Consider the following 113,415-nt stretch of genomic DNA (forward strand, 5'->3'; position numbering starts at 1 on the left):
CCACGCGGCGGCCGGCGGAGTGGGGGAAAGGGTCATCAGCGAAGCAAGAAGGAGAGCAAACATGGCCGCAAATTCACTCCAAAACCCGAACCACGCCCTACGCGCGCCGTACCTTTGGCCGCATCACCCATTTGCTGCTTCATGTCCGACGCCCCCGCTCGCCCCCTGATTCTGGTTTCCAACGACGACGGCATTACCGCCCCCGGCATTCGCCACCTCGTCGAGATTGTGCAGGCGCTGGGCGCCGAAGTAGTGGTGGTGGCCCCCGACGCCCCGCAGTCGGGCATGGGGCACGCCATCACCATCGGCCACGCCCTGCGCCTCACCAAAAATCCGGTCTTCGGACCCGACGTGGAGGCCTACGAGTGCTCCGGTACCCCGGCCGACTGCGTGAAAATCGCCAAACATTACGTGCTAAAGGACCGCACGCCCGACCTCGTGGTGTCCGGCATCAACCACGGCTCCAACGCTTCCGTGAACGTGCTGTATTCGGGCACCATGTCGGCGGCCATTGAAGCGGCCATTGAGGGCCTGCCCGCCGTGGGCTTTTCGCTGTGCGAATACGGCCCCAACGCCGACTTTTCGCACGTGGCCGAGTGGGTGAGCCAGGTGTGCCGCCACGCCCTCACGCACGGCATTCCCACCGGCACGGCCCTGAACGTGAATATTCCCAAGAACTCCGACACGCCCATTGCCGGCCTGCGCCTGGCCCGGCAGGCCCGCGCCAAGTGGCAGGAGGAGTTCGACCGCCGCCTCGACCCTTACCAGCGGCCCTATTACTGGCTCATCGGCTCGTTCGTCAACCTCGACCACGGCACCGACACCGACGAGTGGGCGCTGGCGCACAACTACGTGTCGGTGGTGCCGTGCCAGTTCGACCTCACCGCCGCCCACGGCCTGGCCCACCTCAGCCAGCAGTGGCAGCTGCCGCTGCCCATGGCCACCGAGGACGCCTCGGCACCCCAGCCCATTGCGGCCCAGGACTACGGAGTGGCCGCGCCGGAGTAGCCACGGGTAGTCCGCTCGGGGCCGTCAGGAGCCGGCGTGGTGGCGGGCAAGGCGCTTCGGGGCCGGCAGGGGCCGCACCAGCTTGGTGGGCATGGGCACGTGGGCCGCTTTGCGCACCACCACGGGGTGGGCGGTGGCCGTAGTTGCGGTGCCGGCACCCAGCCGATGCACGGCCACCAGCTCGACGGTCACGGCGATGGCGACGACGAGCAACAGGCCCGAAATCAGTAGTTTCAGCAGAATTTGCACGGGGAATTCCATAACTCCCCGAAGTTACTTTCACTCCTATGAAGAGGGCATGAACCCGACCGCCGACCCGGCTTCGGGCCCGAACTCCAGCACAAACGCCGTGCCCTGGCCCAGCTCCGACTCGGCCCGAAGCGTGGCCCCGTGAAAGCTGGCAATGGTTTTGGCAATTGGCAAGCCCAGGCCGTAGCCCTCGGGCGAGCCCGGCGCGTTGGCGTGAAAGCGCCGAAACCGGTCGAACAGGTAGGGGAGGTGGTCGGCCGCAATGCCCGGGCCGGTGTCTTCCACCCGCAAGGTGTAGCTACCCTCGGGCCCCGCCCGCCCCACCACCCGGATGTGGCCGCCTTCGCGGTTGTATTTAATGGCGTTCGACAGCAGGTTGCGCAGCAGCGTGTGCATCAGGCTGGCGTTGGCCCGCGGGCGCACGTCGTTGCCGGTCAGGTCCACTTCCAGGGTGATGTCGCGCTGCTGGCGGCGGTCGTCCAGCTCCTCGGCCACGTCGGCCACCACGGCGCCCAGCGCCACGGGCTCTTCGCGCAGGTACTGCTCGTTTTCGATGTTGGCGATGAGCAGCAGCGTGCGCACGGTGTTGCGCAGGCGGTAGAGCGTGCGCTGCGATTCCACAATCTGCTGGGCGTGCACCTCGGGCAGGGTGGGGTCTTGCAGCATGTTCTCGAAGCGCGACTGCAGGATGCTGGCCGGGGTGAGCAGCTCGTGGCTCACGTTGCTCATAAACTCCCGTTCTTTGGCGAAAGCCGACTGCACCTGCCGCATCAAGGAGTTCAACCGGTCGTCGAGCCGGCGGAAGTCAGTGGTATCAGTTTCAACGGGTTCAAAGTTAAAATCCGACGGCTGGCGAATGCCCCGCAGCTTGCGCACGATGAGCTCGCGCAGAGGGGCCAGCAGGTAGTGCGCCACGGCGGCGTCGGACACCACCGTGAGCAGCGTCGCGGCAATGAGCACCCACAGCGCCAGCTGCCGCAGGGTGGCCGTGAGCAGCTCCACGGTTTCGAGCGAAGAGCCGATTTCGAGGCGAAACGCCCGCCGGGCGGCCCCGCCGGGCGGCCGGGCAAAGCTCAGGATGCGGAAGTCTTCCACCTGCTCGTCCACCTGCCGGGGCTCCTCGAAAATGCGCTCGGGCGGCAGCGGCGCGCCCGCCGGCAGCGGCGTCACGGTGATGTATTCCTGCTTGAAGATGTTGTAGTCGGCGTAGGTTTCGGCGCGCTCGCCCCGCTCAAACGCCACCAAACCGTCGCGGGCAATGAGGGCCAGCACCCGCCGCTGCTGGTCGCGCAGGCGGTAGTCGGTGTGGGCCACGGCCACGCGCTGCACAATGGGCGGAATGACCAGCACCCCCAGCAGCACCAGCAGCAGCTTGGAAACGGCATTCGAAATGGCCAGCTTGGCTTCGAGACGCATCTTTTGGCAATGGATGAATGAGTGAATGGGCGAATGGGCGAAGACAACAGCGGTAGTGCTACAGCCCATCCGCCCATTTACTCATTCGCCCATTCGCCCATTGCCAACTACTCCGCCGCGCGGTAACCAATGCCGCGCACCGTTTCGAGGAAGTCGGCCGGGCCGAACTGGGCCAGCTTCTTGCGCACGTTCTTGATGTGCACGTCGATGTAGTTGGAATCGGAATCGTCTTCCAGCACGTTGCCCCACAGGTGCTCGCCCAGCTGCAGGCGCGTGAGCACGCGGCCGCGGTGCAGCAGCAGGTAGTGCAGCAGGTCGAACTCCTTTTTGGTGAGGGGCACTTCCTGGCCGCCGTGGCGCACCAGGCGGGCGTTGGGGTCCATGCTGAAGCCGTGGCCGAAGGTGATTTCGGGCCGCTTCAGGTTGAATTTGCGGCGCGTGATGGCCTGCATGCGGCTGGTGAGCTCCAGCAGCGAAAAGGGTTTGGGCAGGTAGTCGTCGGCCCCGAGGTCGAGGCCGCGAATGCGGTCGTCGAGCGCGCCCCGGGCGGTGAGGATGATGAAGGAGGCCTCCTGGTTTTCGTTGAGGCGGGCTTCCTTGAGCAGGTCGAGGCCATCGCCGCCGGGCAGGCCCAGGTCGAGGAGCACGAAGTCGTAGCTGCTCACGTACAGCTTCTCCGAGGCTTCGGCGTAGGTGTAGGCCGAATCGACCAAATACTGGGCCTGGAGCAGGAATTGACGCATTTCCTGGTGCAGGCTTTTTTCGTCTTCGATGAGCAGGACGTGCATGGCGTGGGGCGGGTAAGGGGCGGAATGAGGTTAACGGGTGCAACATACGCCACGGCGGCCTGAAGCGCACATGAAGCAAATTCGCGCTCCGGCAGAAAACCATTCGGGATTGTGGCGTAATTTGCTCGGGCAACCCGTAGCCCATTCTTCTCCCATGACTGCACGTTTTCCTTTCCGTTTTCTTGTTTTGCTGGCCGTGTTGGCCGGTTTTGCCAGCCGCCCGGTGGCCGCCCAAACCAAAGCCGCCCCTAAAACCAAGGCGAAACCCATCGTAACGACGATTTACATCGTGCGCCACGCCGAAAAGGATTCCACCTCTAACCCCGCCGACCCCACGCTGTCGGCCGTGGGCCAGGTGCGGGCCCAGGCCCTGCGCCAAGCCCTGGAGCGCCGCCACCCCGCCGCGCTCTTCACCACCAACACCATGCGCACCCGCGCCACCCTGGCTCCGCTGGCCGCCGCCACCAAGTTGGAACCCAAGGAATACGACCCGCGCCGGGGCCGCGACCTCGCCGACCTCATCCTGAAAGAGTACGCCGGCAAGTCGGTGGTCATCGTGGGCCATTCCAACAACGTCCTGTCGCTCGTCGATGACTTTGGCGCCGTGCCGCCGGTGGACGAAATCGGCGAAAACGAATACGACTACCTGTTCACGGTGCGCGTGGCCGAGGGCGTGTCGCCCACGGCCGAAGTGCGCGGCTACGGCGCCGAGCGCAAGCCCGCCGGCAAGACCAAAGCCGCTCCGGCCGCCATGGCTCCGGTGGCGCCCATGAAGTAATTTTCGATTTTTCGAGTGTTTGCGCGGGGCACCGACGCGGCCGGACGGGCCGGGCCGGTGCCCCGCCGTACTTTCGCGTTTGCCCGGCGCGACTTGCCGGCGTAATCCGGTTTCGCCCCATGCCCAACCTCGCTCTCAAAACCTTTCTGTGCGCCAGCGCTGCCCTGGTGCTCGGCGCCCCAGCTACCCACGCGCAATCCCGCAAAAAAGCCCGGCCCGCCGTTGCCGCTCTCGCGGCTGCCAAAGTGGACCGCACCGACTCGGTGGCGCTGCGCAAAATCTTCGACGAAGCCCTGCTGCGCGGCGAGAGCTACGAGAACCTGCGCTACCTCACCGGCAACATCGGCCCGCGCCTGTCGGGCTCGCCGCAGGCCCAAATGGCCGTGGACTGGGGCAAAGCCACCATGGAAAAAGCCGGCTTCGACCGCGTGTACCTGCAGGAGGTGATGGTGCCGCACTGGGTGCGCGGCAAGGAAAAGGGCGAAATTGTGGGCAACAAGGGCAAGGAAATCAAGGTGCCGGTGTGCGCGCTGGGCGGCTCGGTGGGCACCGGCGGCAAGCTCAAGGCCGGCGTGGTGGAAGTGCACAGCTTCGACGAGCTGAAAAAGCTGCCCGACGCCTCCGTGAAAGGCAAATTCGTGTTCTACAACCGGCCATTCGACGACGCTCTGATTGAGCCAGGCGCCGCCTACGGCCGCGCCGGCGACCAGCGCCGCAGCGGCGCCATCGAGGCAGCCAAGCGCGGCGCCGTGGGTGCCCTGGTGCGCTCCCTCACCAGCGCCCGCGACGACAACCCGCACACGGGCACCATGCAGTACGACCCGGCCGTGGCCAAGGTGCCCGGCGCCGCCCTCAGCACCAACGCCGCCGACCAGCTCAGCCAGCTGCTGAAAGCCAACCCCGAGCTGCAGTTTGAGCTGGAAATGGAGTGCACCACCCTGCCCGACGAGAAAAGCTACAACGTGGTGGGCGAAATCCGGGGCAGCAAGTTCCCGCAGGAAATCATCACCGTGGGCGGCCACCTCGACTCCTGGGACCTGGCGCAGGGCGCCCACGACGACGGCACCGGCTGCGTGCAAAGTATTGAGGCGCTGCGCCTGCTGCGCGCTGCTGGCTACAAGCCCGAGCGCACCGTGCGGGCGGTGCTGTTTATGAACGAGGAAAACGGCGCCCGCGGTGGCAATGAATACGCCCGCCTGGCCGCTCAGAACAAGGAAGTTCACGTGGCCGCCATCGAGTCGGACGGCGGGGGCTTCACACCGCGCGGGTTCGGGTTGGAGTCGGACGCCGCCACCCTGGCCAAAGTGGCCAGCTGGGCGCCGCTGCTCAAGCCTTATAATGTCGACGACATCACCGCCGGCCACGGCGGCACCGACATTGAGCCCCTGAAAGCTGCCGTGCAGCCCAAGGCCCTCATCGGCTACAAGTGCGACTCGCAACGCTATTTTGACATTCACCACACGGCCGCCGATACCTTCGACAAGGTGAACCGCCGCGAGCTGGAATTGGGCGGCGCCAGCATGGCCTCCCTGATTTACCTGCTGAGCAAATACGGGCTGTAGCCGGCGGCCGTCACCAGCAAACAAACCGGCCAGCGGATGGGTCAGGAGCTAGGAAACGTGAGAACCCAACTGTGAACAAAAGGTCTTTTAACAAGCTGTGGCGATGCCTGGGCGCGGGCGTGCTGCTGCTCCCGGCGCTGGCCCGGCCCGCCGCCGGGCAGGGGAGAAGCGCCGAGCCCGTGGCCCGGTACTGGGTGACGCTGCGCGACAAAACCGGGGTGCGCTTCGACGCTGGTCAGTACTTCTCGGCCGAAGCACAGGCCCGCCGCGCCCGCCAGCACTTGCCCGCCTTCGATGCCACCGACCTGCCCGTGCGGGCCGATTACGTGGCCGCCGTGGCCGCTGGCGTTGACACCGTGACGCTGGTGAGCCGCTGGTTTAATGCCGTGGCGTGCCGGGCCACGGCCGCACAGGCGCGGGCCTTGCAGAAATTGCCCGGCGTGCGGGCTGTCAGCCCGTGGCCGGTGCGGCAGGCGCAGGCGGCGCGGTTTTCGGCGCCCGCAGCGGCCGCGGCTCCTACCGGGCCGCATCCTCCCAAACCATTGTCGGCCAACGACTACCTGCTGGCCCGACGGCAAACCGCCCACCTCGACGGCCCGGCCCTGCGCGCCGCCGGCCTCGATGGGCGCGGGATGCGCATTGCGGTGTTTGACGTGGGCTTTCGGGGGCTGCCCGACCATCCGGCGTTTCAGCAGCTGGTGGCCGACAAGCGCATTGTGGCCACCCACGACTTTCTGCGCAACAGCGACAACGTGTTTTTGGGCGGCAGCCACGGCACCGAGGTAATGGGCTGCCTGGCCGGCCGCCTGCCCGGCCGGCCCGAGAGCCCGGTAGGCCCCGCCCTGGGCCTGGCCCCGGCCGCCAACTACCTGCTGGCGCGCACCGAGCAACTGCACCGCGAGCGCTACGCCGAAGAAGAAGCCTGGCTGGCCGCCGTGGAGTGGGCCGACCGCCTCGGGGCCGACATCATCAACTCGTCGCTGGCCTACACGGAGCAGCGCTATTTTCCTGAGCACATGGACGGGCGCCGCAGCCTGATAGCGCGGGCCGCCAACCTGGCCGCCCGCAAAGGCATGCTGGTGGTCAGCGCCGCCGGCAACGACGGCGACAACGACTGGGTGCGCATCGGCACGCCGGCCGATGCCGACTCGGTGCTGGCCGTGGGCGGGCTCGACCCCGAAACCGGCCTGCACGTCGACTTCAGTTCCTACGGCCCCACCGCCGACCGCCGGCCCAAGCCCAACGTGGCGGCCTTCGGCATTGTGCTCACCACCACCACCGACGACTACGAGCGGCTGGAAGGCACCTCGTTCTCGTCGCCGCTGCTGGCCGGGCTGGCGGCCTGCCTGTGGCAGCAGCAGCGCCAGCTCACGGCCATGCAGCTGTTTCGGGCCCTGGAGCAGGCGGCGGAGCTGTACCCGTATTACGACTACGCGCACGGCTACGGGCGGCCGCGGTTTGCGCGCTTCAGCCCGGGCAAGGGCTTGCTGGCCGCCGCACCTTCTTTCGATTTTGTGCCGCACGACAGCTTGGTGGCTGTGGTCATCCGGGCCGAGGCGGCCGTGCGGCCCGCCGAGGTGCTGCCGCTCATGGCCGACCAAAACGGCGCGGTGCTGGCGGCCGAACTGCTGGCCGATGACAAGGCCCCGGCCGATGGCAACACCCCCCGCGTGGGCCGCGAGCAGCCCGTACCCGGCGGCAGCACCCCGCTGGCGCCCCTGCCCGAGCCCAACTACCCGGCCTACCTGTACTGGAACCTGGCCGACCGCCGCGGCGTGCTGCACCGCTACGAAGCCCGCGCCGTGACCCAGCGCCTGGTGCTGCAGGTGCCGCGCCGGCTGCTGCGCGGCGGGGAGGTGCTGCGGGTGCACTTTAAGGGCTATACCGGAAGCTATTCAGAATGAGCAAGGCAATGGCATCCTACTTTCAACGCAAGGCCGCCGCGTCAAGGCACCGGATGGTGATGCTGACGGGCTTGCTGCTGGCCCTGCTGGCGCGGCCCGAGGTGCGGGCCCAGCAAGTGCTGGTGCAGGCCAACGTGGCCGACGATACCATTAAAACCACGTTCGGGCCCAACCGGCGCTATTTCGCGCACGGCTACTTCGGCTACGGGCTGCTGGCGGGCAGCGCGGGCACGCCGGTGCGCTACGGGCTGGGCTCGGCCGAACTGCGGACGGGCGGGCGCCTCAAGGTGCGCTTCTCTCAAAGCCTGGCCCTGAATTTTGACCTTGGCTACGCCTACCAGCACCTCGACCTGGACCAGACGCCCGGCAAAACCGTGCCCACGCCCACGCTGCACCGCCGCGAAAGCCTGGGCCTGCATCAAGTGTATGCCGAAACCAGCCTGCGCTTCAATGCGGGCCGGCGCGGCAATTCGGTGGGGCGCTACCTCGACCTACTGGCGGGCGGCGGCTGGGTGGCCGGCACCAGCCACACCACCGAAGACGAGCCCGGCCCCGGCATCGGCTCCGTCGAAACCACCGAGCGCGGCTTGCCCTACCTGCGCCGCTGGACCGGCACCGGGGGCGCCCGCCTCGGCATCGACCGTTACGCCCTTGTGGCGCGGCGCCGCTTCACGCCCGCGTTTGCACCGGCCTACGCTGCCTGGCCCGAGCTGCCCCGCTGGGTGCTGGGCCTGGAAATCGGCCTGTTTTAGCGGCGATGTGCGGCCCGCTAAATCTTCGGGCTGGGGTTTGTCGTAAAAAGTGCGCTGGCCGCGTGGCGGCTGGTGGCGCGTATAGCCATAGCGCCATTTTCCTCCCTTACCTTCGTGCATCCGGCCACTTCGAGCGCCGGTATTTCTACATGAAAACTCCTTCCTTTAAAGCCGCGGCCGTGTTAGTGCTGGCCGCGGGCCTCGTTCAACTTTCTTCCTGCGTCAGCACCGAGCGGGAAGTGAGCTCCTCGTCTGCCGACCCACGCACTACCTACACGCCGCCGCCGGCTGGCTCCCGCGTGCGCGTGAGCAACAAGACCGTGCTCAACACGGTGAGTACCACCCACGCTTTCTCGAACCCGGCCGCGCCCGACAACTTCATTTTGCAGCTGCGCGGGCCCCGCGTCATTACGGCCCAGGCCCACCTCATCGTGACCAACAGCAAGGGCGACACCCTGCGCCACGAAGTGCTGCCGGCCCGCGCCCTGCTTAGCGAGAAGGCACTGGCCGACCCGCGGGCCGCCAGCGTGCGCGACCAGGAAATTGCCATTCTGCAGGGCATGAACAACTTCTTTGCCGACGGCCACTTCATTCAGCCGGCCGTGGCGCCCGGGGCCGAGCAGCCCGCCGAGATGGACACCAAAACCTGGGCCGCCCTGCGCGAAGACCCCGCCACCGTGGGCTTCGACTTTGTGGGCGCCGGCGGGGCCGAGCACCGCATCGCCTTTGCCCGCAAGCTGGGCAAAGCCGTCATCATCAGTCAATAACAGGCTTGAAGAAGCTTGATTTCCTGAAATTCCACCGTTTCTCTGTTGCTTTTCCCCATGAAGTTCTTTCTTTCGTTCGTTGCCGTTTTAGTGGCCATCTTGCTGTACATCCGGTTTGTGCCTTCGGCCCCCATCAACCCCGTGCTGCCCGTGGAGCAGGGCCAGGAAGAAGTGAATGGCCATAACTCCGAAGTGCCCAAGGGTTCGGGCGAGGAGGAAGAAGCCGGCGAAGAAAACCACAGCAGCACCAGCATCGCGCCCGTAGCTCCCGGCCAGACCTACGGCGCCGCCATCAGCCCCGACGGCGCCCTGCCCATGACGGCCCTGAATACCGCCCTCGGCGCCCGCGACTCGGCCCAGGTGAAGCTGGTGGGCAAGGCCTCGGCCGTGTGCCAAGCCAAAGGCTGCTGGATGACGCTGCCCACCGCCGACGGCAAAGAAATGCGCGTCCGCTTCAAGGACTACGGCTTTTTTGTGCCCAAAGACCTGAGCGGCCACGACGTGGTGGTGAGCGGCTGGGCCTACCGCAGCACGGTGCCCAAGTCGGAGCTGCAGCATTACGCCAAGGACGCCGGCAAGTCGGAAAAAGAAGTTGCCGCCATCACTCAAGACGAGCAGCAGCTCACTTTTATGGCCGACGGCGTGCGCGTGGTGAACTAACATTAGCCCCTGAGCTTGAAAGAAGTAGAAAGGCCACCCGCGGAGGTGGCCTTTTTTGTTGCGTAACGCAAGTAAAAACGCTGGCGTAGCTTGCGCCAGTAGAATCCCTGACCTCTTTTGCCCCCATCTGGCGCCCCACTCATGCCCGATACCCCCGACGTTCACCAGCGCATCCTAGCCCTCACCGAGCGCCTGCACCACCTCAACCACCAGTATTACCAAAACGACACTTCAGAAGTATCGGACCAGGAATTTGACCAACTGCTGGCCGAACTGCAGCAGCTCGAAGCCGCGCACCCGGACCTGGCCCAGCCCAACTCGCCCACGCGCCGGGTGGGCGGCACCATTACCAAGCAATTTCCGACGGCGGTGCACCGCTTTCCGATGCTCAGCCTGGGCAACACGTACTCGGAGGACGACCTGCGCGAGTTCGACGAGCGGGTGCAGCGCGGGCTGGAAGGCGCGCCCTACAGCTACGTGTGCGAGCTGAAGTTTGACGGCGTGGCCATGAGTTTGAGCTACGAGCACGGCCAGCTCACGCAGGGCGTGACGCGCGGCGACGGCACCCGCGGCGACGTGGTGACGGCCAACGTGCGCACCATCAAAACGCTGCCGCTGGCCCTGCGCCCCGGCCCCGACCAGCCCCAGGATTTCGAAGTGCGCGGCGAGGTGTTTATGCCCCTGCCCGTGTTTGCGGAGCTGAACGCCGAGCGCGAGCAAAACGGCGAAGCCCTGCTGGCCAACCCGCGCAACGCCGCCAGCGGCACCCTCAAACTGCAGGATTCCAGCCAGGTAGCCGCCCGCAAGCTGCGCTTCTACGCCTACGCCTTGCTCACGCCGGGCCGCCATTTCAGCAGCCACAGCGCCGCCTTGGAAGCCCTAAGCCGCTACGGCCTGCCAGTATCGGATACCTGGCGCCGCGCTTCCGGCATTGAGGAAGTGCTTGATTTTGTGCACCACTGGGCCAAAAAGCGCTTTGAGCTGCCCGTGGCCACCGACGGCATTGTCATTAAGGTAGACGACCTGCGTCAGCAGGACCAGCTGGGCTACACTGCCAAGAGCCCGCGCTGGGCCATTGCCTACAAGTACCCGGCCGAGGCCGCCCGCACCCGCCTCAACGAAGTGATTTACAACGTGGGCCGCACCGGCGCCGTGACGCCCGTGGCCATGCTCACGCCCGTGCCGCTGGCCGGCACCGTGGTGAAACGCGCCACCTTGCACAACGCCAACCAGATTGAGCTGCTCGACCTGCGCCTCGGCGATACCGTTTACGTGGAGAAAGGCGGCGAAATCATCCCCAAAATCACGGGCGTTGACCTCTCGGCACGTCCTGCGGAGGCTGTTCCCATCCAATACCCCACCGAGTGCCCGGCCTGTGGCACGCCGCTGGTGCGGCCCGAGGGCGAGGCCCATTTCCGCTGCCCCAACGAGCGGGGCTGCCCGCCGCAGCTCAAGGCACGGCTGGAGCACTACGTGTCGCGCAAGGCGCTGAACATCGACGGCCTGGGCGCCGAAACGGTGGGCCGCTTTTTTGAGCTGGGCATGGTGAAAACGGTGGCCGACATCTACGACCTGCCGGCCCGCCGCGCCGAGCTGGTGACGCTGGAACGCCTGGGCGAGAAAAGCATCGACAACCTCATTGCCGGCATCGAGGCCAGCAAGCAGGTGCCGTTTCCGCGGGTGTTGTTTGGGCTGGGCATCCGCTACGTGGGCGAAACCGTGGCCCAGAAGCTGGCCGCGCACTACCGCAGCATCGACGCCATGATGGCGGCCTCGGCCGAAGAAATGGCCGCCGTGCCCGAAGTGGGCGGCGTGATTGCCGCACAGGCGGCGCACTGGTTTCAGCAGCCCGAAAACCGCGAGCTAATTGAGCGCCTGCGCACCGCCGGCGTCCAGCTGGCCGTGACCGGCGAGGCGCCAGTGCCGGCCTCCGACCGGCTGGCGGGCCTCACCTTCGTGATTTCCGGCGTGTTCGAAAACCACAGCCGTGACGAGCTGCAGCAGCTCATCATCTCGAACGGCGGCAAAATCACGGGCTCCATCAGCAAGAAGCTGAGCTACCTGGTGGCCGGCGACAACATGGGCCCCGCCAAGCGCGAAAAGGCGCTGGGCTTCAAAGTCCCCATCATTTCGGAAAGCGAGCTGATGGCGCTGCTGCCCAATCCGGACGAAGCCCCGGCCGCTGATGAAGCCATTGATGCACCAGCTACTTCGGGGCCTGGCGTGCAAGGGTCGTTGTTTTGATGCCGATTAGTCACATAAAAAAAGGCCCGTACAGAAGCTGTACGGGCCTTTTTTTGTGCTACGGGTTTTAATGAATTGAATGCGTAAGCCAAAAAATCAAACCGGCCAGCAGCACCGTCAGCAGCGCAAAAATGATGACGACAAGTCTGTCATTAAGCCGGCCTAACGCCATTCGAATGCCGGTTACCAGCGAGGCTTCCAGCAGGAAAAATGGCAGCGGTAGCAGAGCCCCGGGCACGATGAAGTAGGTGTTGTGCATCTGGATTTCCAGCGAAGGCCGCAACAACTGCTTGAACCCGAGTAACCAAGCCATAAAGAAGAAGGAGAACCCCCAGCAAGCCAGCAACCACGCTGCCTCCACGGCGATTCTCCTTCCCACAGGCTGAGGTGGCTTGGTCACTTAGAAGCTCTGCACGATGTTGTTGCGCAGCGTCTTGGGCGACCAGTAGCCGCTGGCGATGATGCGGCGGATGGTGAACAGCGGGTCGTTTTGGTCGCGTTTCTCGGCCAGCGAGAAGGCGGCCACGAAGCCGCGCTTCTTCAGCTCCGGGAAAGCCTGCGGGTTCCAGAGGCCGAAGGGGTAGGCGAAGTAGGTGATTTTCTTGCCCGTGATTTCTTCCAGAGTTTTGGTGGGCTTGTCGATTTGGGTTTCCCAGTCTTTGCCCTGGTACTTCTTCACGTTGTGGTGGTCCCAAGTGTGCGAGCCGATGACGTTGCCCTCGTCGGAAAGCTGCTTCACCATGGCCTTGGTCATGTAGTGGGGGCGGCCCAGGCTCACGGTCATCACGAAGTACATGGCCTTGTAGCCGTACTGGTCCAGCGTGGGCCGGGCGATGGTGAACTGGTCCAAATCCGTGTCGTCGAACGTGAGCATGATGGGCTTGCTCGGCAGCTTGGCGCCGGTGGTCATGTAGGCGTAGAGCTGGTCGGGCGAGACGGTGTGGTAGCCCGAGTCGGCCAGCATTTTAATCTGGGCTTTAAACGCGGCAATGGGCACAATGTAGTCCTTGGCGCCTTTGGAGTCACGCGCGGTCCAGTCCCGAATCTGGTGGTAGCACAGGATGGGCACCTGCGGCCGGGCCAGAATGGCGGCGGCATTGCCGGCGCTGGCGGCCGGGATAGTGGAGGGGTCGGGCGCGGGCACGGCGTTGGCCTCGTCGGCCGCGGTGGCTTTGGTGCCGGAGGTTTCGGCGGCGGCCGGGTCCACGGCCTCCACAGTGGCGGAGCTGGTGGCGGTTTCGCCGGTGGTGGCAACTTTGGAGTCGCAGGCAGCCAGCGACAGCGCCGCTAGCAGGAGGGAAGCAGAGGGAAATTTCATGGCAACGGGGCCGCGTCGCACGCGTCCGCCCACGCGGGCGGCAGGAAAAACGAGAGTAGTCGCCGGCAATGGCGCGCCGGGTGCGTGCGACGCACCCCTACCTTTGCACAAAACTACTTCCCAAAGCCCGGCATGACCAACACAAATTCCCGCCTTCCGCTCTTTCATGGCACCGGCGTGGCCCTCATCACCCCGTTCACTTCCGACTTTACGGTGGACTACGCGGGGTGGCGCCGCCTGCTCGATTTCTGCATAGAAGGCGGCGTGGACTACCTCGTGGTGAACGGCACCACCGGCGAGTCGCCCACCACCACGGCCGACGAAAAAACCGAGCTCCTGCGCATCGCCAAAGAGCACGTGGCCGGCCGCGTGCCGCTGGTGTACGGCATCGGCAGCAACGACACGGCCGCCGCCGTGGAAGCCCTGCGCACCACCGACCTCGACGGCATTGCCGCCGTGCTGTCGGCCAGCCCGGCCTACAACAAGCCCAGCCAGGCCGGCCTGGTGGCGCACTACCACCGCCTGGCCGACGCCAGCCCTGTGCCCATCATTCTCTACAACGTGCCCGGCCGCACGGCCTCCAACATCACCGCCGAAACCACGCTGCGCCTCGCGCACCACCCCAACATCATCGGCATCAAAGAAGCGAGCGGGCTGATGGAGCAGTGCCTGACCATTGCCGCGCGCAAGCCTAAGGACTTCCTGCTGCTCTCCGGCGACGATGTGCTGACGCCGGCGCTCATTGCCTGCGGGGGCGAAGGCATCATCTCGGTGCTGGCCAACGCCTTCCCCAAGCGCTTTGCCGACCTGACCCGCGCCGCCCTGGCTGGCGATTTTGCCACGGCCCGCGAAGGCCTGTTCCGCCTGCTGCCCCTCAACCCGCTGATGTATGAGGAGAGCAACCCCGTGGGCGTAAAAGCCGCCCTCGAAGCCCTGGGCGTGTGCGGTGCCGCCGTGCGCCTGCCGCTACTCGAAGCCACCGAAGGCCTCAAGGAGCGGATTCGGAAAGCACTGTAAGGAAGCGCGTGTCATTGCGAGGCTGCAGGCCGTGGCAATCCGTCCTGTTCTCAGCGACCAGCCCAATATTGTGACAAACCTAAAATGAAAGCCCCGGCACTGCGCAGCGCCGGGGCTTTTTGGTGAAGGGAGGTGTCTGGCCTTGTCAGGACGGATTGCTGCGTTGCGCTCGCAATGACCACTTAACTCACCAACCGCTGGCCAGCACGTCGGCCACGTGCAGGCACTTGAGCGGCAGCTTTTCGCGCTTGATGTAGGATTCCAGGTGCATGAGGCAGCTCACGTCGGTGCTCACGATGAAGTCGGCGCCGGTGTCGAGGGCGTGTTCCACTTTCTGCTGAGCCATGGCCACCGAAATGGCCTCGAATTTCACTGCAAACGTGCCGCCGAAGCCGCAGCAGGTGCTGGTTTCGGCCATTTCGATGCGTTTCAGGCCGGCTACGCCATCGAGCAGCTGGCGCGGCTGCGGCCGGATGCCGCACTCGCGCAGGGCCGAGCAGGAGTCGTGGTAGGTGTATTTGCCTTCCAGCCGGGCCCCGGGTATGGCCGTGATGCCCAGTACATCCACCAGGAACTCGGTGAGTTCGTGGATGCGGCGCTGCACGGTGGCGCAGGCGGGCTGCTGGGCGGTGCCAGCAAATAGCTCATTGTAGCTGTTGCGGACCATGCCCACGCAAGAAGCCGAAGGACTGACAATGAAGCGCTGGTGGTCCTGCGCAGGCGCGGCGAAATCCTGGAGAAATTTCCCGGCCACCGCGCGGCTTTGGTCCTGGTAGCCGGCGTTGTAGGCCGGCTGGCCGCAACAGGTTTGGTCGGGGTTGTAGTTGACCTGCACACCCACGCGTTCGAGCACCTTCACCATGTTCAGCGCAGTGGCGGGGTAGAGCTGGTCGACGAAGCAGGGAATGAAGATGTCGGCGGTTGTAGGCATGGCCGGGTCTTGTCTTAATGAAACGCAAACACCCCGGTCGCGGCCTCCCGGGCCCGGGCAAACGCCGCCAAATCCAGCCCGGCGTCAACGCCGCGCTCAGCTAAAAAATCCAGCAGGTTCTCGGTGGCCATGTTGCCGGTCAGTTCATCGGCGGCCATGGGGCAGCCGCCGATGCCGCCGATGGCGCCATCGAAGCGACGGCAGCCGGCGTCGTAGGCGGCCGTCACTTTTTCGCGCCAGGTGCCGGGCGTGGTGTGCAGGTGCGCCCCAAACTCGATGGCCGGAAACGCGGGAATGAGGGCCGAAAACAGCGGCGCAATGATAGCGGCGTTGGAGGCCCCGATGGTATCGGACAGCGCCACGATGGGCACACCCAGCGCCGCCAGCTTTTCGGTGAAATCCGTCACGATTTCCGGGCTCCAGGCATCGCCATAGGGGTTGCCGAAGCCCATCGACAGGTAGGCCACCAGCTGCTTGCCGGTGCGCTCGCAGAGGTTGTGCATGGCGGCCACGTCGGCCAGCGCCTGCTCGGTGGTCTGGTTGGTGTTGCGCCGCTGGAAGGTTTCCGACACCGACAGCGGGAAGCCCAGGTAGGCAATTTCGGGATATTGGGCGGCGGTTTCGGCGCCGCGCTGGTTGGCCACAATGGCCAGCAGCTTGGTTTTGGTCCTGCTCAAGTCGAGGCCGGCCAGCACTTCGGCCGTGTCGCGCAGCTGCGGAATGGCTTTGGGCGACACAAACGAACCAAAGTCCAGCGTATCAAAACCGACCTGCAGCAAGGCGTTGAGGTAGGCGGTTTTGGTGGCCGTGGGGATAAAGTCGGGGAGGCCCTGCATGGCGTCGCGCGGGCATTCGATGAGCTTCATGGGCGGGGTGAAGAAGGCCGAAATGGGAGCGTAAAGGTAGTAGCCCGGTCTTGCCGTGGAAGGGCTGTTGGCCGAACTACCACCGGGTGCCCGGTGTTTGGAGGGATGCTATTTAAGATGGATGAAGTAACTCCCCAGCCGATGCCCCGGCTGCTTGCCGGCTTTTTATGGCCCGCGCTATTCGGCGTGCTGCTGGGATTGGCCGGCTGCAGCAAGCCGCAAACCCTACAGGCCCTGTTTCAGAAAGCCACCCCCCACGAGGCCTACGCCCGCCAGCTGCACCAGGCGGGGCTCGACCGGCGCCCGGCCGGCCGTACCTGGCTGGCCGCGGCTGACAACGCCCTGCGCGACTCCCTAGTGGTGACGCTGCCCTTTGCCGAAACCGGCTATTTCCGGCCCGAGCGGCCCCTGGCGGCCAGCTACCGCTACGCCGTGCGCGCCGGCGAGCAGGTGCACGTGAGCCTGGCGGTGGCCCCTGGCGCCAGTGCCCGCGTATTTCTGGACGCTTTTGAGGTGGAGCCGGGCCGCGTGCCCCTGCCCGTTGCCAGCGCCGATACCTTGGTGCTCGATTTCCGCTACCGGGCCGAAAACGACGCCCAGCACTTGCTGCGCCTGCAGCCCGAGTTGCTGGCCGCCGGCCGCTACACCCTCAAAGTAAGCCGCGAGCCCAGCCTGAGCGTGTTCCCCGTGCAGGGGCGCACCGATGTGGCCGTGGGCAGCTTCTGGGGTTCGGACCGCGACGGGGGCGCCCGCCGACACGAGGGCATCGACATTTTTGCGCCGAGAGGTACCGCCGCCGTGGCCGCCGTGGCGGGCTACGTGACGCGCACCGGCGAAACCCCGCTGGGCGGCCGCGTGGTGTGGCTCACCGATGCCGAGCACAACGAGCACCTCTACTACGCCCACCTCGACCGGCAGCTGGTGAGCCCGGGGCAGCGCGTGCAGCCCGGCGATACGCTGGGCCTAGTGGGCAACACGGGCAATGCCCGTACCACGGTGCCGCACCTGCACTTTGGCATCTACCGCGGCGGCCGCGGCGCCGTCGACCCGTTTCCCTTCGTGCGCCGCGCCGAAAGCCCCGCCCCGGCCACGCCGGGCCCCGACCGCCGGGGCGACTTTGTGCGCCTGCGCGAAGCGGCCTGGCTGCAGCCTACCTCGGCCCCAGTCAAAGGAGCCGGCCGTGTGCCTGTAGCCCGCCTCACCCCGCAGGAGCCGCTGCTGGTGGTGGGCCAGCAGGGCGCGGCCCTGCGGGTGCTCACGCCCGGCGGACAGGCCGGCTACGTGCTTGCCAAAGCCGTGGTGAGCGCCAAAGACGCGCCCTTGCGGCGCCTGAACCTGGCCGCCAGCAAAGAGCTATTGACCGGCCCGGCGAGTGAAGCGCCGGCCGTCGGGGCCCTGGCCGCGCATGCGCCGGTGGCGGTTTTGGGTCAGTCTAAAGCTTACAGCTTGGTTCGCGGGCCTCAGAATGAAATTGGCTGGATGATTTTATAATAAATTGAAATTCATCCATAAGTTGTAGGCTGGCTAATGCTTGAGTAGAACCTTTGAATAGGTCAGCTTGCCGCCTTTGTCGTAGTACTCTGTCTTGACCAGGCCCACTGTCGGGTCATAATAATCGACCTGCCGGCCTGCGCTTTTGAGGACGAGGTCGGCGCGGGCGGCGGTGGCCAGCTCGCGCTGGCTTTCCACCACGTAGCAGCGGAAGGTGCCAGCGGGCACGGTAACGGGTGTGGGGGCGGCTTTCACCTTGCGGTCGCGCACGGTGGTGCTCACCTTGGCAATGGCCACCGAAGGGCTGCTCACCTGCACCACCACGCCGCCATCGGGCAGGCTGCTGCCCACGGTGGGGTTGTTGGGCCACGCCAGGGGAGTGCCGGTGTAATTTTTAAGACGCTCGCGAAACGACTTCAACCCGTCGTAGTTGATTTCGGCCAGGCCGTCGGTAAACGTGGTGTCGCGGCGGCAGAAGAAGGTTACGTCCTGCTGCTGCTGTACGTGGTTGGACAGGTCGTAAAGCCCGCTTTTCAAGCGCACGGTGGTGCTCACCAGCGTTTTTTTCTTCTTCGAGGTCGAATCAGTGCTAATCTTTACCACGCGGTACCGCCAGGTGCCAGTGGACTTGCCCTTGGCGTCGAGCAGCTGGTATTCAAGGTTCTGGCCCTCGCGCAGCCCGAAGGGATGGGCGCAGGATGCGGCCGAAACCTTTTGGAAGGAGAGCAGCGACAAATCGGCCGATGAAGGAGCCTGAACGCTGTCGCGCGAGGGTTGGGCCGGGCCCGGTACGGCCAATAAGTTGAGAAGCAGGCAGGCTACGACGCGAGGTGCGCGGGGAATAGGGTAGTGCATTGCGAAAGAGTTGGTAGGGTGAAAGTAGGCAGCAGCTTTCGATTGGGAGGGGCCCCGCCTACGGCAACCCGTTTTGGCGCGTTGCGTTAGCGGAAGCGGGCCCGTACTTTGCGGCCCTGCTGCACCCGCGGGTGCACACTGCTACACCACTTATTCCACAATCATGCCCGAAACCTCTTCTTCTAACTGGGCCGACATGGCCGCTTCCTTGCTGGGCAAGCTGTCGGGCGGCGTCGAACTCAGCTGTGCCTTCGAACAAATGGAGCTCCAGGTGCCCAACCCCCAGAACCCCAGCGCCCCCGCCGCCACCTGGAAGCTGAACGGCTCGGTGCGCATTCGCACGCGCGGCGAGCAGCCCTCGGGCGGCGCCCCCCAATTGCCGGCCAGCCCCTCCGAGCCCGGTGCCTAGCGCCCTCGAAATCGACGCCCAGCTCGTCATCACCTGGAACGGGCACCCGCTGCAGCTGGCCGCGGCGGGTACCTACCTCATTCTCAATATTCCGAGCCAGCAGGTGCTCGACCTGCTCACGGCCGGCCCGCCCAAGGCGCCAGGGGCATCCAAAGCCCCCAAGCCGCCCGGCCCCGACCCGCTGCAGCAAATCAACGACCTGGCCCGGCAGCTGGGCTGGGTGCTCGACCTGCGCGTGGGCGGCAAAACCTACGTGACGTTTGGCGTGCAGCGCAGCCCCAAAATCACGCTGAATGCGGTGCTGGGCAAAATCGGCTCTTTCTTTAAATAGCGCGGTCTTGAGGGGGGGCTAAATTCGGGCTTTTTGCAACTAATTTTTTCCCGATTAGTTTGGAGAGTGTACCCCCTGGCCCGCCTCCATGAGTTCCGAACTAAACCCCAAAAACCGGGTAGATGCCCGCCAACGGTCCTCGACGTTTGGGCGCATCGAACGCATGCCGCCCCTGGTCATGGCGCTGTATTTGGCGCTTATGGCCATCAGCGTCATGTTTGTGGTGCTGGTGGCGGCTTACGTGGTGGCCCGCCTGCAAAGCGGGGTGCCCACGGGCCTGCACCCGCTGCCGCGCTACTTCTCTTTGAGCACCATCGTGCTGGTGCTCAGTAGCTACACCATGGCGCAGGCCCCGCGGCTGTATGCGCAGGACGACCTAGCCAGCCTGGGCCGCTGCCTGGGCGCCACGCTGCTGCTGGGCTGTGTGTTTGCGGGGCTGCAGGGGCTGGGCTGGCGCGAGCTCCTGGCGCACGGCGTGCCGTTTGGTGGCCCGGGCAGCAAGAGCAGTGGGCAGTTCATCTACCTGATTTCGGCCCTGCACGTGGCGCACCTGCTGGGCGGCATGTTGTTTCTACTGGCTTTTTTGCTGCGTGTGTTACACAACGGGCGCGACGCCGTGCGCACGCTGGTGTTCATTCGCAACCCGTACTATCGGCGGCAGCTGCAGCTGTTGGGCACCTACTGGCACTTTATCGATGTGCTGTGGGTGCTGCTGTTTGCGGTATTCCTGTTTCTCTACTAGCCCGGCTGCTGCGCTAGGGAATGACTTCGAGCCAGCCCCGGAAGCGGCGGCCGTCGGTGTAGGTGATGTAGTAGTAATAGATGCCTGTACTGCCCTGGCCGGGCCAGCGAAATTCCCGGTCGGCCGACTCGAACACCTGCTGGCCCCAGCGCGAAAAAATCTTGATGCCAATGAACTGCGAGTCGCAGAAGTTGGGCGGCAACTCGGGCAGGCGGAACTCGTCGTTTTGGCGGTCGTTGTTGGGCGTGATGATGTTGTAGAGTTTCACGGCCACCGTGTCGGGGCTGCGCACCCGCAGGCGCACGCGCTGCTGCTGCGGCAGCGGGCGACAGGTGGCATCAATGAGTTGGAACGTGACCACGAGGTCGCGGTGCAGGTTGGCGGCCGCGCAGCTCACGTCCCAGTGAAAGGTGCCCGTGGCCACGCCGCTGCCATTTTGGGCCTCAAAGCGCATGCCAGCATTGCTCAGGTCGAAGCCTTCCTTGCCTTCGAGCGTGTTGCCGGTGGCTATCAGGGTGAGGCCGTCGCGGTCCGGGTCGACGCCCGTGAAGTGCGCCGTGTATTGCCGGCCCAGGGGCAGCTCCACCAGCGGCAGGTCTTCGCCGGGCTTATTCGCGGGCAGGTCAGAGGTAAGGGTGGGCGCCCGGTTGCTGTACTTCACCACAAACGGCACGCTTTGCGTCACGGCCTGGCGGCCGTTGCAGGGCTGGGTAGCGGCGGCAAACTGAAACGTAAAGACCGAGTCGGGTCCCACCGCCCGGCAGTCGACCCGCCAGGTGAAGCGCCCCCGCTGCTCGCGCCCCGAAGTGCCCTGCGACAGGGTGGCGCCCAGGCCGGTGGGGCTAAAGCCCGCGCCGGTCATTTCCAGCTGCACGGGGTCGTTGTCGGGGTCGGTGCCGGTGAGGTCGAAGCTCACCAAATCGCCGATGCGCACCCGGATTGGCCGCGTAGGGCTGGCCGTTGTGGTGAGCTGCGGCGGGGAGTTGGGCGGCGGCACGGCCGTGAAAGCCACGCGCACGGTGTCGCGCTTGGGTAGGCTGCAGCCGTCGTCGCCCACCACCACATCCAGCAAATACACCTTGCCCTGCGAGTTCAGGCACTCCGGGAAGCACAGCGTGGCCGTGAGGGTGTCGGGCGAGCCCGGGCTGCGCACCGCCCCGCTCGAAGCGGTGGAAAAGCTGGGCAGCAGGCCCGTAAAGTTGACCGGGCTGAGCGACAGCGTCAGGCGGGAGTTGGGGTCGGGGTCGGTGAAGCGCAGGCGGACGCAGTGGTTGCCGCCCGGCACCAGTCGCAGCGTGTCGCGCTTGGGGCGGTAGGGGGTTGGGTTGCCGGGGCTGGGAAACAACACCAGGTTGGGCTTGGTGTTGGGCGAGCAGTTGAGCACCATGAGCTGAAAGTCGCGGCGCGACTCGCCGATTTTTTCGCCCTTGCGGTACTCGGAGCAGCGCACGCCAAACACGAACAAGCCCAGGTCGGTGGGCCGCACGGTGAGGCGGCCGGTGGCCCGGTTGATGCTCAGCGTAGGACTGCCCGGAATCTGGTTGAGGGTGCTCAGGCCACCGCTCCAGGCAATGGGCGCGTAGGGCGCCGGCTCGGCCGAGGCCGGCTTCGGCGTGTTGGTGTTGGAGTGGCCGTTGAGGGGCGTCACCATGTCGTAGACCAGCGAGTCGCCGTCGGCGTCCTGGCCGCCAAAGTCGTAGTAAAACAGCTCGTTGCGGCAGGCGTAGTCGGCCAGGGGCGGGAAAATGCGCGGCGTCGAGTCGTAAAACGGCTGGCCGCGGCGCACCACCGCCGGAAACTCCAGGTAGAAGGCCTGGGCCGCATTGCCGGGCGCCACAATGTTGCTGATGCTGTTGTTGCGGCAGCAGCGCTCCACCGCCACGTAGTAGCCCTGCACGCTGCTGTAGGTGCCCGGCGGCAGCGTGATGACCTTGCTGTACACCAGCCGCCGGGTGCTGAGCGTGGGCTTGGCACAGGCCGGGTTGGTGTAGTTCACGAAGGTGTTGCTGGTGAGCGGCAGCACCACGTTGGCCATGCGTTGGTTGGTGGCTTTCTCGAAGATGCTGGCGGTCAGGTCGGCGTCGAGGGCGCTGGCGCTGCCGTTAGCTGCGTCAAAATACAGGTTGAGCAGCAGCGTGTACGTTTCGCCGCTGTTGTGCACCAGCTCCATCTCGCCGCCCACGATGTGCGTGGCCTGCGCCGGGTGGGCCATCCCCAATAATCCACTCAGCAGCACCAAAAGCAGCCGCGCCGCGCCCGGCAGACGAAGGGGGATGGACATGGGTAGCGGAAAAAGCGTAGAAAATCCTGAATTAAGCCGAAATATACGCCCGATGCGGCCAACTTCCGGCATGCTGGCCCGTTTGCCAACGGGTTGAACCGCCGTACCTTGGCCCAGGCAAAGCCCGGCTCACCAACCGCCTCCTTTCCCTTATCACTGCCATTCAATTTTTTATATGCGTCGCTTCTTCTACGCTTTTCTCGCCCCGTGTTTGTTGTGGGCTGCGGCCCCGCTGGCGGCCCAAACCGTGCCCGTCGCCACCGGGACTAGCCTGCTACCCCGGCCCGACCAGGATGCCGGTTTGCTGTGCGCCAAAGCGCACGTGAACGCCGCGGCGCGCACGGCCACGTCGTCGGTGCGGCACCGCGCAAAAATGGAGCGCTACGACGTGAAGTACTATAAGCTGGACCTGGCCATGGAAAACAACTCGCTGAACGTGGCCGGCTCGGTGTGGATGCGCGTGCGGGTGCGCGGCACCCAGGCCCTCGATTCGCTGGCGTTTGAGCTCTACCAGGCCCCGACCGGCTCGCCCGCCGGCACGGCCACGCTGCTCATCGACTCGGTGGTGGTGAACGGGCGGCGCTCGCCCGGCATCCGGCGCAGCGGCAACGACGCCACCGCCGCGCTGGCCCAGCCGGCCGCCGTGGGCACCTTGGCCGATGCCCGCATCTATTACCACGGCACGGCCCCGAGCGGCAACTCGGCCGCCATCGGCAACGGCCTGAGCACGGCCAGTACCGTGCACCTCGAAACCAACTCCGGCTCTAATACTTTTCCCTACAACGTCACGTGGTCTCTGTCGGAGCCGTTTTCGGCCCATGAGTGGTTTCCGTGCAAGCAGGTGCTCACCGACAAGGCCGATTCCTCCGACGTGTGGGTGACCACCACGCTGCCCAACAAAGTGGGTTCCAACGGCGTGCTAAACCGCACCGTACCGCTGCCCAATAACAAGGTGCGCTACGAGTGGAAGTCGCGCAATCCCATCGACTACTACTTGATTTCGGTGTCGGTGGCGCCCTACGTTGAATATCTCACCTTCGCGCACCCGGCCGGTGGGCCGACCGTCCCCATCGTCAACTACGTCTACAACCAGAGCTACCTCAACTTCTGGCAATCAAGCATCGACCGCACAGCGGGTTTCATTGAGAATTACTCGGCGCTGGTGGGACTCTATCCTTTTGCCAACGAGAAATACGGCCACACCACGGTGCCCATCTACGGCGGCATGGAGCACCAGACCATGACTTCGCAGGACGGCTTCGAGTTCACCCTTACGGCCCACGAGCTGTTTCACCAATGGTTTGGCGACAACGTGACCTGCGCCACTTGGGAAGACATCTGGCTGAACGAAAGCTTCGCCTCCTACGGCGAGTACCTGTCGCTGCAGGCCTTTGGCCAGCCCGGCGACGCCCGCTACTGGATGAACACCGCCCACTCCTATGCGCAGTCCTCGTCGGGCACCATCTACGTGCCCGATACCACCAACGTAAACCGCATTTTCGACTACTTCCTCTCCTACAAGAAGGGCGCGGGCGTGGTGCACATGCTGCGCTACCTGTTGAACGACGACGCCAAGTTTTTCCGGGCGCTGCGCACGTACCAAACCCAGTTCCGTGGCTCGACGGCGCGCACGGCCGACCTGCAGCGCATTTTCGAGGCCGAGGCCGGGCGTCCGCTGGGCTACTTCTTTCAGCAGTGGTTTCGGGGCCGTGGCTATCCCACGTTCAACGGGCGCTGGAACCAGGGCGGCAACAACTTCGTGCTGCGCGTCACCGAAACGGCTTCGGTGCCGGGCACCACGCCCTTCTTCGAAACCGACGTCGACTACCGCCTCTCCTTCTCAAACGGCACCACCCAAACCGTGCGCCTGCACCAAGCCAACCCCACCGAAACCTACCTGCTGACCGTGAATGGCACCGTCACGAGCGTGGCCGTCGACCCCGACCAGTGGGTGCTCGACCTGCCAGCTTCCGGCGCCGTGCGCGACAATACCCTGCTCGCCACGCAGCCAGCCTCGAAAGCACCGGTGCTGGCCCTGTTCCCCAACCCGTGCCGCGACGAGCTGCAGCTGCCCGGGGCGCCGGCGGCCACGGCCCTGGTGCTCGATGCCACGGGCCGCGTGGTGATGCGCGAGCGCATTCTGGCCGGCCAGCCCCGGCTCAACACCCGCACCCTGGCGCCGGGCCTCTACCACCTGCGGCTGCTCAGTGGCAGCGGCGAGTTGCTGGGGCAAGGCCGTTTCGTGCGCGAGTAGCTTTCGCCTAAACAAAAAAAGGACGCCGGCGCATGGGGCCGGCGTCCTTTTTTTATGTGCTAACTGCGCCTCAAAACGTGTCGTGGTATTCGCGGATGCGGGCCTGGGTGGCCGGGTCGGGCATCGGGGCATCGAGCAGGCTTTTGAGCAGCTCCTCAAACGAGCCGGCCGGCGTGAAGCAGGGCTCCAGCATGGCGTTGGTGGCGAGGCGGATGAAGAAAGGTTCGCCGTTGAGGGCCACCAGGTCGATGGTGATGAGGCCGAAGCGCTGGTTGCAGTGGCCGGTGGTGGGGCAGTCGGTGGGGTTGGGCTTGAAAAGCTGTTTGAGGGTGGTTTCGGTGTGGCCGGCGCGCTGCTTCACGCCGCGGTCGGCGCAGGCGCGGTGGTAGCCCAGGGCCAGCACCCGTTCGCCCAGGTGCTCGTAGAAGTGCCGGAAGTTGCCCGGCCCGATGCTGTCGTCGAAGAACAGCAGCACGCCCTGGCGGCCGCTTTCGCGCAACGGCTCCACGCGCAGGCCGCGGCTGCCGCCGGCCCCGCCTTTGTGCAGGTGGTAGGCCTTGTAATACGGTCCCAGCCAGTTCAGAAACACGCGTTGCTCCACCCAGCGGGCGTGCCGGGCCGCTTGGCCCGGCGACAGCTTCACCGAGCGCCACGCGGGGCGAGCGGTGCCGTGCGGCCGAAATAATTTCTGGAGAAAATTGAACAAGAGCGGAAGCGTTAATGGAGTCGAAACACCGGCTGGGGCAAATAGTTTAGCGGGCTTGGGTGGGCACGGCGCCGGTTTGGGCGCGTGCGGGGCCGGTTTTGTCCGGCGCTTGCCGATATCGTGCCACATGCAAAAGCCGGCCCCCGAACGGGAGCCGGCTTTGCGGTGTTTCCGGCACTGGTGTGGCGGCCGGGCTTACTTCACGCGGGTCCAGGTCTGCGACTTGCCGATGAGCGAAAAGCCGATGTAGCCCTTCACTTCCATGGAGTTGGCGTTTTCCATCTTCATGTAGCAGGAGTAGGTCTTGCCGCTTTCGGGGTCGTAAATTTTGCCGTCGTCCCACTTGTTGTCGTCGTCGTACTTAAAGCCTTGCATAAACACCAGGCCCAGACGGGGGCGGTTGCGCAGCTTGGGGTCGGGGTTTTGCGAGTCGGTTTTGGGCTTGCCGGTGGCCGGGTCGTTGGGCACGGTCAGGCTCACGATTTTGCCGCACAGCTTGTCGCCGCACTTGTAAATCTCAAACGTGGCCTTTTTCTCTGCATTCGTCCAGATGCCCAGCGGCGACATGGTTTGGGCGGAGGCCATGCGGGCGACGCCCAACACGAGAGCAACGAGCAGGAGCAGTGTTTTTTTCATTGTTGAAATGAGCAAGAGGTGGGTTTGAAGGGAAAAGGTAAGCAAAAAAAATCCGGAGGGCCCGCCGGCAACGTTTCCACCGTTAAGGCAAGTTTACGGCCAAGTTCTGAAAGCCCAGCCGGCAATTATAAAAATAGGGTTGAGGCTAAAATAAATAGCACTGTTAATCAGGCCTAAAGCCCTGCTGAGGCCTGATTTCTGCAAAATTTAGCCGGCAAATTTTGAACCTTACCGCCCGCTATTAACTTTACCGCTCAGTAGTGAGTGCTACGGCCTTGCTCAAGCAGCCCTAAGGTGCTGGGCCGCGCGAGCAAGTGTTATGTCGAACGTAAAGAAAGGAGGTACAAAATGTCTAGTAGTCCCAACCAAATCCTGCCAAGCCTGTCGAATGTCGTACGCTTCACCGCAGTACGCGCCTAACAACAGCTTCGTGGGGTAGCTCCTAAGGCTTCCCACATTCGGCCAGGTCTTATCTTGAAAGACGCCGGAACTGTACCCCAGTTTCGCCGCTTGGTAAGATTTGAAGGATTAGATGCCCGGTTTGTCCAGTCGCCCTTCAGTGGGACGGCAGAGACAGGCCGGGCATCGCTGCGTTTGGGCGGGTCGCTGGCGCACGCACGCACTCATTTTCGGGCGCTTGCCTTAACCGGGGTTTTGCGCTTGGCGGCGGGGGCTACCTGCTTTTTAGGCGCCGCTTTTTTGGCCACTGTCTTTCTGACCGCCGGCTTTTTGGCTGCTACTTTCTTTGCGGTGCGCTGTGGGGCTGCCGAATGCGCCACCGGCTTACGGGCCAGCGTTTGGGGCAGCGCCGGTGCCGGGGCGGGCAAAGCGTCGACGGCCACCTTGCGCGCGGGGAGCGCCGCTACGGGCGGCGCCTTGGCCGCCGGTTTGGTGGTGGGCGCGGGCCGGGCGGCCGCCAGGTTTTGCTGGCCCAGCACGCGGCGCACCTGCATGAAGCGCCGCTCGTAGTCAGAATTCTCTACCTGGCTGACTTTCACGAAGGGCTCGCGGCGCGAGGAGGAGGCGTGCACAAAGCGCAAGGGCGTTTCGCCCCGCCGCGAGATGACGATGCCCGCGTGGCCCGGCGTGGTGCTCGGGTTGGCGGTGCCCGTAAACACCACGATGTCGCCGGGCTGGGCTTCGGCGCGGGGCACGGGCCGGCCCACGTCGATGAGCAGGGCGGTAGAGTGCGGCACGGCCACGCCGAAACGCGCAAACGTGTACATGATGAACCCCGAGCAGTCGAACCCCGTGAGCGGCGACACGCCGGCGTAGACGTAGGGCGTGCCGCGCTGGGCCAGGCCAAAGGCCACCACGCTGTCGGCGGTGGCCGCCAGGCCGGGGGCGGGGGCTTCGCGCAGGGCCGCAAAGGAAGACGTGAGGGGAGCCGTGCCGGAGCTGCCCTCGGCCGGGGCCGGGGTAGCCGTGGTGTGGGGGGCAGGCGTGCGGCTCAGGCGGGGCAGCACCAGCGCCATGGCCACAATCAGCCCCACAAAAACCAACCAAACGATGCGCATATATCCGTCGTCAACAAATTGTGAAAGGCACGATAAGCGCCACCATGGAGCCTAACGGCGCGGCCGCCCCGTAGGTTGAACGGTTTCGACCGGCGTACGTTTGTGCTTGTCTTTCCAATCAAACATCATACATGCTCAGAAATTCAACCTTGATGCTTTGCCAGGCCGCTGCGGCCCTGCTGTTGGCCGGGCCCGCCCTGGCCGCTACGCCGCCCGCGGCCGCGGTGCCCACCCTCCGCTACAGCCTCTCGATGCCCGCGCCCCAAACCCACTACTTTGAAGTGAAAATGGAGCTGGGGGGCTTTCCGGCCGAGTACACCGACGTAAAAATGCCCGTGTGGGCGCCGGGCTCGTACCTGGTGCGCGAGTATTCTAAAAACGTGGAGGGCTTTCAGGCCCGCACGGCTGGCGGGCAGGCCCTGGCCGTAGAAAAGCTCAATAAAAACACCTGGCGGGTGCGCCACCCCAAGCAAGCCAACTTCCAGGTGAGCTACCGGGTGTATGCGTTCGAGCTGTCGGTTCGGACTTCGTTCATGGATGCCGACCACGGCTACCTCAACGGCAGCAGCGTGTTCATGTACCCGGCCGATAACAAGATGCTGGGCAGCACCGTGGCCGTGCAGCCCGCCACCGGCTGGACGCAGGTGAGCACGGCCCTGCGCCCCGGCCCGGGCAAGTTCACCTACAAAGCCGCGAGCTACGACGAGCTGGCCGACTCGCCGATGGAAATCGGCACCCACAAAGTGTTGGAGTTTACGGCCAACGGCACGCCGCACCAGGTGGCCATGTACGGCACCTACCAGGCCGATGACGCCAAAATAGTGGCCGAAATGAAGAAGGTGTGCGAAGAAGCGCACCGCGTGGTGGGCCAAAACCCCCTGGACCATTACCTGTTCATCGTGCACAATTTGGAGCGCGGCGGCGGCGGCCTGGAGCACCTGTACTCCACCACGCTGGAAGTGGGCCGCACCGTGTACGGCACCGACGCCGGCATGAAGTCCTTCCTCGGGCTGGTGGCGCATGAGTATTTCCACCTCTGGAACGTGAAGCGCATCCGGCCCAAAGCGTTGGGGCCCTTCAACTACGACGAGGAGAACTATACCCACATGCTGTGGGTGAGCGAGGGCATGACGGAGTACTACTCCAAACAAATCCTGGCGCGGGCGGGCGTGCTCACCCGCGACGAGTACCTGGGCCGGCTGGCCAACGCCATTGCGGAAGTAGAAAACACGCCCGGCAACCGCATTCAGTCGGCCGCGGAGTCGAGCTTCGATGCGTGGATTAAGTACTACCGCCCGAACGAGAATGCCAACAACACCCAAATCAGCTACTACTCGAAGGGTGACCTGATTGGCACCTGGCTCGACCTGAACATTGCCGAAGCCACCAAGGGCCAGAAGCACCTCGACGACGTGTTCCGGCTGCTCTACGACACGTATTACAAGAAAGCCGGCCGGGGCTTCACCGACCAGGAGTACCAGGACGCCGTGGCCACGGTGGCCGGCCGCCGCTTCGATGACTTCTTCAAAAACAGCGTGTACGGCACCAAGCCGATTGACTACGCCACGGCCTTGGGCTACGCGGGCCTCACGCTGACCAAGGCGCCCCTCACCACCACCGGCACGCTGGGCGCCAATTTTTCCAACCGCTCGGGCAAGCTGCTCGTGACCAGCGTGGTGCGCGACGGCGCCGCCTGGAACACCGGCCTGAATGTGAACGACGAAATCCTGCTCATCAATGGCGCCGCACCCAGCGAAGAAACCGTGAAGTCGCTGGTGAGCGGCTCGGTGGGCAATGAAGTGGCCCTGCAGGTGCGCCGCGACGGCCTTCCGCGCGACTTGAAAATCAAGATGCTGGCCAACCCGGACGTGAAGTACCAGCTTCAGCCCGCGGCCAGCCCCTCCGAGGCGCAGCAGAAAGTGCTGGCCAAATGGCTGGGTAAGTAAAAACTGACCCGACTCTGTTAGGGCAAGAGGCACAAAGAAGGCCGGCAATGCGAAAGCGTTGCCGGCCTTCTTTGTGCCTTATCGAACCACTTCCACCCAGCCTTTCCGGGCCGGGCCGCCGTCGGCTGGCTGAAGCAGGTAGAAGTAGGTGCCGCCCGGGCTGTCGGCGCCCCAGTCATTCTGGTAGTTGGGGCTGTGGTATACGCGCTGGCCCCAGCGCGTATACACCGTCAGCGCCCACGGGCCGCGGTCGGGCTCATCGATGACAAAAAGGTCGTTGTGACGGTCGTTATTGGGGGTGATGATGTTGGGCAGCAGACTGGCCAGTGCCGGGTTGGTGCCGGTACCGGTGCCGGCACTGCCACTCCGATTCAGGCGAATGCTCACATTGTTGTCGTTGCTGTTGGCCGACAGGATGTCCAGGTCCCCATCGCCGTCTACGTCGCCCACGGCCACGCCTTGCGTGGCCCGGCCCACGCTCACGCTTTGGCCCGCACTGAAGATGCCTTTGCCGTTGTTGAGCCCAATCAGCACGCTGCCGGGGCCACCGCCGTTGGCGTTCGAAGCCAAGAAGTCCAGGTCGCCATCGCCGTCCACATCCCCCAGGGTCACGCTGAATGCGCCGTAGCCGGATATATTGTTGGTGGCCACGTCCTGGCCGCCGCCGAAAGTGCCGGTGCCGTTGTTCAGGCGGACGCTAATGGCCCCGTTGGCGTTCGGGCTCGACGATAGCAGGTCCAGGTCGCCGTCGCCGTCCACGTCGCCCACGGCCAAGCCAAAGGGATTGGCGGCAACGCTCACAAACGAGCCGGCACTGAAGTTGCCGCGGCCATCATTGAAGCCGATGCTTACGGTGCTGCTGTTGCTGTTGGCCACGAGATAGTCCAGGTCACCGTCGGCGTCCACATCGCCCACCACCACGTTGTGCGGGTTGCTACCGGCGGCCACGTTCTGGCTGCCACCGAAGCTGCCTTGTCCATCGTTGAAACGGATGCTCACGCTGTTGGAGCGGCCGTTGGCGGTTAGCAGGTCGAGGTCGCCATCGCCGTCTACGTCGCCCAGCGCCAGGCCGTAGGAGCCGGTATTCACAAACACGCTTTGGGTGCCACTGAACACGCCCTGGCCGTTGTTGAAACGCACGCTCACCGAGGTGCCGGTGTCGTCGCTGTAGTCGGGGGCCAGCAGGTCGAGGTCGCCATCCCCGTCCACGTCGCCGAGCGTCACCGAGCGCACGTTGCCGCTCACGCTCACGTCGCGGCCGGGGCCGAAGGTGCCGCTGCCGTTGTTCAGGCGCACGCTGATGGGGCCGCGAAAGTTGGCCGTAACAAAGTCCAGGTCGCCGTCGCCGTCCACGTCGCCCACGGCCACGGTGATGGGCTGAAACCCAGAAGCCGGGTCAGAGCCGGGCGCGAAGGTGCCGTTGCCGCCGCCGACGGCCACCGTGAACTGGCCCACCCGCGGCTGCGCCAGCGCGCCGTTGCTGCTGCTGGCGCCCCGCGTGACGGTATAACTCACGGTTTCGCCCGGCGAGAAGGGGGCGCTGCCAGGAGAGAAACGCAGCGCGTTGCCGCTCACCACGGCCGCGGCGGCGCCCTGTGCGCGTTGGCCGCCCCGCAAGCTGCTAAACACTTTTAGCGAGCCCGCCGAAGTGTTCAGCAGCGGCTGATTGAAGGTGACGGCCACCGGGCCCGAAGCCGGAGCGGCCAGGAAGTTGGCCGCCGGCACCACCGACGTGATGGCGGGTAGCTGCGCGAGGGCTGCCTGGGGTAGCAGCAAGCCAACCGGCAGCCATTGGCAACGGAAAGGGTACAATCGAAACATAAGCGTAGGCTAAAGCAGTGTTGGGCCAAAACAAAAGCCCCGCACAGGTTGCGCGGGGCTCTGGGTCTGTCAGCAAACGAGACTGCTCACAACTTATTACAACGGCTGCGGGCTACTTAATCCGTTTCAGCGCCACTTCGCGCACCGGCGCAATCACCAGCGGCACTTTCTCCACCTTCACCGACGACGTGTCGAGGCCAAAGTACTGGTCTTCGGAGGCAATGAACTGGCGGATGTAGAAGTACGCCTGCATGACGAGCTTCTCCAGGGTGGGGAAGTCGTTCTCGATGCTCAGGAATTTCTCCAGCACCACGAAGCGGAAATCGCCCGTCACGTGCTGCTTGCTCAGCGACTCGTAGCGCGAGGTGATGTCAACTTCTTTGTTGCGCACCAGGTCCTCAATCACCTTGCGGAAGTACAGGTTGATGCGCTGCTGCACCCGGAAACCCAGGCGGAAGTTGATGCGAAACACGTCGTCCTTGGCCACTTCCGTCACCTTATACTCCATGGTATAGGGCTCGTCGGTGGTGTCGACGTGGATGAACCAGTAGATGTCGGCCCGCTTGGGGCGCTTCTGGAAGATGGAGTAAATGATTTTCTGCTCGATTTCCGAGCTGCGCTCGGCCGAGGTCAGGAACACCAGGTGGGTGGAGTACTTCGGGATGGAGTCGTCGTCGCTGAGCTGCTTGAGGGCATCTACGTAAGGTTCCAGGCGCACAAACTCGGTGAGGCGGCGCTTGATGTAATACGCTTTGAGCCACACGTACATCACGCCCATGAGCGTGCCGCCAATGGCCAGCGACACCCAGCCGCCGTGCGGAAACTTAATCATGTTGGCGATGAGGAACGAGCCCTCGATGAGCCCATACACCACCGCAAACAGGATAATCAGCGGCAGCGCCACCTTCTTCATGCGCAGCCACATGCACAGCAAGATGGTGGTCATCAGCATGGTGAGCGTAATGGCTAGGCCATAAGCCGCTTCCATGTTGGTCGACTCCTGGAAGTACAGCACCACCCCGATGCAGCCCAGCAGCAGCAGGCGGTTCATGCTGGGCACGAAGAGCTGGCCCTTCACGTCGGTGGGGTAGTTGAGCTTCACTTTGGGCCACATGTTCAGGCGGATGGCCTCGGCCACCAGCGTAAACGAGCCCGTGATGAGGGCCTGCGACGCAATGATGGCCGCAATGGTGGCAATGCTGATGCCGATGAGCAGGAACCATTGCGGCATGAGGGCATAGAAGGGGTTGCGGCCGTTGAGCTTCTCGCCCAGGTGGCTCAGCAGCCAGGCGCCCTGGCCCAGGTAGTTGAGCAGCAGCGTGCTCTTCACAAAGGTCCAGCTGATGCGGATGTTGCCCTTGCCGCAATGGCCCAGGTCCGAGTAGAGCGCCTCGGCCCCCGTGGTGCACAGAAACACCGAGCCCAGCAGCCAGAAGCCGCTCGGGTACCGCACCAGCAGGTCGTAGGCGTAGTAGGGGTTGAAGGCCTTCAGGATGATGGGGTTCTGCACAATCCAGAGCACGCCCAGTACCCCCAGCATGCTGAACCACAGCAGCATGATGGGCCCAAAGGCTTTGCCCACTATCTGGGTCCCAAAGCTTTGGAGCAGAAACAAAGCCGCAATGATGCCGATGACGATGTAAACCACCATTTCCTGCGTGAGCTGCGGAAAGACGTTTTTCAGGCCTTCCACCGCCGACGACACCGAGATGGGCGGCGTAATCACGCCGTCGGCCAGCAGGGCCGAGCCGCCGATGATGGCCACCGCCGACAGCCACGCTCCCCGCCGCCGCACCAGGGCATAGAGCGAGAAAATGCCGCCTTCGCCGTTGTTGTCCGCGTTCAGCGTGAGCAGCACGTACTTGACGGTGGTTTGCAGCGTGAGCGTCCAGATGACGCAGGAAATGGCCCCGAGCACCAGGTGCTCGTCAATCTGGTCGGGCACAATGGCGCCCTTGAGGATGGACGACATCACGTAAAGCGGCGAGGTGCCGATGTCGCCGTAGATGATGCCCAGGGCAATGAGAAGCCCCGCCCCTGAAATGGCGGTGTGCGAGTGTTTGGAATCCATATTACTGATAACGAGTTGCCGCGGCCGTGAGCCTGTAACTGAAATTCGGCGCGCGAAGGTAGCAGGCACACCGATGCCGTGAGCCTACCACTGGCCGGGGATATTCGGTTATCAACTGATAGTTAGTGGATTATTGTTTTCATAATCCACTGCTTCAGCTTGCGCAGCCAGGGCCTCCTGCCGGCGGGCTTCGTCGGCAGCGGCCAGCAGGGCGGTGGCTTCGCGGGCGGCGTGGTCGTGCACCCGGAAGATGCGGCGGTTGGCTTCGGCCACTAGGCGCTGCCAGGGCGGCGTTTCGCCGGGCAGCGCAAAGTTTACCGCCTCGCGCCCCAGGCGGTGCAGGCGCAGCCGGTTGGTGCCCCGGTGGCCGTAGGCCAGCAGCAGCGCCGTGAGGGCCATGCCCAGCATGGCGGGACCGGTGTGCAGCCAGTTTTGCAGAAAGGCAATCATGACCGCGGCCAGGCCCAGGCCGCCCAGCAGGTACCACAGTATCCATTTCACGGGGGCCACCTCCACGCGTTCCAACTCGCGCAGCAAAAACTCCTGGCCCCGCACGGTGAAGGACGTGTCGGTGAGGCTGACGCGGCCGTCGTCGCTCACCAGCGGCGGGAGCGGGGGCAGCGGGGGCGGCATGGGCACCGGGGCAGCCACCGGTGGGGCATAGGCCGGGCCAGACGCCGGCGCTTCGGCGGGTGCAGTCAGCAAAGCGGCCCCGGAAGGTTGTTCCGGGGCCACGGGGGGCTGGTCAGCGGGTGGCTGGGCTTCGAGGTCTTTCATGGGCTCAGAAACAGCCGGTTGGGTGCTGGTGGGCCGGTGCCACACGGGCACGGCCGTGGTCGTCGGGGCGAAGCCGGCATCCGGCTTCGCCCCGACGGTCCCTCAGTTGTTTACTTTCAGAAGTTCTACGTCGAAAATCAGGGCCGTGTCGCCGGGGATGTCGCGGCCTGCGCCGCGCTTGCCGTAGGCCAGGTCGGAAGGGATGTAGAGGCGGTACTTTGAGCCTTCGCCCATCAACTGCAGGGCTTCGGTCCAGCCCGCAATCACGCCGTTCACGGGGAAGGTGGCCGGCTGGCCGCGCTGGTAGCTGCTGTCGAACACCTTGCCGTTGATGAGGGTGCCGTGGTAGTGCGTCGTTACCGACGAGCGCAGGGTGGGCTTTTTGCCGGTGCCTTCGGTCAGCACTTCGTACTGCAGGCCGCTGGGCAGGGTGTGCACGCCGGGCTTCTGGGCGTTTTCGGCGAGGAAGGCTTCGCCTTCGGCTTTGTTGTTGTTCATGGCGTTGGGGTCTTGGTTGTCGTCATCGTCTTCGGCGCCGCCCATCTGCTCCTGCAGCTGCTGCATGGCGGCCTGCATCTGCTCCTGGGTGAGGCGGCTGGGGAGGCCCTGCAGGCCTTCCTTGAGGGCACCGGCCAGCACGTCAACGTCCAGGTCGAGGCCCTGCTGGGCAAAGTTGCGGGCCAGGTCGCGGCCAATGATGTAGCTCACCTGAGCCTGGTGGGAATCGAGATTCATAGATGGGTAAAAAGGGAAATGGGGCAGCGAACAATCCGGGCCGGAGCCGGCGCTGCCGGTGAAAGAATAGCTGAACGGGGTACGCCGTTCGGGGGCCAAAGTTCCAAAAGCCGGGCCGAAGCTTCGGCGTCGGCCGCATTGGCCGATGCTATAACCAAAAAGCCCGGCGAATGGGCCGGGCTTTTTCATAAAATAGGGGCGGCACGGGGCCGTGCCGGGGCAAATGGCCCTTAGCAGTAGTGATGGTGGTCGTCGTCGCCGTCGAAGAAGAACGTCAGGTCGAGGTCGGCCAGTTTGGCAGCCAGGTAGCTGACGCCGCCCAGCAGCAGCAGCGACGAAAAGGATAGCGCGGTGGTCTTTTTCATAATGGTTAGGCCGGAACAGGCCGGTATTGTTTTACTGGTGCAAAGATACGCACAACGGCGTAAAATGTTATGCATGCAGCATAAAAATTGGCCCAATGTCACGAAAAGGAATGGAAAAGGGACATTTTCAAATATGTATTACGTAGCGGAGCCTCACTTTTGCCTGGTCACCTTAACTGCATCATACTCATGGAGCTTCGCATTGAGAACTTGTCTAAGACCTACGCCAACGGCGTGCGTGCCCTGCACAACGTCACGCTCACCATTCCCAACGGCATGTTTGGCCTGCTGGGCCCCAACGGCGCCGGCAAGAGCAGCCTGATGCGCACCATTGCCACGCTGCAGGAGCCCGACAGCGGCAGCATCCGGCTCGGCAACATCGACGTGCTGCGGGAGAAGGACGCGGTGCGCCGGGTGCTGGGCTACCTGCCCCAGGAGTTTGGGGTGTACCCCAACGTGAGCGCCGAAGTGCTGCTCGACTATTTCGCCGGGCTGAAAGGCTTGCGCGACGCCGCCGAGCGCAAGGCCGCGGTTGAAAACCTGCTGCAGCAAACCAACCTGTGGACCATGCGCAAAAAAGCCGTGGGCGGCTACTCGGGCGGCATGAAGCAGCGCTTCGGCATAGCGGTGGCCTTGCTGGGCGCGCCGCAGCTCATCATCGTCGACGAGCCCACGGCCGGCCTCGACCCCACCGAGCGCAACCGCTTCCTGGACTTGCTGAGCGAGATAGGGGAGAACGTGGTCGTGATTCTCAGCACGCACATCGTGGACGACGTGACCGAGCTGTGCCCGAACATGGCCATCATTGCCGGCGGCGAAGTGGTGGCCACCGGCTCGCCCAACGACGTGATTGGCGAAATCCGCGGCAAGGTGTACCGCACCAAAACCGAGAAAGCCGCGCTGGCCCAGTTGCGCAACGAATACGAGGTGATTTCCTCGAAGCTGGTGGCCGGGCAGCCCATTGTGCGGGTGTTCAGCGAGGTGCCCATCAACGGGCAGTTTCAGCCGGCGGAGGCCACCCTGGAAGACGTGTACTTCCACCGCCTGGCGCGGCGGCAGCAGCAACCGGTAACGGCATAATGTTCATATAAAGGCATAAGGGCCATGTTTTTCCATACGCTCCGCTTCGAGCTGCGCTACCGTTTCGCGCAGCCCACCACCTACCTCTATTTTGGGGTGTTTGCGCTGTTTGCGTTTTTGTCGCAAACCGTGGACGACTTCGGGTTCAATTCCAGCCCGAAAGTGCACGTGAATGCCCCCGACGCGCTGGCCAATCTGTATTTCATCTCGTCCATCTTCGGAATGTTCATCACGGCGGCGCTGCTGGGCACGCCCGTATACCGCGACGACAAGGACCAGATGACGGGGCTGCTCTACACCACGCCCTTGCCCAAGCCAGCTTACCTGGGCGGGCGCTTCCTGGGCTCGCTGCTGGCCATGTGGTTTATTACCTGCGGCACCACGGTAGGGGCCTTGCTGGGCATGCTGGCGCCGTGGGTAGATGCCAGCAAGCTGGGCCCCGTGCCGGGGCTGGGGCTGCTGGCCCCGCTGCTGGCGGCGGGCTGGGTGAACGTGCTGTTTGCAGGGAGCTTGTTTTTTGCGGCTTACCTGCTGCTGCGCTCGCCGCTGGTGGTGTATCTGGGTGGCATTGTGCTGTTTGTGGGGTACCAGCTGTCGTTGCAGTTCAGCGAGCGGGTGACCAGCGACCACCTGTTTGCCATGCTCGACCCGTTTGGCTTTGTGGCCAAAAACCTGGACGTGAAGTACTGGACCATCGCCGAGCGAAACACGCAAGTAGCCAATTATTTGGGCGGATTCTTGATTGAGAACCGACTGTTGTGGAGCGGGGTGGGGCTGGCGGTGCTGCTGGTGTCCAGTGTGTTGTTTCGGCTGGCGCTGCCGCGCACCCGTGCCGGCAAGGCGGCGGCCGAGCCAGCTCCGGCCCTGGCTACCAGCGCGGGCTTGCAGCGCACGGAACCGGCTTTTGGCCAGGGCCTGAGCAGCTGGCAGGTGTGGCGCCTGGTGCGGGTGCAGGCCCTGAACGTGCTGCAGGCGTGGCCCTTCCGGGTGCTGGCGGTGCTGGGCACGGTGTACGTGCTATTCAATTTCTACTGGACGTATCACGACCCCATTCGCGGCACCTCGCTGCCGGTCACGTACCAGGTACTGAACCTGATAAATGAAAATTTTACACTCTACCTGCTCATTATCATCACCATTTACGCCGGTGAGCTGGTGTGGCGCGAGCGGGACACGCGCCTGCAGGGCGTGTTCGATGCCTTGCCTTTTGCCACCTGGGTGCCGTTTGTGAGCAAGCTGCTGGCGCTGGTGCTGGTGGCGGCCGTGCTCACGGCGGTGCAGTCGGTGGTGGGGCTGGCCGTGCAGGCCTACCTCGATGCGAGCCTGATTGAGCCGGTGCTGTACGTGAAAAACTTTGTGCTGCAGCTGGCCACCGTGGCCGTGCTCTGCGCCCTGGCCCTGGTGGTGCAGACGGTGGCGAACCAGAAATACGTGGGCCACGCCCTGATGCTGGTATACTACGCCGTGGTGTTTCTGCTGGCCGATGCGCTGGGGCTGCACCACGCCCTGCTCAAGTTTGGCGCGCCTGTGCCCTACACGTATTCTGACATGAACGGCTACGGGCACCTGGTGTCGCCGCTGCTGTTCATCAACCTCTATTACCTGGCCGGGGCGGCGCTGCTGGCGCTGCTGGCCAGCCTGCTGTGGGTGCGCGGCAACGATACCGGCGCCCGCACCCGCCTGCGCCTGGCAGCACAGCGCCTGCGGGCGCCGGGCCTGCGGCCGGCCCTGCTGGTGGCCGGGCTGGCCGTGCTTACGGCCGGCGGCTGGGTGTTTTACAACGCCAACGTGGTGAACGAGTTCGTCACGCCGCGCGGGCTGGAGGCGCGCCAGGCCCGCACCGAGCGCACGTACAAGAAGTACGAAAACCTGGCCCAGCCCAAAATCGTGGCCCTGGCCCTGCAGGCCGACCTGTTTCCATCGGCCCGGCCCCGGGGCTACCGGCTGCGCGGCCGCTACACGCTGCTCAACCAAAGCCCGCGGCCCCTCGACACGCTGTTTGTGAACTACGACCCCAGCCGCAGCATTCGGGCCACGCTCACGCCCGGCCGTCCGGCCAGGGTGCTGCTCGACGACCCCGTGGCTGGCATCCGCATGTACTGCCTAGCCCAGCCGCTGGCGCCCGGCGACTCACTCGACCTGGCGTATGAGGAAGACTACCGCGCCCGCGGTTTCACTTCCCGCATCAAAGGCACGGGCGTGTTCGACTGGGCTGCGATTTCGCCCGAAGACCGCCTGACCGAGAACGGCACCTTTCTGGACGTGAGCAGCCTGCGCATTGGCTACCAGCCCGGCGCGGAGATGGACGAAGACGACGCCCGCAAGCGCCAGGGCCTGGCGCCCAAAGCCCGCGCCCTACGCCTCACCGACCCCCGCGGCCGGCAGCGGGCCCAGTTTGCCCGCGACGCCGACCGGGTGCGCTACTCGGCCACCCTCAGCACCGACCCCGACCAAGTGGCCGCCACCGCCGGCACCCTCGAACGCGAATGGACCCAGGGCGGCCGGCGCTACTTCCAGTACCGCATGAACCAACCCATCTGGCCCATCGTGAGCATTCTGTCGGCCCGCTACCAGACCTATAAAACACAGTGGCAAAACCCGGCCGGCGGCGCGCCCGTGGCCATCGAAATCTACTACGACCCCCACCACCGCGCCAACGTGCGCCGCATGGCCCAGGCCCTGCAAGACGGCCTGCAGTACTACACCAAGGCTTTCGGGCCCTACCAGTACTCCCACATCCGGCTGCTGGAGTTTCCGCGCTACAAGTCCTTCGCCCAGAGCTACGCCAACACCATTCAGTTTTCGGAAAGCGCCGGGTTCATCAGCGACCTGCGCGACCGCAACGCCCCGGACAATACGTACTTCATCACCAGCCACGAGCTGGGCCACCAGTGGTGGGGCCACCAGATAGTGGGCGCCGACGTGCAGGGCGCCAGCGTGCTGGTGGAGTCGCTGGCCGAATACTCGGCCATCATGAACGCCAAGCACGCCTTCACGCCCAACCAGATGCAGCAGTTCATGCGGGGCGAACTCAATGCGTACCTGCGCGGCCGCCGCTCAGAACGCAAGAAGGAGCTGCCCCTGCTGCTGGTGGAAAACCAGCCGTACATCCATTACTACAAGGGCGGCATGGTGTTTTATGCCTTGCAGGACTACCTGGGCGAAGACAGACTGAACGGCGCCTTGCGCGAGTTTCTGGCCGCCAACCACCAGACCAAGCCGCCGTACGCCACGTCGGCCGACTTGCTGGGCTACATTCGCCGGGCCACGCCCGACTCCTTGCAGTACGTGCTGCACGACATGTTTGAGACAATCACGCTCTACAAAAACGAGCTGAAAGCCGCCCAGTACACCCGCCGGCCCGATGGCCGCTACGACGTGGCCCTCACCATCAAGGCCGAAAAGGTGCGCGCCGACAGCCTCGGCAACGAAACGCCCACCCAACTGGCCGACTACGTGGACGTGGGCATCTTCGGGCCCGACCAGGCGCCCGGCGAGAGCTGGGACGTGCGCGGCAAAGCCCTGCTGGTGCAAAAAGTGAAGCTCACCAAGCCCGAAGAAACGCTGCACTTTGTGGTGAGCCAAAAGCCCGCCAAGGGCGGCATCGACCCGTACCAGAAGCTGATTGACCGGTTTTATTACGACAACGTGAAGCCGTTGGAGGAGAAAAAAGCGGGCTCAAAGGCGGTGGCGGTGAAGTAAGACGACCACCTCCGTCATGCAGAGCGCAGCGAAGCATCTCGCGTGTGGAAGCAAATAATACTTCTGCACGCGAGATGCTTCGCTGCGCTCTGCATGACGGACTTTATTCCTCGTTAATTCCAAAGCCTGTCACTTCACGCACCTCGCCTGCGGCCAAATCGCCCAGCCAGATGCTGCCCACCCGCACGCGCACCAGCCGCAGCGTGGGGAAGCCCACGGCCGCCGTCATCTTGCGCACCTGCCGGTATTTGCCTTCGGTGAGGGTGATGCTGACCCAGCTGGTGGGCCCGTGCCGGTCGTCGCGGATTTTGCGGGTGCGCGGCGCGAATGCCGGGGCGGGGTCGAGGCGGCGGGCCTGGCAGGGGCTGGTGCGGTAGCGCACGTTGTGGATGCCGATTTCGACGCCGGTGCGCAGCTGCTCCACGGCCGCCTCGTCAATCAGGCCGTCGACTTGGGCGTAGTATTCTTTCTCAATCTTTTTGCTGCGCACCAGCTCGCTCGTGCGGCCGTCGGTGGTGAGCAGGAGCAGGCCCTCGCTGTCTTCGTCGAGGCGGCCAATGGCCATGATGCCCTCCGGGAAGTCGTGAAACTCGCCCAGCTTCTTCTTTTTGGCCTCGCCCACAAACTGGCTCAGGTAGCCATAGGGCTTGTGAATGAGAAAGTGGCGGTGCGACATGGCGGTGTGGGCCCATCGGCCTAGCGGGCGGAGTTTTCGGTGAGCACCAGCAGCGAATAGCCGCCCAGCAGCTTGCTGCACAGCCGGGGGCTGAGGGCGTAGAGCGCCCGCCGCAGCAGGTGCGTGAGCCGTTCCTTGGCCGACCAGTGTTTGTAGCGCGGCTCGGTGTACATCTTGTCGAGCACCCGGTAGCCGTAGTCGGCCAGCACGCTCAGGATAAAGTCTTCGGTGAAATTGTGGATGTGGCCCACCCGCGCCTTCGACTCGATGAGCATCTGCTCGCGCAGCAGCGACCACAGGCTTAGGTCGAGCGGAATGTGGAACAGCGTGTAGCGGCCCGCCCCGGCAATGTCCTCCAAAAACTGAAAGTAGTTGGGCAGGTGCTCGATGACGTCGATGACCAGCAGCAGGTCGAACGGCTCGGCCACACCCGTGTTGGTGAGGTCGCGCAGCTCGAACCGGAGGCGGGCGGTTTGCTTGGGGCGCGCTAGGGCCAGGGCATCGGCCGAGATGTCGTAGCCGGTGAAGCGGCTTTCGGGGAGCTGCGCGGCCAGCTGCACCAGCACCTCGCCACTGCCGCAGCCCACTTCCCCAACGGTGCCTGTGGGCACGGCGTTGCGGCGCAGCAGCCGCAGGATTCGTTCGGCTTTAAACGGCGCGTCTTCCTCGTGCCAGGTCGGGTTGTTGGCCAGGTAGGTGCGGTCGTTGTAAATATCCTGCATGGCGCAGCGCGGAAAGAAAGGACAGGAGGGAACAGCCCGCAAACTTAACAAGGCCGCGCCGGCCGGCGTCGCGGGCTGCCCGCTGGCGCCCGGCTACTTTTTGCTGCCAGTGGCCTGTTGCCCGGCTTTTATCTGCTGGGCCACGTCCACCATGGGGGCCACCCAGATTTCCTTTTCGTGGGCCTTGAGGTAGCGCAGCAGCTGCCGGTGCGCCGGCAACGACACGTTCAGCGAATGCCCGCCGCCCACGCCGTGAAACAGAAACACCAGCAGCGTGTGCGAGGCTTGAGCCTGTTTCACAAGGTCGATGAGGTACTGGCCGTCTTGCCCATTGATGGAATACGCATCCACGTTGTCAAGGGCCACCTGGGCGGCCGGCTTCAAGCCCGGCGTCACGCCGCGGGCGGCCACGAAGTCGTTTTTCAGCTGCTCGTAAAACATCACGCCGCCAATTTGCCGGTCGCCGCAGGGGTAGGCGAAGGTGCGCGCGGTTTTGCCGTCGATGGCCGTGAGCAAGGTGTTGTTGGCGCGCACCTCGTCTACGGCGCGGCCCACGGTGTATTTGCTCAGGTCGTGGTCGGGCGTCACAAAGCCGCGGCCCGGCAGGCTGCCGTCGCAGGGATGAAACAGGGCGTGGTTGCCCAGCTCGTGGCCGCGCTTGGCGGCCTGGCGCCATTCGGGCAGGCGGCGCGTCACCACCGGCGACGAGCCGATGAGGTAGAACGTGCCCCGGAATTTGGCCGAATCCAGCGCCGGCACCACGTTGTCGAGGTCCACGTCGATGGCGTCGTCGTAGGTCAGCACCACGGCGCACTGCTTGTTGTTCCAAGCGGGGCTGGTGGTTTGGGCCCGCAGCGTGGCGGGGGCGGCCAACGCCAGCAGCCCCAGGGCCAGCGCAATCGTATCGATAGGTTTCAGCATAAGACAGAAATGGCCGAAAGCATCGGTGCTTTCGGCCATTCACTTGCAAGTTTAGCACCTGCGGCTTCTTTATCGAACTACCGGCCGCGAAATGCCGCGCGGTTATTTCAGTTCTTCCACTTCCACGCGGCGGTTGCGGGCGTCGGGCGACGGGAACAGCGGGCGTGAGTCGCCGTAGCCCACCGTGCCGATGCGCTCCGGGGCGATGCCGGCTTTCACCAGGTATGCCTTCACGGCCTCGGCGCGCTGCTCCGAAAGCACTTGGTTTTTGTCGGGTTCGCCCACGCGGTCGGCGTGGCCCAGCACGCGCACCTTCACCGCGGGCCGGGCCCTGAGCTCGGCGGCCAATTGCTCCAGGGCCGGGCCCGATTCGGGCAGCAGCTCCGGCTTGCCCACCCGAAACAGCACCGTGGGCAGCACCACGGGCTTGTCGGTGAGCAGGGGCGCGGGGGCCGGCCGGGCCGTGTCGGGCGGCGCCACAGTGGGGGCGGGCGCGGGCGCCGCCACCGGCGGGGCAGGCGGCGGCGTTTTGGGCGCCTTGCCCTTCACCGTGATGGTGATGGGCACCACCGCGCTCTGGCTGGTGGGGTAATAGCCCTGGGTGAGGTAGAAAGTGGTGGTTTTGGTGAGCTTGGTGCGGTAGGTGTTGCCCGTGTTCACGGGCTGCTTCAGGTCGGCGTCGGCGTACCACAGCACGTTACGCCCCGAGACGCGAATGCTGCTCTCGGCCCCGGCTGGCACCGTGGCTGCCGACTTCAACTTCACGCGGTAGAGGGTGAGCGTGCCCACGTCGCAGGAGCCCACGGGCCGGTAGGTGGCGTGGCCCGTCAGCTTCTCAAGCGCCGCGTCGTAGGTGAAGGTGATGGAGCCGTCGCACCAGAAGTTGAAGGGCGTGCGGCCGGTTTCACTGAGCTTGTCGCCGTGGTCGAGCTTGAGTCCGGTGGCCGTGCGCGTGCCCTTCATCCGGAAGGTGACCGATACGGCCGGGTTGCCCCCCACTTCCTGGTACAATACGCCAAATACGGCGTTGCCCTTGCTGGTTTGAAGCCGCAGGAGCGCCGGCCAATAGGCCCCCGGCTCGCCGGTTTCGGCTTCTACGCCCTGCCATACGCCCGTCAGGGATTGGGCTTGCACGGGGCCGGCCAGCAGCAGGGCCCCGATGCCATACCAAATGCTGCGTCTCATGGGCGCAAAAGTAAAATTGCGGCTGAAAAATTGCGAAATCCCGGCGCTCGCGCAATTGGCCTACCCCAGATACGCCATGTCTTCGGCACTGAGCTGAATTTCGGCGGCTTTCACGTTCTCCCGCAGGTGCGCCAGCGACGACGTGCCCGGAATGGGCAATATCCAGGGGGAGCGGTGCAGCAGCCAGGCAATGTTCAGCTGCGCTTCCGAAACGCGGTACTTCTGCGCCAGTTCGGCCAGCTTGTTGCCGGCCTTGGGCAAGCCGTGGATGAGCGAGAAAAACGGAATGAGCGGAATGCCGTGCTGCTCGCAGAGGTCCAGCACTTCCTCGCCGCCGGGGTTGGCGCCGTGGGGCAGCTGCACAGTGGTGCGCTGGGCGTAGCTATACATGTTTTCGACGGTGGCAATGGGGCCCAGCTGCAGGCCGGCTTCCAGCTCTTCGCGGGTCACGTTGCTCAGGCCCACGTGCAGGATTTTGCCTTCGCGCTGCATCTCAAACATGGCGCCCAGCTGCTCGGCCAGGGGCACCGGGCCGTGGCCCATCAGCCGCAGGTGCACCAGCTGAATCTGCTCCTGCCGCAGGGTGCGCAGGTTGTTGTCGATGCTGGTGCGCAGGTTTTCGGGGGTGTTGAAGGGCACCCAGCTTTTGTCGGGCCGGCGAGTGGCGCCCACCTTGGTGCAGATGACCAGCCCGGCCGGGTAGGGGTGCAGGGCTTCGGCAATGAGGCGGTTGGTTACGTCTTCGCCGTAGTAGTCGGCGGTGTCGAGGAAATTCACGCCGCTGGCCACGGCGGTTTTCAGGATTTCCAGCGCCTCGGGGCGGTTGGCGGGCTCGCCCCAGATGTCGGGGCCGGTGAGGCGCATGGTGCCGTAGCCGAGGCGGTTGAGGGTGAGCGGGTGGGCGGAGTGGGGGGCAATGGTGATGGTCATGCCCTTGCAGACGCTCAAACCACGGTTTTGTTTTGAAATAATCGGAGAACTCTCCGCCAAAGCCCGTTTTGTGTATAGGTTTTACTCGCCCCCAACGGCCGCGGGTGGGCTGGCCGTGGTGAGGGTAGCCCCGGCGCTGGCGGCCACTATAAACACCACCGCCAGCCATTGCCCCAGGGTGAGCCGCTCGCCCAGCAGCAGCCAGCCCGAAATGGCCGCTGCCACCGGCTCCAGGCTCATCAGGATGCTGAACGTGCGCGTCGGCAGCGTTCGGAGGGCCTGCATTTCCAGCGTGAAAGGGAGCACGCTGGAAAACACCGCCAGCAAGGCCCCCAGCAGCAGCAAGTGCGGCGTAAACGCCAGCAGGCTGCCGCTGGCCACTCCAAACGGCAGCACCGGCACCACGGCAAACAGCATGCCCACGGCCACGGCCTGCGCCCCGGGCAGCACGGCGGCGGTGCGCTGGCCCAGCACGATGTAGATGGTCCAGCATCCGCCCGCGGCCAGGGCAAAGCCCATCCCCAAGAGGTCGACCCCGGAGCCGCTCCACGGGGCTATCAGGGCAATGCCGGCCGCGGCCAGCACCGCCCACACCACATCTACCCAGCGGCGCGCCCCCGCCAGGGCCAGGCCCAGCGGCCCCACAAATTCCAGCGTGACGGCCAGCCCCAGCGGCACCCGCGCCAGCGCGCAGTAAAACAGAAAGTTCATGGCGCCCAATGCCAGCCCGTATGGCACCACGGCCCGCCACTGCGCGCCGCTCAGCCGCCCCAGTCGGGGGCGCACCACCGCCAACAATATCAGCGCCGACAGCCCAATGCGCGCACTGGCCGTGCCCGCCGCGCCGAGCACCGGAAACAGCCCTTTGGCAATGGCCGCCCCGCCCTGCACGCTGACGATGGAAAGCAGCACGGCCGGCACGGCAGGCAGGGCAAAGCGCGAAGAAGTAGGCATAAACCGCATATGAAAGCCGCAGTGGCAAAAAACTACCCCAGCCGCTCCTGAAACGCCTGCAGAAAGAGGCCCACGTGGTAGCCATCGGCCAGGCCGTGGTGCACGTTGATGGACACGGGCATGAGCGTGGCGCCGCCCTCGGCATAGGTTTGCCCCACCGAAATCTTGGGGCAGCTGTCGGGGTGGCCGAAGCTGCGGGCGTGCGTCAGGCCGGTGAAGCGCACCCACGGAATGGCCGAAAAATGAATGACGTCGGGCCGGCCGGTTTGCTCGTTCAGGCGCAGGCCGGGGCCGGCTTGCACGGCCGCAATTTCGGCGTTGGCCGCGGGGAGGAAGTCGGCCAGCTCGGGGTGGTGCTCTATGAAGGAAAACCCAAAGGTGTTATCGGCCCGCCCGATGGTGGCCGAGGCATGAATGCAGTCGTAGCAGACCACCTGGCCGTCTTCGATGCGGTAGCGGAAGGCATCCACCTGGTTCACGGCGTGCAGGGCTGCGTGCAGGTAATACAGGAAAAACGGCACGCCCAGTCGCTTGGCCTCGGCCAGGGCGCGGGTACAGTCGACGGTGGCCACCAGGCCGAAAAAGGGCTCTTCGAACGCGGAAAAGAAGGCAAAATGCTCGCGCCGGTTCCAGGTAGTGAGGTCAAGGAAGTGCTTCATGGGCCGGCAAAGGTCGGGGATTCTGGCCGGGGTAGACACCCCGCGCCCCACAGAAAGCCGTTGCGCCCCGAGCGAAGCCCGGCAACGGCCTTACGCCACGCGGATTACCACCTTGCCTTTGGCGCGCCCGGTTTCGAGGTATGCTATGGCCTCTTTGGTGGCTTCGAAGGGAAACACCTGGTCTATCACCGGGCGCACGGTGCCGGCGTCTACGAGCGCGCTCAGCACGCGCAGCTCCGGGCCGCTGGGGTGCATCAACAGGAAAGAGTAGCTCGCGTGGTGCTGTTTCGCGAGTCGGCGCACCCGGAAGCTCAGCAGCCCCAAAGCCTGTTGCATAAACCAGTTCATGCCCTGGTCTTTGGCAAATTGCGGGTCGGGCGGCCCGGCCACCGACACCACTTTGCCGCCGGGTTTCAGCACCCGAAACGACTTGTTGAGCGCGTCTCCGCCCAGCGTATCCAGCACGAGGTCAAACCCGTTTAGCACGGTTTCGAAGGCCTGTTTCTTGTAGTCAATCACCTGGTCGGCGCCCAGGCCTTGCACCCATTCCACGTTGGGCGTGCTGGTGGTGGTCGCCACGTGGGCCCCCCAGTGCTTCGCCAGCTGAATGGCCATCGTGCCGACGCCCCCCGAGCCCGCGTGGATGAGTACCCGCTGCCCGGGCTGTAGCTGGCCCACCTCGCGCAGCGCCTGCCAGGCCGTGAGCGCCACCAGCGGCAGGGCCGCGGCTTCTTCCATGCTGCTGCGGGCGGGCTTGGGGGCCACGGCGCCTGCGTCGACGGCCACGTATTCGGCAAAGGCCCCCATGCGGTCGATGTCGACGCGGGCATACACTTCGTCGCCGGGGCTAAACTGCGTCACGCTGCTGCCAACCTTGGCCACCACGCCGGCCGCGTCGTTGCCCAAAATATGGGGGAACCGGAGGGGCAAGGCCAGCCTGAGCTGCCCGTCCCTGATTTTAAAATCGACCGGGTTGACGCTGGTCGCTTTGATTTGAATCAGCACATCGTTCGGCTTCACCAGCGGCTCTGGCAGGTCCACTGCCTGAATCTCCTTGTTGCTCCCGTAGCGAGTTAGTACGTAGGCTTTCATGCGGCTTGCGCTAAAGTGGGGTGCCTGCCACGCCGGCGCCGGCGGGGGTTTGCACAAGGTAGGGCAGAAGCGCTTGCCAGGTAATGCTTTGTGTAAACAAGCGCCAAGCCCGGCCCGGGCGGCGAAGGCGGGGCCTGTTCGTCAATTCGCCTCGGGCTGAATGCCCTGCTTGCTCTTTTTGAGCACCGGCAATTTGGCTTTGCCCTTGGCCCGGCCTTTCCGGAAGGTGATGGTCCAGATGCTGTCGTAGTCGTCGTCGGGCCATTCTAGGGGGCCGGCAATGCCCAGGGCTTCGGCAATGCGCACAATGTTGTGGTGCTCCCACACCAGCAGCACGGTGCCGCGGTGGCGCCGCAGCTCCTTCACCAGGCCCTTCACTTCGTCGGGCGCGTAGTCGCTGTTGATGGTCAGGTTGTGCTGCACGGCGTAGGGCAGCACGGTTTGCATCATGCGCACGCGGGTGGTTTCCTCCTTGTCGGTGCCGATGCACGGCACGTAGGTGAAAGCGGGCGGCCGGGGCAGCAAGTCATTGAGCACGTCGGGCAAGGCCAGCGCCCGCTCAAGCCCGGCCGCCGAAAGGTTGTCGCCCTCGGTGGGCTTTTCGCCGTGCCGGATAATCACAATCCGAAGCAACGGGCCTTTGGGCACGGGCGGTGCTTTGGGGTGAACGGGGTTGAGGTGGTAGAGCAGAAACAGCTTGGCTCTGTCTATTTCGGTAAAACGGTCTATCATCGGGCTAGGCGTATGAAGGAGCCGCGAGCCCGCCGGCATTCGCCGCAGGGCCGGGGGCCGCAGCGGCATACTTGCCTGGCCGGCGCTGGGTTGCAAACCAACAATTTGGGCGCGCCGGCCGGAGCGGCTCATGTGGGCTGACGGCGCTCGATACGTTGGCAATATTCTGTCAATGAGTAAATTGATTTTGGCCATTGTGCCAACTTATGACTTGTTACGCCCCGAATTATAATTTGAAGCGCGACGTAGGGGCCAGGCATGGTGCTTTGCAGCTACTTCTCCCGACCTGCACTCACCCTGGGCTGCTGCCTTCCGCACAGGCGGTCTGGAGCAGGCTCGTTTTCACCATCAATTCCTACGCCCGTGCCTGCATTCCCCTCCTTGATTCGAAACCTACTTCGACCCCAGCAGCTGCCGCATTGGTGGCAGGATGCGTTGCTGGCCCTGCCGCGCGTTGTGTGCGGCTACCTGCTGACCGCCGATTTCGGCGCGGCCAAATTCGGCCTGCCCTGGTCGCCGCCCGACAACAACCTGGGCTTGTTTGAGGTGGCCTTCTGGTTTCCGCAGGACGTGGCGGCCTACGGCGGCATCTTCGCCATGTTCCCCAACTTCTTTGCCTGGATGGGCGCTTTCAGCGAAGGCATCGGCGGGCTGCTCTTGGTGCTGGGGCTGCTCACGCGCCCGGCCGCTTTTCTGGTGTGCTGCACCATGCTGGTGGCCGTATTCATGCAGCAGTTTCAGAATGGCCTGTGGAACATGCTGCCCGCCCTGGGCTTTCTGTGGGCGGCCCTGCCGGCGCTGGTGCTGGGCTCCGGCCGCTTCGGCCTCGATTATCGGCTGACGAAATCGGCTATCGGCCGCCTCCGGCCCGGCTTGGTGGGGCTGGCGGCCCTGCTGCTACCCGGCTGCGTGCAGCCCGCCCACGACAAAACCGTGGTGTATCTGCTCGACGTGAGCGGCCATCCCAAGGTGCAGCAAGTGGGCCTCCGCGGCCGCGACAAACCCCTGAGCTGGGACTATGACCTGCAGATGACGCCCATTATAAAAGACAGCCTCTACCGTGCCGTCGTCACCACGCACACCGGCTACAAGGTCACGGAAGTAAAGTTTGCCATCAACGGCGACTACGAATTGAAACAAAAGGCGAATCGCCGCATCGAGTTCGGTCCCGCCGATACGACTGTGTACCGGGCGCGGTTCGACGTGGTGGCCCAATAGAATTGTTTGGCAACGGTTTACCCCGGCGCTTTTCATTTTTCCGCTGGCCGGCGCGCAAATACCAGCCAGTTCGACTGCCGGGCCGTGTCCGTGCGGCGGCGGCCCAGCTTCACTACCTGGCTGCCGGCCCGGTACCAGCCTTCGTCCCAGCCGCCCATGTCAAGATACAGCGCCTTGCGCGCCCCCAGTTCCAGCAGGTCGTCGCCGAATTGCTTCATCGTGAGGTAATCGGATACACTTTCTACCACTGCAAACTGCCGGTTGGCCAGCTGCACCAAGGCGCGGCGCTGAAACACGCTGCCGCCGTCTGCGTGCACATTTCGGCCCTCAAATACCAGCAGTTCCTGCAGCAGCAGGGTGCCGTGCTGCTGCCGCACGCGCTCCAGCTCAGCACCGGGCACCGACTGTTTGTGGGGTATTCGGACAATAGTAAGCGAATCGCCGACCACCGTCAGCGCGCCATCCAGAAACCACACTGTGGCTTTGGGCTGCAACACGCGGCCATTGCACACCAGCAGGTCCAGCGGCTGGTCGGTGTCCAAATCGGTGTAGGCCGCGGCCACGCTGAGCTGATTGCGGCTATCGGCCGCATCGGGCCGAACAGTGACCACCCGAATAGCCAGGCCCTGCGGGTGAAACACCGAATACTGATGGCCCGCAACGGTGGTCCGGCCTTCCAGCCGCACTTCCTGCGCGGTGTGTGAGGAGCAAGCGCCCACCAGTCCAACCAGCAGCCCCAGCAGGCTGCATTTTCGCAGTAAGTTCATAGGGCCGGGGACGGATAAGGCAGGCGTTGCAAGGGCTCAAACCAGCTTGGCTAGCGAAAAATTGTGCTCAGGCGCTAGCTCAGGGCGAAATTCATCCTGCCAAACGTCGGTGATACCTGCTTTCACGCAGAATCATAGCCCGCCACCGTTGAAGCTTCGGGTGACCCAGCGCCCGTCCCCGTGCCCTTGGCGCCTCTCCAAGCCGCTGAGGAAGCTGGGCGTGTTTATGACTGTACCAGGTGGGAGCGCTGGGACTTTGCCCTAATACACACGAAACCTTGTCTCCCTAACTTGGGGATAGCAGGTAGTTAAATCTTCAGTAAAAGTGCGATTTAAAAAATACATTCATTACTTCATCTTAAAGATACATTTTGTGCATAAAGTTTTACATATCCATGCCCAAAATCCATATAACCAGGGACGACTGAAACCCTAAAGTACCCTTTAATACAATAGTTGCCATACTTCATTTCATACACGTATCTATTCAAAGATGGATGGCCCAGCACCTCGTAATTGTTACCATTAATAGTGTCTTTTCCTTTGTTCCTAACTAAGAAAGTAATTAGTTGGTCGTAATTGACTTTATCCCCGTTATCATAAAATTCTGTTCCTACACGTATTTCCTTGCTATTCAAGTAAATGTCTAAATAAACTATCTGCTCGTCGTTTAATTCTATGAATTTATTAAATGAATCTCCGATAGTGTTACTGGTAAATGATTTCAGTTTAGATTTTTCAATTGGAATCGAAGGAGAAATTAAATACTCCTTATCAATTTTCCTTTTCATCCAACCTCCGCCTGCATCTTCCCAAGATGAGGTGTCACGATATGTTTTATTAAAAGGTTTGTTTTTAATGCCTGAGAGGCCTAGTTCATTGTACTTGACAAATGCGTAAATACAAAGGCTTAGTAATGATAATACTAAGCACCCATAAACAATAGATTTAATAATAGTATAGCTTTCATCATGCTTCAACTTAGTAAAGAGAGGCTGCGAAATTAAATGCCTAAAAAATACAAAAATTAAAACAAGGCCTAGGCCACCTATACCCGTATATTTGAGCACGTCCACCATATTTGAAATGTTTTTTTAATCCAAGAACGCAACTATTTAGTGAATGAACTTTAGGTTTATAGATAAATAACTTTATGAAAAACACACATTATGAAAAACACACATTCTAATAATGTCTCTGAGCCAATGTTTTGTAGGAATCAGTGCTACAACAGCAATGTAGCACTGATTCCTGTTTAACTAAAACAATGATTCCTTACATATTCCGCCGGTACTGCCCGCCGACTTCAAACAGCGCGTTCGTAATCTGGCCGAGCGAGCAGAACTTCACGGTTTCCATCAGCTCCTCGAACAGGTTTTCGTTGCGCACGGCCACTTGTTGCAGGCGCTTGAGGCGGGTTTCGGTCTGGTCGGCGTTGCGGGCGTGCAGGATGTTGAGCATCTCGATTTGGTACTGCTTTTCCTCCTCCGTGGCGCGGATGACTTCGGCCGGCACCACCGTGGGCGAGCCCTTCGACGAGAGGAAGGTATTCACCCCGATAATGGGGTACTCGCCGGTGTGCTTCAGCATCTCGTAGTGCATGCTTTCCTCCTGGATTTTGCCGCGCTGGTACATGGTTTCCATGGCCCCGAGCACGCCGCCGCGCTCCGTGATGCGGTCGAATTCGAGCAGCACCGCTTCTTCCACCAGGTCGGTCAGCTCTTCGATGATGAAGGAGCCTTGCAGCGGGTTCTCGTTCTTGGCCAGCCCCAGCTCGCGGTTGATGATGAGCTGAATGGCCATGGCCCGGCGCACCGATTCCTCGGTGGGCGTGGTGATGGCCTCGTCGTAGGCGTTAGTGTGCAGCGAGTTACAGTTGTCGTAGATGGCGTACAGCGCCTGCAACGTGGTGCGGATGTCGTTGAAGTCGATTTCCTGGGCGTGCAGGCTGCGGCCCGAGGTCTGGATGTGGTACTTCAGCATCTGGCTGCGGGCGTCGGCGCCGTACTTCAGCTTCATGGCCTTGGCCCAGATGCGGCGCGCCACCCGCCCAATCACGGCGTACTCCGGGTCGATGCCGTTGGAGAAGAAGAAGCTCAGGTTCGGCGCGAAGTCGTTCACACTCATGCCCCGACTCACGTAATATTCCACAAACGTGAAGCCGTTGCTCAGCGTGAGGGCCAGCTGCGTGATGGGGTTGGCGCCCGCCTCGGCAATGTGGTAGCCCGAAATCGACACCGAGTAGAAATTCCGCACCGCGTGCCGGATGAAGTATTCCTGCACGTCGCCCATCAGGCGCAGCGCAAACTCGGTGCTGAAAATGCAGGTGTTCTGGGCCTGGTCTTCCTTCAGAATGTCGGCCTGCACGGTGCCGCGCACCTGCGTCAGCGTCTTGGCCTTGATGGTGGCGTACACGTCGGCGGGCAGCACGTCCTCGCCCGTCACGCCGAGCAGTAGCAGGCCCAGGCCGTCGTTGCCGGCCGGCAGCTCGCCCTGGTAGCGGGGGCGGGCCACGTTTTTGGCTTTATAAATCTGGTCGATTTTGGCTTCCACCTCCGCTTCCAGCCCGTGCTCTTTAATGTAGAGCTCGCACTGCTGGTCGATGGCCGCGTTCATGAAAAACGCCGCCAGCGTGGCCGCCGGCCCGTTGATGGTCATCGACACCGACGTGCTGGGGTTGGCCAGGTTGAAGCCCGAATACAGCTTCTTGGCGTCGTCAAGGCAGCAGATGCTCACGCCCGCGTTGCCGATTTTGCCATAAATATCGGGCCGGTGGTCGGGGTCCTCGCCGTAGAGCGTCACCGAGTCAAACGCCGTACTCAACCGCTTGGCGGGCAGGCCCATGCTCACGTAGTGGAAGCGGCGGTTGGTGCGCTCCGGCCCGCCCTCGCCGGCAAACATGCGCGTGGGGTCCTCGCCCTCGCGCTTGAAGGGAAACACGCCCGCCGTGTAGGGAAACTCGCCGGGGAAGTTCTCCTGCATGGCCCAGCGCAGGCGGTCGCCCCAGCCCGAGTAGCGCGGCACCGCCACCTTCGGAATGTCGTTGCCCGACAGCGACTTGGTGTGCGTCTTCACCCGGATTTCCTTGCCGCGCACCGAGTACACGTACTCCGGGTTGCGGTAGTTTTGCAGGGTGCTTTCCCAGTTTTCCAGAATGGCCTGGCTGTCGGCATCGAGCCGGCGCAGCTGCGTCTGCTTGTTTTTGGTGAATTCCTCCACCATGCTGTCGGAACTCTTCTTCTCGTCGCGGTAGTGCTCTTCCAGCTTCGCAAACGCGCCGGCCACCTCGGCAATCTGGGCCTGCTCGCGCACGCGCTGGTCGTAGGCACGGTTGGTTTCGGCAATCTCGGAGAGGTAGCGGGTGCGGTGCGGCGGGATGATGTAAATCTTCTCCGAATCCTCGGCGCTGGTTTCCAGGTGCGAGGCGAAGGTGGCGCCGGTCTTGGTTTCCAGCATCTTGAGTACCGCCCGGTATAGCCGGTTCATGCCCGGGTCGTTGAACTGCGAGGCAATGGTGCCGAACACCGGCATCTGGTCCGTGGGCGTGTCCCAGAGGCCGTGGTTGCGCTGGTACTGCTTGCGCACGTCGCGCAGCGCATCCAGCGCCCCGCGCTTGTCAAACTTGTTCAGCGCAATCACGTCGGCAAAATCGAGCATGTCGATTTTCTCCAGCTGCGTGGCCGCGCCGTACTCGGGCGTCATCACGTACAGGCTGGCGTCGGAATGCTCGATGATTTCGGTGTCGGACTGCCCGATGCCCGAAGTCTCCAGAATAATCAGGTCGTAGTTGGCGGCGCGCACCACGTCCACGGCATCCTGCACGTAGCGCGACAGCGCCAGGTTGCTCTGCCGCGTGGCCAGGCTGCGCATGTACACCCGCGGCGAGTTGATTGCATTCATCCGAATCCGGTCGCCGAGCAGCGCGCCGCCCGTCTTGCGCTTGCTGGGGTCGACGGAGATAATGGCAATGGTCTTCTCGGGAAAGTCCATCAAAAACCGCCGCACCAGCTCATCTACCAACGACGACTTGCCCGCGCCGCCCGTGCCGGTAATACCGAGAATGGGAGCGGGGCGACGGTTGCTCAGATTCTGATTCTGTTCGTTTTCGCTGGTTTGAAACGCAACCAGCAGGTCGCCTTTCACCCGCTCGAACTCTTCGGGGAAGTTCTCCGCCGCCGAAATCAGGCGGCCAATGCTGCGGGCATCTTTCTCTACCACGTGGCCGGCCTCACCGTTCAGATTCTGGCCGGTCGGGAAGTCCGCTTTTTCTAGCAAGTCGTTAATCATACCCTGCAGGCCCATCGCGCGGCCATCATCCGGCGAGTAGATGCGGGTGATGCCGTAGCCCATCAGCTCGGCAATCTCGGTGGGCAGAATGACGCCGCCGCCGCCGCCGAAGATTTTGATGTGACCCGTGCCGCGCTCCTTCAGCAGGTCGTGCATGTACTTGAAGTACTCGTTGTGCCCGCCCTGGTAGCTGGTGATGGCAATGGCCTGCGCATCCTCCTGAATGGCGCAGTCCACGATTTCCTGCACCGAGCGGTTGTGCCCGAGGTGAATGACCTCCGCGCCGCTGCTCTGAATGATGCGGCGCATGATGTTAATAGCGGCGTCGTGCCCGTCGAACAAAGCGGCGGCAGTGACGATGCGAACGTGGTTCTTCGGTTTGTAGGGCGCGGTGGGAGCGGGGTGCATATTTGAGGGAGTAGCGCGGACTTTCAGTCCGCGACCGTGAGGGTGGAAAACGTGTGCGAAGGTACGAAAAAGCCCCGGCGGGGGCGGCCGGGGCGCGTTCTTACGAATCGAGTCTAATCAGAATCCGGTTTGCCAAGCACCGTTAGGTTCAGTAGGTCTTCCAGATTTCCCTGCTTCAGTAAATCAGCAATGGTGGCTTCGATGCACTCGCGGGTAAGCTCCCGGACAAAGAGGCCGGGAGGAATTTGGTACATGCCGTTCAAATGTTCTTTGTTCTCAGTGTCTAGTGCCACAACAGTTTCCAGGAAACCATAAGTCCAGACGTTGATTCCGTAGTGCCGCCCATCCGGCAAATCCACGATGACGTTGCAAGCCTCATTTTTTCTATCCCAAGCGATACCTGTTACAAAGGCGTCTGTCCCGGCATCCCATCGGCTCGAATAATCCACGTGCTCAAATTCCAGCCAAAGCGTAAAATCGTGCATAGTTTTGATTAAAGGCGCAAGTACGAAAAACGCCCCAGCTTTTCGGCCGGGGCGTTTCAAAATCAGATTATAAAAACCTACTGCCCCTGAATGGCATCCACGCCGGCCTGGGCCACGGCGTGGTCGTCCTCCACGGTGCTTCCCGACACGCCGATGGCGCCAATGACGCGGTTGCCCGAATCCATAATCGGGATGCCGCCGGGGAAGCTGATGAGGCCGCCGTTGGAGTGCTCAATGTTGTAGAGCGGGCCGCCGGGCTGGGCCAGCTTGCCGATTTCGCCGGTGGGCATGTCGAAGAAGCGGGCCGTTTTGGCTTTCTTGATGGAGATGTCCAACGACCCGAGCCAGGCGTCGTCCATGCGGGCGAAGGCGGTGAGGTTGGCACCGGCGTCGACCACGGCGATGTTCATTTTGACGCCCATGTCAAGGGCTTTCTGGTGCGCGGCCTTGAGGGCGGCCTGGGCTTGTTCGAGGGTGATACCCATGGGAAGGAAGGGGGTTATGATGGTTTGGCGCATGGCAACAATGCCAGCCCCGGGTTCCCAACCACTGCTGATGCGGAATGTTCCAGCCTGCTTCCCCTTTGCGGTCACAGGATGGACACCGGGGGGCTCAGGGCAACCCGCCAGGCCACGGCGCCCAGCACCGCCAGCAGAATGAGCCCCCAGGCGATGTGCGAGGGCTGGGCGCGCTTCACGGTGGAATCGAATGGGTCGTTGACGCAGCCCAGGATGAGCGGGAATATCAGCAGGCCCATCATCAGCAGGTGCAGGGCCTCGTGCATGGAAAAATACGGCAGCTTGGAGAGGCCGATGAAGACCCCGCCGCCCACCCAGGGCCACATCAGCGTGTAAATAACCATGCGCTTGCGATTGGCAAACTTCATCACCGTGTGCGAGTCGTGGGCCTGCAGAAACGCCACCGAGCCCAGGTGGCCCATACCCAGCTGAATGAGGCCCGCCACCAGCGCTACCACCACGTCGGCGGCATTGCCCAAGCGCAGCAGCCAGTCCGTGACGTACCAGGAGCCCTCCTGGCGCAGCGAGTCGGCCAGCAGCGCGCCAAAAATGGCGTTGCAGGCATGAAACGCCACCCACAGCAGCAGCAGCTTAAACAGGCCGGGATGGGCGCGCTCGCGCTTCCAGTACCACCAAAACGCCGCCACCCCAATGAAAAAGCACACCAGGGGCCCGATGCCGTACACGCCCAGCACGGCCAGCTGCCACCACTCGCGGTCGGCCAGCGTGTACACGATGCGGCTGGGGTCCCACAGCCCCCGGATGCCCAACAGGCGCGACATGGCCACCTTGCTACCCTCGTGCGCGGCCCACACGCCGTAGTACGCCAGCACATAAATGGCGGTGCTGTTGAGCGCGGCAATGAGGAACTTCTGCCGCGAGTTTTCGGCAGAAACGGGGGAAAGCGTAGCGGTTTGCGGTTGCATAGGCGACTGGCAATACGTGTTTATTAACAGGTAATCGACAAAACTACGGTGCTTGGGGCACTTATACTACCCGGCCAGCCAAGGCCTTTGGGGCCGCCAACTGGCTTTTGCGCCCCGTGTTTCGTACCTTCGTGCTCTGAAAAACCGCCCTCTGTGAAGAATATCCGCAATTTTTGCATCATTGCCCACATCGACCACGGCAAAAGCACCCTGGCCGACCGCCTGCTGGAGTTCACCAGCACGGTAGCCAAGCGCGACATGCAGGCCCAGCTGCTCGACAACATGGACCTGGAGCGTGAGCGGGGCATCACCATCAAGAGCCACGCCATTCAGATGCAGTACCCCTACAAAGGGGAAATCTACACGCTGAACCTGATTGACACGCCCGGCCACGTCGACTTTAGCTACGAAGTGAGCCGCAGCATCGCCGCCTGCGAAGGCGCCCTGCTCATCGTCGACGCCTCTCAGGGCATCGAGGCCCAGACCATTTCCAACCTCTACCTCGCCATCGGGGCCGATTTGGAAATCATCCCGGTGCTCAACAAAATCGACCTCCCGCACGCCATGCCGGAGGAAGTGACCGACGAAATCGTGGACCTCATCGGCTGCAAGCCCGAGGACATCATCCACGCCTCGGGCAAGGCCGGCATCGGCATCGAAGACATCCTGAACGCCATCTGCGAGCGGGTGCCCGCGCCCAAAGGCGACCCGGACGGCCCCCTGCAGGCCCTGATTTTCGACTCGGTGTTCAACTCCTACCGCGGCATCGAAGTGCTGTTCCGCATCAAGAACGGCACCATGAAGAAGGGCGACAAGCTCCGCTTCATGGCCACCGGCAAGGAATACGGCGCCGACGAAATCGGCATTCTGGGCCTGAACCAGGAGCCGCGCCAGGAAATCAGCGCCGGCAACGTGGGCTACCTCATCTCGGGCATAAAGGAAGCGCGCGAAGTGAAGGTGGGCGACACCATTACGCACGTGCACCGGCCTACGCCGGAGGCCATCCAGGGCTTCGCCGACGTGAAGCCGATGGTGTTTGCCGGTATCTACCCGGTCGATACCACCGAGTACGAAGAGCTGCGCTCCAGCATGGAAAAGCTGCAGCTCAACGACGCCTCGCTGGTGTGGGAGCCCGAAACTTCGGTGGCCCTGGGTTTCGGTTTCCGTTGCGGCTTCTTGGGCATGCTGCACATGGAAATCGTGCAGGAGCGGTTGGAGCGTGAGTTCAATATGACGGTCATCACCACCGTGCCCAGCGTGCAGTTCCACGCCACCGGCACCAAGGACCAGCTGCTGACCATCAACGCGCCGAGCGAAATGCCCGAGCCGAACCTAATTAAGCACATCGAGGAGCCTTACATCAAAGCCCAGATTATCACGGCTTCGGAGTACGTGGGGGCCATCATCACGCTGTGCATGGACAAGCGCGGCATCATCAAGGGCCAGAGCTACCTGACCTCCGAGCGGGTGGAGATGAGCTTCGAGCTGCCGCTGTCGGAAATTGTGTTCGACTTCTTCGACAAGCTCAAGTCCATCAGCCGCGGCTACGCCTCGCTCGACTACGAGCTGATTGGCTTCCGCGAGTCCGACATGGTGAAGCTCGACGTGATGCTGAACGGCGAGAAGGTGGACGCCCTCTCGGCCATCGTGCACCGCTCCAAGAGCTACGAGTGGGGCAAGCGCCTCTGCGAGAAGCTGCGCGAGCTGCTGCCCCGCCAGATGTTCGACATCGCCATTCAGGCCAGCATCGGCCAGAAAATCATTGCCCGCGAAACCGTGAAAGCGTTGCGCAAAAACGTAATCGCGAAGTGCTACGGTGGCGACATCAGCCGCAAGCGCAAGCTGCTCGAAAAGCAGAAAGAAGGCAAAAAGCGGATGCGCTCGGTGGGCTCGGTCGAGATTCCGCAAGAAGCCTTCCTGGCGGTTTTGAAAATCGATTGATTTGAAAAAAGCGGCTTTCGGGCCGCTTTTTTGTTTTGTCATCCTGTGCGCAGCGAAGGACCTTATCACGGCTGCCTACTCGGGATTTCATTTAATTGAGCGGCGCGGACGTGATGAGGTCCTTCGCTGCGCTCAGGATGACCGGTAAACCATGAGCCTAACCACCACCTCCAACCTCATCGACGGCAAGCAAACCGCCGAGGACATCAAAGCCGAAATCGCCGCCGAAGTAGCCGCCCTGAAAGCGGCCGGCAAAAAGGTGCCCCACCTGGCGGCCATTCTCGTGGGCCACGACGGCGGCTCCGAAACCTACGTGCGCAACAAGGTGCTGGCCTGCGAGCGGGTGGGGTTTGCCTCCACGCTGCTGCGCTACGAAGACGACATTACGGAAGCCGAATTGCTGGCCAAAGTCGACGAGCTGAACCACGACCCGGAAATCGACGGCTTCATTGTGCAGCTGCCGCTGCCCAAGCACATCGACCCCGAAAAAGTCATCGAAGCCATTCGGCCCGAGAAGGACGTCGACGGCTTTCACCCCATGAACATCGGCCGCATGGTGGCCGGCTTGCCCGCGCTACTGCCCGCCACGCCGTCCGGCATTGTGGAGCTGCTGGCCCGCCAGGGCATCAAAACCAGCGGCAAGCACTGCGTGGTGATTGGTCGTTCCAACATCGTAGGAACGCCAGTTAGCATCTTGTTGGCTAAGAACTTGGATACGGCAAACTGCACTGTCACTTTATGCCATTCGCGGACGCAGAACCTGGCTGAAATCTGCCGCACGGCCGACATCGTGGTGGCCGCCATCGGCCGGCCGGAGTTTGTGACCGGCGACATGGTGCGGCCCGGCGCCGTGGTCATCGACGTGGGCACCACGCGCGTGGCCGACGCGACCAAGAAGAGCGGCTACGTGCTCAAAGGCGATGTGAACTTTGCCGAGGTGGCGCCTTTGGCCTCGGCCATTACGCCGGTGCCCGGCGGCGTGGGCCCTATGACCATTGCCATGCTTTTGCTGAACACGCTACGCGCGGCAAAGGGCGAAATTTACCCCCGGTAGGCCGGCTGATTTTTTGGAATATTAGGTTATAGTGGGCCGAACCTGTACTTTTAAAGTCCGGCCATGGAACAGTGCGTCCCATTGCCAGCGTTACGGCTGTTCGGCATTCCGGCACCCGCATTAGTATGATACCTGTGACTTTACTTTCTTCTGAAATAATTGCACCATTTGGTGAAAGTGCTGGCCTGTCCAGCGGCGCCCTGCTGCCGGTGATGGAACAGTTTTATACCATTCAAGGCGAGGGATATAACACGGGCCGCGCCGCCTATTTTATTCGCCTGGGCGGCTGCGATGTGGGGTGCCACTGGTGCGACGTGAAAGAGTCGTGGGACGCCGACGCTCACCCGCGGCAGTCGGTGCCTCAGTTGGTGGAAGCCGTTTTAGAGCATGCGGGCCGCAACGTCGTCATCACCGGCGGCGAACCCCTGATGCACGACCTGGGCCCGCTCACGGCCGCACTGCAAGCCGCCGGCTGCCGCACCTGGATAGAGACCTCCGGCGCGCATCCGCTGTCCGGTACCTGGGACTGGGTGTGCGTGTCGCCCAAAAAATTCAAGGCCCCGCTGCCGGAAGTGCTGGCGGCAGCGCACGAGTTGAAGGTAATAGTGTTCAACGGCACCGATTTTGCCTGGGCCGAAGAGCACGCCGCGCAGGTTCCCGGCACCGCCCGCTTATACTTACAGCCCGAATGGAGCCGTGCCGCCCGCATGACGCCCGAACTGGTAGAGTATGTGAAGCAGCACCCGCAATGGCAGGTGTCGCTTCAAACCCATAAGTATCTTGACATTCCATAGCGTACCCTATGCGTCGCAAAAAAGTGTTGGGGGCATTGCGCCTCGGAGTGATGTGGGCGTTGTGCCTGGGCTCGGCTGAAGTAGCAACCGCCCAGTTGCCGCCCAAAGTGCAAACGCCCACCAATACCAAGGCGCGGGCCTTACTGGAAAAAGCGCAGCAGCAAACCAAGGAGCGGGACTTCGTAAAGGCCGTGGAATCCCTCAACCAGCTCAACGAGAAGTTTCCCTCGTTCGGGGAGGCTTTCCTGCTGAAAGGCTCGTTGCTGAAAGCCATGGGCGACAACCGCGGCGCCTTCACGGCCTACCGCAACGGCCTGGCCAAGGTGACTCCCGATGCATCGCACGCCTCGGAGTACCAGCTGCTGGGCGACCTGGCCCTGAGCTACGGCGAGTACCAAACCGGCCTCGACGCCTACAAGCAGCTGATGAAGGTGGCGCCCAAAACCCAGAAAAACCTCGCCAAGTCGCAGCGCCAGCTGCTCACCTGCGAGTTTGCGCTGGAAGCCATGAAGCACCCGCAGGGCGAAGCGCCCGTAGCCCTGCCCGCACCGCTGAACAGCTTCAAGTTCCAGTATTTTCCTGCCCTCACGGCTGATAACCGCTTCCTGCTCTTCACGGGGCGCCCGGCGGCCAGCAGCGGCGAGGACCTGTACGTGAGCCGGCAAAACAAAGACGGCTCGATGGGGGCGCCGGTGCCCATTTCCCCGGCCATCAATTCCAGCTACAACGAAGGCGCGGGCTCGATTTCGGGCGACGGCAAAACCCTGGTTTTCGCATCGTGCGACCGGCCCAAGGCCATTGGCAACTGCGACCTGTACATATCGCGCCGCACCGGCAATAACTGGAGCGCCCCGGTCAACCTGGGCATCAACGTGAATTCGACGGAGTGGGACTCACAGCCCTCGCTCTCGGCCGACGGTCGCACCTTGTACTTCACGTCTACTCGCCGCGGCGGGCAAGGTCAGGAAGATATCTATGTGACCACCCTGCAGCCCGACGGCAACTGGAGCGTGGCCCAAAACTTGGGCACCCCCGTGAATACGGCCGGCAAGGACATGGCCCCGTTCATTCATGCCAGCGGCACCACCCTATATTATGTGACCGACGGGCTGGTGGGCATGGGCGGGCTCGACGTGTTTCGGTGCGAAAAAAGCGCCGCTGGCGCCTGGAGCGAGCCTCGCAACCTGGGCTACCCGCTCAACACTTTCGAAAACGAGGCCTCGCTGTTCATCACCTCCGACAACCAAAAGGGATTTTGCTCGCGCAGCCGTGCTACCGAAGAGCCTTCCGGTGGCTACCGGCTGGCGCGGGAGCGGCCCGTGGAGCTGTTCAGCTTTGCCGTGCCCGCGCCAGTGAAAGCGCGCGAAACCAGCACTTACACGCAGGGCCGGGTGTTCGATGCCAACACCAAGAAACCGCTCAAGGCCGAGGTTAAGCTCTACGACCTGGACACCGACGTGCTGACGCAGTTTGTGACCTCCGACCCGGAATACGGCGACTACACCGTGGTGCTCAACGAAGGCCACCATTACGCCATGTACGCCGCCGCCGACAAATACCTGCTCAAAAGTCTCAGCTTCGACTATTCCGACCAGCACTCTTTCAACCCGCTCACGCTGGACATCTACCTGGAACCCGTGCGGGCCGGCCGCTCCGTGGTGCTGAACAACCTGTTTTTTGACACCAATAAGTACGAGCTCAAGCCGCAGTCGCGTACCGAGCTGAACCGGCTTATCGAGTTTCTGCGTCAGTACCGCGACGTGCAAATTGAGGTATCGGGCTACACCGACAACGTGGGCACGCCCGAATCGAACCTGCAGCTCTCGCAGCGCCGGTCACAGTCGGTGGTCGATTACCTGTCCGGCCACGGCATTCCGCTCACCCGCTTGCGTTCCAAAGGGTACGGCGAAGGCCACCCGCTGGCTCCGAACGATACGGAAGCCCACCGGCAGCTCAATCGGCGCATAGAATTACACATTCTGTAAGCGCCGCCCGGCCCCGGCCATTGAGTTAAAGCGTTACTGAACAACCGCTATTTCACTTAAAGCAAGGCTTTAAAGAAGTGAAAATTTAATATGATTCGCACCAAAAAAAATATGGCTCGCCCGATGGCGAGCTTTTTTTTTGCCTCATTGCGAAGTTTTTAAAATTGTTATTATGTATCAAAAAATCAGGTGTTTATGATTGTCGATAAAAATGCGGTGATTAAAAAAGTGCCAAAAAAATGTTTTTCGGTGCAAGCGAAAATTCTCATTACGTTTGGTCAGGTCAATCGACGAAGGTTGGCCCTTCACCTTTTCTCCAAACCCATTTACCCATGAAAAACCTCTTCCTGGCAACCTGCCTCTCGGCCGGCCTCTATGGCGGCTCGGCCGCCGCCGGTCCGGGCGATGGCTCGTACTCGCAGGCCATGATGACCCGCGCCACCACGCTGACGCGCGCCCTGGCCCGCCACATTCATTTCAACGAGGCGCAGTACCTCGCCGTGAAGCAGCTGCACCTGAACATGCTCACCGAGCGCCGCGACCTGGAGATTTTGCTCAACGGGGCCAGCGCCGAGGAGCGCGACACGCGCCTGGCCGAAGCCCAGCAACGCTACGAGTTTGAGCTGGCCAGCCTGCTGCAGCCCCAGCAGCTGGTGGCGTACCAGTCGCTGCGCAACAACTTCACCGCCCATCGCCTCAAGTAAGCCTTTGGCTACAGCCCCGCTGCGACTGGCAGCGGGGCTGCGGCACCGCGCGCCATGAAATACTTTGAATACCGACTGCTGGACACCGTGAGCGGATTTTTCAGCGGCATCGATTACCAGGAACTCACCAATCACCTGAATGCCTTGGGGCGAGAAGGGTGGGAGGTGGTTTCGGTAGTGGACACCATCTTTACTTCGCACCGAACCCGCGGACTGCTCATTACCCTTAAGCGCGAAATAGTGGCTTAGCGCAAGCCCTTTGTGGACATTTGAACGCAAAAAGCAGAGCCCTGAAACGAATTCGTTTCAGGGCTCTGCTTTTTGGTTACCCGAAGGCCTTTAAGCGCGGGCGCTGAGTTCGACGTAGTCGCGCTCCAGCTCGCCGGTGTAAATCTGACGCGGCCGGCCGATGGGCTCTTTGTTCTCGCGCATCTCTTTCCACTGGGCAATCCAGCCGGGGAGGCGGCCCAGGGCAAACATCACGGTGAACATCTCGGTGGGGATGCCCAGGGCTTTGTAGATGATGCCCGAGTAGAAGTCCACGTTCGGGTACAGCTTGCGGTCGATGAAGTATTGGTCGGTGAGAGCGGCCTGCTCCAGCTCCTGTGCGATTTTCAGCAGGGGGCTGTCTTGCATGCCGAGGGCTTGCAGTACTTCGTCGGCGGCCTTTTTGATGATTTTGGCGCGCGGGTCGAAGTTCTTGTACACGCGGTGGCCAAAGCCCATGAGGCGGAACGAGTCGTTCTTGTCCTTGGCCTTGGCGATGAACTTGCTGGTGTCGCCGCCGTCGGCCTCGATGGCCTCCAGCATCTCAATCACCTCCTGGTTGGCGCCGCCGTGCAGGGGTCCCCACAGCGCGTTGATGCCGGCCGAAACCGAGCCGTAGAGGCTGGCGTTGGCCGAGCCCACGAGGCGCACGGTGCTGGTGGAGCAGTTCTGCTCGTGGTCGGCGTGCAGGATGAGGAGCTTGTTGAGGGCGCTTACCACCACGGGGTTGATTTCATACTTCTCGGTGGGGAAGCTGAACATCATGTAGAGGAAGTTGGCGCAATAGTCCATGTCGTTGCGCGGGTAGTTCAACGGATGGCCCATGTTGTTTTTGTAGGTCCAGGCCGCGATGGTGGGCATCTTCGCCAGCAGGCGAATGATGTTCAGTTCCATCTCCTCGGGGCTGAGGTCGGGCGACACGCTCTGCGGGTAGAAGCCGGTGAGGGCGCAGATGAGCGACGACAGGATGGCCATGGGGTGCGTGGCCGAGGGGAAGCCGTCGAAAATTTTCCGCATGTCCTCGTGCACCAGCGTGTGCTTGGTGATTTGGCCGCTGAAGTTGGCCAGCTCGGCTTCGGTGGGAAGGGCGCCGTAAATCAGCAGGTAGGCCACTTCCAGGAAGCTCGACTTTTCGGCCAGCTGCTCGATGGGGTAGCCGCGGTAGCGCAAAATGCCTTCTTCGCCGTCGAGGAAAGTGATGGCGCTTTTGGTGGCGCCGGTGTTTTTGTAGCCCGAATCGAGGGTCACGTAACCGGTTTGGTCACGCAGCTTGCCGATGTCAAACGCCTTTTCGTGTTCGGTGCCTTCAATGACGGGCAACGTAATGGACTTGCCGTCGAGAATGAGTTCAGCAGATTCTGCCATGGGCGGGAGGAATGGGGAAATAATACGGTGCGAAACTAAGGCATACGCCGTAAGCCGGGAAATTTTGGGGCCGGCCGCCGCGCCATCACTACAACGGAAACCCGCGCAGTGTTTCTAAAATGGCCGCAAAAAAAGCCCTGAGAGCCGATGGCAACGATTGCGAAGATTTCGAGCTGCCAGCGGTTAAAAGGAGATTAAGCCAGTCCTTACTTGCCGATGCAGAATTGCGTGAAGATGCTCGTGAGCAAATCTTCGGACGAAATCTCGCCCGTAATCTCGCCCAGCGCGGCCAGGGCATGGCGCAAATCGGCGGCCAGCAGCTCGGTGCCGCGGCCGGTGTCGAGGCCGGCCTGCACGGCCGCCAGGTGAGCCGCGGCGGCTTCGAGGGCGCGGGCGTGGCGCACGTTGGTCACGATGGTGGCCGAAGCCGTGTTTTCGAGCGCCGAGCCCCGCACCTGGCGCACCAGCGCTTCCTGCAGCCCCTCCAGGCCCTGGCCTTGCCCGGCCGCCAAGAACACCAGCGGTGTTTCGGGGCCCGCCGCGTCCGGAATCCGAAATGCAGAAGCGAAGGCCGCTTGCGCATCGGGCGTAGCCAGGTCGGTTTTGTTGCCCACGGCCATTACTGGCAGGTCGAGCCCCTGAGTAAGTTCCCTGATTTCAGCCTGCACTTCTTCGGGACTCATCTGGGTCAGGTCGAATAAGTAGAGCAGCAGCGCGGCTTTGCTGACCCGCTCGCGAGTGCGGGCCACGCCAATGGCTTCCACTTCATCGGCCGTATCGTCGCGCAGGCCAGCCGTGTCCACGAAGCGGAACCGGAGGCCGTCGATGCTGACTTCGTCCTCAATAAAATCGCGCGTGGTGCCCGGAATGGCCGAGACAATGGCGCGTTCCTCGCGCAGCAAGGCGTTGAGCAGCGTGGACTTGCCGGCGTTGGGCCGGCCTGCAATCACGGCGGTGATGCCGTTTTTGATGACGTTGCCCAACTCAAAAGAGCGCAGCAGGCCGGCCACCACGGCGCGCACTTCGGCCAGCAGCTGGGCCAGGCCGGTGCGGTCGGCAAATTCTACGTCTTCTTCGCCAAAATCCAGCTCCAGCTCCAGCAACGCGGCAAACTTGATAAGCCGGCCCCGCAGCTCGCGCAGCTCCTGCGAGAAGCCGCCGCGCAGCTGGTTGAGCGCCACGCGGTGGCTCAGGGCCGAGTCGGCGGCGATGAGGTCGGCCACGGCTTCGGCCTGGGCCAGGTCCATGGCGCCGTTCAGAAAAGCGCGCTTGGTGAATTCGCCGGCTTCGGCCAGGCGGGCACCGCGGCGCAGGAGCAGGGCCAATACCTGGCGCACCACGTAGTCGGACCCGTGGCAGCTGATTTCAACCACGTCTTCGCGGGTGAAGGAGCGCGGCGCGCGGTACAGCGCCACCACCACTTCGTCGACGATGCTGCCGCTGTCGGGGTCGCGCAGGGTGCCGTAGTGCAGGGTGTGCCCCGCCGCTTGGGTCAGGTTTTTTTTAGAAAACACGGCGGCCGTGAGGTCCACGGCTGCGGGGCCCGACAACCGCACGATGGCCAGGGCGCCCGCGCCCGGCGGCGTGGACAACGCCACAATGGTATCGGAGAAAAGCGCTTGGGCCACGACAGGTTTTGGTTATGCCGTTACAAACAAATTACGGCTGACTTCGGCTGAAATAAGCGCCGTTCGTTCGCGGTTGATTCGGATTTCAAAGGAGTTATCAAACGCCACCTTATCCAGCACTTCAACCAGCGCGCCGAGCTGCAGACCCACCTTGTCGAGGTATTGCAGAAACGGCGCGGAGGTGTTTTTAACAGCGGCCAACGTGCCGCGCTCGCTGGCCGAGAGGTCGGCCAGCAGGCGGTGGGCGGGGCGGCGCATGGCCCCGTCTTCGGCCGGTATGGGGTCGCCGTGCGGGTCGAGGGCGGGGTGGCCCAGGAAGGCATCGAGGCGGCGCATGAGCAGCGGCGACTGCACGTGCTCCAGCTCTTCGGCCACTTCGTGCACCTCGTCCCAATTAAAACCCAGCTGCTGCACCAGAAACACCTCCCACAACCGGTGCTTGCGGATGGTGAGCAGGGCCAGCCGCTGGCCCTCGGCCGTGAGCTGCACGCCGCGGTATTTCTCGTAGTTCAGCAGGCCCTTGTCGGCCAGGCGGCGCAGCATGTCGGTCACCGAGGCGGCGCGGGTGTCCAGCGCGGCCGCAATGCGGTTGGTGCTGACGCCCGTGGTATCGGGTTCGGCCTCGGCCAGCTTGAAAATGGCTTTAAGGTAATTTTCCTCGGTGTGGCTAGGCATGAACTAAGCTTGCGGCTTGTTAACTACCATTTAATCAGCGCCGAGGCCCAGGTGAAGCCGCTGCCGAAAGCAGCGAGGCACACGAGGTCGCCGCGCTTGATTTTGCCTTCCTGCACGGCTTCGCTCAGGGCGATGGGCACGGAGGCGGCGGTGGTGTTTCCGTAGCGCTGGATGTTGCTGAACACTTTGTCGTCAGTCAGGCCCATTTTCTGCTGCACATACTGCGTGATGCGCAGGTTGGCCTGGTGCGGGATGAGCATGTTGACGTCCTGCGGCTGGTAGCCGTTCTGGTCCAGCGCCTCTTTGATGACCTGCGGGAAACGCACCACGGCGTGCTTGAACACATTTTGGCCGTTCATGTAGGGGTAGAGGTCGGCTTGGTTGTCGAGGATGTACTGCACGCGGTTGTCGCGGTTCGAGCCGGGCTCTTTCACGATGAGCTCTTCGGCAAACTCGCCTTGCGAGTGCAGGTGCGTGCTCAGGATGCCCTGGCCTTCGGTGGTGCTGGGGCGCACCACCACAGCGCCGGCGCCATCGCCGAAAATCACCGAGACGCCCCGGCCTTCGGGCGACTTATCGAGGCCCGAGGAGTGAATTTCGGAGCCCACCACCAGCACGGTGTCGTACATGCCGGTGCGCACAAACTGGTCGGCCACCGACAGGGCGTACACGAAGCCCGAGCACTGGTTGCGCACGTCGAGCGCGGGGCAATTGTTGGTGATGCCCAGCTCGCGCTGCAGCAGCACGCCCGAGCCCGGAAAGAAATAATCGGGCGAGAGCGTGGCAAATACTATCATCTGCACGTCGTTGGCGTCCACGCCGGCCATTTCCAGGGCTTTGCGGGCGGCGTTGGCGCCCATGTTGGCGGTGGTATCGGTGCCTTCTTCAAACCAGCGGCGCTCCTGAATGCCGGTCCGCTCCTGAATCCAGGCATCGGAGGTGTTCATCATGGTTTCCAGCTCGGCGTTTTTCACGACACGGCTCGGAACGTAGTGGCCGACTCCGGCGATGTAAGAATGACGTAGCGTTGCCATAAGAAGGGTAAGTGGGGGTGGGAATACTGCGGAGAAGCGCGAAAGAGACAAGAACCTGACCAACAACCAAGCTGCCCGGTTGACGCAAAATGGGCGCAAAGGTGGCAGGTTAAACGAGAGAATCCAGCAAAAGCCACAATTTTTTCCCTTCGCCGGCCCACAGCGCTTCGGCCGGAATCCCGTTGGGGTAAAAATTGGCGGCTTTCAGGCGAGCCACCAGCGCGGCCGCGTCGGTGGGTTGGGAGAAGTCGACGGGCAGGCCTGCGCCGTGCTTCTGCAACTCTTCCAACCACAGCGGATTGGGCGTAGAGAGGACGGGCAGGCCGTGGGCCAGGTATTCAAACAGCTTGGTGGGGCGGCAGCGTTCCGTGCTGGGGTGGGGCCGGTAGGGCAGCAGGCCAAGGTGGCTGCGGCCGATTTCGTTCACAATTTCGGCGTGGGACACCGGCATCCGCCCGCCTCTGAGCGTAAGCCAGTCCGCATTGGCCATCACCTTGCCCTGCAGTTGCCGCAGCAACGCCGGCTGCTGGCAAAAACCGATGATGGTGAGCTGCGCTCCGCCGGGCCAGGCCTGCCGCAACTCCTGGGTGAGGGCAATGGCTTCCCACACGCCGTTGAGCTCGGAAATGGTGCCAGAATAGAGCAGGCGCAGCGGCTCGCCGGGCGGAGGCAACGGCAGGGGCTGCCGGCGCAACGCTTCGCCGGGCTGGGGCTGGTATTTGTTTTCGAGCACTTGCACGCGGCCCGGCAGTAGCTCCGCCAGAAACGGCAGCTCCACCGCGTAGCTTTCCTCGGCCAGGATGACGCCCGCCGCCCGACGGGCAGCCACGCCTTCAACCCAGCGCAGCCCGGCGGCCAGCCAGCGGCGGGTGAGGCCTTGGTACACGTGCTGGGTGCTCACGTTCAGCGCGTAGTTTTCGCGGATGTCATAGAGGAATTTGCGGCCCGTGCCCAGCGCCTGCCAGAGCAGCGTGAGCGGCAGCAGCTCCGGCGCGTGCACGATGACCAGGTCCGGCTTCAGCACCCGCAGCAGACGCCAGTAATGGCCCTGTGCCCGCAGCCGGGCCATACTGAGGCGTGAGCCCCAGAAGATGCCGTGCGCCGCTAGGCGAGGAAAGTAGTTTTGTACCCAGTCATGCTCCAGGCCATCGAAGCTGCTGCGTCCGGCCACGAAAACCTGGGAAGTGGGCCGCTCCAACAGCGTGTGCGCAAATTTGCCCAGCATGCGCGTGTCGTCTACCGGTTTCAGCACGGAGGCCAGCAACACCACGAAAGAAGACGGAAAAGAAGCGGACACGGCCCAAAGATGCTGGTTTTGCCAGGAGCATACAAACGGCCATGCGTAGCGCTGAAACCAAGGAGCCGTGTTTTAAGGGCCGGTCAATTTGGTAGAAGCGGCCCGGGTCGTTGATAGCATCCAATGCGCGATTGGCAGCTGGATGACATTTACTGGCTTGGCTCAACAAAATCCCTATTTGAGCACCACCGAGCGCTGGTCGCTCACGAGTATTGTGAACACGCCCAGGCCGCCCTGCACGGTGCTGCGAATGCGGGCCGGCTGCGCAAACGGGTTGCCGTTGGCCGAGATGGCGCCGCGCACGCTCTGCTGGAAGTTGTAGTAGTCGGGCTCCATGTGGAAGAGCGTGGCCGTCATGGTGTCGCCGGGCGTGAAGCGGTAGGTGGTGGGAAAGGTGTACGACTGGCCGTCGAACACCTGGTCGCTCACCAGGTAGTCGCCTTCCGAGTCGTTGAGGTCGCGCTGGTTGGTGAGCAGCAGGCGGTAGTAGTCGGCGGTGCCGGCCGGGTCAGTGAAGCGGGTGACGAAGTTGAAGCGCTGTTCAGGGCCGTTCACGCCGTTGGAGGCGTAGCGCACCGTGTCGATGGGCACGAACGTGGGCACGCCGGTGCTGCCCGTCACATGGTGGCCGCGCGTGTCGCGCACATCCAGCCCAAAACGCTGCCCCGGCTGCATGGCCAGCGGCGCCGTGCCAATGTGCGTGAACACTTTGCGCGTCAGCGGGTCGATGCCCGGCGCGAACTGCAGTGGCACCGACTGCCCGCCCGGCAGCGTGAGCCGCACCGTCACATCAACCGGCACCTGGATGGTGATGCCGTTGATGCCCAGCCCCAGCGTGGGCACGGCCGCCGTGGGCAGCGTGATGACGGGCTGCCCGGTGCCGTCGGCCTTCGAGGGCAGGTAGGTGCCCGACTCCACCACCGTGAGGCGCGGCACCTCGCCGGCGCGTAGGTAGCACTCCACCACCAGCTCGGGCGTGTAGGCGGGCAGCACCACGTCCACCTCGTTTTCGAGGTTGCAGCCCGCGGCCGTCAGCAGCAGGCCCCCGAGGCTCATTTGGATAAATAAACGCTTGCTAAACATCGCCACGGCTTAAAATTTAAAATTGTAGGTGACCGACGGGATGATGGGAAACAGCGACACCTGCTGCGCCGTGAAGCCGTCGATGAGGTCGGTGTTGGGGTTGCGCGAGATTTCGAAGTACACGAAATAGGCGTTGCGCCGGTCATAGGCGTTGTAGATGCTGAAGGTGAGGTCGCGCTCGGTGCCAAAGCGCACGGGGCGCAGCTTCCACACCACGCCCAGGTCGAGGCGGTGGTAGGGGATGAGGCGGTAGGTGTTGCGGTCGGGGTACACGGGCACCGCCAGGATGTCGCCGCCCGGCACGTTTTGCAGCGGGAAGCGGCCGGCCGGCAGCGTGGTGGGCGCGCTGCTCGTGTACACGAAGCTGGCCGTGAGGCTCAGCCGCGTGTTGAACTGGTGCAGCACCACCACGTTCAGGTTGTGGCGGCGGTCGTAGCTGGGGTAGTAGTCTCGCCCGTCGTTAATGCCCGGCGTGCCCCGCTGCGGCCCGAACCGGCGCCAGCTCCAGGCCAGCGTGTAGCCTATCCAGCCGGTGGTTTTGCCCTTTTGCTTTTCCAGGTACAGCTCGTTGCCGTAGCTCCAGCCCTTGCCAAACAGGAACTCCTGGTCGAGGTTGGGGTTGGCAAAAATCTGGGCGCCGTCGCGAAAATCGACCTGGTTCTGCGCCCACTTGTAATACACCTCATCCGTGAGCAAAAACTTGCCGCCGAACAGCAGCCAGCTGAAACCTGTGCTCACCTGCTGCGAGCGTTGGGGCTTCACGCTCAGCCGCGAGGGGTACCAGATGTCCGTCGGCAGCGAGGCGCCCGTGTTGCTGGCCAGGTGGGCGTACTGGTACATCAGGGCATAGTTGGCTTTCAGCGAGAGCTTGTTGCTGAGGGCGTAGCGCGCGGCCAGGCGCGGCTCCAGCCCGCCGTATACCTGCCCCGCGTCGTTGCCGAAGCCGCTCAGCCGCAGCCCCAGCTCGGCCTGCAGCTTGTCGCTCACCTTCCAGTTGTCGCTGGCGTAGAGGCCGCCCTCCAGCGCGGTGTAGCTGATGTTGTTGTCCACGTTCAGCGAGTTGTCGGCCGTTTCGACCTGCAGCCGGCCCACCCCGAAGGTGTGGTGCGTAAAGCTGGCCCCAAAGCGCACATTGTGGGCCGGGTTCAGGTCGTAGTCGAAATCGACACGGGCGTTGTAATCCCGAATGGTCGAAGTCAGCCCGAACGAGGCTACGTCGACCTGGCTGCCCAGCGAGTAGCGGTAGCTGGTCAGGCCCACTTGCGTGTTGGCCGTGAGGCGGGGCGAAAACGTGTGCTGCCAGCGCAGCGTGCCCAACGTGTTGCCCCACGCAAAGTCGGCCTGCAGGTTGCCGAATGAGTTGAAACCGAACACGTCGCGCCCCAGGTAGCCGGTGGCAAACACCTGGTCTTTCTCGCCCAGCGTGTAATTGGCCTTGGCGTTGAAATCCTGGAAGTAATAATCCGGAATGGGCCGGTAGCCTTCCGTGCCTGCGTTGGCCCGGTTGATGGCACGCGTGAACACGTCGAAGTAGGTGCGCCGCGCGCTCACGATGAACGAGCCCTTAGCGGCTTGGCCGTCGGCGCGCTTGCCCAGCGGCCCTTCCAGGCTCAGGCGCGAGGCAATGAGCCCGATGCCGCCCGTCACGGTGAATTTCTCGCGGCTGCCCTCGCGCAGCTTCACGTCAATCACCGACGAGAGCCGCCCGCCAAACTGTGCTGGGAAGCCCGACTTGTACAAGTCCACGCTCTGCACCGCGTCGGAGTTGAACACCGAGAACAGCCCGAACAAGTGGTTGGGATTATAGATAAGCGCGTTGTCGAGCAGCACTAGGTTCTGGTCCGAGGAGCCGCCGCGCACGAACAAGCCGCTGCTGCCCTCGCCGCCGCTTTGCACGCCGGGCTTAAGCTGCAGGGTTTTGAGAATGTCGACCTCGCCAAACAGCGCCGGCAGCAGCTTGGCCTCGCGGATGCTGAGGCGCTCCACGCCCATTTGCGTGGTCACGAGCTTTTCCTCCAAGGTTTGCTGGCCTTGCACCACAACTTCGGTCAGCTCGTTGGCATTGGGCGCCAGCGTGAGGTCGCGCTGCTGGCTACGGCTTAGGTTCACGCGGAAGGTCTGGGGCAGGTAGCCCACGAAGGACACCGTTACGTTTTGCGGCCCCGCGGGCACGTCGAGGCGGTAGCGGCCGTTTTCGTCGGTGGCCGTGCCCAGGCCCAGGGATGGCACCGCCACGGTAGCGCCCGGCAGGGCCGTGCCATCGGTGCCGCGCACCTGCCCGCTGAGCACGTGCCGCGCCTGCGCCCAGCCCAGCTGCGGCGCCAGCAGCCCAATAGCTAATACAGTGGCAGCCCGGTAGCTGGTGCGTGTCATGGTTGGCATCTGCTTATTCTACTGCTAATTATTTGTCCCGACTAGCGGCTAGTTCTCGTGTGCTGCCCCGCCGCCTATGCTTACCCCGCCCTGTTTCTTCATGCATTCTTCATGTTGCTAAACGCGTAACCAGCCCGAATGTTGAGCGACGTTTTGTGGTAGGAGCGGAGCCCGCCCCCCGCCCCTCATTGAACGATTAGGCCGTCAACCGCTCAATGACCGGGCGGGGACAAGCCGCGTCCCTATATCGTTCTATCTTGCCCGCCGCGCCCGATGCCGGTACTGGCACCGCCGATAGCCCCCGCAATGCTAATTTTGCAGCCTCTAAAACGGCACGCACATCATCCGGCCAATCCATCCCTTGTAATGTCCGACCTCCAAACCCAAATTGAAGCCGCCTGGGCCGACCGCGCCCTGCTTCAAACCCCCGAAACCAAAGCCGCCATCGAGCACGTCATCGAAGAGCTCGACAAAGGCCGCCTGCGCGTGGCCGAGCCGCCGCAGGACCGCACCAACGAGTGGCAAGTGAACGACTGGGTGAAGAAGGCCGTGATTCTGTATTTCCCCATCCGCCAGATGAGCACCCAGGAAGTGGGCCCCTTCGAGTACCACGACAAGATGCTGCTCAAAACCGACTACGCCGGCCAGCAGGTGCGCGTGGTGCCGCCCGCCGTGGCCCGCTACGGCGCCTACCTGGCCCCCGGCGTCATCCTCATGCCCAGCTACACCAACATCGGCGCCTACGTGGGCGAAGGCACCATGGTCGACACTTGGGCCACCGTAGGCAGCTGCGCCCAGATTGGCAAAGGCGTGCACCTGAGCGGCGGCGTGGGCATCGGCGGCGTGCTGGAGCCTGTGCAGGCGGCCCCCGTCATCATCGAAGACGGCGCCTTCATCGGCTCGCGCAGCATCCTGGTCGAAGGCTGCCGCATCGGTGCAGAGGCCGTGATTGGCGCGGGCGTCACCATCACCGGCAGCACCAAAATCATCGACGTGACGGGCGCTGAGCCCAAGGAGTACAAAGGCTACGTGCCGCCGCGCTCGGTGGTCATTCCCGGCTCCATTACCAAAAAATTCCCGGCCGGCGAATATCAGGTGCCTTGCGCTTTGATTATTGGCCAGCGCAAGCCGAGTACGGATTTAAAAACGAGCCTGAACGACGCGCTGCGTGATTTTGGCGTGAGTGTATAATTAAGCACAAATGACATTCAGAATAGATTACGGGCAACTGCTTCGGAATTGGGTGCTGTTGAATTTGTTTGCCGTGGCTATTGCTGTTGGGGGCATATTCTACAAGGAACCCCATCACCACTTCGCCTATTCTGACTTTTACAGCGCGGCAGGCTACTCCAATTTTGCTTTTCTGGTGCTTCTGGTGTTCGAAGCCCCGCTGCTGTTCATCCTGATTGATGAGGCGGCAGGCGAGGTGAAATACCAACGGCTATTTCGCAACATCTCGGCAGTAACCCTTAATTATGGTCATGTGACTGCTGAATTTACTACCCGATACATAAGCCGTAATAATTCAGCAAAGGTTTGGGCATTGTACTACAATGGTGATGAGCAATTCTATGTGCACATACACAATGGCTGGACCGAAAGGAAACTAACCGCTATTCATAATTTGGTTAAGCATGTGGTTTGACTAATAAAAAAGCCCGCTCATAGGCGGGCTTTTTTATTGTTGGCACAGCGCAATTAATTATACACCTGCCTTCAGTTTCTCCCCAAACAGCGCCTTCACTTTTTCCACCTTGGGGCGGGCCACAAACTGGCAGTAAGGCTCGTGGCCGTGCAGGTTGAAATAGTTCTGGTGGTAGTCCTCGGCCGGGTAAAAGGCCGGGGCAGGCAGAATCTCCGTCACCACGGGGTTGGGGAAGGCTTGGTTGTCGTTGAGTTTCTTCTTGTACTCCTCAGCGAGCTGTTTCTGCTCCTCGTTGTGGTAGTAGATGCCCGAGCGGTACTGCGTGCCCACGTCGTTGCCCTGGCGGTTGAGGGTGGTCGGGTCGTGGGTTTTCCAGAAGATTTCAAGCAGCTCCTTGTAGCTGATAACGCTGGGGTCGAAGGTGATATCGATGACCTCATTGTGGCCCGTGAGGCCGCTGCACACTTCTTTATACGTCGGGTTGGCAATGCGGCCGCCGGTGTAGCCCGATACCACTTTCTCGACCCCTTTCAGGTTTTGAAAAACGGCCTCGACGCACCAGAAGCAGCCGGCGCCAAATGTTGCATGTTGCATGGGGAGGAATTTATGTCGTTGGTGTTGGTAACAACGCGGTAGACGCGGCCCAGGTTATTTCCTTACAGGTTTTTGAGCGGAAAAGCACAAGTTTAAAAGCCCGTCATGCTGAGCTGGTCGAAGCATCTCTACCGAGGAAGTAAATGAATACTCTTCGCGGTAGAGATGCTTCGACCAGCGCAGCATGACGGGCTTTTACCAAACCAGTTGCCTACTTCCGGAACCGCTCGGCCACCACCAGTTCTTTGGAGCCTGCCGTGTATTGGTAGAAGCCCTCGCCCGACTTCACGCCCAGGCGGCCGGCCATCACCATGTTTACCAGCAAGGGGCAGGGGGCGTATTTCGGATTGCCCAGGCCCTCGTGCAGCACCCGCAGAATGGCCAGGCACACGTCCAGGCCAATAAAATCGGCCAGCTGCAGGGGGCCCATGGGGTGCGCCATGCCCAACTTCATCACCGTGTCAATTTCTTCCACGCCGGCCACGCCCTCAAACAGCGTGATGATGGCCTCGTTTATCATCGGCATCAGAATGCGGTTGGCCACGAAGCCGGGGTAGTCGTTTACCTCGGTGGGCGTTTTGCCCAGCTGGCGCGCCAGGTCCATCACGCGCGCCGTCACGTCGTCGGAGGTGGCGTAGCCGCGAATCACCTCCACCAGCTTCATCACCGGCACGGGGTTCATGAAGTGCATGCCAATCACCTGCTGCGGGCGCTTGGTCACGGCGGCAATTTTAGTGATGGAAATCGACGACGTGTTCGAGGCCAGGATGGCTTCGGCGGGCGCGTGCTGGTCGAGGTCGCGGAAGATTTGCAGCTTGAGGTCGACGTTTTCGGTGGCAGCTTCCACCACGAGCTCGGCGGTGGCCACGCCCTCGGCCAGCGAGGTGTAGGTGCGCAGGCGGCCCAGGGTAGCGGTTTTGTCGTCTTCGCTCAGGGTGGCCTTGGCCACCTGGCGGTCGAGGTTTTTGGTGATGGTGCCCAGGGCCCGGTCGAGGGCCGGCTGGCTGATGTCGATGAGCGAAACAGCAAAGCCGTGCTGCGCAAAAACGTGGGCAATGCCATTGCCCATGGTGCCGGAGCCAATAACGGCGACGTTCATAAGAAGCGGAAAAAGAGTGGGTGGGAGTGCTAAAACCGGGCAAATGCCCGATGGTTGCAAAGCTACGCTGCCGTTAGCAACTGCCATTTTTGTTTGCATCCAGCTAAATATTTTTTCAATTATTATATCTTTTTCAAAACACCCCCGTACAAGGCCACATAGTTGTTTCTTTCACCTCCTTCACACACTCTAGCCATGGGCAACCTCCTGTATATCATCGCCGTCATTCTCATCATCATCTGGGCTATTAGCTACTTTGGTGGCTACTACACCGGCGGCATCATCCACACGTTGCTGGTCATTGCGATTATCGCCGTACTGCTGCGTGTCATCAGCGGACGAAGCGCAGTCTAACGCGCCCCGTTGGGTCAAACTTAAAAACACAAAAAGGCCGTGCTGGCAACAGCACGGCCTTTTTGTGTTTGATGCTTTACGAAATGGCAGTTACTTGCCGATGTTGAAAAGCAAGCTGAAGCGCACCACCAGGCCGGGGTAAAGCGAATAAATGCTGTTGTCGAAATTGTAGAGGCCCACAATGTCGAACGCGGCCTTGTCGCCAATCTGGGAGCGGTAGCCCACGCCGGCCAGGGGCGTGCTCACCGTTTTGTTAATCTTCGACAAGAAGCCCTGGCCGTCTTCGCCCAGCAGTTGCGCGTTGGTTACTTCGTACTCGGCGTGCAAGAAGAATTCTCTGTACACGATGAACTGGGCAAATGCTTTCACGCCCACGCTGCTGGTCGAAATGCTGGACGCGCCCGCCGCGGTAATGGCGTAGCCATCGGGCACGGAGTAGCTGCTGTAAGCGTACGAAATGCCCGGACCCACCGCCAAGCGGTTGTTGAGGCGGAAACCTAGCGCCGGGGCCGCGCTGATGTTGAATTGCGAGAGCTGGTTGTAGGACGAAAAGCCCAGGCCGAAATTGGTGTAAATGAACTTGCGCGTCGGGGGCTCATCTTCGGCACCGCCCGCCTTGGTGGCCTTGCGGTTGGGGAAATCGAGGCCCGAGGGCGCGTCGGGCGAGGGTTGCGGCGCGGGGTAGGTGCTGGCGGGCTCCGGGGCAGGAGCGGGCTGGGCCGTGGGCGCCGGGGCCGGCTCCGCGGGCCGGGGCTGGGTGGCCGGCGGGCCGGGAGGCGCCGAGTTCAGCACGGGCTTGTCCTGCGCCTGGGCGCGGTGGGCGGGCAGCAGGCCGGCAACCCCGGCAAGCAACAGCAACGGAAGCAGATGGCGTTTCATGCTCAAAGGAACGAAAAATGAGGAATAAAAAGTGAGGAATTACGGCCTGGGAATTCTCGATTCCTCATTTTTCATTCCTCAGAACAACCCGTCGGCGCTAGGCCAGCTGGTACATCTTCTGGCGCTGGGCTTTCAGGGTCTCATCGGCCAGGTACTCTTCGTAGTTCATGCGGCGGTCGATGATGCCGTCCGGCGTCAATTCAATGATGCGGTTGGCCACGGTGTCGATGAACTGCAAGTCGTGCGAGGCGAAGATGAGCGAGCCGGTGAAATCCTTCAAGCCGTTGTTCAGGGCCTGAATGCTTTCCAAATCCAAATGGTTCGTGGGGTCGTCCAGCACCAGCACGTTGCCGCTTTCCAGCATCATTTTCGAGAGCATGCAGCGCACTTTCTCGCCCCCGCTCAGCACGTTGGGCTTCTTCTGGCTTTCCTCGCCCGAAAACAGCATGCGGCCCAGCCAGCCGCGCACAAAGCTCTCGTCTTTCTCCACCGAGTACTGACGCAGCCAGTCCACCAGGTTCATGTTGTCGGCCTGGAAGAAGGCGCTGTTTTCCTTGGGAAAGTAGCTAGGCGTGATGGTGGTGCCCCACTTGTACTCGCCTTTGTCGGGCTTGGCCTCGCCAAAGATGATGTCGAACAGGAGGGAAGCGGCGCGGTCGTCGCGGCCCACAATGGCCACTTTATCGCCCTTATCAAGCGTGAACGACACATTCTTGAGCACCGACTGCCCATCTACCGTTTTGCTCACGCCTTCCACGGTCAGGAGCTGGTTGCCAGCTTCGCGCTCGGGCTTGAAGGCGATGTAGGGGTAGCGGCGCGACGACGGCTTGATTTCTTCCAGGGTCAGCTTTTGCAACAGCTTCTGGCGACTGGTGGCCTGCTTCGATTTCGAAGCGTTGGCCGAGAAGCGACGCACAAACTCTTCGAGTTCCTTGCGCTTGTCTTCGGTTTTCTTGTTCACGTCCTGGCGCTGACGCAGGGCCAGCTGGCTGCTCTCGTACCAGAACGAGTAGTTGCCGGGATACATGGTGATTTTTGAGAAGTCGAGGTCGGCCATGTAATTACACACGGCGTCGAGGAAGTGGCGGTCGTGGCTCACCACAATCACCGTGTTCTCGAAGTTGTCGAGGAAGTTTTCGAGCCAGAGCACGCTCTCGGCGTCGAGGTTGTTGGTCGGTTCGTCGAGCAGCAGCACGTCGGGGTTGCCAAACAGGGCCTGGGCGAGCAGCACACGCACTTTTTCGCTGGCGCCGAGGTCGGCCATCAGGCTGTAGTGCTTGTCTTCGGTGATGCCCAGGCCGGAGAGCAATTCGGCGGCCTGGTAGTCGGCGTCCCAGCCGTTCATGTCGGCAAACTCGCCTTCGAGCACGCCGAGGCGCTCGCCGTCGGCGTCGGTGGCCGTGCCGGCGTCATACTTGGCGTAGAGGGCGTCCTTTTCCTTCATCACCTCGGCCAGGCGCTGGTGGCCCTGAATCACGGTTTGCAGCACCACCTGGTCGTCGTAGGCAAACTGGTTCTGCTTCAGCACGGCGAGGCGCTGCCCGGCGGGCATTTCCACCGAGCCGGTGTTGGGCTCAATCTCGCCCGAAAGAATTTTCAGAAACGTCGACTTGCCCGCGCCGTTGGCCCCGATGAGGCCGTACACGTTGCCCGGCAGAAATTTGACGGTGACATCTTCAAACAGCACGCGCTTCCCGTAGCGCAGGCTCACATTGGTGGTGGAAATCATTCAATCAGAAAATAGTAGCTCACAAAATCGGCGGCGCAACGCGCAGCAGGCCTCAAAATTACGCAACAGGACGCGGGCCCGAATCGGGGGCCCGCAAGTAGTTGGCGGCCTTCGCGAAAATAACTCCCCAGCCAGGCAATTAGTGCCCTCGCCATGCCTTGGCTACCGGAGGGCCGAGACCAGGCAAAACCTCTTGGGCACCGAGCTAGTATAAAATACCAGCGAACCGGCGCAACCGGCGTTTTCTCACCCTTAAAAGTACCAACTGGCCATGGCTGACAACCAATTGACTTCCGAATCTAATGGCCTGCGCATGGGCATTCTCACGGCTGTGGTGCTGGTGGCCTACACCGGCATTGCTGCGCTGGCAGGCTTCCTCGACAAAATTGAAGCGGGCACGCTCGACATCCTTATTCTCGCCGCCGGCGTGGTGATGGCCATTAAGCGCCTGAAGCGCAGCTGCGGCAACCGTCTTTCTTATTTTTCGGGCTTCAGCACTGGCATCATCACGGCTCTGGTGGCATCGGTGATACTGGGGGCGTTTTTCTGGCTGCTGGGCGGCATCAGCCAAGCGGCCATTGAGCGCATTCATGCCCGCGACCTGTTTGGGGCTGACCTCGGCGTGCTCATCGGAGGCCTCGGTATTATTCTGCTAGGCACCATGACGGGCGTTATTACGTCGCTGGTTGCCATGCAGTACTACAAAAGCCCTGACCATCAGCCGATAGCAAGCCTGGATTAAAGCTGGTATTTTTCGAATAACATTCTGAAAAGGGTCCCGAAAGGGACCCTTTTTTTGGTACAATTCCAATAGATTGAAAAAGTCCTTATAATAAAAGTTAGATAAAACAGAAACTAAACATTATCTTTCGGACGTTGTCGGAAAAGCCTACCCTTTTTCAGGTCAAAAGATTGTTTGTTATGTCTAAGTCCTTCCTTTTTGCTCTGGCCTTTTTGCTTGCTTGCTCGACGTTTTCGGCACATGCGCAAATGGCAGACCGTTTGAGTGAACACCCGTCATTCGGCAAAGCCGTGACCAAGGATGCCGAGGCCATCACCCGCGAGATGGCCAACCGCCTGCGCCTCAACGAAGGCCAGGTGCTGCGTCTGCTCCCCATCAACCGCACCAAGCTCGTGGGCCTCAACAGCATCAACCGCGAGTATAAAAACGACGAGACCACCCGCGCCGCCAAGGCAGCGGAGCTCGAAGCCCAGTACGAACAGGAATGCAGCCGCATTCTCACGCCTTCGCAGCTGAGCCAGTTGCAGCAGAGCAACAGCCAGCCTGCCCAAGCGCCCGCAAACTCGGGCAATGGCCTGGGATAGTCAGCTTACTAACGTCTCATGAAAAAAAGCCCTCAGCACTCGCTGAGGGCTTTTTTTATGGCCTGCGTTACGGCGTGGGGGGCGAAAGTGGGTCGGCCAGGACTTCGGTGACGGTGCCTAGGGGGCCAAAGCGTAGGCTAAGGCAGGGCGCGCCCGAGCGCTCGTGGCGCGCTTCGCATTGGGTACCGGGCTCCAGGTAGTAGTAATACACTTTCTCGGTGCCGGCCCGCAGCTCCTCTTCGTCGGGCTGGCCCAGCAGGGCGGTTACGTCGTTGGCGCGGGCTTCGTAGAGCTGCTCCTTCTGGCGCAGCAGCACCGGCACGGCGGCGCGCCGCTGGTTGCGGCAGGCGTAGGGGTCGGCGCGCCAGGCAGCGCCGTCGAAGCCGGGCAGTTCCAGCAGGGCGTGGCCGCACCCGCTAAGCCCCAGCGTCCCCAGACTCAACAAAATTGCACCGCGTCGATATACTCTCGCCCACATAAACTTTAACATTACCAGGAATAGCGGCGTAAATGTTGCGTTCAAATCAGAAAACAGCCCAAACTAAGCACTAAATTTGGCACGAATGTGTACTAGGCTTCCGGTAAAGTAATTGAACAATCAATAGGTTTAGTGTCGATGCGTTTTCGTGCAGTCATTTTTGGTTTGTTGGCGGGGGCCCTGTTGCCGGCCTTTGGTGGGGAAGCGCAAACCGTGCCGGCCGCAGCCCTGTCCAGGTTGCCTGCTCCCGCACAGCGCGCCTATTACCAAACCGCATTTGAACAGCAAACGGCGCAACTGTACGCCAAGCTGGGCCTGGGCAGCTCGGGCCTGCCGCTCACGGTGTTTCGCGAAGGGCTGGTGGGCTATTACAACCTGCGGCCCGCGGGCAAACGCGCCAGCGCCCCGCCGGTGCTCACCCTCATCGATTTCAGCCGGCCCAGCCAGCAAAAGCGCCTGTGGGTTATCGACGTGGAGAAAGCCAAAGTGCTGTTTCATACGCTGGTGGCACACGGCAAAGCCAGCGGCGCCGATGTGCCGCTGGCGTTTTCGGACCGCAACGGCTCCGAGATGAGCAGCCTCGGCTTCTACCGCACGGCGCCCACCACCTACACGGGCAAGCACGGGCTGTCGCTTAAAATCAAGGGGCTGGACCCCGGCTTCAACACCAATGCCGAAAGCCGGGCGGTGGTGGTGCACGGCGCCGAATACGTGTGCGAGGACTTTGTGAAAACGCACGGCCGCCTGGGCCGCAGCCAGGGCTGCCCGGCCCTGCCCGTGGCCGAAACGGCCGCCATTGTGAAGACCATCAAGGGTGGGAGCGTGCTGTACCTGCACGGCCCGGCCCGCGCCGGCTACCGCTCGCGCTGGCTCAACCTCGACACGGCCGTGGCGGCTTTTGCGGGCATTCATAAGGTGGGCTAAGGCCCCCAGCCGCTGCGGCAGAATAACCAGAACGAAAAGGGTGCGTTAAAAGCGCATCGGGCCGGGCCCGATGCCGGCTGCCTGTGGCCGGACTCCACTTTTACCCACCCTTTTCTTCTCATCCATGCGACTCAATCTCCGCTTTATCATTGCCATCATCGTGGCGGCGGTTTCCCTCTTTGGCTACTACTTCAACACCTCGAAAAACGAGGTGACCGGCGAAACCCAGCACGTGAACATGAGCGCCGAGCAGGAAATTGCCCTGGGCCTGCAGGCCGCCCCCGAAATGGCCGCCCAGTACGGCGGCGAAAGCCCCGACGCCCGCGCCACGGCCGCCGTGCAGCAGGTGGGCCAGAAAATCATTGCCAGCACCAAGGCCGGCAAGACGCCCTACAAATTCCAGTTTCACTTGCTGGCCGACGACCAGACCATCAACGCGTTTGCGCTGCCCGGTGGGCAGGTGTTCATCACCCAAGGGCTGCTAAAAAACCTGACTTCGGAAGCGCAGCTGGCCGGCGTGCTGGCCCACGAAATCGGCCACGTGGTGGGCCGTCACTCGGCGGCCCAGGTGGCCAAGTCGAACCTGACCCAGGGCCTGGCCGGCGCGGCCACCATTGCTTCTTACGACCCCAATAGCCCCGGCAGCTCGGTGGCCAAAGCCGCCGTGGCCGCGGCCATTGCCAAGGTCATCAGCCTGCGCTTTGGGCGCAACGACGAGCTGGAGGCTGACAAGCTGGCCGTGGACTTTACGCCCCAGGCCGGCTACGACCCCCGCGCCATGATTCAGGTGATGAAAATGCTGGAACAGCAGGGCGGCCGCAGCTCCACGCCGGAATTTCTTAGCACCCACCCCGACCCGGGCAACCGCATTGGCGAGTTGCAGAAGGAAATTGCGGCGGAGTTTCCGCAAGGGGTGCCGGCTGGGCTGAAGGAGTAGTCCGAACCACGGATTCGTGCGGATTTTTCGGATTTCGCGGATTTTGTGGACGGCACATATGCCGGCAACCAATAAGTAAAAAGGCCGCTCATTGAGCGGCCTTTTTGTTGCATGCTATTCCGAGATAATCGTCTGCAAAATCCGCGAAATCCGAAAAATCCGCACGAATCCGTGGTTCAGAAATTAGGCGGGGTTAAGTTTTTGAAGTGGCCGTTCAGGCGCACCCGTTCTTTGAGGCGCTCGGTTTCCAGCACAATGGGCAGGATGGTGTCGAGGTGTTCGCGCACCATCTCCTGGCGTTCCAGTTCGCTGGTGGTGGCTAGCAACTGGTATTCCTGCTCGGTGCTGAAGCCAATGTGGTGAGCCACGTCGAAGATGCTGTAGTCGGGGGAGAGCTCCAGCAGCAGCTTGCGCAGGCCCAGGGCCTCGTAGAGCTGGCGCACCTGCACCGTGATGATGTCGCGCAGCACGGGGTCGGCCTCATTGTCCTGCATCACGTCTTCGACCAAGCCGCCGGCGTAGAGCTTGCCCGGCGCCTGGCGGTAGAACTTGTTGATGCGGAACACGCCTTCGGCTTTGGTGCGGATGTCGAGCTCGCCGCTGGAATAGGTCTGTTCCACGCTCACGAGGCGCATTTCGGTGCCCAGCTCGCTGAGCGAATTGTCGAGGTAGGGCGGAATGCCGAAGGTGGTGTTTTGCTCGATGCACTCGCGCACTAGCTGGCGGTAGCGGGGCTCGAAGATGTGCAGGTTGAGTTTCTCACCCGGAAAAACCACCAGATTGAGCGGGAAAAGCGGCAGCAGGCGGGCCATGAGCGAAGGGCGGGTAAGAAGAAACGTGAGCAGTAGCGTAACAGCCAATGCCCGGGGTTGGGTTTGGCCCGTCGGCCAAAGCAGGGCCCGGATTGCCCGAAAGGTAGGCGGCAAAGCCGAAACCACGATTGAGACGCTACTTTTGCGCCGATGTCGTCAGAAGCGTTGATTCCCGATTTGTCGTTGTTGTTGAAAAAAGCCGGGCGCCTGCTGCTGCAGGTAGTGGCCGCGCTGTTTCTGGCCTCGGTGGCCTGGGTGCTGATGTACCGTTGGGTGGCCCCGCCCGCCACCTGGCTCATGCTCGACCGCCGGGCGCACGCCCCCATCGGGCTGGGCTACTACGGCATTCAGCCCGAGCCGCGCCACATCAACTACCAGTTTCGCACCCTCGACGAAGTTGCCCCGGCCGTGCCGCTGGCCCTGGTGGCGGCCGAAGACCAGCGCTTTCTTATTCATCACGGCTTCGATTTCGACGCGCTGACCAAAGCCGCCAAACGCAACTGGAACGGCGACGGCACCCACATTGTGGGCGGCAGCACCATCTCGCAGCAGGTGGCCAAAAACGTGTTTTTGTGGCACGGGCGCAGCTACGTGCGCAAGGCCGCCGAGGCCTATTTCACGGTGCTGATTGAGTTTTTGTGGAACAAGCGGCGCATCATGGAGATGTACCTGAGCGTGGCCGAGATGGGCGACTGCACCTTTGGGGTGGAGGCCGCCAGCCAGCGCTATTTTGGCAAGTCGGCCAGCCGCGTGACGCCCGCCGAAGCCGCCCTGCTGGCCGGCGTGCTGCCCAACCCGCTGCGCTTCCGGGCGTCGAACCCGGGGCCGGTGGCCCGCGCCAAGCAGCAGCGCGTGATGCGCAACATGCGCCGCCTGGGCGGCGTCACCTACGTCAACACCCTTCTCAACAAATAGCCATGATGCCGTTGTCGTCTGCTTCTAACTGGCTGCTCCGGGCCGGCGTGGTCTTCGGCCTCAGCGGCTGTGCGGCCACGGCGCCCGCGGCCCTCACGCCGCAACGCGCCGCTGAGGCGCAGCAGGCCATCCGCCAGGTGCTCACCACGCAGGCCGCGGCTTGGAACCGGGGGGACATTCCGGCCTTTATGGAAGGCTATTGGAAATCGGACTCACTCGTCTTCATTGGCCGCAAGGGGCCCACGTATGGCTGGCAGCCCACGCTCGACAACTACGTGAAAAACTACCCCACTGCCGCTGCGATGGGGCAGCTCGATTTCAGCGATTTGCGTATCACCATGCTGGCGCCCATGGCAGCGCAGGTGGTGGGGCAGTGGCACCTGGCCCGGCCGGCGGCCGGCGACGTGGGCGGGTACTTCCTGCTGGTGCTGCGGCAGGTGGACGGGCAATGGAAGGTGGTGGCCGACCACACGAACAGCGCGCAGTAGGTGCGATTATAAAAACGCGACACCGAGTGTCTCAGCGTTAGCGTCGTTTACGCGTTTGGTTCCACGCATAGGCGGACGTTACCCCACCAGCCCCAGCCCCGCCGCGTGGGCCGCGGCCGCGGCATAGTCGGCCACCAGCAGCATGGGCACATCCTCACGACCCAATTCCTCAATAATCGGTCCGACCAGGGCGGCGCGTTCCGGCACCTGCACGTCGCGGATGTAGATGGCGCGAATGCGGCCGGGGTGGCGGCGCACCACTTCGCGGTAGATGCGGGCGTCTTCCTGGCCGCTGTCACCGCAGAGCACGAAGGGCAGGGCGGGGTAAGTGGTCAGGATGTCGTCGATTTCGTGCAGCTTGTGGGCGAAGTGAATGGCGGCCGAACCGGAGATGCCCGCCGGCACGGGGGCCTTGGGGCGGGCAATGCTGAGGTCGCGCAGCAGGAGCGGGCCGGTGGGGATGTCGTGCAGCTTCAGGAACTCAGCCAGCAGGTCGTAGAGGTTCCAGGGGCTGCTGCTCACGTAGAAAAAGGGGTTGTCGGGACGGCCGGTGCGGCCCTGCTGGAGCCGGCGGTAGAACTCGGCCACGCCTTCGAAAGGCTGTTTGGATTGGGCGTTGCTGAAGAGCACGCGCCCCAGCATCTTCACGATGTTGGTGGCACTGGTTTCAAACACCGTGTCGTCGAGGTCGGAAATCACGCCAAACTCGGCGCTGGGCGGCGGCACCAGCACATGGGCTTTGGTGGCAATGGCCTCGGTGGGCAGCTTCAGAAACGTGGGCAGCCGGGCCACGCGCACGGGCACGGGGTACCAGAGGTAGTCTTCGGGTGCGGGCAGCGCCTGCGGCTCGATGACGAGCGTGAAATAGCCTTCGTCGTCGGTGCTCACGAGGTGCTGGCTGCTGTCGGGCAGCTCGGCCACCAGGTCGGCTCCGGCCACTTCGCGGCTGTTGAAGCGGCGCACCATGCTGCGGAAATTGCGCCAGGGCGAATCGGTGGCGGTGGCGGCGGTCAGGCCGGGGTCGGCCAGCAGGCGGCCTTTGATGTAGAACTTCCGGGCGGTGCCGTAGCTGCGGTAGGCGTCGATTTGCAGGGGCCGCAGCCAGCCGCGGCGGGCCGAGAAGCGGGTCAATAAGTGGTCGGACCACTCCGAAATGTTGGACAGGGCATTGGGCAGCTTCATGGGGCAAACCTACGGCCGGCAAGCCGTAGCGTGTATTCTGCGAGTCGGCGCAATCCGAAGCGGTGAAGAAAATTCGACCAGGCGCGGGCTCGCAGAATCCGTGCCTGGGCTGGTCGGCCATGCAGCGGGCTTTTGCGTAGAAGCTCAACCTTGAATTCCCGTTCCCTTCGCTGTTCCATGTCCACCGCCACCGCTGCCCAACCCAAAACCCGCAAGAAAACCCTGCTGCCGCAAGACGAGGCGCACATCGTGTACAAAGACCCCGCGCGGCAGGCCCAGATGGCCGGCCTGCGCTACGCCACCGACCAGGGCAAGGGCATCAGCCGCAAAGCCACGCGCACGGGCAATTTCGTGTACCACGACGCCCAGGGCCAGAAAATCACCGACCCCAACACGCTGGAGCGCATCAACAGCTTTGTGATTCCGCCGGCCTGGACCGACGTCTGGATTTCGCCCTCGGCCAACACCCACCTGCAAGTGACCGGGCACGACACCCTGGGCCGCAAACAGTACCGCTACCACGCCGCCTGGGACGAAATGCGCAGCCTCACCAAGTTTTCGCGGCTGCGCACCTTTGGCGAGAAGCTGGCGCCCCTGCGCGAGCAGTTCAACAAAGACCTGAAGCGCCCCGGGCTCGACCGCGAAAAAGTGGTGGCCTTGGTCCTGACGCTCATGGACCAGTCGTTCATCCGGGTGGGCAACAAAGAATACGCCAAGAAAAACGGCAAATCGAAGCCCAGCTACGGCCTCACCACCCTGCGCGACCAGCACGTGGCCATTGACGGGGCCGACGTCAACTTTGCGTTTGTGGGCAAGAAAGGGGTGCCGCACGACGTGACCCTGCATGATGCCCGCCTAGCGCGGCTGGTGCGCAAGTGCAAGGAAATTCCCGGCCAACACCTGTTTCAGTACTACTCGGCCGATGGGCAGCGGCACGCGCTGGAGTCGGGCGACGTGAACGAATACCTGCACCGCCACACCGGCCTGGCGCTTTCTGCCAAAGACTTCCGCACCTGGGGCGGCACCGTGAAAATGGTGGAATGCCTCGAAGCCGTGCTGCGCGAAGAACCCGAGCTGGCCCCCGAAAAGGTGATAAAAAAGGCCGTGAAAGACGTGGCCGCCGGCCTGGGCAACACGCCCACGGTGTGCTCCAAATACTACATTCACCCGCAGGTGGTGGAGCTGTTTAAGTCGGGCCAGCTCATCGAATACCTGCGCAAGCACGACGCCGAAGCCAAGGCCGGCGACCTGCTTTCGCCCATTGAGCGCCTGGTGCTGAAAATGCTGGAACAGGCCTAACCGGCGACCGGCTACTCCTCGGCGGGCAGGTCGTAGGCGTGCTTGGCCGGGGCGCTGCCCTGCTCGAAGCGCAGGCCACGGGCGCCTGTGGGCCCGCGCAGCTCGTCGGTGCCCGGGCCGCCGTATACGCGAATGCGGGGCCGGGAAACCGCAGATGCGCCGTGCTCCTCCACCACAAAAACGTCGTCGCCTCCCAGCCCTTCGAGCTGAATCTGCTGCGTTTCGGCGGGCAGAAAAGTGCGCTGATACAGCCGGCTGGCCGACTGGGCGGCAGGGCCGGCCCCGTACACGGCCACCACGGTAGAATCGGCGTAGCGGTGTATCTCGAACCGCTCGGCCCGAGCCGTGCCGCCGATGTACGGGCGGCGTGCCAGGCGCAGGTACCAGCGGTCGGCCAGAGCCGGCAGCTGGGCCCGCCGGCTTTGGAGCGCGGCCGTGAGGCGTGGGCCTTCCAGCGCGTAGGCCGAGGCGGGTAGGCGGCGTAGGGCCCGTGCCACCAGGGTATCGGGCAGGCGCTGCTGCAAAGCCTGGGCCGCCGCCCGAAACTGCGCCCGCGTCAGTTGGTTCAGGCCCCGCTCATCGAGGTATTCGCCGTTGGAAAGCAGGTTTTCCTCGTTGGGAAAGTGCGCCGAAAACGTGGTCCAATGGCGCACGGCAACGTGCCCGATGAGCCACCCCAGCACCCCGTCGTCGAGGCGGTAAAACACCATGTCGCGGTCCTTGGGCAAGGGCGCAATGGTGGTGGCCCCGCCGCCCGAAGTGGCCAGCCAGTTCCACTGGCCGGGGTGCCGGTCCCAGTCGCCCAGCCAGGCATCGAGCAAGCGCGCCCGAAGTAGGGCCGGCTGGTCGAGGCGTTGGGCGGGGGTTGAAAAGACTTTTTCGAACGCCTCTTTGCTGCCCAGAATGTCAACTTTTTTCCCTTCGGACACCGGCGAAGACGTTTTTTCTTCTAGGTACGCGAGCTGGCCCCGGAACAGCCGCAGCGAGTCGCCCTGGAAGGCCGGGTCGTCGGGCCGCACGTAAAACAGGCGCGGCGAGGTGTGCGGCACGCCGGCCGCCGCCGCCAAGGGCGGCACCACGAGCGCGGCATACGGGTTGGTCGACGACACATTGTCGCGCAGCACGTTCACCAGGAACGTGTTGCGCAATAACTCGGGCGTGGCCCGAATGGGGTCTTTGTCGACGGTGCGCAGCACGTAAGCCCGGCCATCGGGCGCCAGCAGGTTCAGGCTGGTGCTATTGAAGCCACCGCCCACCTTGCCCGGCCGCAGCCGGCTCGGGGAGAGCTGCAGCACCGGCACCGTGACGGGGGCCGCCCAGGTGGCCCGGTGGTGGCGGCCCACCAGAGCACCGTAGAGGCGGCCGTGGCGGGCGTATTGGCGGCCCGCCGTGACGCCCCGCACGCTGTCGGCGGTGGCGGGCAGGGGCTGGGCCCGCGCGGCATCGGGGCGGGCGTCGGGCTGAAAGAAGTTCTGGCGGGCGCAGCCGCCAAGCAAGCCGCTCAGCGTTCCAAAAGCCAACAGGTATACGGGTAAGCGGGGCGGCATCAAGGGCAAGTTCAACAAAACGGTCGAGCCTTGAACGAAGGCCGCCCGAAAATGGCTGGTGGGAAAGCGCGCGGGGCTAGTCGTCATTCAGACGCTCGTAAGCGCGGTAGCTTTTGCGGGGCAGGCTGGGCCGGCGGGCATTGGCGGCCGTCATGTCGGAAGCTTCGTCATAGAGACGCAGGCGCCGGGCGCTGCCGCTCAGCTGCAGGCGGTCGTGCCCGGCCCCGCCGTAGAGGCGCAGCGGCATGGGCCGTGCCGTGCCCACGGTGGAAATTTCGAACACGTCGTCGCCGCCCAGGGCGTCGAGGCTCAGCTCGTGGGTTTCGGACGCGAAATAGGTGCGCTGGAAGCGCAGGGAGTCGCCCGCGCTGTGCCGGGCCAGGGCGGCCGAAAACACACGCACGGTGGTGGAATCCGGGTAGCGCTTCACCACAAACCGCTCGGCCTGGGCCGTGCCGCCCAGCGTGGGCGCATGGGCCAGGGTGAGGTAAAAGTCATCGGCGGCGGCGGGCAGGGCGTTGCGGCGCGTCTGCAGGTAGGACGTCAGCCTCGGCCCTTCGAGGGCATACACGGCCGGCGGCAGCCGGTGCATGGCCCGCTGAATGAGCGTGTCGGGCAGGCGCCGCTGCAAATCGGCCGCCATGCGCCGGAAATCGGCCCGGGTGAGGGCGGAAAGGCCGCGCTCGTCGATGAACCGCGACTGCTTCACGAGGCCGGGCACGTAGCCGTAGCTGGCTTTGAACGTATGGAACTGCGGCGCGATGAACCGGCGCGAGGCCAACCACGGCACGAGGCCGTCGTCAAAGCGGAAATATACCTGGTCACGGTCTTTCGGAATGGCCTGATAGCGCACCCGGCCGCCGCGCTCCCGAAAGGCGGCCCATTGCCACTGGCCTTCGTGCCGGTCCCAGTCGCCAATCAGGAGGTCGAGCAGGCGTGCACGCAGAAACGCGGGCTGGTCGATGCTGTGCGAAGGGTGGGTGTACACTTGCTTCAGCATGGCCTCGCCGCCCAGGAAGTCGCCGGCGCCGGCCAGGTCGGGGGTGCGCGACGCCAGGGCGTCGTACTTCTCTTCGAGCAGGGCCAGCTTGCCCCGAAACCGCTCCGAACCTTCGCCCAGGCCAGTTTCGTCGGGCCGCACGTACACCAGGCGGGGGCAGGCGTGGGGCACCCCGGCGGCGGCGGCCAGCGGCGGCACCGTGAGGGCGCCGTAGGGGATGGCGGCAGAGGTGGCGTCGCGCACGGCATTCAGCAAGAACGTGTTGCGCAGCACCTTGGGCAGGGTTTTGCTGGGCTCCTTGTCGAGGGCGCGGAGGGCAAACTCGCGTTTTTGCGGCCCTTCCAGCGTCATGCTGATGCTTTGGTAGCCGCCGCCCATCTTGCTGGGCTGCAGGCCGCCGGGCACGGCCGTGGCCAGCCGCAGTACCGGGGCCGTGACGGGCGCGGCCCACACGTCGCGGTAGTGGCGGCCCCAAAACCAATAGTAGGTGGGCCAGTGGCGGCTGTAGTGCCGGCCCGCGGCGGCCTGTACGGAGTCGGCCCCCGGGGGCAGCGGGGCCGTGCTGCCCACGCCCACGCGGGCATCGGGCTGGAAATAATCGCGCCGGGCGCAGCCGGCGTCGCCCAGGCCCAGCAGGGCCAGCAGGCAGGCAGCGGCGGGGGAGAGGCGCAAGGAAAAAAAAGGCATCCAGGAAAAAAAGGCAGGAAGTATGTGCCTTTAACGCAACAGCGCGGCAAAAGTCGGCCCGTGATGGTCAGTGGCATAACCGTAGCGCCGGGGTTTGCAGTATACACGGGCTCACACCTGGTCATCTGACCCGCCCAGCGGCGCACCGGCCCTGAAAAAAATGCCACGTTTGTTTCGGATGTCTCGCGGAGGGTTGCTACGGGTATGGGGCACGGTGGCGGGCGCCGCCGCGGCCGTGGGCCTGGGGCTGGCCGGCTGCTCGCACACCGCGCCGCCCGGCAGCGCCCTGGCCCAGTGGGCGCCCGATTCGGCCACCGTGAAGCTGGCCGCAGGGCCCCAATACGCCCGCGGGCCGGTGTGGCGGTTTTTCTGGGGGGAGCACTACCGCAGCTTGTGGGCCACGCCCGTCACGGTGCCCGTCATTCGGCTGGCCCGGGCCGAGCTCGATAGCCTGACGCCCATGCGGGCCGGAGGCAGCTACCAGAGCCGCACCCTGCGCCTGCGCACCGCCGCCGGCCACCAGCTGGTGCTGCGCTCCGTGGACAAAGACATGAGCCGGGCCCTGCCCGCCGGCTGGATGCGCAACTGGCTCAGCGGCCTCATGCGCGACCAAACCAGCGTGTCGCAGCCCTACGGTGCGTACATCGCCGCACCGCTGGCCGAAGCCGCCGGCGTGTACCACGCCAACCCGCGCCTGGTGTACCTCGCCAACGACCCCGCGCTGGGCAAGTTTCAGCCCGGCTACGCCAACGCCCTGTACCTGCTGGAAGAGCGGGCCGAGGGCGACCAGGAACATCAAGCCAGCTTCGGCGGCTCGCGGGCCATCTTCAACTCGCACCGCATGCTGGCGGCCCTGCGCCAGAGCCCCAGCTACCAGCCCGACGCCCGGGCCTACCTGCGCGCCCGCCTGCTGGATATGTGGCTCGGCGACTGGAGCCGGCGCGAAGACCAGTGGCGCTGGGCGAGCTTTCTGGAAGGGGGCGGGGTAGTGTTCCGGCCCATTCCGCGTGACCGGGACCAAGCCTTTTTTCGGTTCGATGACGGCGTGCTCACGCGGCTGCTGTCGTGGTTTCTGCCCAAGTTTCAGAGCTTTCACGCCACCATCAAGCCGGGCAGCGTGGAAGGCCTCACCCGCACTGCCCGCGCCCTTGACCGCACGCTGCTGAGCACCCTGAGCGCCGAAGACTTTCGGCAGGAAGCAGATTCGCTGCAGCGGCGCCTCAGCGATGCCGCCATTGCGCAGGCCCTCACGGCCGGCCCCAAGGAAACACAGGCGACCATTGCCGAGCAGCTGGGGCCGGCGCTGCAGGCACGACGGGCGCAGCTGCCGGCCGTGGCCCGGCGCTATTTTGAGCTGCTGGCCGAAGAAGCCTGGGTGCCCGGCACCGACCGCGCCGAACGGTTTGAGCTGACCGGTGCCGGGCCGGGGCAGCTGCGGCTGCGCGTACTGGCCATTCGCCCGGCGCGGCCCGATAGCCTGATTTCAGAGCGGGTGTATGCCCAGCACGATACCAAAAAGCTGAGCCTCTACGGCCTGGCCGGCAACGACGTTTTCACGATAGACGCCGCCGCGCCCGGCATTGCCGTGGCCCTGTACCCCGGCGAAGGCCAGGACCGGGTCGTCCTGCCCGCTGCCGCGAAGGCGGAGGCCGCAAAGCCCCTCATATTGTGGTACGGCCGGCCCGGCAGCCCCGCGCCGACCTTACCGGGCCTCACCGTGGAGCAGGACCCCGAGCCGTGGCTCAGCGCCACGGCGGCCGGCTGGCTGCGCCGCTACAACCTGCAGGATTAGCCCCGGCCCACAAGCCCGGCCATGGGGTCGGCCCCATCCAGCGTGCCCGTGCTGCTCAGCACCTGAAACCGGGCAAACAACTCCTCGGCGTACCAGTTTTCGCGCCGCGTGAGCTGGATGACCTCGCGGTGGCGCACGTCGCGGTAGGCGTATTCTTGCATGGCTTGGGCTGATTCCCACACGCTGAACGTGGCCTGCCGCACCACCGGCAGCTCGCCCAGCCCGAGGGCGGCGCGCACGCCTACTGCGCCGGCCAGGGCCGCGCTGGTGGGCTCCACAAACTGCCAGAACCGCCGCGTTTTCGCCCAGCGAATACTGGCCCGGGTGAGCACGGCCACCGGCGCCGGGGCCGACGCCGGAAGCGGGGCAGCTTCGTAATCGAACGGGCGCTGGCCGTCCCACAGGCCCTGCGCCTTGAGGGGGGCCAGCTGCAGGGTCCACAGCTCGGCGCTGCGCTGCTGATAGGTGGCCCAGAGCGGGTGCTGGCCGAAGAAATCCTCGGCCGCCGCTGCGTCATCCCACACGGCCATGAAGCCGTAGCGGTCGAGGTTGGGCCAAAAACCGAAGCCGTTGCGGGCGCCGCTGCCCAGTAGCTTGAAAAAGCGCAGCCCCGGCACCCGGGCCAGCTTTGCGGGCGACGTGCCCATTTGGGCCAGGCCCCAACGCCGGCGGCCGGGCTGTAGCGTAAAAACGGTGAGCGTGGTGAGGGGCATGCAACTGAAAAAACAAAGAAACGCCGCGCGGCATAGCCCCGCGGCGCTGAAACAACAAAAAAAGGCCGGAATTGCTTCCGGCCTTTTCACGGGCTACGCGCGGGGCGCGGTTATTTGGGAATCACCACCGACTGGCGGTCGGCGCTGGGCTGGTCCCGCTCGCCGGTGATGACGGCTTTGGCGTAGGTGTAGGCCCGCAGCAGCGTCGAATTGGGCGAATCCCAGAACTCGCCCTTGTCGATGGTCACTTTCAGCAGGGCAATGTTGGGGTCGTCGGAACCTTTGGGGAACCAGCCGCGCAGGCCTTCGCTCCACAGTTCCTTGATTTTGGCGCGGTCCGTCACCACTTGGGCGGTGCCGGTGATGGCCACGTAGAGGTTATCGTCGGGCTTGGAGTAGCCCAGGTTGACGTGACGGTCCTTTTGCAGCTCGCCCACTTTTTGCGAGTCTTGCTCGGTGAAAAACCAGAGCGTGCCATCTTCCTCCGGCTGCGAGGTATACATGGGCCGCGAGTGCAGCTCCGTGCCGTTTTCGATGGTCGTCATCATGGCAATCTTGATGTCCTTGATTTTATCGACGAGCTTGGTTACGTCGTGGCTTACGGCAACTTGGTCGGCCATGGGAGTAGGTGTTTTGGAAAGAAAAATGAGAAAAGAAGTACTGGGCTTACGGCCTGAGCCGCTGACTTGTTTCCTACGGTTGGGACAAACGGGCCGCTTGGTGGTTGTATCGGCCATGAACTTCCTGGCCCACCTCTTGCTCTCCGGCCCGCCCGCCGCGGCCCACTACGCCGACCTGCTGGTGGGCAATTTCATTGCCGACTCGGTGCCCGGCCGCCAGCTTGAAAAGTACCCCGCCGCCGTGCAGGCCGGCATCCGCCTGCACCGGGCCATCGACACCTTTACCGACCAGCACCCCGTGGTGCGCCGCAGCACCCGGCGCCTGCGCCAAGCCGGCTACGGCAAATACGCCGGCGTCATTTCCGACGTGTTTCTGGACCACTTCCTGGCCCGCGCTTTCGAGGATTACTCTGCCGAAGCGCTGCCCGAATTTTCCCAACGCGTGTACGCGCTGCTCACGGCGCGTCGGGCCGACATGCCGCCCCGCGTGCAGCACTTCCTGCCCTACATGACCGAGCACAACTGGCTGCAGGGCTATGCGCAGGTCGAAGGCATCCGGCGCGCCCTCTCTGGCCTGAGCCGCCGGGCCACGGCCGGCTCGGGCATGGAAACAGCCACGGCGGAGCTGGAGCGGAACTATGCGGCGTATGAGGAGGACTTTGGGGAATTCTTCCCGCAGCTCCGGCAGCACGTGGATGCGTTTATCACCATGGTATAGAAACGCGACACTTCGCGTCTCTACACCGCAAAAAGCCCCGGCACTGTGCAGTGCCGGGGCTTTTTCGTTTAAGGGATGGTCGTTGCGGTCGCAACTACCGCCGGGGGCTTGCCTAGTGGTGGTGGCCGCCTTCGCCGTGTACGTGGCCGTGGGCCAGCTCTTCGGCGGTGGCGTCGCGCACGTCCTGCACTTTGCCGGCGAAGTGCATCACCATGCCGGCCAGGGGATGGTTGAAGTCCATTTTCACGCCCGTGTCGCCGATGCTGACCACTTTGGCTTGCATGTGGTTGCCTTCGTTGTCGGCCATGGGCAGGAAGTTGCCGGGCTGCAGCATTTCCTCGTCCAGCTTGCCGTCGATGAGGAACACCTCTTTGGGTATTTCCACCAGGGCCTGCTCGTCGTAGTCGCCGTAGGCCTGGTCGGGGGTGAGGCTGAACTGGAATTCGTCGCCGGGGTTTTTGCCGTCGAGCTGCGACTCAAATTCCTCGGGCAGGCCGCTGTGGCCGAAAAGGAACACCATGGGCGAGTCGGCCTCGGCCGATTCCACCAATACTTTTTCCTGGTTTTCGTCGGTCACGCTGAGGTCGTAGGTGATGGTGACGACTTTGTTGTCGCTGATTGCGGCCATAAGAGTGCGGGCCGGGCAAGCCGGCCGGGGAGTGGGTGGTAAGAAAAATTTACGGGCAAGATAAGTACGCAAAACCCGGCGGCGCAGCCACCCCCCGCCCGGGATTTTGTGGGCGGGCCGGGCGAGCGGGCCGTAACCTCGTCCTTCTCGCTGCGTTTAGCCGGCTGGTGGCGGCGACTTCGCGTTGAGCGCCACGCCCTTCTTTTCTCTCCTTTCCTATTCTTTCCTGAGTGTATGCGCAACCTGATTCCGGTGCTGCTGAGCGGCGCCCTGCTGGCCAGCTGCCAGTCGAATGACCCCAAAACCGAACGCGAGGCCGTGAACAAAGAGGCCGTGGTGAAGGCCGATGCCGACAGTGCCGGCGCGTCGGCGCCCGCGGTGCCCACCATCGGCAGCCCCAAGCTGCTGTTCACCCTCGACGACGCCCACAACACCCCCGACGGCCTGGCCCTGGCGCCCAACGGCCACCTCATCCTGTCGGTGCCCAACCTGGCCGATAACAGCCAGCCGGCTTCGCTGATGGAGATTGTGAACGACTCGCTGCAGCTCTTTGCCACCAACCTGCCGGTGGAGCCCACCACCAAAAAAGCGGCGCCCATGGACTTGGCGTTCGGGCCCGACGGCAACCTGTACTACGCCGAAAACCAGTACGAAAACAGCAAGGATTTCAAATCGCGCCTGATGAAGGTGCAAATGAAAAATGGCAAGCCCGGCGCCATCACCACCGTGGTCGACAATTTCGCCCTGGCCAACGCGGTGGTGTGGAAAGGCAACACGATTTACGTGACCGACAGCCAGTGGGACATGCCCGACAATGACAAGGGCAGCGCCGTGCTGCGCTTCACGCTGGCCGAGCTGAACAAGGGCGTGGTGCATCTGAAGCCCAAAACCAAAGACCCGCACGTGCTGGCCACCTTTAGCACCACGGTGAACGAAACCGGCGTGGACAACGGCGCCGACGGCCTGGACTACGACAGCAAAGGCAACTTCTACACCGGTTCTTTCGGCGACGGGCGCCTCTACAAAATGACGCTGAAAGCCGATGGCAGCCTCGCCAAGCAAGAAATCCTGACGCTGCAGGGCAAGCAGATTCCCTGCGTCGACGGCCTCATCATCGACCGCAGCACCGACAAGCTCTACCTCTGCAACTCGCGCGAAAACGCCATCGAAGTGGTGGACCTGCGCAACAACAACGCCGTGACCACCCTGGCCCAAAACGGCGATACCGACGGCACCGGCGGCCTCCTCGACCAGCCGGCCGAAGTCCTGCTGAAAGGCAAGCGCCTTTACATTTCCGATTTCGACAAGCCGGAAAAGAAGTTTGTCAACTCAAAATCGGACGCGCCGCACACCATGTCGGTGATTGACCTGCCGTAAGAAAGTAGGGTTGAGACTAGCAAAAAGCGGGGCCGCGTCCAAGGTGTTTTTCCTGTGGCGCGGCCCCGCTTTTTATGCTTTCGGTAAGTTCAGCGGATGAATGTTTTTTTGCAGAGGCGCACCCACTTGCCCTCGTAAGCGCTGCATTTGCTCGGTAAACCCGCCGCAAAAGCCAGCCCCCGGCCCAATGGCCCGCGTAGAAATGGTAGAACCTTCCGCCATTTCCCATGCCCCTGCACCCCGAGCTAGACAAAAAACTCAGCAAATCCTTCGAGCCCAAAACCAGCATCGACGACGTGTTTAAAGGCTACGACATCACCTTTCTCACCAACGAACACGGCGAGCCTGTGACGCTGTTTTTCGGCAAGCGGCGGCCCGATGGCCTCATCGTCGGCGAGCGGTACACCCGCACCATTAAGCGAGAACCGGGCAGTCTGGCCGTGAAGCACAGCCACTGGGACAACCGCGGCAAAATCATGCGCTGACTAAGAACGAGCGTTGAGATGCGACACTTCGCGTCTCGACACCCGCTAATCCTGCAGCTCCCAGGCCGTGCGGTAGCCCCCGATGCGCTCGATGTACTCCAGCATGGCTTTGAAAAACGGGTGCGCGCTAAGCGTCGACGAGTCGCCCACGAGCAGCAGCTTGCGGCGCGCCCGCGTCATGCCCACGTTCATGCGGCGGATGTCGCTCAGGAAGCCGATTTCGCCGTGGTTGTTGCTGCGCGTGAGCGTGATGGCGATGATGTCGCGCTCCTGGCCCTGAAACGAGTCCACGGTGCCCACGCTCAGCATGCGGTGCTCCAGGAGGCCGGCCAGCTCGTCGTTGCCCTCAATGGCGTCCTTCAGGTAGTTGATTTGGGCGCGGTAGGGGGCTATCACGCCGATGGTGAGCAGGTCTTCCTCGTGGTCGGCGGGGTCGTAGGGTTCGAGCAGCTGCGCCAGGCGCTTGAGCAGCAGGCCGGCTTCTTCGGGGTTGGCGGTGGAGCGGCTTTCTGGGATGGTGATTTCCTGGAAGCCGAAGCCGGCCGTGTCCAGAAACTCCACCGGCAGGTCGGGCGCGAAGCTCAGGTCGTACTCGTCCAGGCCGGCGTGGCGCACGCTTTCGTGGGCTTCCAGCTTGCCTTCATAAAATTGTTCCGAGCTGAATTCCATAATCTGCTCGTGCATGCGGTACTGCACCGTGAGCATGCGGGCCGTGGCCGGCTGGCGCTTGATGCACTTCTCGAACAGGGTTTCGCGCAGGCCGTCGCGGGCGGCTTTCTCGCTTTTGACGGTGGGCGGCAGCTGGTGGTGGTCGCCGGCCAGCACCACGCGGTTGGCCTTGGCGATGGGAATCCAGCAGCCCGGCTCCAGGGCCTGGGCGGCCTCGTCGATGAACACCGTTTCGTAGGTCAGGTGACGGATGTTGCGGTTGGCGGCGCCCACCAGCGTACAGGTTATCACCTGCACCGATTCCAGCAGGTCTTCGGTGATGTAGCGCTCCAAATCGTCGGCCTGCTGAAACAGCATGCGCGCCTCTTCCTTCAGCTGGCGGCGGTGCTGCTGCTCCTCGTAGCCGAAGTTGCGCACGTACTTGCTCGCGGTTTCGCGGTACTGCTCGGCCGTTTGGCGCATCGAGCGCAGCTCGTTGTAGCTTTTGTGGGCCATCACTTGGGCGTCGAGCGTGTGCTCCAGCAGCAGGTCCGACACGCGGCTGGGGTTGCCCATCCGGATGACGTTGACGCCGCGCTCGGCCAGCTTTTCGGTGAGCAGGTCCACGGCCGTGTTCGAGGGCGCGCACACCAGCACGCGCCGCTCGCGCCGGATGGTTTCCAGAATGGCCTGCACCAGCGTGGTGGTTTTGCCGGTGCCGGGCGGGCCGTGAATGATGGCCACGTCCTGCGCCGCCAGCACGTGCCGCACGGCGGCCAGCTGCGAGGCGTTCAGCGGGCTGGGATAAAACAAGTCGGTGGATTTTTCCTCCCGAAAACGGGCTTCCTTGGCGCCCAGCAGCACGTCGCGCAGGTGGGCGAGGCGGTCGCCGTAGGCGCCCATCACCTTGCCCAGGGCGTAGTCCATCTCGCGGTAGCTCACCTCGTCAAACGTGAGGTCGATGCCCAGCTTGCCGCCTTCGAGCACCCAGTCGGGCAGGTCTTCCTTGGTGGTGGCCAGCAACAGCTTGTTGCGTCGCACGCTGGTAATCACCCCGCTGAGCGTGGGCCGGTCGGTGGCCGAGCGGCCGGGAATGTTGCCAAACAGCGAGGCGTTTTTGCCCACCTGAAACAGGTGCAGGCCCTGCTGGCCGGCCGGGCGCTCCAGCTCGAGCACCACTTTGCCACCAAAGCCAATTTCTTCCTTGGCAATGGTGACGGGGTACCAGGTCAGGCCGCGCTGCTGGCGCTCGGCAATGCTGGCCTTGGCGTTTTTAATCTTGAATTGCTCCAGGTCTTCCTTTTGCTCCAGCTGCATGAGGGCCTGGGTGTGGCGCAGCTCTTTTTCGAGGGCGTAAGGGTCGGTGGGGGTGAAGGTGGTATCGGACAAAAGAATGCGGGTTGATTTCGTTGGATGAATAACAACGAAAACGGAAAATGAGTGGCCGAAGGTCAGGCGCTTTTTCGGAAGCCCGGGGGCTTTAGGCAAAAAAGTCGTCCGGGTCGGTCTGGCTGAGGTATTTCTGCAGCTTGGGCAGCGAGCCGAAGTAGGGGAGCACGCACGCCAAAAACTCGTCGGCAATGGCGGCGTTGCTGGCATAGGCCACGAAGGCAGTGCCGCTTTCCGTCAGCTCCAGCTCGTTGAGCAGGGCAGGGGCATGCTCCTCCACGATGGTTTCGAGGTGCTCGGCCCAGGAAGCCGGCGTGCCTCCGTAGCCGAAGTGTTGAAACAGCCGATAATACTCCTCCAGTCCGCCCACATCGGCAAAAATGACCATCTCGTACTCGGGCGAGATGGGCGGTGGGGCGGTGGCCAGCTGAAAAGGAAACGTATCGGACATGCGGCGAAGGTACGTCCGGCCCGCAGCGCGGACTTGCCGTTCGCGTGAGAGCTTCGGGGAATAGGGTCGGTTTCGGCGCCGACTAAAAGCCCGCGCTACTGGCTCCAGGTGCGCACGTAGCGCTGCTGCGGGTCGTAGCGCCGGGCCTGTTGGGCCACGTCGAAGGCCGTGTCGCGCACGTCGGTGCCGGTGCCGGCGATGTACTTCCAGTTGCCCCAGTTCGAGGCCGCGTCGTGGTCGATGAGCTGGTGCTCGAACCAGGCCGCGCCCCAGCGCCAGTCCTGGTGCAGGTCGTGGATGAGGTAGCTGGCCACGTTCTGCCGGCCGCGGTTGCTCATGAAGCCGGTGGCTTCCAGCTCGCGCATGTTGGCGTCCACAAAGGCATTGCCGGTGCGGCCGGCAGCCCAGTCCTCAAACACCGCCCGGTCGGGCCGGGTGGGCTTGGGCAGCTGCTCGCGCAAGCCGCGCCAGCGGAAGAAGTCGGGCCCGGTCCGGTAAGCCAGCAGGCGGAAATAGTCGCGCCACAGCAGCTCCAGTCGCAGCTGCATGGCCCCTTTGCTGCGGGCGCCGTGGGTGGCATCGTAGTCGTCGATGGCCGCCCAAATCTGGCGGGCCGAGAGGCTGCCGTTGGCCAGCCAGGGCGAAAACTTGGTGCTGAAGGCCTCGCCGAGCATCTGGTTGCGGGTGTCGTCGTAGCGGCCAATGAGGTGGCGCTCCACGGCGTAATTGTGCAGGCGGGCCAGGCCGGCGGTTTCGCCCCCGCCCAGCGCGGGCAGGGCCGAGCGGCGGTCGGGGCGAATGCGAATCAGCGAGGGCTGACCAAGCTTGGCGGCTATCAGCCCAGCAGTGGGCAAGGGCGCGGGCGCGAACCCCTCGGGCAGCGTCGGCAGCCGGCGCGGCGCGGGCAGCGGGGGGCGCACGCTCATCTTCGAAAAGACATCAAACCGAAACTTGCTGAACGAGTACGGCAGGTTGCGAAGCGGAATGGGCAGGTCGTTGGGGTGTAGCAGGGTGAGGGTCTCGAAGCGGCGCAGCGGCACTTGCGGCCCTAAAGCTGTTACCAGGGCGTCTTCGGCTTCGTCTTCTTCAGTGGTGTGCTCGGTGCTGGCATACACAGCCTGCGCGCCCACCTGCCGGGCCAGGGCGGGCAGCACGTCCTCGGGCCTCCCCACGACGAAGTGAATGCCGGAGCCCAACGCGGCGTAGCGTTGCTGCAAATCGGCCAGCGTTTCGAGCAGGAAAGCCATCCGGTGCGGGCCGGTGCGCGGCAGGCCCAGGTAGGCATCAGCGCCCAGCTGCACGGGGTCGAAACAGTACACGGGCAGCAGGGTAGTGGCGGCGGCCGCAGCGGCGGTCAGAGCCTCGTTGTCGTGCAGGCGCAGGTCGTTGCGCAGCCAGTAGAGAACAGTCATGCGGGAAAACGGAACAGTTTGCCAGCCTAACAGGCATCACCGGGTTTCTTCCCGCAAGCCGTCCCGATACCGGCTACTTCCGCCGGCGGCGCAGCGCCACCAGCAGGCCCACGCACACCACCGACAGCCCGGCAATGAGGGCATCGCGCACGAAGTGGCCCTGCTTGGCCTCGGCCACTTCGGCTTCGAGGTCGCGCTGCTTGGCCGTATGCTGCCGTTCGCGCTGGCGCAGGTTTTCGGCCTCGTTCTCCAGCTCCGACAGGCGCTGGGACGTCACGTTGCGGTCGCCGCGGCTGGTGTTTTCCAGCTGGGTGGTGGTGGCCGCCAGGCGCACCGACGTGGTTTTGGCTTCCTGAGCGGTGCGATTGAGCACGTCCACAATCTGCTGGTCTTTGTCGACAATGCCCTGCAGGGCATCCACCACTTCCTGCAGGTCTTTCTTCGAGGGCTTGTTCCCGAACAGGCTGTGGCGCTGGGCACTGGCTTCGGCGTAGCGGCGCGTGAGCACCGCCCGCTCGCGCAGCAGGCCGGGCAGAGGGCTGTCGGGGTTGACGGCCGCCGGGGCGGCATCCTGGGCAAAAACGGGGGCAACGGGCGCTGCCGCTAACCCCAGCAGCAGCGCCAGCGCGGCGGAAAAACGGCGTTTGGCAAGCTGGGGCGTACTTTTGGGCTTTGATAGCAAGGAAAAAGGGAAGGCAACCATCATCAATAGACTGGGCATGAGAAATAGAACGTGGGTGTGGCTGGGCGTAATGGGAGTGTTGGCCACCGGGTGCAGCAGCGCCCGCAAAGCGCCGCCCTTGTACGGTGGTACGACAACCCTGCCCACGGCGGCTAACGAAAGCGGCAGCGCGGTAGTGCTCCCCTTTGTGGTGCGCGACGTGAGCGACGACGAAACCTACGGCTATTCCGAAAAGAACCCCATTCGCGTGGGCGGCGGCCGCTCGGCCGGGGTGCGCAACCAACTCCGTTACCTCAACGCGCTGAAAGGCCCGCAGGGCCAGGCCGTTACCTACGAGCGCAAGGCCAGCTGCTGCCCGTTCCGCACGCGCCGCGGCGTGGTCGACAACTCGGCCCTGCTCGACGTGTACGCCGTGACCTGGACCGGCAACCCCACGCCCGTCACGCTCTACCTCAACATGTACCGCGGCGGCAAGCTGCTGGCCCCGCGCGGTTTCACCGGCGCCCAATAGCAGGCACTCGCTCGCTGGAGAAGGCTGAAAAAAGCAGTACTTTTAACAGTCTGGCCCTCGTTTCTCGCTTCTATGTCTGCCCCATACTACGCACTTCTGGCGGCACTGGCTGCTGCCCCCGCGGCCGCACCCGCCGACCAGCTACCCCAGCTGCGCAAGCTGCTGGAAAAAGTGCTGCGCGACGAATGCAAGCACCAGAACACGCCCTTTGTCGACCTGAGCCAGGCCATCGGGCAGGTGGCTTTTCAGCGGGGGCTGCCCGCCGCCCTGCGCAGTCAGCTGCAGGCCTTGCGCCTCGCCGCCAATCTGGTGCTGCACGAAAGCTACGCCGGCACGCCCGCCGAGGTAGCTGCGGGTTTCGCCGCCGTGGCCGCGCTGGTGCTGCACCTCACCGGCGAAGTGTACGAGGGCCCGCGCTTGCCCGAAATCCCGGAAGCGGGCCCGGAAATGCCCGCCTTGCCGCCCGTTGGTCCCGCCGGGTTTGTGCCCGCCGAAAGTGCCCAGCCCGGCGCCACCTGGCGCGTCATCGTGCTGCACGTAGACGAGCCTCGACAGGAAATGACGGTGGAAATGGCCACCCCGGCCGACGGCTGCCCGGCCGCGCCTTTTCAGCTGCTATTGCCTGAGGCTTACCACAACCTATTCCCGCTGGCGGCGGCGCTGCATCCTACGCTGCACCTCATCGGGCCGGTGCTGCAGGCCGATGGCCGGGTGTGCCCGCGTCGGGTGGTGCTGGAGCCCGATTACCTAGTCAGCGTGACTACGATTGCCGAGTGCGCCCAGGCCACGGCCACCATTCCGGAGTGGGCGCTGATGAACGCCTTTCTGCCCGATGATACTTCCCGCCCGCTGGTGGTCGGAAACCTGGTGAACTTGCTGCTGGATGAAGAAGTGAGCCACGCCGCCCAGCAAGCCGAGATTGCCACGCTGGCCGATGCCGGCGCGGTAGCTGGCATCGGCCAGCGTGTGGTGGAAGAGTTCGACCTGGAAAAGTTTTTCAAGCAGCGCCTGTTCCGCGCCGCGCCGCTGGCCATCAGCACGCTGCCCGAGTTTCAGACGCGCACCGGGGTGCCCGAATTGCTCAACGACCTGCGCCGCCACCACCGCACCCTGCGCGAAACGCGCGTGCAGGGCTTTGTGGCTCAGAGCCGCACCGGCTACCAGCAGGAGCCCCTGCGCTTGGCCGACTGCTTTCTCGAACCCACCTTTCTCTCGGCTACCTACGGCCTGCAGGGCCGCCTCGACCTGCTGCACGAAAGCGCCACCGGCTACGACTTGGTAGAGTTGAAAAGCTCCACCAAAGTGCCGCACGCCGAGCCCTGGAGCAACCACGCCGCCCAGGCCCAGCTCTACCGCCTGCTGCTCGAATCGGTGTTTGGGGCCGACGGCGAAACGGCCGGCCGGGGCCGCACCAGCATCCTGTACTCCAACGCGGCCAGCGGGCAGCCCGCCGTGCGCCGCGTCGACCAGAATCAGGAGCTGATTGACCGGCTGCTCTCGGCCCGCAACCAGCTGGTAGGCATCGAGCTGCAGCTGGCCCGCGCCACCGGCCCCGTGCAGACGGCCCGCCTGCTTGCGCCCGTGCTACACCCCAACCTCACGGCGCTGCCGCCATTTGGCAAGGCCAAAGCCGAAAAAGTGGCCAACGCCTGGGCCGCCGCCGAACGCGTGGAGCGCGCCTACTGCCTGGAGCTGGCCCGCTTCACCGCCCGCGAAATGCGCCTCACGCTGCTCGGCGACGAGGCCCGGCCCGGCGATGCGGGAGGCCAGGCCGGCCTCTGGCGCCTGCCGCAGGCCCGCAAATTCCAGAACTTCAGCCTGCTCGATGACCTGGTGCTGCTGGAAGACAACAGCAACTCCCCCGACGACGCCCGCGACGGCCTGGGGCCGCACCTCATTTTTCAGCGCCCCGCCGAAGGCCGCGAAGTAAACTTCCGGGCCGGCGACACGCTGATTCTTTATCCTCGTCGGCGCCACCTCCGCGATGGCGCCGCGCTTGACCCCGGCAACAAAACACTTTCCGTGCTCGATGCCCAAGTGGTGAAGGTGGTGCTGGCCGAGGACCTGAGCGCCGATGGCCGCGTGGTGCTGAGCGTGCGCAACCGCCGCATGGCGCCGCGCTACCTGCAAGGCCACTCGCATTGGGCCCTCGAGCCCGACACCTACGACACTTTCCGGCGCGAATGGGCGGGATTGTCGGCGTTTCTGAGCCTGGCGCCGGAGCGCCGCAAGCGCCTGCTGGGCCGCACTGGCCCCCGTGAACCGGAGGAGTGGGGCCCCGGCGCGCCCCCGGCCACCTCGGCCAAAGAAGTGGTGGCCCGGGCCCTGGCAGCTCCCGATTGGTTTGTGCTGTGCGGCCCGCCCGGCACCGGCAAAACGCGCGCCGTGCTGCGCGAGCTGGCCGTCAATCTGTACCAGGAGCACAAACAGGTGCTGCTGGCGGCCTATACCAACCGCGCCGTGGACGAAATCTGCGAGCAGCTGGTCGAGGCTAAGTTGCCGTTTATTCGGGTGGGCTCGCGGCTGGGCACGGCGCCCGCGTACCGCCCTTACCTGCTCGACAACATGCTGCGCGACTGCACCAGCCGCCAGATGGTGCGCGGCCGCCTCACCACCTGCCCGTTCTATGTGGGCACCGTGGCCAGCCTGCTGGGCAAGCCCGAGTTATTCATGCTCAAGCAGTTCGATTTGGCCGTGGTCGACGAAGCCAGCCAGGTGCTGGAATCGCCCATGCTGGCCCTGCTGGCCAAAGTGCCCAAGTTCATCCTCATCGGCGACCACCGCCAGCTGCCCGCCGTGGTGGCCCAGGAACCCGAAGCCAGCGCCGTGGCTCCCGAGGTGGCCAAGCTGCTGCGCGACGAACTGGGCCTCACCAACCTGCGCAACTCTTATTTCGAGCGCCTGTTCCGGCGCGCCGAGGCCCACTGGCCGCACGCCCACGGCACCCTGGCCGACCAATACCGCATGCACCAGGAGCTGGCCGTGCTGGTGAATGAAGACTTCTACGAAAACCAGCTGCGCTGCCCGCAGCCCTGGCAGGCCGCCGCCCTCGACCGCGCCCACTGGCCCGCGCCGGCCGATGCGTTTGCGGCCGCGCTGCGGGCGCAGCGCGTGGTGTTTGTGCCCACCCAGCGCCTGCCCGAAGATTTGTCGATGAAAGAATCGGCGCAGGAAGCGGAGCTGGCCGGGCAGGCCGCCGCCTACGTGGCCCGGGGCTACGGGGCCGATTTTAACCCCGAAACCACGCTGGGCATCATCGCCAGCTACCGCAACCAGGCGGCCCGGATTCGGGCGCGGCTGGCGCAGCTGGCGCTGGAGCTTGACTTACCGGGCCTCACCCAAGTCAGCGTCGACACCGTGGAGCGCTACCAGGGCAGCCAGCGCGAGGTCATCATCGTGAGCTTCTGCTGCCACCACGAGCACCAGCTGGAGCTCATGGTGTCGCCCGACGAAAGCGGGCGCGTCGACCGCAAGCTGAACGTGGCCCTCACGCGGGCGCGCCAGCAGCTGGTGCTCCTCGGCAACGAGGACGTACTGAAACGGGCGCCGCACCACGCGGCCCTGTTGGCCCGGGTGCGGCGCCCGCTCTAGGAGTCAGGCCCGAAAGGACGCTTATTGCACGTCCACCAGCTCCACTTCAAAGCGCAAGACAGAGTTGGACGGAATGGTGGGCGGCACGCCGCGCACCCCGTAGGCCAGCGCCGACGGAATGATGAGCTGGGCTTTTTCGCCCTTGCGCATCAGCGCGATGCCGGCATCAAAGCCCAAAATCACCTGCCCACTGCCTATCACAAACTGAATCGGAACGTTATTGTGCTGCGAGGAAGCATCGAAAACGGTGCCCGTCGCGTCCATCAGGTGGCCGGTATAGAGCACCGACACGGTTTTGCCGGTGGCCGCGGGCGTCCCGCCGGGGTTGGCCAGCACGGGCAGGTAATACAGGCCGGATGCCTGCTTTTGGGCCGTGGTGATGTTATTGTCGGTCAGGTATTTCTTGATGAGGTTGTCTTCCACCACGGCGTTGTCCACCACTTCCACCTCGAAGCGCAGCACGGAATTGGCCGGGATGCTACCCACGGCGCGGTTGCCGTAGGCCAAGGCCGACGGAATGAGCAGCTCAGCCTTGTCGCCAATGTGCATCAGGGCCACCCCTTCGTCAAAGCCGGCAAGAATCTGGCCGGCGCCCACGGTGAAGGAGAGGGGCACGTTGTTGTGCTGTGAGGAGGCGTCGAACACCGTGCCGGCGGCGTCGAGCAGGTGGCCCGTGTAGATGACCGACACCGTAGTGCCGGTCTTCACCTGCACGGCGCTGGAGTTGGTTTGCACGGGCAGGAAGTACAGGCCCGAGGCTTGGCGCCGGGCGGTGGTGATGTTGTGGTCGGCCAGGTATTTCTTGATGAGGTCGTCATCGATGCCGCTGTAATCCTTCACTTCCGGTTCGTCTTTCTTGCACGAAGTGGCGAAAAAGCTGGCCGTGGCCAATAGGGCGAGAAGCCACAAACGGGGCAAAACTGCTAAATAGGGAATTTTCATGGGCCGTTTTTTACTGGTAAAAATAGTCACGCGCACCGCACTTCCGGTGCCGCGGCACAGCACACAACCCCAAATATTGGTTTAAATTCCCACCCTACGCGGCCCGCCGACGCAAACCGGTAGGCGCGCCCGCTCGGTGAAACGGGCAGCTGCCGCGGCTGGGCGGGGGCGTGACCTCGGCCGGCTGCGCATCCAAATCCTTGATGCGGTCGCGGTACTCGGCGGGCAGCATGGCGTTTTTGGCCCATTGGCTCAGGGCGAAGCTCCTCGTGGCCCGGTACAGCGCCAGCGGCGGCCGCAGCCAAGCGCCATCGGGCAGGCCCAGCCACCCGCGCACGCTGGGCGGCACCACCATGCCCTGCACCCCGCGCAGCAGCTGGAAGCGCGCCCAGCCCAGATGCCGCTCATATTGGCGGTACAAATCCTCGGTGTAGGAGCTCAGCAGAGTGTTCTGCGCCAGGTGCTGCTCCCGGGCCAGCCGCCACGCCGCGTACCCGGTGGGCAGCTCCGAAATGCCCATGCGCCGGCCCACCCGACCAAACACCTCCACGATTTCTTCGCGCTCAGCGGCCGTGAGCGGGCGTTCCAGCACTTCAAACGCGCGCATGGAGTAGGCAATGAGCATGAACAGTACGTCGCGGTAGGCCCAGTCCGGAATGGCGTGGCCGCGCTTGGCCTCCACGGCGCCGTGAATGGCGGCAATGGTGTCGATGGCCTGCTCGGCCGCGGCTTGATCGGCAAACACGATGCGGCGGGCGTAGTCGACGGTAGAGAACAGCCGGCCCAGCGGGTCGGAGGGAAGCCTTCCGGTGAAGTACAGCCAATCGACCGCCTTATTCAGAGCAAACTCAGCGGCAGCCCCGGCAAAAATGAAGAGTATCGTATCGGCCGAACCCCAGATACGGCGCACGATGGACGAAGGAGCTACGAAGTGTTGCATGTCTTTAAAAAGAACTTTGTAATTCAAAGTTACAATTCTTTTTGACATTTCAGCGACAGGTGCTAAGTGTCTTGGCTGTAGAGACGCAATATTTTGCGTCTCATCGTTTGAGCCTTTTGGAGAAGATAAAACACTATAGAAACGCGTCTTCGCGTCTCGGCGACAGAACTATGAGGCCTGAATTGGTGAGCAAAAGGTCCAAACACCAGCGTTGCTCACTATTCCTCCTTGCGGCGCGGACGATGAGACGCAAAATATTGCGTCTCTACACTGGTTCGAAGGTGTCGTTAAATGCCGAGACGCGAATACGCTTCACTACATCGTTTCAAACCGCATTTAGCGGCTGCCCACGGCCACGTCCTCCGTTGAAATGGCCCGGTCCTTCGGCCGCTTGTAGAAATACAGTATCAGCAGCGGGAGCAGGGTCAGCTCGGCCACCACGCCGAACAGCAGCGTGAGGCCGATGAGCAGGCCCACGTAAAAAGTGCCGTCGAACTTGGAAAACAGCAGCGTGCTGAAGCCGCCCACCAGTATCAGCGACGTGGTGATGACGGCTTTGCCGGCCAGCAAGTAGGTGCGGCGCACGGCCCGGAAGATGTCGGGCTCTTTGCCCAGCGTGAGGCGCAGCTTGCTGATGAAGTGAATGGTGTCATCGACGGCAATGCCGAAGGCAATGGTGAAAATGATGCTGGTGCTCACCTTCATGTTCACGCCGGCCAGGCCCATCACGCCGGCCACGATGATGATAGGCAGCAGGTTCGGAATGAGTACCACCACCGTCATGCGCAACGAGCGGAACAGAAACAGCACGATGAGCGTGACCATCAGCACGTCAATGGCCATGCCCTGAATCATGTTCAGGGTCAGGTTTTCGTTGTTTTTGTCGATGAGGTTGGACGAGCCCGTGAGGCGGGTGCGCAGCACCGTGCTGTCGACGGTGGCGCGCAGGTGCCGGCGCAGCGCGTCATTGAGCGCATCGGCCCGGATGCTGCCCACGTCGGACATGCGCCCGGTGAGGCGGCCGGCCGAGCCGTCGGGCAGGGCCAGGGCGCTGAACTCGGGCTTTTTGCGAAACTGTCGAAGCTTGCCGCGCAGCTGCTGCAGCTCCAGCGTATCGGCGGGCAGGCGGTAAGCCTCCAAGCCGCCGCCGTTGAGGGCCTTGCGCACCGATTTCACCAGCGTGACCGGCGAGGCCGCGAAACGCAGGCCGTAAGTTTCCTTAAGGTAGGCTTCGATGCGCTCGGTTTGCCGCAGCACGGCGAGGTCGTAGATGTCGCGGCCGGGCGCCGGCTTCAGCTCGAGCTCGAAAGGCCGCACGCCGGCAAACTGCCGGTCGAAAAAGGCGAAATCCTGCCGCACGGGGTCACTTTTCGACAGGTCATCGAGCAGCGAGGAGTTGATGCGCACCCGCGTGCTCAGCCCAATGGCGGCGGCCAGCACCAGCCCGCTGAGCGTGAAAATGAGGCGGCGGCGCAGCAATACGGTGCGAAACAGGCGTCCCAGCACGCCGTCCCAGCTGTGGCCCTGGCGGCGCGGCTCGCGCAGCTGGGGCCGGCCCAGCAGCACCAGCATGGCCGGGAGCAGCGTGAAGCTGAGCACAAACGCCAAGATGACGGCAATGCCCGTGAACAGCCCGAAATTGTGAATGGGCTTGATGGTGCTGGTCATCAGCGTAAAAAAGCCCAGGCTGGTAGTGAGCGCCGACAGCCCCGACCCAAAGCCCGATTCCTTGATGGTGACGCGCAGGGCATCTTTCTTGCTGGCGCCGTAGCCCAGCTCGCTCACGTAGCGGCTGATGATGTGGATGGTGTCGCTCATGCCCACCACGAAAAGCATGAGCGGCAGCAGGGCCGTCATCAAATCGATGGTGACGCCGCTGGCGGCCATGATGCCCAGGCCCCACAAAATGGCCCCCAGTACCACCACCAGCGGCAGCACCACGCCCCACCACGTTCGAAACGTGAGCCACAGCAGCCCCGTGACCAACAACACCGACAAGGACATAAACACCACCAGCTCCCATTTCAGCCTGTCCACAAACACGGATTGCGCCACGATGCGGCCCGCAAAGTGCACCCGCTCTTCGGGCAGGTGCAGCCGGGCCATGCCCGCGCGCAGGGCCGCAAAAAGCGAGTCGCCGGGCGGTTTTTCGAGGTCGGGCGTGAGCTGTAGCACCAGCGTCACGGCCCGGGCATCGGGGCTGAACACGTTGCCCACCAGGCCGGGCGTGCGGTAAATGAGGGTGGAGTCGTCGGCCCGGCGGGCAGGCTCGTCGGGGTGCAAGTAGGGCAGGTTAAACACGCCCAGGCCTTCCACCACGGTATTGGCCAGGGTGGTGGGGGAGGTGACGCTGCGCACTGAGGCCTGGCGCCGGGCCAGTTGGGTGAGGGAGTCGACCTGCCGCAAAAAGCCCGGGTCGAACACGGTGCGGCCGGGGGGCGCTTCCATGCCCAGCAGCAGGTAGTCGTTGTCGTTGCCGAAGCGCTGGGTGTAGCCCTGGTAGTAGTCCAGGTCGGGGTCGCCGGCGGGGTAGAAGTCGTTGAAATTGTAGTTGAAACGCAGCTGGGCGACGAAAAACCCGCTCAACACGGTGAGCAGGCCCAGCACGAGCAGGGTGAGGTGGGCGAGGCGACGAAGGGGCATGGAAGGACGCGCGCAGGCGCGCAGGCCTGCATGTTTCAAATCAGCAACGCCGCCGCGGCTCTCGGAGCGGTTCGGGGCCGTGGGGTGGCGTAGCTATCAGCAACGCCCCGATTTCCGCAATTGTTTCGGCGGGCCGGCTGTTTCGGGCGGGGCGGCGAACCAGTCCGGGCAGGCAGCCGGCCGGGCCGTATTACTTTTTTAACAAGGACTTATAATTATAGCAGCAGAAGGTTTTTGTGCGTGAAAGCGGCGCGGCGGGGGCGCATCTTTGTGGTTGACTTTCCCACTCAGGATTAATGTATGCTATGAAAAGAGGGTTATTCCTTGCTGCTGCTTTCTACTGCCTCCTAGCTTCGGCCCACGCCCAAACGCCCAGCCACGACTTGGCCAAAGCCATTCTGAAAAACAACCCGGCCGCCGCCGAAACCCTGCTCAGCGCCGGGGCCAACCCCAACGCCGCCATCGAAGTAGTGCCCGGCTTCCCCACCACCTACCTCATCACGGCGGCTTCCAACAACAGCCTCGACTTGGTGAAGCTGCTGCTCAAGCACAAGGCCCAGGTAAACCAGGCCGACGCTTTTAAGGCCACTGCGCTGATGGCGGCCGCTGGCAAAGGCAACAAGGCCATGGTGGAGCTGCTGCTGGCCAGCGGCGCCGACGCCCGCGCCAAAGACGACGACGGCAAAGACGCTCTGGCAATGGCACGGGAAAGCGGCAACGCCGAAGTGGTGGCCCTGCTGGAGCAAAAGCTGAAATAGCCGGCCGCAAGTAGCGCCGCGCCGGCGTATATTAGGGCCTGAAACCACCGCGTTTTTCTTTCCTCACCCCTTCAATTCAACGTTATCCATGAAGAAGTCCCTGCTCGCCCTTGCCCTGTTTGCTTTCGCCGGTTCCACTGCTTTCGCGCACGACGGCCACGACAAAGACGGCAAAAAAGGCAAGAAAGCCGCCTGCACCACCGAAATGAAAGCCAGCTGCAGCAAAGACATGAAAGGCAGCATGGCCGGCGGCCATTCGTGCTGCATGAAAGGCGGCAAAACCGCTGCCGCGAAAACCGAAGCCAAAACGACGGTTGCCGCCAAATAGCCTTCGCCCGCAGCCCAGACCGCTGCCTAAGAAACCAAAAGCCGCTTCGGAAACGAGGCGGCTTTTTTAATGTCAATAAATTCTTATGTTTACCTAGTTTTCTACTCAAACCAAAATATATGGAGCTTATTGACCAACTAAGTAACCTGGCATCGCGAGTCCAGAAGCAACTTACACATATTCAAACGGAAGAGGCCACTAAAACCGCCTTAGTGATGCCGTTCATAAATGCCCTTGGCTATAATGTTTTCGACCCAACCGAAGTGGTTCCAGAGTTCATCTGTGACATTGGCACTAAAAAAGGTGAGAAAATTGATTATGCCATAATGCGAGACGGTAAGCCCATTATTCTTATTGAATGCAAGCACGTTGGCGCTGAACTAAATATTAATCATGCCAGCCAATTGTTCAGGTATTTTCATGTCACAGAAGCCCGAATTGCTGTTCTGACAAATGGACTTGTATATCGTTTGTTTACAGATTTAGAGCAAGCCAATAAAATGGATGAACGTCCATTCTTAGAGTTTGACCTTGCCAATTTCACTGAAGGCGATGTAGCTGAGATTAAAAAACTCAGTAAAGCGGCATTTAATATTGAGGACATGCTTTTTGCTGCCTACAACCTCAAATACATGCGGGCTTTCAAGAAGTATTTTGATGAACAATTCACTCAGCCCTCCGCTGATTTCATCAATTTTGTTTCAAAACAAGTGTATGAGGGCATTCTAACGCCTAAGCTGAAAGAGCAGTTTAGCATTTTAGTTCACCGCTCATTCCATCAGTTTCTCAATGATAAAATAGCCATGCGCCTGCGTTCGGCTATGATTGATACCAGTGGGCAAGGGCCTTTGGTAAACGATGTGCCTTCAGCGCCGCCGATTGAGTCTATGGGTGCTTTGGATGCTGAGGGCAAGGACAAAGACATCGAGACGACTGTTGAAGAAACCGAAGGCTTCATGATTGTGCGGGCCATCTTGCGAAAGACCGTTCCCGTGAACCGGATGGTAATGCGAGACGTGCAATCGTACTGCGGGATATTGCTGGATGACAATAATCGCAAACCGATATGCCGGTTACACTTTAATAGTGGCAAGAAATACGTCACCCTCTTCGACGTGGAAGGCGGCGAACGTGTCGATATAACTTCGCTGGATGATTTGTATGGTATGGCTTCTCGAATTCGAGCTGCCGTTCAGAAGCATGAAGCCAAGTTGGCCGTTTAGCCCACGAAAGTTCTTCACACGAAACGAAAGTTCTTCACACGAAACCGAAAGCTGTCCACCTGGGCAGCTTTCGTTATTTTTGATGCTCGTGTTACATCATCTTCCATGCGCCAATACCAAGCCCTGCTCCGCCACATCCTCGACACCGGCACCGTGAAAACCGACCGCACCGGCACCGGCACCGTGTCCATCTTCGGGCCGCAGATGCGGTTCAATCTGGCCGAAGGCTTTCCGCTGGTGACGACCAAGAAGGTGCACCTGAAGAGCATCATCCACGAGCTGTTGTGGTTTCTCCAGGGCGACACCAACATTGCCTACCTCAAGGAGCACGGCGTGAAAATCTGGGACGAGTGGGCCGATGCCAACGGCGACCTCGGCCCCGTGTACGGCCACCAGTGGCGCTCCTGGCCCGACGGCCGCGGCGGCCACATCGACCAGATTGCGCAGATTATCCACCAGCTTCGCACGCAGCCCGACTCCCGCCGCATCCTCGTCTCGGCCTGGAACGTGGCCGAGCTGCCCGACATGAAGCTGCAGCCCTGCCACGCCCTCTTCCAGTTTTACGTGGCCGACGGCAAGCTTTCCTGCCAGCTCTACCAGCGCTCGGCCGACGTGTTTCTGGGCGTGCCCTTCAACATTGCCAGCTACGCGCTGCTCACGCTCATGGTGGCGCAGGTGGTGGGCCTGCAGCCCGGCGAATTTATCTGGACGGGCGGCGACACGCATTTGTACTCCAACCACCTGGAGCAAGCCCGCCTGCAGCTGGAACGCGAGCCGCGGCCGCTGCCGCACATGCGCATCAACCCCGAAGTGAAGGACATTTTCGGCTTCCGCTACGAGGACTTTGAGCTGGTGAATTATGACCCTTGGCCGGCCATAAAGGCGCCGGTGGCCGTATAATGCCACGGGCCCGCGCTACCCAAAGGCTCGGCGGCCAAGCCTCGATATTGCGAAGAGTAGATGAAGCGCTGGGTTTCTGGTCTTATGGTGTTGGCGATGGTCATGGGGCT

104 protein-coding genes (2 of these 104 cut by a window edge) are annotated in these 113,415 nt (G+C 63.2%); 45 read left to right on the forward strand and 59 right to left on the reverse strand.

The annotated features are described in order from the left end of the window. Window positions 1-36, reverse strand: the 5' end (the start) of a protein-coding gene (locus IC234_RS03245; RefSeq protein ID WP_223827438.1) for a M14 family metallopeptidase. Its footprint begins 1,704 nt before the window's first position; only the first 36 of its 1,740 coding nucleotides appear in the window; its start codon is at window positions 34-36; its stop codon lies off the left edge, out of view. A 105-nt stretch (window positions 37-141) separates the two neighbouring features. On the opposite strand from IC234_RS03245, the gene surE reads away from it, so the two are divergent. Continuing rightward, the gene (gene surE, locus IC234_RS03250; protein WP_190922388.1) at window positions 142-1,008 is read left to right on the forward strand and encodes a 5'/3'-nucleotidase SurE; all 867 of its coding nucleotides are present in this window, start codon (window positions 142-144) and stop codon (window positions 1,006-1,008) included. A 24-nt stretch (window positions 1,009-1,032) separates the two neighbouring features. Here surE and IC234_RS03255 read toward each other — a convergent pair whose 3' ends face one another. The 3 genes from IC234_RS03255 to IC234_RS03265 form a co-directional block, all read right to left on the reverse strand. Further along, window positions 1,033-1,269, reverse strand: coding sequence for a hypothetical protein (locus IC234_RS03255; RefSeq protein ID WP_190922389.1), 237 nt, complete (start codon window positions 1,267-1,269; stop codon window positions 1,033-1,035). Between the two features lie 24 nt (window positions 1,270-1,293). Continuing rightward, on the reverse strand, window positions 1,294-2,673 hold the full coding sequence (locus IC234_RS03260) for a sensor histidine kinase (RefSeq protein WP_190922390.1): 1,380 nt from the start codon (window positions 2,671-2,673) through the stop codon (window positions 1,294-1,296). A 107-nt stretch (window positions 2,674-2,780) separates the two neighbouring features. Further along, window positions 2,781-3,461 carry a response regulator transcription factor gene (locus IC234_RS03265; RefSeq protein WP_190922391.1) on the reverse strand — a complete coding sequence of 227 codons (681 nt, stop codon included), beginning with the start codon at window positions 3,459-3,461 and terminating at the stop codon, window positions 2,781-2,783. A gap of 154 nt (window positions 3,462-3,615) precedes the next feature. Here IC234_RS03265 and IC234_RS03270 point away from each other — a divergent pair, with 154 nt between their 5' ends. The 7 genes from IC234_RS03270 (at window position 3,616) to ligA (ending at window position 12,128) form a co-directional block, all read left to right on the forward strand. Further along, window positions 3,616-4,239: a phosphoglycerate mutase family protein gene (locus IC234_RS03270; RefSeq protein WP_190922392.1), complete on the forward strand. Its 624-nt coding sequence runs from the start codon at window positions 3,616-3,618 to the stop codon at window positions 4,237-4,239. 119 nt (window positions 4,240-4,358) lie between these two features. Beyond that, entirely contained in the window at window positions 4,359-5,801 is a 1,443-nt protein-coding gene (locus IC234_RS03275; RefSeq protein ID WP_190922393.1) for a M20/M25/M40 family metallo-hydrolase, read from the forward strand. A 71-nt stretch (window positions 5,802-5,872) separates the two neighbouring features. Beyond that, a complete protein-coding gene (locus IC234_RS03280; RefSeq protein ID WP_190922394.1) occupies window positions 5,873-7,705 on the forward strand; it encodes a S8 family serine peptidase in 1,833 nt (610 codons plus the stop codon). An 8-nt stretch (window positions 7,706-7,713) separates the two neighbouring features. Next, a complete protein-coding gene (locus IC234_RS03285; RefSeq protein WP_190922395.1) occupies window positions 7,714-8,457 on the forward strand; it encodes a hypothetical protein in 744 nt (247 codons plus the stop codon). A 149-nt stretch (window positions 8,458-8,606) separates the two neighbouring features. Beyond that, complete coding sequence (locus tag IC234_RS03290) at window positions 8,607-9,224, forward strand: hypothetical protein (RefSeq protein ID WP_190922396.1); 618 nt, start codon at window positions 8,607-8,609, stop codon at window positions 9,222-9,224. A 57-nt stretch (window positions 9,225-9,281) separates the two neighbouring features. Beyond that, the gene (locus IC234_RS03295; RefSeq protein WP_190922397.1) at window positions 9,282-9,884 is read left to right on the forward strand and encodes a DUF4920 domain-containing protein; all 603 of its coding nucleotides are present in this window, start codon (window positions 9,282-9,284) and stop codon (window positions 9,882-9,884) included. A 141-nt stretch (window positions 9,885-10,025) separates the two neighbouring features. Further along, complete coding sequence (gene ligA / locus IC234_RS03300) at window positions 10,026-12,128, forward strand: NAD-dependent DNA ligase LigA (RefSeq protein WP_190922398.1); 2,103 nt, start codon at window positions 10,026-10,028, stop codon at window positions 12,126-12,128. A 67-nt stretch (window positions 12,129-12,195) separates the two neighbouring features. Here ligA and IC234_RS03305 read toward each other — a convergent pair whose 3' ends face one another. Further along, entirely contained in the window at window positions 12,196-12,441 is a 246-nt protein-coding gene (locus IC234_RS03305) for a hypothetical protein (protein ID WP_190922399.1), read from the reverse strand. 87 nt (window positions 12,442-12,528) lie between these two features. After that, window positions 12,529-13,446, reverse strand: a complete 918-nt coding sequence (locus tag IC234_RS03310; RefSeq protein ID WP_190922400.1) for a polysaccharide deacetylase family protein — start codon at window positions 13,444-13,446, stop codon at window positions 12,529-12,531. Window positions 13,447-13,578: 132 nt separating this feature from the next. Here IC234_RS03310 and dapA point away from each other — a divergent pair, with 132 nt between their 5' ends. Next, entirely contained in the window at window positions 13,579-14,463 is an 885-nt protein-coding gene (gene dapA, locus IC234_RS03315; RefSeq protein ID WP_190922401.1) for a 4-hydroxy-tetrahydrodipicolinate synthase, read from the forward strand. A gap of 187 nt (window positions 14,464-14,650) precedes the next feature. Here dapA and IC234_RS03320 read toward each other — a convergent pair whose 3' ends face one another. Together IC234_RS03320 and IC234_RS03325 are read right to left on the reverse strand one after the other, a co-directional pair. Continuing rightward, window positions 14,651-15,394, reverse strand: coding sequence for a (Fe-S)-binding protein (locus IC234_RS03320; RefSeq protein ID WP_190922402.1), 744 nt, complete (start codon window positions 15,392-15,394; stop codon window positions 14,651-14,653). 14 nt (window positions 15,395-15,408) lie between these two features. Continuing rightward, window positions 15,409-16,260: a hydroxymethylglutaryl-CoA lyase gene (locus IC234_RS03325; RefSeq protein ID WP_190922403.1), complete on the reverse strand. Its 852-nt coding sequence runs from the start codon at window positions 16,258-16,260 to the stop codon at window positions 15,409-15,411. Between the two features lie 141 nt (window positions 16,261-16,401). Between IC234_RS03325 and IC234_RS03330 the strand changes: the two genes are divergently transcribed. Beyond that, entirely contained in the window at window positions 16,402-17,751 is a 1,350-nt protein-coding gene (locus tag IC234_RS03330) for a M23 family metallopeptidase (RefSeq protein ID WP_190922404.1), read from the forward strand. A gap of 33 nt (window positions 17,752-17,784) precedes the next feature. Here IC234_RS03330 and IC234_RS03335 read toward each other — a convergent pair whose 3' ends face one another. After that, entirely contained in the window at window positions 17,785-18,606 is an 822-nt protein-coding gene (locus IC234_RS03335) for a TapB family protein (protein WP_190922405.1), read from the reverse strand. A gap of 163 nt (window positions 18,607-18,769) precedes the next feature. Here IC234_RS03335 and IC234_RS03340 point away from each other — a divergent pair, with 163 nt between their 5' ends. From IC234_RS03340 to IC234_RS03350, 3 genes are all read left to right on the forward strand, one after another. After that, window positions 18,770-19,015, forward strand: coding sequence for a hypothetical protein (locus tag IC234_RS03340; protein ID WP_190922406.1), 246 nt, complete (start codon window positions 18,770-18,772; stop codon window positions 19,013-19,015). Next, a complete protein-coding gene (locus IC234_RS03345) occupies window positions 19,008-19,346 on the forward strand; it encodes a hypothetical protein (RefSeq protein ID WP_190922407.1) in 339 nt (112 codons plus the stop codon). The genes IC234_RS03340 and IC234_RS03345 overlap by 8 nt, the downstream gene beginning before the upstream one ends. Before the next feature lie 88 nt (window positions 19,347-19,434). After that, on the forward strand, window positions 19,435-20,088 hold the full coding sequence (locus tag IC234_RS03350; RefSeq protein WP_190922408.1) for a cytochrome c oxidase subunit 3: 654 nt from the start codon (window positions 19,435-19,437) through the stop codon (window positions 20,086-20,088). A 13-nt stretch (window positions 20,089-20,101) separates the two neighbouring features. On the opposite strand, the gene IC234_RS03355 is transcribed toward IC234_RS03350, so the two are convergent. Next, window positions 20,102-22,369, reverse strand: coding sequence for a T9SS type B sorting domain-containing protein (locus IC234_RS03355; RefSeq protein ID WP_190922409.1), 2,268 nt, complete (start codon window positions 22,367-22,369; stop codon window positions 20,102-20,104). Between the two features lie 175 nt (window positions 22,370-22,544). On the opposite strand from IC234_RS03355, the gene IC234_RS03360 reads away from it, so the two are divergent. Further along, entirely contained in the window at window positions 22,545-24,623 is a 2,079-nt protein-coding gene (locus IC234_RS03360; protein ID WP_190922410.1) for a M1 family metallopeptidase, read from the forward strand. Window positions 24,624-24,693: 70 nt separating this feature from the next. Here the strand turns inward: IC234_RS03360 and IC234_RS03365 are convergent, their stop codons facing one another. The 3 genes from IC234_RS03365 to IC234_RS03375 all read right to left on the reverse strand — a co-directional run bounded on the left by IC234_RS03365 (window position 24,694) and on the right by IC234_RS03375 (window position 27,482). After that, a complete protein-coding gene (locus IC234_RS03365; RefSeq protein WP_190922411.1) occupies window positions 24,694-25,329 on the reverse strand; it encodes a hypothetical protein in 636 nt (211 codons plus the stop codon). A 195-nt stretch (window positions 25,330-25,524) separates the two neighbouring features. Continuing rightward, window positions 25,525-25,965, reverse strand: a complete 441-nt coding sequence (locus tag IC234_RS03370) for a DUF2147 domain-containing protein (RefSeq protein ID WP_190922412.1) — start codon at window positions 25,963-25,965, stop codon at window positions 25,525-25,527. 623 nt (window positions 25,966-26,588) lie between these two features. Then, on the reverse strand, window positions 26,589-27,482 hold the full coding sequence (locus IC234_RS03375) for a C40 family peptidase (protein WP_190922413.1): 894 nt from the start codon (window positions 27,480-27,482) through the stop codon (window positions 26,589-26,591). 131 nt (window positions 27,483-27,613) lie between these two features. On the opposite strand from IC234_RS03375, the gene IC234_RS03380 reads away from it, so the two are divergent. After that, window positions 27,614-29,428: a M61 family metallopeptidase gene (locus tag IC234_RS03380; RefSeq protein WP_223827439.1), complete on the forward strand. Its 1,815-nt coding sequence runs from the start codon at window positions 27,614-27,616 to the stop codon at window positions 29,426-29,428. Window positions 29,429-29,506: 78 nt separating this feature from the next. On the opposite strand, the gene IC234_RS03385 is transcribed toward IC234_RS03380, so the two are convergent. From IC234_RS03385 to IC234_RS22040, 5 genes are all read right to left on the reverse strand, one after another. Beyond that, the gene (locus IC234_RS03385) at window positions 29,507-31,249 is read right to left on the reverse strand and encodes an FG-GAP-like repeat-containing protein (protein ID WP_190922414.1); all 1,743 of its coding nucleotides are present in this window, start codon (window positions 31,247-31,249) and stop codon (window positions 29,507-29,509) included. Between the two features lie 112 nt (window positions 31,250-31,361). Beyond that, window positions 31,362-33,320: a KUP/HAK/KT family potassium transporter gene (locus tag IC234_RS03390; RefSeq protein ID WP_190922415.1), complete on the reverse strand. Its 1,959-nt coding sequence runs from the start codon at window positions 33,318-33,320 to the stop codon at window positions 31,362-31,364. Window positions 33,321-33,431: 111 nt separating this feature from the next. Beyond that, window positions 33,432-34,097 (reverse strand): hypothetical protein, encoded by a 666-nt coding sequence (locus tag IC234_RS03395; RefSeq protein WP_190922416.1) that lies wholly within the window; start codon window positions 34,095-34,097, stop codon window positions 33,432-33,434. 102 nt (window positions 34,098-34,199) lie between these two features. Beyond that, window positions 34,200-34,832, reverse strand: coding sequence for an FKBP-type peptidyl-prolyl cis-trans isomerase (locus IC234_RS03400; RefSeq protein WP_190922417.1), 633 nt, complete (start codon window positions 34,830-34,832; stop codon window positions 34,200-34,202). Window positions 34,833-35,062: 230 nt separating this feature from the next. Continuing rightward, window positions 35,063-35,197, reverse strand: coding sequence for a hypothetical protein (locus IC234_RS22040; RefSeq protein ID WP_262892398.1), 135 nt, complete (start codon window positions 35,195-35,197; stop codon window positions 35,063-35,065). 189 nt (window positions 35,198-35,386) lie between these two features. Between IC234_RS22040 and IC234_RS03405 the strand changes: the two genes are divergently transcribed. Both IC234_RS03405 and IC234_RS03410 read left to right on the forward strand, forming a co-directional pair. Next, window positions 35,387-36,277 (forward strand): ABC transporter ATP-binding protein, encoded by an 891-nt coding sequence (locus tag IC234_RS03405; protein ID WP_190922418.1) that lies wholly within the window; start codon window positions 35,387-35,389, stop codon window positions 36,275-36,277. A 24-nt stretch (window positions 36,278-36,301) separates the two neighbouring features. After that, window positions 36,302-39,979 (forward strand): ABC transporter permease/M1 family aminopeptidase, encoded by a 3,678-nt coding sequence (locus IC234_RS03410; protein WP_190922419.1) that lies wholly within the window; start codon window positions 36,302-36,304, stop codon window positions 39,977-39,979. Window positions 39,980-40,082: 103 nt separating this feature from the next. On the opposite strand, the gene IC234_RS03415 is transcribed toward IC234_RS03410, so the two are convergent. From IC234_RS03415 to IC234_RS03455, 9 genes are all read right to left on the reverse strand, one after another. Beyond that, entirely contained in the window at window positions 40,083-40,655 is a 573-nt protein-coding gene (locus tag IC234_RS03415) for a pseudouridine synthase (RefSeq protein WP_190922420.1), read from the reverse strand. Window positions 40,656-40,675: 20 nt separating this feature from the next. Further along, window positions 40,676-41,377: a class I SAM-dependent methyltransferase gene (locus IC234_RS03420; protein ID WP_190922421.1), complete on the reverse strand. Its 702-nt coding sequence runs from the start codon at window positions 41,375-41,377 to the stop codon at window positions 40,676-40,678. A 93-nt stretch (window positions 41,378-41,470) separates the two neighbouring features. Beyond that, window positions 41,471-42,298, reverse strand: coding sequence for a polysaccharide deacetylase family protein (locus IC234_RS03425; RefSeq protein WP_190922422.1), 828 nt, complete (start codon window positions 42,296-42,298; stop codon window positions 41,471-41,473). Window positions 42,299-42,400: 102 nt separating this feature from the next. Further along, window positions 42,401-43,483 carry an OmpA family protein gene (locus IC234_RS03430; RefSeq protein WP_190922423.1) on the reverse strand — a complete coding sequence of 361 codons (1,083 nt, stop codon included), beginning with the start codon at window positions 43,481-43,483 and terminating at the stop codon, window positions 42,401-42,403. Window positions 43,484-43,543: 60 nt separating this feature from the next. Then, window positions 43,544-44,413: an aldo/keto reductase gene (locus tag IC234_RS03435; RefSeq protein WP_190922424.1), complete on the reverse strand. Its 870-nt coding sequence runs from the start codon at window positions 44,411-44,413 to the stop codon at window positions 43,544-43,546. Between the two features lie 81 nt (window positions 44,414-44,494). Then, on the reverse strand, window positions 44,495-45,367 hold the full coding sequence (locus IC234_RS03440; RefSeq protein WP_190922425.1) for an EamA family transporter: 873 nt from the start codon (window positions 45,365-45,367) through the stop codon (window positions 44,495-44,497). A 32-nt stretch (window positions 45,368-45,399) separates the two neighbouring features. Continuing rightward, window positions 45,400-46,026, reverse strand: a complete 627-nt coding sequence (locus IC234_RS03445) for a chloramphenicol acetyltransferase (RefSeq protein WP_190922426.1) — start codon at window positions 46,024-46,026, stop codon at window positions 45,400-45,402. 90 nt (window positions 46,027-46,116) lie between these two features. Continuing rightward, window positions 46,117-47,118: an NADP-dependent oxidoreductase gene (locus IC234_RS03450; protein WP_190922427.1), complete on the reverse strand. Its 1,002-nt coding sequence runs from the start codon at window positions 47,116-47,118 to the stop codon at window positions 46,117-46,119. A 141-nt stretch (window positions 47,119-47,259) separates the two neighbouring features. Further along, a complete protein-coding gene (locus tag IC234_RS03455; RefSeq protein ID WP_190922428.1) occupies window positions 47,260-47,850 on the reverse strand; it encodes a histidine phosphatase family protein in 591 nt (196 codons plus the stop codon). 363 nt (window positions 47,851-48,213) lie between these two features. Between IC234_RS03455 and IC234_RS22045 the strand changes: the two genes are divergently transcribed. Further along, window positions 48,214-49,068, forward strand: a complete 855-nt coding sequence (locus tag IC234_RS22045) for a DoxX family protein (RefSeq protein ID WP_317173316.1) — start codon at window positions 48,214-48,216, stop codon at window positions 49,066-49,068. Window positions 49,069-49,100: 32 nt separating this feature from the next. Here IC234_RS22045 and IC234_RS03465 read toward each other — a convergent pair whose 3' ends face one another. From IC234_RS03465 to IC234_RS03490, 6 genes are all read right to left on the reverse strand, one after another. After that, complete coding sequence (locus IC234_RS03465) at window positions 49,101-49,835, reverse strand: phosphodiester glycosidase family protein (protein WP_190922430.1); 735 nt, start codon at window positions 49,833-49,835, stop codon at window positions 49,101-49,103. Window positions 49,836-50,188: 353 nt separating this feature from the next. Continuing rightward, a complete protein-coding gene (locus IC234_RS03470; protein WP_223827440.1) occupies window positions 50,189-50,905 on the reverse strand; it encodes a hypothetical protein in 717 nt (238 codons plus the stop codon). A gap of 205 nt (window positions 50,906-51,110) precedes the next feature. After that, entirely contained in the window at window positions 51,111-54,530 is a 3,420-nt protein-coding gene (locus IC234_RS03475) for a methylmalonyl-CoA mutase family protein (RefSeq protein WP_190922432.1), read from the reverse strand. Between the two features lie 113 nt (window positions 54,531-54,643). Then, on the reverse strand, window positions 54,644-55,015 hold the full coding sequence (locus IC234_RS03480) for a hypothetical protein (protein WP_190922433.1): 372 nt from the start codon (window positions 55,013-55,015) through the stop codon (window positions 54,644-54,646). A 77-nt stretch (window positions 55,016-55,092) separates the two neighbouring features. Then, entirely contained in the window at window positions 55,093-55,500 is a 408-nt protein-coding gene (locus tag IC234_RS03485; protein ID WP_190922434.1) for a GlcG/HbpS family heme-binding protein, read from the reverse strand. Window positions 55,501-55,604: 104 nt separating this feature from the next. Further along, window positions 55,605-56,459: a hypothetical protein gene (locus tag IC234_RS03490; protein ID WP_190922435.1), complete on the reverse strand. Its 855-nt coding sequence runs from the start codon at window positions 56,457-56,459 to the stop codon at window positions 55,605-55,607. A gap of 153 nt (window positions 56,460-56,612) precedes the next feature. On the opposite strand from IC234_RS03490, the gene lepA reads away from it, so the two are divergent. From lepA to IC234_RS03520, 6 genes are all read left to right on the forward strand, one after another. Beyond that, entirely contained in the window at window positions 56,613-58,400 is a 1,788-nt protein-coding gene (gene lepA / locus IC234_RS03495) for a translation elongation factor 4 (protein ID WP_190922436.1), read from the forward strand. Window positions 58,401-58,551: 151 nt separating this feature from the next. After that, window positions 58,552-59,454 carry a bifunctional 5,10-methylenetetrahydrofolate dehydrogenase/5,10-methenyltetrahydrofolate cyclohydrolase gene (locus IC234_RS03500; RefSeq protein WP_190922437.1) on the forward strand — a complete coding sequence of 301 codons (903 nt, stop codon included), beginning with the start codon at window positions 58,552-58,554 and terminating at the stop codon, window positions 59,452-59,454. 212 nt (window positions 59,455-59,666) lie between these two features. Continuing rightward, window positions 59,667-60,248, forward strand: a complete 582-nt coding sequence (locus tag IC234_RS03505; RefSeq protein WP_223827441.1) for a 7-carboxy-7-deazaguanine synthase QueE — start codon at window positions 59,667-59,669, stop codon at window positions 60,246-60,248. An 8-nt stretch (window positions 60,249-60,256) separates the two neighbouring features. Beyond that, window positions 60,257-62,233, forward strand: coding sequence for an OmpA family protein (locus tag IC234_RS03510; RefSeq protein ID WP_223827442.1), 1,977 nt, complete (start codon window positions 60,257-60,259; stop codon window positions 62,231-62,233). 332 nt (window positions 62,234-62,565) lie between these two features. After that, window positions 62,566-62,937: a hypothetical protein gene (locus tag IC234_RS03515; RefSeq protein ID WP_190922439.1), complete on the forward strand. Its 372-nt coding sequence runs from the start codon at window positions 62,566-62,568 to the stop codon at window positions 62,935-62,937. A 54-nt stretch (window positions 62,938-62,991) separates the two neighbouring features. Continuing rightward, window positions 62,992-63,186, forward strand: a complete 195-nt coding sequence (locus IC234_RS03520; protein WP_190922440.1) for a DUF4177 domain-containing protein — start codon at window positions 62,992-62,994, stop codon at window positions 63,184-63,186. A gap of 90 nt (window positions 63,187-63,276) precedes the next feature. Here the strand turns inward: IC234_RS03520 and IC234_RS03525 are convergent, their stop codons facing one another. From IC234_RS03525 to IC234_RS03555, 7 genes are all read right to left on the reverse strand, one after another. Continuing rightward, window positions 63,277-64,569 carry a citrate synthase gene (locus tag IC234_RS03525; protein ID WP_190922441.1) on the reverse strand — a complete coding sequence of 431 codons (1,293 nt, stop codon included), beginning with the start codon at window positions 64,567-64,569 and terminating at the stop codon, window positions 63,277-63,279. Window positions 64,570-64,775: 206 nt separating this feature from the next. Then, on the reverse strand, window positions 64,776-66,197 hold the full coding sequence (gene mnmE / locus IC234_RS03530) for a tRNA uridine-5-carboxymethylaminomethyl(34) synthesis GTPase MnmE (protein ID WP_190922442.1): 1,422 nt from the start codon (window positions 66,195-66,197) through the stop codon (window positions 64,776-64,778). Between the two features lie 12 nt (window positions 66,198-66,209). After that, entirely contained in the window at window positions 66,210-66,872 is a 663-nt protein-coding gene (locus IC234_RS03535) for a metal-dependent transcriptional regulator (protein WP_190922443.1), read from the reverse strand. A gap of 23 nt (window positions 66,873-66,895) precedes the next feature. After that, window positions 66,896-67,906: a 3-oxoacyl-ACP synthase III family protein gene (locus tag IC234_RS03540; protein WP_190922444.1), complete on the reverse strand. Its 1,011-nt coding sequence runs from the start codon at window positions 67,904-67,906 to the stop codon at window positions 66,896-66,898. A gap of 109 nt (window positions 67,907-68,015) precedes the next feature. Beyond that, window positions 68,016-69,203 (reverse strand): glycosyltransferase family protein, encoded by a 1,188-nt coding sequence (locus IC234_RS03545; protein WP_190922445.1) that lies wholly within the window; start codon window positions 69,201-69,203, stop codon window positions 68,016-68,018. A gap of 174 nt (window positions 69,204-69,377) precedes the next feature. After that, window positions 69,378-70,259 carry a DUF4249 domain-containing protein gene (locus IC234_RS03550; RefSeq protein ID WP_190922446.1) on the reverse strand — a complete coding sequence of 294 codons (882 nt, stop codon included), beginning with the start codon at window positions 70,257-70,259 and terminating at the stop codon, window positions 69,378-69,380. Between the two features lie 36 nt (window positions 70,260-70,295). Beyond that, a complete protein-coding gene (locus IC234_RS03555) occupies window positions 70,296-72,659 on the reverse strand; it encodes a TonB-dependent receptor (RefSeq protein ID WP_190922447.1) in 2,364 nt (787 codons plus the stop codon). 366 nt (window positions 72,660-73,025) lie between these two features. On the opposite strand from IC234_RS03555, the gene IC234_RS03560 reads away from it, so the two are divergent. Next, window positions 73,026-73,850, forward strand: coding sequence for a 2,3,4,5-tetrahydropyridine-2,6-dicarboxylate N-succinyltransferase (locus tag IC234_RS03560; RefSeq protein ID WP_190922448.1), 825 nt, complete (start codon window positions 73,026-73,028; stop codon window positions 73,848-73,850). Between the two features lie 73 nt (window positions 73,851-73,923). Beyond that, on the forward strand, window positions 73,924-74,304 hold the full coding sequence (locus IC234_RS03565; RefSeq protein ID WP_190922449.1) for a hypothetical protein: 381 nt from the start codon (window positions 73,924-73,926) through the stop codon (window positions 74,302-74,304). Between the two features lie 57 nt (window positions 74,305-74,361). Here IC234_RS03565 and msrA read toward each other — a convergent pair whose 3' ends face one another. Both msrA and IC234_RS03575 read right to left on the reverse strand, forming a co-directional pair. Next, window positions 74,362-74,898 carry a peptide-methionine (S)-S-oxide reductase MsrA gene (gene msrA, locus IC234_RS03570; protein WP_190922450.1) on the reverse strand — a complete coding sequence of 179 codons (537 nt, stop codon included), beginning with the start codon at window positions 74,896-74,898 and terminating at the stop codon, window positions 74,362-74,364. Window positions 74,899-75,109: 211 nt separating this feature from the next. Then, window positions 75,110-75,997, reverse strand: a complete 888-nt coding sequence (locus IC234_RS03575) for a 3-hydroxybutyryl-CoA dehydrogenase (protein ID WP_190922451.1) — start codon at window positions 75,995-75,997, stop codon at window positions 75,110-75,112. 195 nt (window positions 75,998-76,192) lie between these two features. On the opposite strand from IC234_RS03575, the gene IC234_RS03580 reads away from it, so the two are divergent. Further along, window positions 76,193-76,351 (forward strand): lmo0937 family membrane protein, encoded by a 159-nt coding sequence (locus tag IC234_RS03580; RefSeq protein ID WP_190922452.1) that lies wholly within the window; start codon window positions 76,193-76,195, stop codon window positions 76,349-76,351. 90 nt (window positions 76,352-76,441) lie between these two features. Here the strand turns inward: IC234_RS03580 and IC234_RS03585 are convergent, their stop codons facing one another. Together IC234_RS03585 and IC234_RS03590 are read right to left on the reverse strand one after the other, a co-directional pair. Then, window positions 76,442-77,230, reverse strand: coding sequence for a hypothetical protein (locus IC234_RS03585; RefSeq protein WP_190922453.1), 789 nt, complete (start codon window positions 77,228-77,230; stop codon window positions 76,442-76,444). 97 nt (window positions 77,231-77,327) lie between these two features. Further along, window positions 77,328-78,959 (reverse strand): ABC-F family ATP-binding cassette domain-containing protein, encoded by a 1,632-nt coding sequence (locus IC234_RS03590; protein WP_190922454.1) that lies wholly within the window; start codon window positions 78,957-78,959, stop codon window positions 77,328-77,330. 271 nt (window positions 78,960-79,230) lie between these two features. Between IC234_RS03590 and IC234_RS03595 the strand changes: the two genes are divergently transcribed. Both IC234_RS03595 and IC234_RS03600 read left to right on the forward strand, forming a co-directional pair. After that, complete coding sequence (locus IC234_RS03595; RefSeq protein ID WP_190922455.1) at window positions 79,231-79,701, forward strand: DUF4199 domain-containing protein; 471 nt, start codon at window positions 79,231-79,233, stop codon at window positions 79,699-79,701. A gap of 248 nt (window positions 79,702-79,949) precedes the next feature. Then, window positions 79,950-80,285: a hypothetical protein gene (locus IC234_RS03600; RefSeq protein WP_190922456.1), complete on the forward strand. Its 336-nt coding sequence runs from the start codon at window positions 79,950-79,952 to the stop codon at window positions 80,283-80,285. Window positions 80,286-80,352: 67 nt separating this feature from the next. Here the strand turns inward: IC234_RS03600 and IC234_RS03605 are convergent, their stop codons facing one another. Then, the gene (locus IC234_RS03605; protein ID WP_190922457.1) at window positions 80,353-80,727 is read right to left on the reverse strand and encodes a hypothetical protein; all 375 of its coding nucleotides are present in this window, start codon (window positions 80,725-80,727) and stop codon (window positions 80,353-80,355) included. 273 nt (window positions 80,728-81,000) lie between these two features. On the opposite strand from IC234_RS03605, the gene IC234_RS03610 reads away from it, so the two are divergent. Next, entirely contained in the window at window positions 81,001-81,687 is a 687-nt protein-coding gene (locus IC234_RS03610) for a murein L,D-transpeptidase catalytic domain family protein (protein WP_190922458.1), read from the forward strand. Between the two features lie 124 nt (window positions 81,688-81,811). Beyond that, the gene (locus tag IC234_RS03615) at window positions 81,812-82,624 is read left to right on the forward strand and encodes a M48 family metalloprotease (RefSeq protein ID WP_190922459.1); all 813 of its coding nucleotides are present in this window, start codon (window positions 81,812-81,814) and stop codon (window positions 82,622-82,624) included. 176 nt (window positions 82,625-82,800) lie between these two features. Here the strand turns inward: IC234_RS03615 and IC234_RS03620 are convergent, their stop codons facing one another. Next, complete coding sequence (locus tag IC234_RS03620) at window positions 82,801-83,484, reverse strand: LON peptidase substrate-binding domain-containing protein (protein ID WP_317173317.1); 684 nt, start codon at window positions 83,482-83,484, stop codon at window positions 82,801-82,803. 102 nt (window positions 83,485-83,586) lie between these two features. Between IC234_RS03620 and mtgA the strand changes: the two genes are divergently transcribed. Next, entirely contained in the window at window positions 83,587-84,351 is a 765-nt protein-coding gene (gene mtgA, locus IC234_RS03625) for a monofunctional biosynthetic peptidoglycan transglycosylase (RefSeq protein ID WP_190922460.1), read from the forward strand. A gap of 2 nt (window positions 84,352-84,353) precedes the next feature. Then, window positions 84,354-84,839, forward strand: a complete 486-nt coding sequence (locus IC234_RS03630; protein WP_223827443.1) for a YybH family protein — start codon at window positions 84,354-84,356, stop codon at window positions 84,837-84,839. A 78-nt stretch (window positions 84,840-84,917) separates the two neighbouring features. Here the strand turns inward: IC234_RS03630 and IC234_RS03635 are convergent, their stop codons facing one another. Next, entirely contained in the window at window positions 84,918-86,021 is a 1,104-nt protein-coding gene (locus tag IC234_RS03635) for an App1 family protein (protein ID WP_190922461.1), read from the reverse strand. Between the two features lie 177 nt (window positions 86,022-86,198). Between IC234_RS03635 and IC234_RS03640 the strand changes: the two genes are divergently transcribed. Beyond that, window positions 86,199-87,320: a DNA topoisomerase IB gene (locus IC234_RS03640; RefSeq protein WP_190922462.1), complete on the forward strand. Its 1,122-nt coding sequence runs from the start codon at window positions 86,199-86,201 to the stop codon at window positions 87,318-87,320. Between the two features lie 11 nt (window positions 87,321-87,331). Here the strand turns inward: IC234_RS03640 and IC234_RS03645 are convergent, their stop codons facing one another. After that, the gene (locus tag IC234_RS03645) at window positions 87,332-88,840 is read right to left on the reverse strand and encodes a hypothetical protein (RefSeq protein WP_190922463.1); all 1,509 of its coding nucleotides are present in this window, start codon (window positions 88,838-88,840) and stop codon (window positions 87,332-87,334) included. Between the two features lie 103 nt (window positions 88,841-88,943). After that, on the reverse strand, window positions 88,944-90,554 hold the full coding sequence (locus IC234_RS03650) for a hypothetical protein (protein ID WP_190922464.1): 1,611 nt from the start codon (window positions 90,552-90,554) through the stop codon (window positions 88,944-88,946). Window positions 90,555-90,732: 178 nt separating this feature from the next. Here IC234_RS03650 and IC234_RS03655 point away from each other — a divergent pair, with 178 nt between their 5' ends. Then, the gene (locus IC234_RS03655) at window positions 90,733-92,346 is read left to right on the forward strand and encodes a hypothetical protein (RefSeq protein ID WP_190922465.1); all 1,614 of its coding nucleotides are present in this window, start codon (window positions 90,733-90,735) and stop codon (window positions 92,344-92,346) included. On the opposite strand, the gene IC234_RS03660 is transcribed toward IC234_RS03655, so the two are convergent. Further along, window positions 92,343-93,059 carry a spheroidene monooxygenase gene (locus IC234_RS03660; protein WP_223827444.1) on the reverse strand — a complete coding sequence of 239 codons (717 nt, stop codon included), beginning with the start codon at window positions 93,057-93,059 and terminating at the stop codon, window positions 92,343-92,345. The two genes, IC234_RS03655 and IC234_RS03660, sit on opposite strands and share 4 nt — an antisense overlap. Window positions 93,060-93,169: 110 nt before the next feature. Then, window positions 93,170-93,679, reverse strand: coding sequence for a pyridoxamine 5'-phosphate oxidase family protein (locus IC234_RS03665; protein ID WP_190922466.1), 510 nt, complete (start codon window positions 93,677-93,679; stop codon window positions 93,170-93,172). A gap of 115 nt (window positions 93,680-93,794) precedes the next feature. On the opposite strand from IC234_RS03665, the gene IC234_RS03670 reads away from it, so the two are divergent. Then, a complete protein-coding gene (locus IC234_RS03670) occupies window positions 93,795-94,397 on the forward strand; it encodes an acyl carrier protein phosphodiesterase (RefSeq protein WP_190922467.1) in 603 nt (200 codons plus the stop codon). A 112-nt stretch (window positions 94,398-94,509) separates the two neighbouring features. On the opposite strand, the gene IC234_RS03675 is transcribed toward IC234_RS03670, so the two are convergent. Then, window positions 94,510-95,025: an FKBP-type peptidyl-prolyl cis-trans isomerase gene (locus tag IC234_RS03675; RefSeq protein ID WP_190922468.1), complete on the reverse strand. Its 516-nt coding sequence runs from the start codon at window positions 95,023-95,025 to the stop codon at window positions 94,510-94,512. Between the two features lie 234 nt (window positions 95,026-95,259). On the opposite strand from IC234_RS03675, the gene IC234_RS03680 reads away from it, so the two are divergent. Together IC234_RS03680 and IC234_RS03685 are read left to right on the forward strand one after the other, a co-directional pair. Then, window positions 95,260-96,402 (forward strand): SMP-30/gluconolactonase/LRE family protein, encoded by a 1,143-nt coding sequence (locus tag IC234_RS03680; RefSeq protein ID WP_190922469.1) that lies wholly within the window; start codon window positions 95,260-95,262, stop codon window positions 96,400-96,402. Between the two features lie 227 nt (window positions 96,403-96,629). Further along, a complete protein-coding gene (locus IC234_RS03685) occupies window positions 96,630-96,887 on the forward strand; it encodes a hypothetical protein (RefSeq protein WP_190922470.1) in 258 nt (85 codons plus the stop codon). Between the two features lie 45 nt (window positions 96,888-96,932). On the opposite strand, the gene IC234_RS03690 is transcribed toward IC234_RS03685, so the two are convergent. The 4 genes from IC234_RS03690 to IC234_RS03705 all read right to left on the reverse strand — a co-directional run bounded on the left by IC234_RS03690 (window position 96,933) and on the right by IC234_RS03705 (window position 101,508). Next, complete coding sequence (locus IC234_RS03690) at window positions 96,933-98,924, reverse strand: AAA domain-containing protein (RefSeq protein ID WP_317173318.1); 1,992 nt, start codon at window positions 98,922-98,924, stop codon at window positions 96,933-96,935. A gap of 91 nt (window positions 98,925-99,015) precedes the next feature. Further along, entirely contained in the window at window positions 99,016-99,375 is a 360-nt protein-coding gene (locus IC234_RS03695; RefSeq protein WP_190922471.1) for a hypothetical protein, read from the reverse strand. A gap of 95 nt (window positions 99,376-99,470) precedes the next feature. After that, a complete protein-coding gene (locus tag IC234_RS03700) occupies window positions 99,471-100,787 on the reverse strand; it encodes a DASH family cryptochrome (protein ID WP_190922472.1) in 1,317 nt (438 codons plus the stop codon). Window positions 100,788-100,860: 73 nt separating this feature from the next. Continuing rightward, window positions 100,861-101,508 carry a hypothetical protein gene (locus IC234_RS03705; RefSeq protein WP_190922473.1) on the reverse strand — a complete coding sequence of 216 codons (648 nt, stop codon included), beginning with the start codon at window positions 101,506-101,508 and terminating at the stop codon, window positions 100,861-100,863. Between IC234_RS03705 and IC234_RS03710 the strand changes: the two genes are divergently transcribed. Continuing rightward, window positions 101,507-101,980, forward strand: coding sequence for a hypothetical protein (locus IC234_RS03710; RefSeq protein WP_190922474.1), 474 nt, complete (start codon window positions 101,507-101,509; stop codon window positions 101,978-101,980). The genes IC234_RS03705 and IC234_RS03710 overlap by 2 nt on opposite strands. A 72-nt stretch (window positions 101,981-102,052) precedes the next feature. Then, on the forward strand, window positions 102,053-105,571 hold the full coding sequence (locus IC234_RS03715; protein WP_190922475.1) for a DEAD/DEAH box helicase: 3,519 nt from the start codon (window positions 102,053-102,055) through the stop codon (window positions 105,569-105,571). A 21-nt stretch (window positions 105,572-105,592) separates the two neighbouring features. On the opposite strand, the gene IC234_RS03720 is transcribed toward IC234_RS03715, so the two are convergent. The 3 genes from IC234_RS03720 to IC234_RS03730 form a co-directional block, all read right to left on the reverse strand. Beyond that, on the reverse strand, window positions 105,593-106,480 hold the full coding sequence (locus tag IC234_RS03720; protein ID WP_190922476.1) for an FKBP-type peptidyl-prolyl cis-trans isomerase: 888 nt from the start codon (window positions 106,478-106,480) through the stop codon (window positions 105,593-105,595). A gap of 127 nt (window positions 106,481-106,607) precedes the next feature. After that, window positions 106,608-107,453: an oxygenase MpaB family protein gene (locus IC234_RS03725; protein ID WP_190922477.1), complete on the reverse strand. Its 846-nt coding sequence runs from the start codon at window positions 107,451-107,453 to the stop codon at window positions 106,608-106,610. 336 nt (window positions 107,454-107,789) lie between these two features. Continuing rightward, window positions 107,790-110,096: an efflux RND transporter permease subunit gene (locus IC234_RS03730; RefSeq protein WP_190922478.1), complete on the reverse strand. Its 2,307-nt coding sequence runs from the start codon at window positions 110,094-110,096 to the stop codon at window positions 107,790-107,792. 305 nt (window positions 110,097-110,401) lie between these two features. Here IC234_RS03730 and IC234_RS03735 point away from each other — a divergent pair, with 305 nt between their 5' ends. The 5 genes from IC234_RS03735 to IC234_RS03755 all read left to right on the forward strand — a co-directional run. Further along, entirely contained in the window at window positions 110,402-110,854 is a 453-nt protein-coding gene (locus IC234_RS03735; RefSeq protein ID WP_190922479.1) for an ankyrin repeat domain-containing protein, read from the forward strand. An 88-nt stretch (window positions 110,855-110,942) separates the two neighbouring features. Beyond that, entirely contained in the window at window positions 110,943-111,182 is a 240-nt protein-coding gene (locus IC234_RS03740; protein ID WP_190922480.1) for a hypothetical protein, read from the forward strand. Window positions 111,183-111,301: 119 nt separating this feature from the next. Further along, complete coding sequence (locus IC234_RS03745; RefSeq protein ID WP_190922481.1) at window positions 111,302-112,405, forward strand: type I restriction endonuclease; 1,104 nt, start codon at window positions 111,302-111,304, stop codon at window positions 112,403-112,405. A gap of 105 nt (window positions 112,406-112,510) precedes the next feature. Continuing rightward, the gene (locus IC234_RS03750) at window positions 112,511-113,305 is read left to right on the forward strand and encodes a thymidylate synthase (RefSeq protein WP_190922482.1); all 795 of its coding nucleotides are present in this window, start codon (window positions 112,511-112,513) and stop codon (window positions 113,303-113,305) included. A 60-nt stretch (window positions 113,306-113,365) separates the two neighbouring features. Next, window positions 113,366-113,415, forward strand: the beginning of a protein-coding gene (locus IC234_RS03755) for an energy transducer TonB (RefSeq protein ID WP_190922483.1). Its footprint extends 565 nt past the window's final position; 50 of the gene's 615 nt are visible here — the first part of the coding sequence; it begins with the start codon at window positions 113,366-113,368; its stop codon lies beyond the right edge, outside the window.

It is taken from the genome of Hymenobacter armeniacus, assembly GCF_014699055.1.
Lineage (GTDB): Bacteria > Bacteroidota > Bacteroidia > Cytophagales > Hymenobacteraceae > Hymenobacter > Hymenobacter armeniacus.

Bases quoted from the DNA above. Each gene is read 5' to 3' on its own strand.
- surE (WP_190922388.1), top strand. From the start codon at position 142: ATGTCCGACGCCCCCGCTCGCCCCCTGATTCTGGTTTCCAACGACGAC.
- IC234_RS03255 (WP_190922389.1), bottom strand. From the start codon at position 1,269: ATGGAATTCCCCGTGCAAATTCTGCTGAAACTACTGATTTCGGGCCTG.
- IC234_RS03260 (WP_190922390.1), bottom strand. From the start codon at position 2,673: ATGCGTCTCGAAGCCAAGCTGGCCATTTCGAATGCCGTTTCCAAGCTG.
- IC234_RS03265 (WP_190922391.1), bottom strand. From the start codon at position 3,461: ATGCACGTCCTGCTCATCGAAGACGAAAAAAGCCTGCACCAGGAAATG.
- IC234_RS03270 (WP_190922392.1), top strand. From the start codon at position 3,616: ATGACTGCACGTTTTCCTTTCCGTTTTCTTGTTTTGCTGGCCGTGTTG.
- IC234_RS03275 (WP_190922393.1), top strand. From the start codon at position 4,359: ATGCCCAACCTCGCTCTCAAAACCTTTCTGTGCGCCAGCGCTGCCCTG.
- IC234_RS03285 (WP_190922395.1), top strand. From the start codon at position 7,714: ATGGCATCCTACTTTCAACGCAAGGCCGCCGCGTCAAGGCACCGGATG.
- IC234_RS03290 (WP_190922396.1), top strand. From the start codon at position 8,607: ATGAAAACTCCTTCCTTTAAAGCCGCGGCCGTGTTAGTGCTGGCCGCG.
- IC234_RS03295 (WP_190922397.1), top strand. From the start codon at position 9,282: ATGAAGTTCTTTCTTTCGTTCGTTGCCGTTTTAGTGGCCATCTTGCTG.
- ligA (WP_190922398.1), top strand. From the start codon at position 10,026: ATGCCCGATACCCCCGACGTTCACCAGCGCATCCTAGCCCTCACCGAG.
- IC234_RS03305 (WP_190922399.1), bottom strand. From the start codon at position 12,441: ATGGCTTGGTTACTCGGGTTCAAGCAGTTGTTGCGGCCTTCGCTGGAA.
- IC234_RS03310 (WP_190922400.1), bottom strand. From the start codon at position 13,446: ATGAAATTTCCCTCTGCTTCCCTCCTGCTAGCGGCGCTGTCGCTGGCT.
- dapA (WP_190922401.1), top strand. From the start codon at position 13,579: ATGACCAACACAAATTCCCGCCTTCCGCTCTTTCATGGCACCGGCGTG.
- IC234_RS03320 (WP_190922402.1), bottom strand. From the start codon at position 15,394: ATGCCTACAACCGCCGACATCTTCATTCCCTGCTTCGTCGACCAGCTC.
- IC234_RS03325 (WP_190922403.1), bottom strand. From the start codon at position 16,260: ATGAAGCTCATCGAATGCCCGCGCGACGCCATGCAGGGCCTCCCCGAC.
- IC234_RS03330 (WP_190922404.1), top strand. From the start codon at position 16,402: ATGCCCCGGCTGCTTGCCGGCTTTTTATGGCCCGCGCTATTCGGCGTG.
- IC234_RS03335 (WP_190922405.1), bottom strand. From the start codon at position 18,606: ATGCACTACCCTATTCCCCGCGCACCTCGCGTCGTAGCCTGCCTGCTT.
- IC234_RS03340 (WP_190922406.1), top strand. From the start codon at position 18,770: ATGCCCGAAACCTCTTCTTCTAACTGGGCCGACATGGCCGCTTCCTTG.
- IC234_RS03350 (WP_190922408.1), top strand. From the start codon at position 19,435: ATGAGTTCCGAACTAAACCCCAAAAACCGGGTAGATGCCCGCCAACGG.
- IC234_RS03355 (WP_190922409.1), bottom strand. From the start codon at position 22,369: ATGTCCATCCCCCTTCGTCTGCCGGGCGCGGCGCGGCTGCTTTTGGTG.
- IC234_RS03360 (WP_190922410.1), top strand. From the start codon at position 22,545: ATGCGTCGCTTCTTCTACGCTTTTCTCGCCCCGTGTTTGTTGTGGGCT.
- IC234_RS03370 (WP_190922412.1), bottom strand. From the start codon at position 25,965: ATGAAAAAAACACTGCTCCTGCTCGTTGCTCTCGTGTTGGGCGTCGCC.
- IC234_RS03375 (WP_190922413.1), bottom strand. From the start codon at position 27,482: ATGCGCATCGTTTGGTTGGTTTTTGTGGGGCTGATTGTGGCCATGGCG.
- IC234_RS03380 (WP_223827439.1), top strand. From the start codon at position 27,614: ATGCTCAGAAATTCAACCTTGATGCTTTGCCAGGCCGCTGCGGCCCTG.
- IC234_RS03385 (WP_190922414.1), bottom strand. From the start codon at position 31,249: ATGTTTCGATTGTACCCTTTCCGTTGCCAATGGCTGCCGGTTGGCTTG.
- IC234_RS03390 (WP_190922415.1), bottom strand. From the start codon at position 33,320: ATGGATTCCAAACACTCGCACACCGCCATTTCAGGGGCGGGGCTTCTC.
- IC234_RS03395 (WP_190922416.1), bottom strand. From the start codon at position 34,097: ATGAAAGACCTCGAAGCCCAGCCACCCGCTGACCAGCCCCCCGTGGCC.
- IC234_RS03400 (WP_190922417.1), bottom strand. From the start codon at position 34,832: ATGAATCTCGATTCCCACCAGGCTCAGGTGAGCTACATCATTGGCCGC.
- IC234_RS22040 (WP_262892398.1), bottom strand. From the start codon at position 35,197: ATGAAAAAGACCACCGCGCTATCCTTTTCGTCGCTGCTGCTGCTGGGC.
- IC234_RS03405 (WP_190922418.1), top strand. From the start codon at position 35,387: ATGGAGCTTCGCATTGAGAACTTGTCTAAGACCTACGCCAACGGCGTG.
- IC234_RS03410 (WP_190922419.1), top strand. From the start codon at position 36,302: ATGTTTTTCCATACGCTCCGCTTCGAGCTGCGCTACCGTTTCGCGCAG.
- IC234_RS03415 (WP_190922420.1), bottom strand. From the start codon at position 40,655: ATGTCGCACCGCCACTTTCTCATTCACAAGCCCTATGGCTACCTGAGC.
- IC234_RS03420 (WP_190922421.1), bottom strand. From the start codon at position 41,377: ATGCAGGATATTTACAACGACCGCACCTACCTGGCCAACAACCCGACC.
- IC234_RS03425 (WP_190922422.1), bottom strand. From the start codon at position 42,298: ATGCTGAAACCTATCGATACGATTGCGCTGGCCCTGGGGCTGCTGGCG.
- IC234_RS03430 (WP_190922423.1), bottom strand. From the start codon at position 43,483: ATGAGACGCAGCATTTGGTATGGCATCGGGGCCCTGCTGCTGGCCGGC.
- IC234_RS03435 (WP_190922424.1), bottom strand. From the start codon at position 44,413: ATGACCATCACCATTGCCCCCCACTCCGCCCACCCGCTCACCCTCAAC.
- IC234_RS03440 (WP_190922425.1), bottom strand. From the start codon at position 45,367: ATGCCTACTTCTTCGCGCTTTGCCCTGCCTGCCGTGCCGGCCGTGCTG.
- IC234_RS03445 (WP_190922426.1), bottom strand. From the start codon at position 46,026: ATGAAGCACTTCCTTGACCTCACTACCTGGAACCGGCGCGAGCATTTT.
- IC234_RS03450 (WP_190922427.1), bottom strand. From the start codon at position 47,118: ATGAAAGCCTACGTACTAACTCGCTACGGGAGCAACAAGGAGATTCAG.
- IC234_RS03455 (WP_190922428.1), bottom strand. From the start codon at position 47,850: ATGATAGACCGTTTTACCGAAATAGACAGAGCCAAGCTGTTTCTGCTC.
- IC234_RS03465 (WP_190922430.1), bottom strand. From the start codon at position 49,835: ATGAACTTACTGCGAAAATGCAGCCTGCTGGGGCTGCTGGTTGGACTG.
- IC234_RS03475 (WP_190922432.1), bottom strand. From the start codon at position 54,530: ATGCACCCCGCTCCCACCGCGCCCTACAAACCGAAGAACCACGTTCGC.
- IC234_RS03480 (WP_190922433.1), bottom strand. From the start codon at position 55,015: ATGCACGATTTTACGCTTTGGCTGGAATTTGAGCACGTGGATTATTCG.
- IC234_RS03485 (WP_190922434.1), bottom strand. From the start codon at position 55,500: ATGGGTATCACCCTCGAACAAGCCCAGGCCGCCCTCAAGGCCGCGCAC.
- IC234_RS03490 (WP_190922435.1), bottom strand. From the start codon at position 56,459: ATGCAACCGCAAACCGCTACGCTTTCCCCCGTTTCTGCCGAAAACTCG.
- IC234_RS03500 (WP_190922437.1), top strand. From the start codon at position 58,552: ATGAGCCTAACCACCACCTCCAACCTCATCGACGGCAAGCAAACCGCC.
- IC234_RS03505 (WP_223827441.1), top strand. From the start codon at position 59,667: ATGGAACAGTTTTATACCATTCAAGGCGAGGGATATAACACGGGCCGC.
- IC234_RS03510 (WP_223827442.1), top strand. From the start codon at position 60,257: ATGCGTCGCAAAAAAGTGTTGGGGGCATTGCGCCTCGGAGTGATGTGG.
- IC234_RS03515 (WP_190922439.1), top strand. From the start codon at position 62,566: ATGAAAAACCTCTTCCTGGCAACCTGCCTCTCGGCCGGCCTCTATGGC.
- IC234_RS03520 (WP_190922440.1), top strand. From the start codon at position 62,992: ATGAAATACTTTGAATACCGACTGCTGGACACCGTGAGCGGATTTTTC.
- IC234_RS03525 (WP_190922441.1), bottom strand. From the start codon at position 64,569: ATGGCAGAATCTGCTGAACTCATTCTCGACGGCAAGTCCATTACGTTG.
- IC234_RS03535 (WP_190922443.1), bottom strand. From the start codon at position 66,872: ATGCCTAGCCACACCGAGGAAAATTACCTTAAAGCCATTTTCAAGCTG.
- IC234_RS03540 (WP_190922444.1), bottom strand. From the start codon at position 67,906: ATGGCAACGCTACGTCATTCTTACATCGCCGGAGTCGGCCACTACGTT.
- IC234_RS03550 (WP_190922446.1), bottom strand. From the start codon at position 70,259: ATGAGCCTCGGGGGCCTGCTGCTGACGGCCGCGGGCTGCAACCTCGAA.
- IC234_RS03555 (WP_190922447.1), bottom strand. From the start codon at position 72,659: ATGACACGCACCAGCTACCGGGCTGCCACTGTATTAGCTATTGGGCTG.
- IC234_RS03560 (WP_190922448.1), top strand. From the start codon at position 73,026: ATGTCCGACCTCCAAACCCAAATTGAAGCCGCCTGGGCCGACCGCGCC.
- msrA (WP_190922450.1), bottom strand. From the start codon at position 74,898: ATGCAACATGCAACATTTGGCGCCGGCTGCTTCTGGTGCGTCGAGGCC.
- IC234_RS03575 (WP_190922451.1), bottom strand. From the start codon at position 75,997: ATGAACGTCGCCGTTATTGGCTCCGGCACCATGGGCAATGGCATTGCC.
- IC234_RS03580 (WP_190922452.1), top strand. From the start codon at position 76,193: ATGGGCAACCTCCTGTATATCATCGCCGTCATTCTCATCATCATCTGG.
- IC234_RS03585 (WP_190922453.1), bottom strand. From the start codon at position 77,230: ATGAAACGCCATCTGCTTCCGTTGCTGTTGCTTGCCGGGGTTGCCGGC.
- IC234_RS03590 (WP_190922454.1), bottom strand. From the start codon at position 78,959: ATGATTTCCACCACCAATGTGAGCCTGCGCTACGGGAAGCGCGTGCTG.
- IC234_RS03595 (WP_190922455.1), top strand. From the start codon at position 79,231: ATGGCTGACAACCAATTGACTTCCGAATCTAATGGCCTGCGCATGGGC.
- IC234_RS03600 (WP_190922456.1), top strand. From the start codon at position 79,950: ATGGCAGACCGTTTGAGTGAACACCCGTCATTCGGCAAAGCCGTGACC.
- IC234_RS03615 (WP_190922459.1), top strand. From the start codon at position 81,812: ATGCGACTCAATCTCCGCTTTATCATTGCCATCATCGTGGCGGCGGTT.
- mtgA (WP_190922460.1), top strand. From the start codon at position 83,587: ATGTCGTCAGAAGCGTTGATTCCCGATTTGTCGTTGTTGTTGAAAAAA.
- IC234_RS03630 (WP_223827443.1), top strand. From the start codon at position 84,354: ATGATGCCGTTGTCGTCTGCTTCTAACTGGCTGCTCCGGGCCGGCGTG.
- IC234_RS03635 (WP_190922461.1), bottom strand. From the start codon at position 86,021: ATGAAGCTGCCCAATGCCCTGTCCAACATTTCGGAGTGGTCCGACCAC.
- IC234_RS03640 (WP_190922462.1), top strand. From the start codon at position 86,199: ATGTCCACCGCCACCGCTGCCCAACCCAAAACCCGCAAGAAAACCCTG.
- IC234_RS03650 (WP_190922464.1), bottom strand. From the start codon at position 90,554: ATGCCTTTTTTTTCCTTGCGCCTCTCCCCCGCCGCTGCCTGCCTGCTG.
- IC234_RS03655 (WP_190922465.1), top strand. From the start codon at position 90,733: ATGTCTCGCGGAGGGTTGCTACGGGTATGGGGCACGGTGGCGGGCGCC.
- IC234_RS03660 (WP_223827444.1), bottom strand. From the start codon at position 93,059: ATGCCCCTCACCACGCTCACCGTTTTTACGCTACAGCCCGGCCGCCGG.
- IC234_RS03665 (WP_190922466.1), bottom strand. From the start codon at position 93,679: ATGGCCGACCAAGTTGCCGTAAGCCACGACGTAACCAAGCTCGTCGAT.
- IC234_RS03670 (WP_190922467.1), top strand. From the start codon at position 93,795: ATGAACTTCCTGGCCCACCTCTTGCTCTCCGGCCCGCCCGCCGCGGCC.
- IC234_RS03675 (WP_190922468.1), bottom strand. From the start codon at position 95,025: ATGGCCGCAATCAGCGACAACAAAGTCGTCACCATCACCTACGACCTC.
- IC234_RS03680 (WP_190922469.1), top strand. From the start codon at position 95,260: ATGCGCAACCTGATTCCGGTGCTGCTGAGCGGCGCCCTGCTGGCCAGC.
- IC234_RS03685 (WP_190922470.1), top strand. From the start codon at position 96,630: ATGCCCCTGCACCCCGAGCTAGACAAAAAACTCAGCAAATCCTTCGAG.
- IC234_RS03695 (WP_190922471.1), bottom strand. From the start codon at position 99,375: ATGTCCGATACGTTTCCTTTTCAGCTGGCCACCGCCCCACCGCCCATC.
- IC234_RS03700 (WP_190922472.1), bottom strand. From the start codon at position 100,787: ATGACTGTTCTCTACTGGCTGCGCAACGACCTGCGCCTGCACGACAAC.
- IC234_RS03710 (WP_190922474.1), top strand. From the start codon at position 101,507: ATGAGAAATAGAACGTGGGTGTGGCTGGGCGTAATGGGAGTGTTGGCC.
- IC234_RS03705 (WP_190922473.1), bottom strand. From the start codon at position 101,508: ATGCCCAGTCTATTGATGATGGTTGCCTTCCCTTTTTCCTTGCTATCA.
- IC234_RS03715 (WP_190922475.1), top strand. From the start codon at position 102,053: ATGTCTGCCCCATACTACGCACTTCTGGCGGCACTGGCTGCTGCCCCC.
- IC234_RS03725 (WP_190922477.1), bottom strand. From the start codon at position 107,453: ATGCAACACTTCGTAGCTCCTTCGTCCATCGTGCGCCGTATCTGGGGT.
- IC234_RS03730 (WP_190922478.1), bottom strand. From the start codon at position 110,096: ATGCCCCTTCGTCGCCTCGCCCACCTCACCCTGCTCGTGCTGGGCCTG.
- IC234_RS03735 (WP_190922479.1), top strand. From the start codon at position 110,402: ATGAAAAGAGGGTTATTCCTTGCTGCTGCTTTCTACTGCCTCCTAGCT.
- IC234_RS03740 (WP_190922480.1), top strand. From the start codon at position 110,943: ATGAAGAAGTCCCTGCTCGCCCTTGCCCTGTTTGCTTTCGCCGGTTCC.
- IC234_RS03745 (WP_190922481.1), top strand. From the start codon at position 111,302: ATGGAGCTTATTGACCAACTAAGTAACCTGGCATCGCGAGTCCAGAAG.
- IC234_RS03750 (WP_190922482.1), top strand. From the start codon at position 112,511: ATGCGCCAATACCAAGCCCTGCTCCGCCACATCCTCGACACCGGCACC.